Consider the following 115,343-nt stretch of genomic DNA (forward strand, 5'->3'; position numbering starts at 1 on the left):
GCTTGTCTCAGATGCTTGGACAAATAACGATTTTAGAAAAAATGGATTCCAGAAAAAAACACACTTACAAGTAATAATAGAATTTCGTATATACTTTAAGGATGAGACCTTGCGTACAAAAAAGGGGAATTTCTAGATGACTTATGAGAAAGAACAGCGAAAACATATTTTTAGAGTGTTAGATTATATCGAGCAGCATATACAGGATCCTCTTTCATTAGAAAAAATGGCCAGCATTTCTACATATTCACCTTTTCACTTTCAAAGGATGTTTAAAGCTATTGTTGGTGAAACGCCAGCTGCTTATGTAAAGAGATCTCGATTAGAAAATGCGGCACACTTGTTAATTTATGAACATCATATCCCGGTAACCCAGATTGCTATTATGTGCGGCTTTTCTTCTTTATCGTATTTTACTTACTCTTTCCAATTGTATTTTAAAACTAGCCCGAAGAACTGGAGAGAAGGAGCATATCTTGACCGATTTCCGCGGGAATATCATGATAGCAAGAAATCTAAACAAGTAAGCAACACGTCGAAAGAAAAAGAAAGCACTTCTTCTTATAATGAGTTTAGATGGCTGGATTTAGCGAATATAAGAATAGAAAATTTTCCTAACAGAACGACAATAAAAAGTCACCATATAGGGCCGTATACGAACGGGATTCCTCAGGATTGGGAAGACGTTTATCGATGGTGTGAATCAAGGGATCTTATTCATTCAAACACGATGTTTCTTGGGATTCCAAGAAACAATCCGTACATAACATTGCCAGAAAAATGCCGATACGATTGTCACATTACAATGGATGAGGAGGAAAATGGAATTACTTTAGAAGATGCCAGCGAATTTGCTGGGGGAAAACACGTTGTATATGAGTTTGTAGAGCCTGTAGATTATTCAGAACGAAATTTGTTAATTGAATGTTACTCAGAATTGTATAGCTATTGGCTGCCAAGAAGCGGCTATAAATACTTAAGCAACCCTGTAGAACTCATCGAGATTCAACAGCAGCAAGACACGTTAACACTGCAAAGTAAGATTAAAGCTATTGCACTAGCCATTGAACCAAAATAACGAGGGGCCAATAATGGGTTTGAATGTTACAGGATTAAACATAACAGCTATTGTAGCTGGAGGACTTTTGTATATGATTTATGGAGGTATTTATTATTCTATTTTACTCGGTAAGAAAAAGAAAATGGAGATACGGGTCCATTTAAATATATGTTTTCTGTAGTCGTTGCATTTATCAGTTCATTTATAGTGTCTTTACTTGTACAAGCTGTTGGAGCTGATCGTGCGGCTTCAGGAGTAACGATCGGTTTTATTATTGGATTATTGATTACTATGGTTTATTATAAAAACACACTTTTTGGTCTGATGACAAAGCGCGCGTTTACCATTGCAATTGGAGATCATTTGGTTATCTTTACATTGCTTGGACTGCTGCATGGTTTGATGAATTAAAAGCTATACCGTTTGAATGAATGAAAAAACCACTGACATATTGGAAGTTCCATTACATCAGTGGTTTTATGCATGTTGTATTAACGAACACCTTTCATGAACACTTGAATCTTTGGTGCTAGCATGAATAGGATAAGACTTAGAAGAATGGCTACTCCACCAATTACCCCAAAGTACATCATTTCCGTTTTATCTGTATAGAATTTAACGATTTGTGCGTTAATTGCCTGTGCAGCTGCACTGGATAAGAACCATAGGCTCATTGTTTGTGCAGAGAATGCAGCAGGTGCAAGTTTCGTTGTTGCAGATAGGCCTACAGGTGACAAGAGAAGCTCACCAATTACAACGATAAAATAACTAAGAACAAGCCATAATGGATTTACTAGTGAGTCTTCGCCACCAAAGTATGCAGGCAGAAGAATAACAAGGAATGATAATCCAGCAAATAATAAACTTAACGCAAATTTCTTAGGTACTGACGGTTGACGGTCACCAAGCTTCACCCAGATCCAAGCAAATAATGGCGCTAGAACAATGATGAACAATGGGTTCAATGATTGGAACCAAGCAGGTGAAATGGTGATACCTGCAAATTCAAGGTCTGTACGCTTGTCTGCATATACAGCAAGAATTGTAGAACCTTGTTCTTGGATAGCCCAGAACATAACGGATGCAATAAATAACGGGATATAAGCAATAATTCTTGAACGCTCAGTTGCCGTCGTTTTAGGGCTGCGGTACATAACGATAAAGTAGATTGTCGGAATGGTAATACCGAAAATACCAACAAGGGTAATAAATACGTCTAATGTAAAGATACCAGCAGGGATAGTTGTACCTAGAATAACAGCTAACACTACCACACTAATACCAACGATTAATGATACTTTTTTCTTCTCAGCAGGAGATAATGGGTTAGGAACAATAGTACCTGCAAGACCTAGATTTTTTTCTTAGTTACGACGAATACAATTAGTCCTAATAACATACCAAGTGCAGCAATCCCAAATCCTAAATGGAAGCTCGTTTTTGAAACTTCTCCTACAATTAATGGAGATAGGAAAGCACCTAGGTTAATACCCATATAGAAAATACTGAAACCAGCATCTCGGCGATTATCTTCTGGTGCATACATGTCACCTACAACGCTTGAAACGTTAGGTTTTAGTAAGCCTGTCCCAATAACGATAAAGACCATTGAAATGAATAACATAGTCAGATCGCCTGGTAATGATAAGACAATATGTCCAATCATAATTAAAATACCACCATAGAATAACGCTCTAGATGTACCAAAAACTCTATCTGCTAACCAACCACCAATGACACCAGACATATATACTAGTGAACCATAGATCGACATAATAGCTAATGCAGTGGTTTGGTCAATCCCTAAACCACCTTTGGAAACTTCATAATACATGTAATAAATTAGGATGGCTCTCATTCCATAATAGGAAAAGCGCTCCCAAAACTCTGTGAAGAATAGTGTGAAAAGACCTTTAGGATGTCCAAAGAAGCCTTTTTGAGGTACACTATCCACAATTTTCTGTCTATTGATGTCTGACATAAGACAACCTCCTTTAGTTCATTAAATATAATACTTTGAAATATTTATTATTGTCAAAAGTTTTCGGCTTATCTATTATTACAGGTTCTTATGCATTCGTAAATGGAAATTACACCCTATATAGGCATATTGGCTTATATCTATGCAAAATGAAGTATAAAACGTGTATAAAACAAGCAAAAAAAATTCTAATGTAGTATGCTCAAAAATCTAAAATAATTGTAAGGTGTTGGGAAAATACTTATAACATTGTGATAAGAGGCAGTTTTCAGTAGTATAGAAGAATAAGTTTAAGGTTTTGAAAAGAGGTCTTTTAGATGAACAAAAACTCCATTTATGGATTAACGATTGAACAGCTTACAGCATGGCTTGGCCAGCATGGATATAAACCATTTCGCGCATCACAAGTATGGAACTATCTATATAGAGAGCGGGTAACCACTTTTTCGGAAATGATCGATATCAAAGACGATTGTATTCAACTATTAAACGAAAACTTCACAATTCAAACGCTTCGTGAGCACGTTAAGCAAGAAGCATCAGATGGAACGGTTAAATTTTTATTTAAATTGAATGACGGTAACTTGATCGAAACGGTACTGATGAGACATAAATACGGTTTATCTGTGTGTGTAACGACCCAAGTAGGATGCAATATTGGCTGCAGTTTCTGTGCGAGTGGCTTGTTAACAAAAACACGGGACTTATCGAGTGGCGAGATCGTTGAGCAGATCATGAATGTTCAGCATCATTTAGACGCAGTTGGTGAGGGAGAAAAAGTAAGTCATATCGTAGTAATGGGAATCGGCGAACCATTTGATAACTTTGAGAACATGGTAGACTTCTTGAAAATCATGATCGATCAAAAGGGTCTTGCTATTGGTTCGAGGCATATTACGGTCTCTACTAGTGGAATCGTTAATAAAATGTACGAGTTTGCAGATGTGAACATCCCTGTAAATCTCGCTTTATCCCTTCACGCACCGAACAATGAATTGCGTACAAGAATTATGAAGATCAACCGAGCTTTTCCTGTTGAAAAGCTAATGGATGCGATCAATTATTATATCGAGAAAACAAACCGTCGTATTACGATTGAATATATCCTATTAAAAGATGTTAACGATCATATTGAAGAAGCGTTGGAACTTGCGGCTCTTTTCCAAGATAAAAAGAAGAAAACCTATATAAACCTTATCCCGTACAATCCAGTGGATGAGCATAGTCAGTATCAGCGAAGTGATCAAGAATCGGTTCTGGCGTTTTATGACACGCTTAAGAAAAACGGCATCAACTGTAAAATTCGTCAAGAGCACGGTACAGACATTGATGCTGCGTGCGGCCAGTTAAGAAGCAAGCAGATTAAAAAAGATAAAGATCAATCAATTAGGTCTTAATGGAAGGCTGTTTTCTAAAAGTGTGTGGTGAATGGAAGTGGACAATAAAAATGGCGAAGTAGACAGTAAATGTGTAAAAGTGGACAGTATTTTCTAAAAAGTCGACAGTAAGCACACTTTGAGGTGTTTGCGCGCTACTTATATGCCTGTCTACGGATTAAAACTGTCCCTATGTAGAGGTAGTTTGTTGATGGTGACGGTAATCTGTCTGATTCGAAAATTAATCTGTCCGATTAGCCACAAAATCTGTCCAATCTGCACCATAATCTGTCCATTTCAGCCAATAATCTGTCCAATTATATACTTTCAAAAGCTACAATGAATACGAAAACAGCCTAATGGAAAGAGACCGGTTTTTCAACTGGTCTCTTTTATTGTGTTGACAACTGTAAAACAATTACATATGATGAGGGTAATTCAGTGGAAAGGATGGTGTGTTTGTGAGCGTTGTCGTTCTTAACTAAAACAAATTGGATACAGGTATGCAAAAGAAAAAATGAAACGGTTTGCCCGGTTTATTTGTCATGCTCTTTTGTTGCCACCATTAGTTAAGAACAGCGGTCAGATACAAGCCATCATACTCATTCCTTTGATGCTGCGGACTCTACTTAAGAGCCGATTTTTTTATGCAGTTTTTTAGGGTGAAGTCTATCTATGAGGCAGAAATGACATGTTCATTTCTGTCTTTTTTTATTGGCACGTTCCTGGCCTCTGTTTAGAGGAGGGGATATCAAAAGATTTGAAAGAAAATCACGTGTTTTAAGCTATAAAAAATTTTGGAGGTAGATCCACTTGAATAAACAAACCATTAATATGCTTGAATATAACAAAATTAAAGAAAACCTTAGTTCATACGCAATGAATGCCGCAACGAAAGAAATGATTGAAAAACTTGAACCTTCTTCAGATTTATCAATAATTAAATCGTGGATGCTAGATACGACTGAAGCTAAACTGATTCTGGAAAAAGTGCTAGCGTTCCAATCGCTAATTTAAATGGGTTGGAACAGGTGCTTGAAATACCGAAAAAAGGGTTAAACCTTTCACCAGAGCAGCTCACTTTTATTTACGGCTTGCTCGAAAATGTCACGAGAATGCAGCGTTTTATGAAAGATAAGAATTTCTTAGCACCGGCAGTATCCACCTATGCGTATTCCATGTTTGATTTAAGCGATTTAAAAGATGAAATCTATCGGTGTATTCGAAATGGCAGAGTAGATGATCATGCAAGTAAGGCTTTGTTAAAAGTCAGGAAAAAAATCGCAGTGGTAGAAGAAAGAATTAAATCGAAGTTAGATAACATGATGAAGTCAGCGGTTTATCGCGATATGCTGCAAGATCCAATCGTTTCAATGAGAGATGGACGTTATGTGATTCCAGTAAAAAGTAAATATAAACGAAACATCCCCGGCCAGATTCTCGATAGTTCTTCTAGCGGAGCAACCGTATATATGGAACCAAACGATATACGTAAACTGCAAACAGAAATAAGTATGTTACGAGCAGAAGAAGAGATCGAGATTTCAATGATACTAGGAGTACTGACCGGAATGGTAGCCGGATTTGAGCGAGAGTTACACATCACGATTGAAACGATGGTCCATTATGATTTTATCTTTGCTAAAGCTAAATATAGCAGAGTACTGGATGCTAGAGGTGTGGAAATCAACAAAGATAACGTGATTAGAATCCAAACCGGAAAGCATCCGCTTCTCGGTGAGAAATGCGTCCCGTTACATTTTAATTTGGGTGAGAATTATCAATCCCTTGTCATCACGGGTCCAAACACTGGTGGAAAAACGGTTGCGATCAAAACCGTAGGGTTGTTAACGCTAATGGTACAGTCAGGTCTTCATGTACCTGTGGGAGAAGGTAGCTCTTTTGCAGTATTTAGAGAAATTTTTGTTGATATCGGAGACGGACAGAGCATCGAGCAGTCTTTGAGTACATTTTCTTCGCATATGACAAATATTATCTCGATTTTAAAGAATGCAGGACCTCAGGATCTCGTTATTTTAGATGAACTAGGAGCAGGAACCGATCCATCTGAAGGTATGGGTCTTGCAGTAGCTATACTTGAAAAATTGTACAGCAAAGGAAGCATGATTCTAGCGACCACTCATTATAGTGAGATAAAAGAATTTGCTGCCGTTACACCTGGTTTTGAAAATGGATCAATGGAGTTTGATTTAGAAACACTTCAGCCTATGTATTCTTTAATTATTGGTAAAGCGGGAAAAAGCCAGGCATTCGCGATCGCCTTGAAGTTAGGAATGGAGCAGGAAATTATCCACCGTGCACAAGATGTGACACAAGAAAAAGGTTATCCACATGTGGACAAAGAGTTAGTAACGATGTTATCCACAACTGAAGAATTGGAACGGTTAAGGGACGAAGCAAAATCGAGAGTAAAGAGGCAGAACGTAAAAACACATAAGAATGAAGTACTTCAAGGGGAAGTCTTTCAAATCGGTGACCGTGTGTTTGTTTCAAGTCTAAAAGCAGCAGGGATTATATTCGAGTTGGAGAATAACCTTGGTGAGTATGGGGTAATGGTTGAAAACAAAAAACATTACATCCATAAGAAGCGTTTAAAGCTCCATATTGAAGGTAAAATGCTTTATCCGGAAGACTATGACATGGATATTGTATTCGAGTCTAAAGAAAATCGAAAAAGGATAAGCTGATGAAAAAGCGTCATATTGAGGGGATTTCGATTGAAAGAGAAGAAACTTGAGCGGGGGAGAGACATGGAAAGTAAAATCTCTTATAAAGTGTTAAAGCTCACTGATATAGCGGATGACCTTCTAGACAGCTTTCAACGGTATCAGGAAACGAAAAATGTTTGGTATCTAGAAGAAGATGAATTCAAAACGAAGGATGACTATTTTATAGATGACTGGTCAGATGAAAAGAAGAAGTTAGTGATCGAGGAGTTAAGGTTATGCGTTGCAAACGGTGGAGTTGTAGCAGGTGCCTATAATGAAACAGAATTAGTTGGTTTTGCAAGTGTAGAGAGCGAGCGTTTTGGCTCAAAACATCAGTATGTTGAGCTTCCGTACATTCATGTTTCTAGTGAGGTAAGAGGGTTAGGGATTGGAAAAAAGCTGTTCGAGATATGCTGTAGGGGGTCCAAACGGTTAGGTGCAGAGAAATTATACATCGCTGCACATCCATCTATTGAAACACAAGCCTTTTACGAAGCAGTAGGATGTAAACGCGCTGTTGAAATTAACGTTGATCTATTAAAAAGAGAGCCTTTAGACATTCAGTTAGAGAAAATTTTATAGAAAAGGAAGAGACATCTACTCAAGTGTTAGATGTCTCTTTTTCTGCAGGCAGGATAACAACACGGTCGACTATAGAATTTACAATATCGCGTCCTACATCAATTGCTTTTGAAATCGTATGATCACACGTAATGTTAGTAAGCGTGATATCATCAGCCCGATGCGGTCCGCCGTACGCTTTTACAGCGGGTCCTGTCGATTTAAAATGCTTAATGAAAATCTGATTGAGAATGACATTGCGGGCTCGGTATTGGATGGCGATTACCGGGTTTTGCTTATAGTCATAGGAGGGGTCACCGATGAGCGTTAATCCGTTTATGACTACATGATTATATCCTGATACGACAAGGCCTCGTGGTGTTGAATCTTTGTATAGCTCGGTATAGATAGGAGCGATGCTACAGATATTTGTAGCGGAAATATGCTGTGCTGTTTTTGATTGGGGATCTATGTCCTTATGATGGCCAATATGACGAAAATTGTAGGATCGGTTGTCATTGACCGAAATATGTCCAAAAATGTGCACATTGGTTGCTGCAGAGGCATTGTGATGAGCTTTAATTTCTACCCCGCCAAAACAACGGGTGGTAGAGTTGTTTAAAAGCCACACATTATGTGACCCGTCGTCAATTTCAATTCCATTCGAGTTGGAAAAGCCTTTCTTATGAGACCTTCCGCTAGGATCACACATATGGGAATTGGAGATAAAGATATATTCACTGTGGTGAGTTGTAATCCCATCATCTCCGAATCCATATCCGTTAAGATTATCTAACCAAATGTACTTGCTGCCTCCTCTTGAACGCGTCCCATCCCCTAAATAGGTGTAAACGGTAGAGGATACATCAAAGCAATGCAGTCCTGGGTTAATGGCCTCTAGGTCCATCATCCAGCCATATGTAACATTAGCAAAAGTTACACAGCTCGATCGATTGTTACCTGCACTCGTTTTTTCTTCATCCCCTAATCTTTCAATGTTCCAGTCTAAACTCATTCCTTTTACAGCAATATTTCGATTCCCTTTAAGGTGATTCTTGTTTGTGACAAGCCACTCCGCTTTTGGGGATTGATCATGTAGTTTTAGTGTGGATTTGCCCTTTCCTTCCCCTAAAAGGATCGTCCATGAAGGTAATTTAATGCCTTTCGTCACGTATATTCCCTCTGGAATACGCACGATTACTTTCCCTTTTCCTATAGCTTTTCGAAATGCTTCTGTATTATCTGTTACACCGTCGCCGACTGCGCCATAATCTATTACGTTTACTTCCTCTTTTATTTGTTCATATAAATCTTCGTATTGCTGATCTAAAGTGGATATCCATCTTGGAAAGGCATTTCCTTTTTCATCAAGTTCCCAATCTGTTGTTTGTATATTGTTATAAGGCACTCTTTTAATTAAAAAACTTTTCGTTAAATACCTTATCCATTCAAAATTATAACCCTTTTGTTGTAACCACTTTTTACTCGAATTCTTAAATAGGTTCTCTGATGTGAGTAAATCGACTGGTTGTGATGTGGAATGTTCACGCTGTAACTTTTCAATTAGTTCTTTATTGGACATGGGATTATGTTTTTTATCTAATTGTAGCAAAGTAATGATCACCTCTTTTAATATAGATTAACTATAATTAATGGTTTCCCTATCTCAAATTATGTAATCAGGAGAATGAATAACTGGTAGGGAAGGGGATTTCGAAAAGGCGGATCGTGATGCAAACAAAAAAGTTTACATGTTTACAATGATGTTTGCAATTGTTTGCTTAAATGTTTACAAGTTTACAAACACGTTTGCATGTTGCTGTGCAAGGGGTTGTGAGCATTATCGATTAATGTTTACAACAATGTTTGCAAGTTTACAGAAAATGTTTGCGTGTTTACAAATTTGTTAAAAGAAAAAATAGGCATTGTTTAATTTTAGATAACCCTCTAATCTATTAATATAGCAACAAAATAAAGATGGAAAATAGAAAGGATGTACGCACATGAGTAATTCTAGAATTGCTGCTGTTGATGTAGGTAACGATTCATTAAAAGGAATTTTCGGTACATTAGATCATGAATTAAACATCCCTAACGTAATTGCTAGAGACATTGAAGATCGTCCTGTAATTGGGATTGAGGAGTTAGACAGCAAAGATCCGTTAGAAGGCATACATATTAGAGTACACTCCCTGCCCTAAAAGAAAATAATGTGATTTATCGCGTTGGACAGCTTGCTGCTAAAAGCGACAACTCTACTGAATTAGATCCAGGAAGCAGCAAATCTGAAGAAGATCAAACATTGATCATGCTTTTTGCTGCTCTAGCATTAGACGCAGTAAAAGAAGATAACGCAAAGGCGTTTACTAAAAACAATAATGTGATCGATACGAGCTACATCTTGGGTACTGGTTTGCCTCTTCGTGAAGTGAAAGAAGGGAAAGATGCTGGATACCGTTCTAAACTATTAGGATCTGTTCACCAAGTAGAATTCCTTGTAACACCTAAGTACCAAGGAATTAAAGTGAACTTGAAATTTGAAGAAGTAAAGGTGTATCCGGAAGGTTTTGCAGCGTTCATTAACCTTGTGATGGATAATGATTTGAACATTATTAATAAAGATCTAATCGACAAGCCGATCCTTATTCAAGATATTGGCGGTCTTTCTACAGATATCGCTGTTATTAAGAACAGAAATGTTGATGATGATAAAGCACAAGGATTTAACCTAGGTGTTTCTGAAGCGCTAGAGCAAATTAGAGAAGAAATTCGCTCAAAGCATGGTGTAGAACTCGACAGCCGTCGTGATGTTGTTGATATCATTACGAAAAAGACGAATCGCAACCACATTATGGTTCGCGGCAGCCGTACTAGCGTACATGATATTACAGACCGTATTTTAGTAGATTTGGCGAAAAAGCAATACCGTCTGCTTCGTAACGTTTGGCAGAAGAATTCTCAAACGGAAATCTGCTATTTTGTCGGCGGAGGTTCTGCGGTTCTAAAAGATTACATTAAAACGTTAAACAACAATCTAGATGGCTATAACATCGACTTCTTTGAAGACGAAAAGGAAAGCATTTGGATGATGGCAAATGCGTATTACAAGCTAATCTCTGATCACCTTAGAAGAACAGCGCCAAAAGAGAAAAAGAGCGAGGATAAAGACAAAAAAGCCGTTAAAGCTTAAGTATAAGTAGGGTGATGAAATGGACAAAAAAGCATCCAATGAAATAACGAGAGGGAAAACGATCGCTTTTCGCATTCCCTCTGACACCCCGGATCACGTCTTAAAGCAGCTTCAAAAGCTGAAAGAGACGGAGAGACGCAATTTTTCGAGCAGAATCTCTGAGTTTGTCCTGCAAGGTGTTGGTCAAAGCATTCAAAAGGACAGAGAAACGATTACGATTCCGCTCCCGAAAAATCTTAGTAAGATGCAGCGAGATTGGCTAAAGCATGAACATTCTGAGGCTTTATTAGGCAACATTATGTATCAGTTAATTTCTAATCCTGTACGAACGGCATCACTACTGGCGGCTTTAAACAGCAATTCAACTGATATTGATCAAGCTCTTTATCTGCAGGAAGAACAAACAAATGATGAGGCTTCTTTAGACCGCTATCATGACATTCCTGCTGAGCCTGCTAGCTCAACAAATGATTTTGACGATGATGATTTAAGTCAATTCGATTGGGACAGTGCGAAGCGGGATGAAGATGTAGAAAAAGAAGAATCTCAAAGCCCCGAGCAGGAAATGGAAGATCTGTTAGGTGATTTTCTTGCACATATGAATAAATAACATGAGGCGCAGCTGTTAATCAGCTGCGTTTTTTTGTGGTAACAAAGGGGGTATATGGGGTACCAAAAAAGCCTTTTATTAAAAAACAGTTTGCTTCCATCCGCTGGAGGGAAGGGTCTCTATATGATGTTTAAATACATATAGAGAGGAACAGTTGAATGAGCGATCAGAATAAAGTGAATGGCAACAGCAAGGATGAGCAGCTCGAACAATTTCGTGTAGATGACAAAGGCAAGAAGTTAACGACAAACCAAGGGGTAAAAGTAGCGGAAGATGAATTTTCGTTAAAAGCGGGAGAACGCGGACCAACGCTTATGGAAGATTTTCATTTTCGGGAAAAAATGACTCACTTTGACCATGAACGAATTCCTGAGCGTATTGTGCATGCTCGCGGATTCGCAGCACATGGCGAGTTTGAATTATACGAATCGTTAAGTGAGTATACGAAAGCTGATTTCCTAGGGAATACTTCAAAAAAAACGCCGGTTTTTGTTCGCTTTTCAACGGTAGCTGGTTCACGTGGATCGGCTGAAACTGTGCGTGATGCTCGCGGCTTTGCAACGAAATTTTACACAGAAGAAGGAAATTACGATCTCGTAGGTAACAACATTCCGGTCTTTTTTATTCAAGACGCCATTAAGTTTCCTGACCTTGTTCATGCATTAAAACCAGAGCCTCACAACGAAATGCCGCAAGCAGCAAGTGCTCACGATACGTTTTGGGACTTTGTTGCAAATAACCAAGAATCCGCTCATATGGTCATGTGGGCGATGTCTGACCGTGCGATTCCACGCAGTTTTCGTATGATGGAAGGGTTTGGCGTTCATACATTCAGACTTGTGAATGAAGAGGGAAAGGCTCATTTCGTGAAGTTCCATTGGAAACCTATACTCGGAACTCATTCACTTGTTTGGGATGAAGCACAAAAAATATCTGGTAAAGATCCAGATTTCCATCGCAGAGATCTGTGGGAATCGATTGAAAATGGAGATTACCCGGAATACGAATTAGGCCTTCAAATCATTGCTGAAGAAGATGAATTCAACTTTGATTTCGATATATTGGACCCGACTAAATTGTGGCCAGAAGAAGATGTACCTGTAAAAATTGTCGGCAAGATGACGCTGAATAGAAATGTGGATAATGTGTTTGCTGAGACGGAGCAAGTGGCGTTTCACCCTGGTCATGTTGTACCGGGAATCGATTTTTCGAATGATCCGCTTTTGCAAGGACGATTATTTTCATATACGGATACTCAGTTATCACGCCTTGGAGGACCGAACTTTCACGAACTACCAATCAATCGTCCTGTCTGTCCGTTCCATAATAATCAGCGAGATGGTATTGCGCGACATACGATTAATAGAGGCCAAGTAAGTTATCATAAGAATTCTCTTGCAGCGAATACGCCGTCACCTACTCCTGAAGAGGAAGGTGGCTATGTACATTATCAGGAAAAAGTGGAAGGCAGAAAAATTCAAAGCAGAAGTGAGAGTTTTAAAGATCACTTCTCTCAAGCGACACTGTTTTGGAACAGTATGAGCGATCCGGAAAAACAGCATTTGAAAAATGCTTTTAGTTTTGAGCTTGGTAAAGTGAAAAGTAAATCCGTACAGCAGCAAGTGGTAGACATGTTTGCTAACGTAAGTCTGGAGCTTGCCACAGCGTTTGCGGAAGCGATTGATGCTGTTCCGCCTGAAGGGGAAGATTCTGCTGTAACAAAAGCATCTCCTGCGCTCAGCCAGCTCAATACGAAACAAAGTCCAAAAACAAGAAAAGTAGGTGTCATTATCGGTTCAACTGTCAGTGGTGAGGTTGCAGACATTCTACAGGCTTTAAACAGTAATGGTATTCAAGCAGAGTGTATCAGTGACAAGTTAGGGAAAAGAACTGCAGATAATGGATCTGAGCTTCAGATCATGCATACATTCTTAACCGCTTCGTCTGTCATATTTGATGCGATCTATGTAGTAGGTGGAAGCAGTGATAATGCTATGTTTAAGAAAGAGGCATTACATTTCGTAAACGAAGCCTATTCCCATTACAAGCCTATTGGAGGCACTCATGAGGGACTGCAGTGGTTAAAAGAATCTGAACTGGCAGGTAACCCTGGTGTGGTAAGTGGTGAAGGAAAAGAAGAGTTCGTACCAAGCTTTACAGAAGCTATATCGGTACATCGTCATTGGGATCGTCAATTATAAATATTTTAGAACAGTGGATGCATGTTCACTGTTCTTTTTTTTGTAAAATATTAGTAAGTCCTGTGTGCTTTTTGTATTTTGTCTTCAGTGACAAGTTGATTGGAGTGTAAGGCGTGAGAGTCCTGGGGAGCAGCGTGCCTACTACCTGAAAAACGTCTAGTAAGGCATGTGACGAGGAAGCCGGCTTCGTTAGGATTTACTTGTAGACGCAGGAGCACATATGCTTCCTTGATATCCACCACCCACCAAGGCTCACCGCACGCCCGCCGTAAAGCGAAGCGCCTGAAACGGAGATCAACCACTTTCAAAAGATACAAAGTAAACGAAAAGAGAATGAAATAGGAGGAACGATACAAACTACATATGAATTCAACATAAAAGGAGAGATCATATGTACAGGAAATTAATGAGTTTAATCATGATACTTGCTTTAGCGATCCCGATTGTTTCAGCGACCCATGCTGATGCTAAAACAAAACAGAGGGTGTCAGGTCAGTGCTATAGCCAAAATGCGATTGATTTGTATTCAGAACAAAGAAGACTGTGGAAAGATCACGTGTATTGGACAAGAAGCTATATTGTCAGTGCTCTTTCAGGAGCAGAAGATCAGGATGCGGTTTTAAAGCGACTGCTGCAAAACCAGACTGACATCGGGAATTCCATCAAACCTTATTACGGTGATGCAGCCGGTAACCAGTTAGGTAAACTATTGACGGAACATATTGTGATCGCTGGGCAGTTAGTAGATGCGATCAAAAAGGGCGATAGTGTAAATGCAGGGAAATTGAATAAGGAATGGTATCGTAACGCGGATGATATTGCTAAATTTATGAGTAAAGCAAATCCAAACTGGTCTGAGAAAGAAGTAAAAGATATGCTTTATGTTCATTTGAAGTTCGTAGCAGATGAAGTGGCTGCAAGACTTAAGAAAGACTATGCGGGTGAGATTGTGATTTTTGATAAAGGGAAAAACCACATGATGATGTTTGCGGACGAAATTACAAACGGAATTATGAAGCAATTCCCAGACTCGTTTAGAACTTCATAATAAGAACAAGCCTCCCAAAATGAATTGGGAGGCTTTTTACTAATTTAAAATTTTTGTATCCTTTGATGAATCAACCCGTCAGAAGTGTTGTTCTTACCCCTAACAAAATCCTTCATGTGATAAGACAGGTATGTCCCGTACTTACTGTTTGTTTGAAGCAGAAGTTCATCTACATAATGAGCGCCTTTTGGTATGGAATCTAATAGAAGAGTGGATATACCTCCATAAAGTCCGCAAGCTACCTGAAAGTATGTGGCATTTGTTTTGTATAGAGGATAGATCTCTTCCGTTTTCATCACGTTATAGATAAATTCTTCATGATCATCAAAAACAAGAAGTACACCGACAAGGTCTTCGCCAACAACTTGTCCAACCGCAGGATCGATGAGTTGATGTTCCCAATTCCATAGTTCATCGACTTGAAATAGGTTCTCGCGGATTAGGTTTGTGGTATGTTCATTGACTCTATAAATAAAACTGAACTCTAAATCATATAGTTTTCCAAGTGAAAGGACCTCTTCATGTGGCATTATACAGCCTTGAAACGTTTTCTGCCCTAATCTGACTTTGTATTCTTTTTTATATACATCTTCATACATATATAGCGGCAAATGGTGGGAGACATACATGGGATAGCTTAGTATGGCTTCATCAAGAAAGCACTCAACAGACCATGAGGTATAGATGGCTTCTTTTTTAATAAGGTTTTCGTTAGAAAAAAATGATGTGTCATGCTCTACGATATAGCACCCGATGGGCTTTTTATCTGCATTCTTTTGAATCAATTCATGTGCCATCCATTGCACAACACCCGGATTCATACCTGACCCTATAATCGCCTTCGTATTTAAAAATGAATCTTTCTTCTTCTCAAAACGGTTAAATCGCTCCGCTAATGGGAAACCATACAATGTTTCATCTTCATCAACGGCGGTGTTTTCTAATGCTGAATTTACATACGCGACACCATATTCATTACAGCATGTTAACATCTCAATGGTATCTGCCCAAGAAACATCAATAACCATTGTAGCAGCTGTGCTTTTTAGATGATCTCGAAAGGCTTGTAAGTTATTTAAATCTTGTTGATACAGTGACATTTGATGTATAAGGTTTGGGAACAGGTCTTGGTAATATTGGAGAGTCTTTTGATTCATATCTATTAAATGAAGAGTGGAATTTTTTAAAATTTCATGTAAAGGATCATTTATATCTCGAACAGCTTGATTAAAGATTGATAATATTGCTTTAGCAACACCACCACCACTGCCAAGGATCGTGATTGAAGGCTGGCTTTTGTGTTTATCCATCCTCACACCCCTTCCTGGTGAGTATTACTTTAGTGTATGAATCTTTAGTCGTGCTGGTATAGATTGATGGAAGGGGACAAACACATATTTTGGAACATAAAAAATAACCTGCTCCGTTAAAAAGCAGGTCATGTGTTTTACTTATTCTCTTTTTTATCTTTCTGCTTTTCTTTTTCATCTAGTGTTCCTTGAGTAAACGTATCATTGACCTGCTCGTGAACAGTCTCTAAATCCTTGTCTGTTTCAGATTTATTTTTCTTATTCGGCTCGTAGTTTTTTTCTGCCACTTTTTCTGATTGCTTCTGTTTATCGCCCATGAATGGAATACCTCCTATATATCGATTTAAATAAAGGTCAGCCACAATAAACTGATACCTTACTTTTCCCTATCATAATTCCCTAAAACATGACGAAATAAAAATAAAGCCTCATCCATTTTCAGGACAAGGCTTAGTCATTTAAAAGAAATCAAGGAATGCTGCAGGCTTTTCTGTTATCATTCTCTCAAACTGAATGATGTCTTCTTGTTTCCCTTTCATTTTTCCGTATTGGTATAAAAATGACGGCTTATGTGAGCCAAATAGTGCAGCGGTCAATGTTTGGATATCCATAGAAAGTGTGGCTTCATTGCTTGAGGCAGCTCTTGAAATACCATTTTTCCCTATCGAAAAAGCACCGTTGTTCCACTCCGCTTTTTCATCTGTAATGGATAGTGAAAGCGCGTGATCCACTTGTTTAAAAGGATATTTTCTTAAGAATTCTTCAACATCTACAATGCGTGCCATGAAGTATGGATAGTGCTCTTGATGAATTCGCGGATTATTGATCAGAAAAGGAAGTTGATCATTAGACGGTGCGATGATTTTTACCTTATCGACCATAGAGTCATGCTGGCAGATAAAATTCCATAATGCACGGCGAGCATCTTCGGTTACATATACAAATTCCTGAACATCCAATAACTTATCTGCTGCCTTGCAGCACAAATAACCTTTTGGAACTCCATTTTCATCCCTATAGATAATTCGGTTGTAACCTTCTGTGAACACATGGTTATTCCACCAGTCATCCGATCGAACTAATAGATGATTGTATGTGTGAAACCACTCTTCATAAACAGCATTTAATAAGTTGTTTCCATCCTCATTTGTTAATCTAGAAACCGTTCCAGCAACGTCTTCATAACGGATTAGGTCACTTTTTTCGAGTGTATACTTATTAACGGAAGCCGTTAACTCCCAGCCGAAGCGGCGATAAAATTGAATGTTGAACGGGTGCAGCAAGCTGATGGTCTGTCCCTTTTCTTTCATCGACAGAAGTGCTTGTTGTAAGAGGCGCGTTACAGATCCTTTACGTCTATGCTCTGGCCAAGTAGCAACTCCTGCGATTCCTCCCATAGGAAAGCGCTTGTTATCAATACTAATTTCTAAAGAGAGAATATGGAGTTTAGAGAGTAAATCTTCATTTTCAAACTCTCCCCAAATCTCATGTTTCTTCATCATTTCATAACGTTTCGGCAGATCTTCTTCTTTTACTACGTATTGAAAAGCATATTGTGAAAGTTGCAGTGATTTTTCGTACTCTGTTTCTGACAGTCTTCTTATCTCCATTACGAATGACCTCCCTTTCCATTTTCATTCTACAAGTACTCAATGTTAATTGAAAAGTGATTTACTAATTTTCTGAAAATCAATATTTTGAAAATGATAGTATAGTGATAGTAAGTGAAAAATATTGGATATTTATAAAAACTATCGAAATTATATTCATTTGGAGTTATAATTATAAACTGTTGTGCATAACCACAACTTTAAAGTGAGGATAAGGATGCGAATTCATAAATATATCAGTTTAACGGGTTATTGTTCAAGACGACAGACGAAACGGCTTCTTGAGAGTGGTCGTATTACAATAAACGGTGAGATCTGCCATAAGGATACTTCTGTAAATGAGGGAGACAGCGTTCTAATTGATGGACAGCCGATTCCTCATAAGTCTTCAGCTACTTATCTGGCTTTTAACAAACCTGTTGGAATCACTAGTACATCTAATCCCGAAATTGAAGGGAACATTCTAGAACTAGTCGATCTTCCGGAGCGTGTCTTTGCTGTAGGACGCCTAGATAAAGCTTCTCAGGGATTAATTCTTTTAACCAATGACGGAGAGCTTGCAAACCGAATTTCTCAAGCTGATTATGGCCATGAGAAAGAATATGAAGTTACAGTAGATCAGCCTGTAACAGAGTTGTTTCTTCAAAAAATGGCTCAAGGTGTCCACATACTAAACACGGTGACAAAACCCGCTAAAACCGAGTTTGTCAGCAAATATGTTTTCCGAATTACGCTTACCCAAGGGTTAAACCGGCAAATCAGACGAATGTGCAAAACACTAGGGTATGAAGTGGGGAAATTAGAACGTATACGCATTATGAATATACATCTTCATGCATTAGAAGTCGGGAAGTGGCGGTACTTAAGGGATGAGGAGCTTAGCGAACTAAAGAAGGGTTTAGAACTTTAATAAAAAAGGAAGAAATCACTAGGTTTTTATAAAAAACTAGCATTCTTTACAATATTGCGAAAATTGTAGAAAGGTCATATACTTGGTAATGAAAAGTATATGAAAGCGCTTTACATTAATGAAAGAGAGGCATAACATCATGGGATTACCGAAGCAACAAGTGGATTACCAGACGAAACAAACTAGTTTTTCCAGTTTAATTAAATTCATAGTTCCGTCATTAATTGGGATATTCTTATTTATGATTCCTATCTCATATAACGGGGAAATTACAATTCCTGTAGCAATTTTAGCGGGGATTTTACAAGAGGGAATAGGGGAGTTTATTCCGAAAATCATGACGGCTATTATAGCGATTACGGTTGTAGGATCTCTACTAACATATTTCTTTAAACCAAAAAAATTGTGAGCCAACCGTTTTTAAATACATTGTTCAATGTAAATATCGTTTGGCAATTAATTCGTGTATTAGGACTTATTTTTGCTGTGATGACACTGTTCAAGCTTGGTCCAAAAGCGGTGTGGTCCGAAAACACAGGACAGCTTCTACTTTATGATCTAATTCCGGTATTATTCTCCGTGTTTTTGTTTGCAGGATTATTTTTACCGCTATTATTTAATTTTGGGTTATTAGAACTTTGTGGAGCTTTACTTGTTAAAGTGATGCGTCCTGTGTTCAAATTGCCAGGACGTTCATCGATTGACTGTCTAGCTTCTTGGCTTGGTGATGGTACGATTGGTGTTCTTTTAACGAACAAACAGTACGAAGAAGGCTATTATACGAAGCGTGAAGCGGCTGTAATCGGTACAACGTTCTCTGTCGTATCTATTACTTTTGCGATTGTTGTTCTTGCTCAAGTAGATTTGGCTCATATGATTGTTCCTTATTATTTAACAGTAGTACTTGCTGGGCTAGTATGTGCGATCATTATTCCACGAATTCCGCCGTTATCTAGAAAAGCGGATACGTATTATGAGGGTGCAAAAGAAAACGTGGCGGATGAAGTGATTCCTGAGGGAGAGACACCTTTCAGATTCGGTCTTAAAAAGGCAGTTGACCGCGCTGATCAAAACAAAAAACCAGGACTTTTAGTGAAAGAAGGTATCCAAAACGTACTTGATATGTGGATGGGTGTTGTGCCAATCGTTATGGCGATTGGAACTTCTGCATTGATGGTGGCAGAGTTCACACCGTTCTTTACTTATCTTGGGGCACCTTTTGTACCGATTTTAGAGTTGTTACAAGTTCCATATGCATCAGATGCAGCACAGACGATCGTAATCGGATTTGCGGACATGTTCCTTCCTTCCATCATTGGAGCGGGTATTGAAAGTGAGCTGACTCGATTCGTAATCGCAGCAATGTCAGTAATACAATTGATCTATATGTCTGAAGTGGGCGGATTGCTTTTAGCTTCTAAGATTCCTGTTAACTTTAGAGAATTAGTGATCATCTTCTTCTTGCGTACTTTCATCTCACTTCCGATCGTAGTGGGAATGGCACATCTATTGTTTTAAAAGAAAAGCTGTTCAAAGGGAACGTCCCTCTGAACAGCTTTTTGTATGTTATAGCAGCTCTTGTATATGTTTTTCAATCGTTTCCGGCTTGTCTGTTGGCGCAAATCGTTTAACGACTTTTCCGTCTCGGTCTACTAAAAATTTGGTGAAGTTCCACTTGATTGCTTTAGAGCCTAGAATTCCTGGTGCTTCAGCAGCTAGGTATTTAAATAGAGGATGTGCTTCATCTCCATTTACGTCTACTTTTGCAAACATCGGAAAGTTAACGCCATAATTCAATTCACAGAACTCTATGATTTCGTCGCTCGAACCAGGCTCTTGTGCTCCGAATTGATTACATGGAAAGCCAAGTACAGATAATCCCTGCTCTTTATGAGTTTCATAAATGGATTGAAGACCTTTGTATTGAGGGGTAAAACCGCATTTGCTTGCTGTATTAACGATTAAAAGCACATTTCCTTTGTAAGGATCCAGACTAGTTTTTTCACCTTTGATGGTTTCAACTGAAAAATCATAAACTGACATTTTTTCAAGCTCCTTATTTTACGTATTTTTTATTAGTTTAACGGTAAATGGAACGGCTTTCACTGAAAATGCTCGTAGTGGTAAAATAAGGAGAAAATATAAGGGGGACGGGTAAAATGGACGCAGTGTTTCATGTGGAACATCAAGTTTTTAATTACCGTGTGGCAGCCGTAATGATTGAAGAGAATCGTGTTTTGTTACATCGATCCAAAAAAGAAACAAATTGGTCATTGCCAGGTGGCAGGGTGAAACTTAGCGAAGATGCGAAAACAAGTTTACAGCGTGAAATGAAAGAAGAATTAAATTTACAAGTAACGGTGGAGCGTTTTCTATGGACCGTTGAGAACTTTTTTACTTATGCAGAGAAAGAAATTCATGAGGTTGGTTTATACTTTAAACTAACAGCAGATAACCCATTGCCGTTTCATAATGGTGAAGAATTTACGGTATTAGAAGCAGAAAGACTCGTCTTCAAATGGGTTCCTCTACAAGATTTGAACGAGTATGTGCTGTACCCTGAAGTTGTGAAGAACAAGCTGATAGCGGGTTCCTTCGAGCCGGATTATTTCCTAGTAAGCGGTGACTTACAAAATGTATAAGAAAGAGGATTAACATGCATCCAATCATCAAAAAACTAAATGTAAAAGCGCTAGATCGTCCTGTACTGATTATGAATCAACCTTCTGAATATAAAGAAGTGGTGGATTCCTTTGAAACAGATGTTCATCATGAACCAAAAGAAGAATCGTATCCATTTGTTCAGGTGTTTGTTACAACAAATGAGCAGCTGCAAAAAGATGCGAAATTGGGAGCTGAGAAGGTAGATCATGATGGTCTCCTTTGGCTATGTTACCCGAAAAAGAGCTCAAAAACGTATAAAGGATCTGATTGCTCGCGAGAATCGGTTGCTGCATTATTATCGGACGAAGGATTCGAGCCAGTTAGGCAGGTAGCTATTGATGAAGATTGGTCGGCTCTCAGGTTCAGAAAACCAGAACACATCAAGTCGATGACTCGAAAAAGTGCAGTGACTAAAGAAGGCCAAAAAAGAATAAAGAATTAGGCAGTGGAAGGCTCAAGAGTTTAATAATTCTTGGAGTCTTCCACTTTTTTGATAGAGATATGAAAGTGCGCCTAATTTGTATATGTGGTATGTACATATTCAGGAAGATGTTTATTACAAGAAAACACATAAAATTAATTACAAGGTAATCCATTTTAATTACGAGGTAATGCGAAATATATCCACGTATAAGGTCAATAATTCCGTGTATAAATTTATTTATCCGATTTTCGACAAATTTAATAGAAGTGTTCACCCCATTTATACAAAATGGGGTTGTTTGTAATTGTGTGGGGTCAGACCCCTAAGCCTTAAGTCTTACTTCAAAATACAGCCTCGGCCAGTTTTGAGAAAATGCACAGGGAGGTAAGCTAAAGATACGAAAGGAGGAAGCCAATATGAAAAAATTAGGCTTACTTGTAGTTGGAGGAATTGCAGCGATCGTGCTGATTGCTAACGTAGGTCCGATGGTCGGTCTTGCGATTGGTCTTGCTGTCATGTATTACGCATTTAAGAAAGCGACGGCAGCCGAAACAGGAGGAAAGAAGTTCTGGTGGGGCGCACTATCGGTTGTAGGTCTTTGTGTATCGGTAGCAAACTTACCAGCCATCCTAGGAGCGGTTGCGATTTACGTATTATACGTCGTGTATAAAAAATGGAATCAATCCGCTTCAGTGGAAGACAACGTCGATAACGATCCGTTCACCAACTTTGAAAGAGAATGGTCAAAACTTAAAAACAGCTAAAAAAACGATAAACATATTAAAGGAGCGAATAACTATGAATTTATTTGAACGCATTAAAAACTCGATCTCAGCGGATGTTCATGAACTTTTAGATCAAAAGAAGAAAAGAACCCCCTTTCTCTTTTGAATCAATATTTAAGACAATGTGAGCTAGAAGTGAATAAGGCAAGAAAGCTAGTTGAACGACAGCAGCTTCTAAGAGACCAATTTGTTCTAGAAACTCAAGAAGCAGAGTCGAAAGCAGCTAAACGTGCTCATCAAGCTGATTTGGCACAGCAAGCTAATGAATCAGAGCTTTATCAGTTCGCGATTCAAGAAAAAGAGCAGCATGAAACACGCGCAGCAAAGTTGAAGGAATCCACACTGCAGGCAGAAAAAGACCTATCAGAGCTAGAACAAAAGTATGAGCTCATGAAACATAAGCTTAAAGATATGCAGATTAAGCGTATGGAATTGATGGGACGTGAAAATGTAGCACGAGCGCATCAGAAGATGGACCGCGTTATCGACCCATCAAGCTCCATGAAAAAATCAACGTTCCGCTTTGATGAGCTTGAAAGCTATATGGATCGTCTTGAACAAAAAGTAAACGCAGATTATCATGCGAGTTCGATGGAAGCAAAGCTCGCTAAATTAGAAAAAGAGTGGAAAAAAGAAGAGTCACATACTACCGTTTAATACAGGATATGATACGATAAAAAAGACAACGGGCGCAAAGTACTGCGCCTTTTACGTCGTTTATGACAGAAAGTGAGTGAGTGCAGATGCTGAACATGAAAAAAGTGATTTGATCAGTTGGGGGCTTTTAATCGCCTGTGTATTCGTGTTGTTAGAAGCCACTCTTAATGGAGAGGGGATATTATTCGCTCTTTTATTAGGTGCTGCACTCATGTTTTTTGGACGTAAACGATTGCCGAGACGTTCGGGTAAAATTATGTTCTGGCTCGGTGTATTTATAACTGTCATGAATATTTTAAGCATGTACACATTTAAGTTGCTTTTAGTCGCTATCGTTATTTATGTGATCTATGAATTTTATCAATCCAAACAAAATCCGGTTGTTATCACTCCGCACGTTAAGGAACAGTCTGCTTTCTCACAGCATGAAGATATATATAAGAAAGAGCCGCTTTTGAAAAATATGATCCTTGGCACTCAACAAACCCCAGAGCATGTGTATGAATGGAATGACATTAATATTCAATGTGGTCCTGGAGATTCTATTATTGATTTGAGTCAGACGATTCTCCCAAAAGGGGAAGCGGTCATAATGATCCGCGGTTTTATCGGTAATATAACGATACAGATCCCTTACGAGGTGGAAACGGCTGTCAGTCATTCTGTGTTTGTAGGAAATACAGAAATCTTTGATCAGCCAGAGCCTAAAATGTTTAATCAAACGCTGTTCTTTAGAACAAAAGGTTATGGTGAAGCTGAGAAAAAAGTGAAGATCGTTACTAGTTTATTTGCTGGAAGTTTGGAGGTGAAGCGGGTATGAGTACCGTTTTGCGCCACATGTTTTCCGGTATTGTGTCAGCTTTTTCTGTATCCATCGTTTTGGGGGCAATCGTATACTATTTCTTTCCGATCGATGACTGGAACTTTTTATTAGAGAAGCGATTGCTTGATATTCCAATGGTGTTCGTGCTGCCATTTCTTGTTTTTATAATGGGAGCTTTCTTTGGTTTGAATTCAGGGATTACGTCTCGTAAACAGCTTAATCTCATCAATCGTACGCTAACATCGATCGAGGACGGCAGACAAGTAAACATGAAAGAAGTTTCAAGTCTTGAGTTAAGGGCGATCACAAAACGAATGGAAGGCATTCAGAAGCAATTAGGCGAGAAGATTCGCCAGTCACAAAAGATGGCGACTGAGAAAGCCGTCGATCAAGAAAAGCGAATTCAAGAAATTATTTCCCAAGAAAGAAATCGTTTAGCGAGAGAGCTTCATGATTCTGTATCTCAGCAGCTGTTTGCAGCCAGTATGATCATGTCTGCTGTCAATGAAACGCGTTCAGAAGAAGACACACGTGAATCCAAACAGCTAAAGCTTGTTGAAGAAACGATTCATCAGACACAGCTTGAAATGAGAGCACTTCTATTGCATCTCCGTCCTGCAGCCTTGAATGGCAAGTCGCTGCAAAAAGGGATGGAAGAACTTTTACAAGAGCTGCTGCAAAAAGTACCAATCGAGCTTAAGTGGAGAATTGAAACGATTCCTCTTGATAAAGGGGTAGAGGATCATCTGTTTCGTATTTTACAAGAATCCGTGTCCAATATTCTTAGACATGCACAGGCAAACAAAGCTCAAATATTGCTTGTGCAGCGTGACGATCTTATTATTCTTCGCATTGAAGATGATGGGGTCGGTTTTAAGTTGGATCAGGAAAAAACAGGTTCATACGGACTGCAGAATATGCATGAACGTGCGGCTGAAATCGGCGGTACGCTTAAGATTGTGAGTCTGCCAGGTGAAGGAACACGACTTGAAGTAAAAGTTCCAATTTTATCAGCGGGAGAGGAAAAAGTATGATCAAAGTGTTATTAGTGGATGATCACGAAATGGTGCGTATCGGCGTTTCCGCTTATCTTTCTGCACAACCTGATATTGAAGTGACAGCGGAAGCGGAAAACGGAAGAGTAGCGGTAGAGAAGGCACTAGCGCTTAAACCAGACATCATCTTGATGGACCTTGTGATGGACGAAATGGACGGTATCGAAGCGACACGCGAGATTACAAGTGCTTGGCCGGAAGCGAAAATCATCGTGGTTACAAGTTTTCTTGATGATGAAAAGTGTATCCTGCATTAGAGGCAGGGGCTTCAAGTTATATGTTAAAAACATCGAAAGCAAGCGATATCGCACAAGCCGTTCGGGACACATTCCATGGCAAGTCCGTTCTTGAACCCGAAGTAACGGGGAAGATGATGAGCAAGATGAGACAAAAACAAACGCGCGAGCCACATGAAGAGCTGACTGCGCGCGAAATGGAAATTTTATTATTAATGACAAAAGGGAAGACGAACCAAGAGATCGCAGATGAACTGTTTATTGCTTTAAAAACAGTGAAAGTACACGTGAGCAATATCTTGAGCAAATTGGATGTACAAGATCGAACACAGGCTGTCATCTATGCCTTTAACCATTCGTTGGTTTAATCATTATTGCTCTTGAAAGTGGTTGATTTCCGTTCCAGGCTGCTCGCTTTCCGCGGGGCGACCGGTGAGCCCCTTGCCGCTTTGCGCCCTAAGGGTCTCACCTGACCGCTCGTCCCGCAGGAGTCTCGCATCCTTACACTCCAATCAACTTCTCATTGAAGAGAGTAAAGCAAACGAGATAAAAGTAGCAACCTTTTTAGATAACAGCGTTGGTGTCAGTCTTTCTTTACTCGGCTTTTACAGAGATATGCTGAAACGTTTTAAAGTCGAAAAGTCCTAAATCTGTCAGCTTAATCTCCGGAATAACGGGCAGGGTTAAGAAAGATAAAGTTAAAAACGGATCAAAATCACCGCTAAAACCAATCTCTTTTAGCTTAGCTTTTAAGTTGATAATCTCCTCATTCACTTTTGTAAATGGTTGATCTGACATTAATCCCGAGATTGGCAGGGGAACTGATGCGAGGACTTTTCCGTCTTTAACGATTACATAGCCGCCCTGCATCTTTTGGATCGCATCTATAGCGATAAGCATATCTTCATCATTCGTGCCTGTAACAACGAGGTTATGAGAATCATGGGCTACTGTCGATGCGATCGCACCACTTTTAATTAATAGTCCCTTAACAACGCCAAGACCGATATTTCCAGTTTGTTTGTGGCGTTCGATAACAGCCATTTTTAATAAATCGTCAGAGATGGAAGGTGTAAAGCGGCCGTTTTCTGCTTTTGCGGAAAACACCTTCTTTTTTGTTACAAGTTGGTTTGGAATGACTTCGATGACGTGAATGGAATCTCCGTCATTAATGGAGATAGCGAGTTTTTCAGATTCTATCTCAGGAAGTTTCACCGATTGCATTAAAGCGGCTGTAGGTTTTTCTGTATTAGCACACCCTCCGTCCTTAGCAACTGATTTTCCTCCAACAAAAACTTCAGAAATAGATACCGTATCTAAATCATCCAGCAAAAGAAAGTCTGCTTTATATCCTGGTGAGATGGCACCTTTTTCACGCAGACCGTAACATTCAGCTGCATTAAGAGTGGCTAGTTGAATGGCTTGAAGAGGTGAGATTCCTTCTTTGATCGCAAGCCTTACGTTGTGATCAACGCTTCCTTCAGCAACGAGGTCATCTAGGTGCTTATCGTCTGTACAAAATAAAAAACGTCGTGCGTTGTTTGGCGTTACAGCTTTTATTAGAGCTTTCAGATCTTTGGCAACAGATCCTTCACGAATTAGTACGTACATGCCCCGGCGAATACGATCCAGTGCTTCTTCGGCTGTCGTGCATTCATGATCTGTCGTGATAAGGGATGAACGATACACATTTATTCCGTAAGCGTCCAGGCCAGCAGCATGCCCATCAATCATACCGTTGTGGTTTGCTGCCGAAACAATTTTACTAAGCATATCTCGATCACCATTAAAAACGGCTGGAAAGTCCATTACTTCTGCAAGACCAAGTACACGCGGGTGTTTGTAGAACGGTTCAAGATCTGCTGCTTTCAATACGGCACCTGCATTTTCAAATGGTGTTGCCGGAACAGAAGACGGAAGCATCACACGAACGTCCAGGGAAGCCCCTCTGACTGATTCAACATGAACGAGATGCCTTCAGCTCCTGATACGTTTCCGATCTCGTGCGGGTCTGTGATGACTGTTGTTACTCCATGTGAGAGAAGTACTTTGCTGAACTCAGCAGGTGTCACCATAGAGGACTCGATATGCACATGGCCGTCTATAAAGGCTGGAGATATATATTTACCAGCTGCATCGATTGTTTCTAGACCTTCGTATTCACCAATTCCTGCAAAATAGCCATCTACAATAGCGATGTCAGCTTCCAAGATTTCAAGGTTAAACACATCAATCATTTTTCCATTCTTCACTACCACATCTGCAGGGATTCTTTTTGTGCTTACATCAATTCGTTTCTTTAAATGATCTTGGTTCATAAGCCGATCTCCTTTAGAGAAAAATCTACCACCTAGTATACGAACAACTGTTGTATCTTATTTCATATGAATAAAAAGAAAAACGGTCCCAAGCGGGAGACCGTTTTGTGTTGTTAATTCAGAATGTCGATTACTCGGCCAACTTGACCATCTTCTAAACGTACCTTAATACCATGCGGATGAGTTGGTGAGTTCGTTAAGATATCTTTTACGATACCTTTTGTTTTCTTGCCAGAACGCTGATCGGCTTTTAAGATCACGTTCACAGGGAGTCCAGGGGTGATGTTAGAACGCTTGCGATGCATTTAAACGCCTGTTCTCCGTGCTTGATTGTTCGCTTTTTTTGTTTGTTGATTTTTAAGCTGGTTTGCCACTTTTACAGGGCCTTTACTGAATTTACCGCCTGATTGCTGTGCTTTCTTTTCAGCTAAGCGTTGTTTAGCGATTTCTTGAAAGCTTAACTTCTTTTTCTCCTCAGCCATCTTTGTCACCTCTATTTATTTTCTCTTTTAAATCCTGCTTCTTTTAAATAACCTTCTGCTTCTGCATAGGTTTCGAATGCTGCTTCTAGTGCGTCATCTTCATCAAAGATGAACCACATGCCGTCTTCACCAACAAGACGAATTTTTTCGTGACCGTAGCTGTACCAGTGTTCTTCTTTACGCTCGTCCTCGTCTGTACGATCTTTCTTAGGCTGCTGCCAGCCGTGTTTTTTAGAAAGGAACTCCATGGATTCTTGAATCAGGGCAATCAATTCGTCTTTTTCATAGTCACGAATATTTACATAGCCCTTTTCGTTTTTTACGCTTTGCGGAAGGTGTCCGCCATAGACAAAGCCGTTTCCGTTCGGGTGAAGGTGATACACGACAATTTTCTTGTCTTGTACACTTTCTTCAAAGTGGAAGTTCAAGCGGCCTAAGGAAACCTCATGCATGTCGAGCTCTGGGAAATTTTCTTGAATTAAAGCAATTTTATCTTCAAATGAAAGCATTTTTTATACTCTCCGTTTCTTTGTTGTGATTGGTTGATTATATCACATTGGACGAAGAAAACGAAAAGGTCTCAGGGGAAACTCTGAGGGGAAAAATGGTTAACTGTATAAAAAGGTTGTTTTGAAAGAAGTTGATCTCCGTTTCAGATGCTCGCTTTCCGCGGGGCAGACGGTGAGCCACATTCGGACGTTTCACTCTTAAGTGTCTCACCTGCCCGCCTGTCCCGCAGGAGTCTCGCACCTTCCACTCCTATCAACTTAGCAATGGAGCTAAAATCAGCATCATTCTTTAAGAATACAGAAAGAATACCTTTCATGTTCGTTCGCGCAGTTAGGGAGCAGTTTCACGCGGACAGGTCTGTTTTACGCGCAGGTTTGCTAGGGTTGCGCGCGGGATAACCTCCGTTGCGCACAGAATTGCCCCAGGTACGCGGAGTCACTGCCTATTTTCTTTCCACGTATTCAATCACACTTATAAAAACATCTCCAAAAAGAGAAAAGCTGACACTTTTGTGCCAGCTTCTTCTTAATTATAGTGCGGATGCTTCTTTTTTGATTGATTTTTCTAGTTCAAACCAATAGTCAGCGAGTGTTTCCATCCCTTTGTCGAAGTTTTCGAGGTGGAAATGTTCGTTTGGCGCATGGAAGTTTTCAGTTGAGAGACCGAAGCCCATCAACACGACAGGAATGTTTAGCATTTGGTCAAACGTTGCAACGATTGGAATGGATCCTCCGCCGCGAGTGAACGCAGTCGGCACGCCGTAAACTTTTTCATAGGAACGTGCAGCCGCTTGGATCGCAGGGTGATCAAACGGTGTTACGTAAGGAGCTCCTTTATCGAAAAGAGTGACCTTTACATCAATGCCTGCAGGTTTATGTTTTTCAATGTGCGCCTTTACTTTTTCAATGATTTCATCTGGCTCCTGATTTGGTACGAGTCGACAGCTGATCTTCGCATGAGCTTTTGCAGGGATAACGGTCTTGATTCCTTCACCTTGGAAGCCTCCCCATACACCGTTTAACTCTAAGGTTGGACGGGCCCATGTTCGTTCGATGTGAGAATAGCCTTCTTCACCTGTAAGTTCTGTAACACCAAGCTGTTGTTTAAGTGCATCTTCTGTTAGAGGAAGAGCGCGGAATGCTTCTCTTTCTTCTTCCGTTAATTCTTGAACATTATCATAAAAGCCATCTACTAAAATACGGCCGTTCTCGTCACGGAACGATTGCAGAAGCTCTGTGATGGCATGAAGCGGGTTCTGAACCGCTCCACCATAAAGGCCAGAGTGAAGGTCACTGTTTGGTCCGGTTACATCCACCTGCATCGCACACATTCCGCGCAGTCCGTAGCAGATCGCTGGTTTTCCGCGGTCCAGCATGCCTGTATCTGAAATAACGATTACGTCTGCTGCAAGTAAGTCTTTGTTCTCCTCAATGAACTTCGGAAGACTCGGACTGCCGATCTCTTCTTCTCCTTCAATACAGAACTTGAAATTGAGAGGCAGTGTTCCTTCAGATTCTAGAATCGCTTGTAAAACTTTTACGTGCATGAACGTTTGGCCTTTATCGTCGGATGCACCGCGCGCGTATAGCTTGTTATCACGAATAGTAGCTTCGTATGGAGGGGACTCCCAAAGCTCAACAGGGTCAACAGGCTGAACGTCATAATGCCCATAAACAAGCACTGTCGGTTTGCCTTCTGCTTTTAACCAGTCACCATAAACGACAGGGTGTCCATCTGTTTCATAGATTTCCACGTTATCCATGCCGGCTTTTGTAAGGTTATCTGCGATCCATTCTGCACCTTTTCGAACATCTTCTTTGTGCTCAGGCAATGCACTTACACTTGGGACTGCAAGCCAGTCGGTTAACTCTTTTAAATGCGTGTCACGATTTTCTTTTAAATAGTTCACGATTTTGTCTGTCATATTGAATTCCTCCTTATGTACGTTATGCTCTACTTCCTAGTTTAATGGAGTTTAGCTCGGAAATGAAATATTCTTTATCTTCTTTTTTTGTGATAAGTTGAGCTGCTTCAAACGCGAGCGTGAAGTATTCCTCCATCTTGCTCTCATCACCTTTTACTAGATACCCGCGAGCAACAGCTTCATAGGCGAAGGCTAGATCAAAATCGCCTATCTGGTTTTCTAAGCAAAGAGTTAGAGATTGATTTCCATGTAGAAGTGCAGAATCACTCATCTTTAAAAGTGAGTACACTCTAGAAATCTGCCATTCTCCGCGAGCGAAGTTTAGAGGCTCACCAGCTACACCCCAATGGAAACGGGAAGCATGTGCGGTGTGGATCATTTCCAGGTCTTCTTCATGTGTGCGGTCTTTCTTTTCCATGAGGTCCCATGTTTTATTAAAATTTTCTACAGCTTGTTTTCTGTGCCATTCTGTCAATGTAAACTTGTCCATCCATTTCACACACCTTATGTATTTGTGGTTTACTAAAGGTAAAGCTATCGGTATGAGTATTCTGTAAAAGTGAAGATATCCCTTTATAAAAGTTTAGATAGAAAGAAGTGCATATGGTATGGAGAAAAAAATAGGTTTTATCGGGTTTGGAAAAATGGCACAGGCGATGGCTGGAGGGATGATCAGTTCAGGTTTGATCAGCCCAGATCAGATTATCGCGAGCATGCGAACGGAGAAAACACGCCTGTATGTAGAGAAACAATATGGTATTCACACATTCTCATCAAATAGTGACGTTGCAAAAGCGGCAGACGTGCTGTTCCTTGCTGTTGCACCATATTCATATTTTGAAGTGATTGAAGAGGTAAAAAAGGTAGTAAAGCAGGATGGTATCATCATTACGATTGCAGCGGGCATTACAACGGGAGACGTTGAACAAGCCTTTGGGAAAAAGGTAAAGGTCGTTCGAACGATGCCGAATACACCTTCACTCGTCGGAGCCGGTATGACAGCTGTTTCGGTAAACGATGAAATAACAGAGGAAGAGTTAAAGTCCGTGGAAGAATTGTTAAGCAGTTTTGGAAAAGTGGAGATCATCATAGAATCCCAGATGGACGCGATTCCTGCAATCAGTGGATCGTCACCTGCATACGTGTACATGATGATTGAAGCGATGGCAGACGGAGGAGTCGTACAAGGCTTGTCACGCGATCAATCCTATCGTTTAGCCGCACAAGCTGTTTTAGGAGCAGCGCAGATGGTGCTTGAAACAGGAAAACATCCTGGCGAGTTAAAAGATCAAGTAACGTCTCCAGGTGGAGCAACGATTGCGGCCGTCGCAACGCTCGAGCAAGAACGCTTTCGTGGTGCAGTGTTAGCGGCGATGGAAAGCTGCACAGAAAAAGTAAAGAAATTGGGGAAAAAGTAGATGGGCTTTAAAGAACTAGGCATTCATGATGAATTGATAGATATTTTGCTTCAAAACGGAATCGGTGAACCAACGCCTATTCAAAAGGAAACGATTCCTGTCATCTTAGAAGGTAAAGACGTTGTGGGACAAGCTCAAACAGGTACGGGAAAGACACTTGCTTTCGTGCTTCCTCTTCTGCAAAAAGTTGATGCTGAACGTGATGCGGTTCAAGGGTTGATCGTCGCCCCGACGCGCGAGCTTGCTATTCAGATTACAGCTGAAGTACGTAAACTTACAGAAGCTCTTGGTGAGATTAACGTGCTTGCTGTCTACGGTGGGCAGGACGTGATCGCGCAGATGCACAAGCTAGAGAGCAAGGTACATGTTGTTGTCGCAACACCTGGAAGGCTGCTCGATCATATTCGACGAGAGACGATCGACTTATCTCATGTTTCAACGTTCGTGCTAGATGAGGCGGATCAGATGCTTCATATCGGATTTTTAGATGATATAGAAGACATCATGTATGAGGTGCCAGAGGATCGCCAAACGTTACTTTTTCCGCGACGATGCCTGATGAAGTAAAGAAGCTGGCTGAAACGTATACAAACGATCCTCGTGATATTCACGTGAAAACGAAGCAGATTACGTTAAAAGAAATTCGGCAGCGTATTGTGGAAACGACGGACCGCGGGAAGCAGAATGATCTCGTTCAAACGATTCGTTTGCTGCGACCTTATTTAGCTATCATTTTTTGCCGGACGAAAAGAAGAGCTAGCAAGTTGAATGAGGCGCTTCAAAATATGGGATACAATTCCGATGAACTGCATGGCGACCTTTCACAGGCAAAAAGGGAAGACGTGATGAGGCGTTTTCGTGAAGGAGAGATTCAATTCCTTGTAGCAACAGATGTGGCGGCACGAGGACTTGATGTTGAAGGAGTCACTCACGTATTTAATTACGACATCGCGCTCGATACCGAAAGCTACATTCATCGGATTGGAAGAACGGGGCGTGCTGGCGGAAAAGGATTGGCTGTTACGTTCGTTGCTCAAAAGGACCGCCGATTGCTGCAGATCATTGAGCGAGAAACGGATCAGAAATTAAACGTTTTGAAATTAGAATATTTATAAGTTTATGGGTCATCCTTAAGGGTGACCTGTTTTTTATGGGTACATAATACCAACTATTATTACCTGGTAATAAAAATAGTTGCTTCATAAAACAAACCTTGTTACGATGATAAAGTACGAGAATTCGAAAGAGTCAGATTTAAAGGAGTTGAGCAAATGAAAGATTTACAATCGTTTGGCTGGTACGCTGCAAAAATCGCTCCAAAGCTGCCGAAAGAAGCTTTTAAACCAGTACCTTCAAGATTATGGGGTGGGCTCGTCTACTTATTGATCGCAATCGCCGGTATTTTAGTTATCGGGTTATTGAATAATTTACACCCTTGGTTAGGGATTGGAATCGCTGTTATATTAGGAACATGTTTTGCCGGAATGGGCTTTTTAGGACATGAGATCCTGCACGGAACCGTAATTCGCAAGCCATGGCTGCGTGACTTTTTAGGAGCAGTAGCCTTTTGGCCGTTAAGTGTTGGGCCGAAGCTATGGCGTAAGTGGCACAACACCACACATCACGTTCATACACAGCATGATGGAAAAGATCCAGATGCTTGGCCAACTCTAGAAAACTTGTCACACAAACCATTGTTACAAAAAGTGTACAAGCTCCCAATGTGGATGCGTTCGATCGTAAGCTTTGCTTTTTTATCTGTTTCGTTTACGCTGCACGGACTTTTCATGTTCAAACGATTCATTACTGAATTTAAACCAAGCAAACGACCATCTGTTTGGATTCAGCTGTTATTGCCGTGGGCGATGTGGCTGGGATTACTCGCTTGGCTTGGACCTGTAAAATGGTTCTTTGCGGTATTGATGCCATTATTAATCGCCAACGCCATCGTAATGAGTTATATTTCAACAAATCATCGTTTGAACCCGATGACAGACGTGAACGATCCGTTAGCGAACAGCTTAACGGTTACTGTTCCAAAATGGGTGGACGTGATCCACTTTAATTTCTCTTATCACACGGAGCATCATTTGTTCCCTGGGATGAGTCCGAAATATTATCCGCTCGTAAAAAAGCACATTAAAGAAATGTGGCCGGAGCGCTATCACGAGATGCCGCACTGGAAAGCCCTTGTTGCACTATGGAAGACACCGCACGTGTACTTTAATCAGACTCAGTTTGTAGATCCGGCGCCAGGTAACTTGTATCCATCGCTTGGACATGGGATGAATGAGACTGTGGAAGAGAAGCGGGAACGAAAATCAGTGAGCCGAACCACGAAAAGCATCCATTAATTTGGGTGTTTTTTTGTTTGTGTGAATTGCATGAATTGGGATTGGACAGATTAATTGCTGAATTGGACAAATTATTGGAGAGATTGGACAGATTATGGGGCCAATCGGACAGATTAATTGTGCAATTGGACAGATTACTGCTTCAATCGGACAGATTATTATTTTTGTTGCTCATTTAAGGAGCTTAAATCATATATTCTTCCTTTCGTTGCACCTGTATAGGGCAGTTTCATAGATGTTAAGAGCTTTGATGCCACTGAAATGGAAGAAAGCTTCAAAAAATCACGTGCCTGGTGGTTGGTTATGGTTGGCTGAATAAGAATGGAGTAATCTCTAATTGCGGTTAAGTGGGAATTAGTGCATGAATGTGAACAATGAGGACAAATCCAGGTTCGATACCCTTTTTTCATATCGAAAGCTAAACATTTCGTGCATTGTACACCCTTAATAATCATATCTTTACTAATTTTATACCGTTCAAATAAATTTACATCCCGTGGGGTGTGTTCTTTGATCAATCTTTTGGTGATTTTGTTCATCACATCCCTTGAAACAATCACACGTTGTTTATACTTTTTGTGGAAATCTCGAATTCGGTCTAATAGCTGAACACTATGAATCACTTTCCTCGAAACTCGACTACTCCTATCATCTGTTCTCAATACGGATTGGGAATGAGTCATAACAACCAAAGTTTCAATAGGAGCAGGGGATATTTATTTTTGAGCAGCCAGTTCTCAAGCTGATATTTTTGACGCTCAGCTTGTGCAATGGGATCTTGAAAGGGTTCTTCTATACCGTTTTTGGTGCGTAATAGTTGGTTGAAGGTATGGTCGAAGAATAGGTTTCCGGAGATGTTTTTCACTTCGATGATTAAAAAATACTCGGGATTTATAATAAGCGTGTCAATTTGAAAAAGGTAGAATCAAGGGGGATTCGGAGATCGTGGAGAACGTCGCAATCCTTTTTGTTTGGAAGCAGGTTTAGAAAGTAGTTTATAGAATCTTCACCACGAAATCCGGCCATCATTTTAGCGGTTTCTTTTTCAAGACTCTGTTTAACAAGTCCGTCATCTAACCGGTTCATCAAGACTTGAAGATTATTCATATAGAGCGGGTTCATTCTTACTTTTTTATCATAGCATCACTCCTCAGAATAAATTTCTCCTCTAATAGGAAAAAGTCCTTTAAAATTTCTATAGGATTGTTCTTAAGCCTGATAGAATAGATGCTGAGTGATTTGTTGCAAAAGGAGAATTGACTATGAAAAAAGAATTGAACTGTGAAAGCTGTTTGATGCCAATTAAGGCGAGGGACGAGCTGCGAACCGTGTGGGCATTTTTTAAGTTAAGGCCGTATCATAGATCGTGTTATGAAAATTCATTAAGAGGGGCTGTTCTTTTTGTAGGTAATCAGCCGATAAACGGATTTTCCGGGAATTTTACAGCACTTGCTGCATTTATCTTAGCATGGACTCCTTTGTTCACGGACATTACACCTGCCATAACGATTGTGTGTTCATTGATTGTCCTTTTGCGTCTATATTCATTTTTACGTTTTGAAAAACATCTACCACAATAAAAAAACGTGCTCTCCATCTTTGGAAAGCACGTTTTTCCTATTTATGCTTGCACGCGATAAACGCGAGCTTCGTATGGCTGCAACGTGAAGTTAGTTACATCTTTATGAGCTGCTACTTCTTTATTCGCCAATAGCAAATTCTGAGCGTTCAACGTAAGTGTGGACTCAAAAGCTGCAGCTTGCTTAGAAAGGTTCGTGATCACGACAACCTTTTCTTCTCCTAAAGTACGTGTGTAAGCATAGATTTGCTTGTCTTCTTCAAGAATCAAATCATACGTTCCATACGTGAAGACTTCGTTGTTCTTTTTAAGCGAGATCATCTTTTTGTAGAAGTTTAGAATTGATTTTTCATCTTGTTGCTGCTTCTCCACGTTGATCTCTGTGAAGTTTGGATTTACTTTCATCCAAGGTGTTCCGGTTGTAAATCCAGCGTTCACATCGCTGCTCCACTGCATAGGAGTACGGCTGTTGTCACGGGAAGATGCCCAAATCACAGACATGATATCTTCGTGTGAAACGCCTTCTTCACGCTTGATGCGATAGCGATTTTTGTCAGCTACATCATCATAGTCTTCAATAGAGTCAAACTGTACGTTCGTCATACCGATCTCTTGACCTTGATAGATGAACGGTGTTCCTTGCATCAGGAAGTACATCGCACCAAAGCTCGTTGCACTTTCATACCAAAACTCTTCATCATTACCCCAAGTAGAAACTACACGAGGTTTGTCGTGATTTTCGATGAATAATGCGTTCCAGCCCTCTTTTTCAAGGCCTTTCTGCCAGCGTGTTAACACTTTTTTAAGTTCAACAATATCAACTTCTGGATTTGTTTCAGCATCCCAAAGGCCAAGGTGTTCGAATTGGAAGATCATATCCATCTTTCCGTTTTCTTTTCCTACCCAAAGGTCCGCTTCATCGATCTTAACGCCGTTTGCTTCACCAACCGTCATTACATCATAGTTCGCATACGTGCGGTCTTTGAACTCTTGAAGGAACGTGTGGATGCCTTTTTGGTTCATGTGCATGTCGAATGAAGAAACGTATTTCTCTTTTTCGGGTTCGGCATGTCTGGGAAACCTTCACGCTTTTTAATGTGGCTGATTGCATCAATACGGAAACCATCGATCCCTTTATCAAGCCACCAGTTAACCGTATCATAAAGAGCTTCGCGAACTTCAGGATTTTCCCAGTTTACGTCTGGTTGTTTTGTTGAGAAAACATGCAGGTAATATTGATCTGTCTTTTCGTCATATTGCCAAGCAGATCCTGAGAAGATGCTTTCCCAGTTGTTCGGCTCTTTGCCGTCTTTACCGTCTCTCCAAATGTACCAATCACGTTTTGGATTGTCTTTTGAAGAACGAGACTCGATGAACCATTGGTGCTCGTCACTTGTATGGTTAAGAACAAGGTCGATGATCAGCTTCATATCGCGCTTATGAACTTCTTCCATCAATAAATCAAAGTCTTCCATCGTTCCGAAGTCATCCATGATGTCTTGGTAATCAGAAATGTCATATCCGTTGTCATCGTTTGGAGATTTGTACATCGGGCAGATCCAGATGACGTCGATGCCAAGGTCTTTAATGTAATCCAGACGCTGAATGATTCCTTTTAAATCCCCGATTCCATCTCCATTTGAGTCTTGGAAGCTGCGAGGGTAAATTTGATAGCCAACGGCTTCTTTCCACCAAACTTTTTCCATAATGTTACCTCCATGTTTTCTCTTAAACAACAGGGCAGGGGATACCGTAAAACGGCTCCCCATTGTCTGTTTGTTTTTTAAAAATGTTTCCTTATTCTTTATTGCTTTTTGTGGGAGTTGATCTCCGTTTCAGGTGCTTCGCTTTCCGCGGGGCAGGCGGTGAGCCCCTTGCCGCTTTGCGCCTTAAGGGTCTCACCTGACCGCTTGTCCCGCAGGAGTCTCGCACCTTACACTCCAATCAACGTATCAGAGTAGACTTTTTGTGAAACGAACCCACAAGGAGCAATTCTCTTACAAATACACCGTCACTGCAACACCTGCATGATCAGAGACCACCGGTGTTTCTTTTCCGTTAAAACGTACAAATGATTGCTGAACGTCAACGGGCTTGCTGCTTAAAATATAATCGATCCTGCGGCCAGCTTCGTTGTTGTCCCAGCCTGCAATAGATCCTATGATTGTGAGACCGTCATCTTTCTCTGAAGCCAGTTCATATGTGTCGTAAAGGCCTTTTTCTTTTACATAATCAAAGCCTTCACCACGAACGTTTGCATCGTTGTTTAAGTCACCCATGAGAAAGGAGAGACCTTCTTCAGGAATGTACTGCATCAATCGATCGAATTGACCTTTAAAAGGTTCGATGTCATCTTCCCACCAGCCAAAGTGACCAGAGAAAAATTGAATGTCTTGTCCCTCATAGGAAATTGAAGCTTTTACAATCTTGCGTGTTTTCCAATTGTGCATATCCTGCAAATCAGAAACAAAAAGCTTTCATGAGACGTAATCGGGTGACGGCTTATGATCGCCAATCCTTCTTCGTACGTCACATAGCCATAGTGCGCCATGTCCCATACAAAGTCATAATCTTCAACGCCAAGTTTCTTCATTAGCTCTAAAAGAACGAGGGCATAATTATCTTTTTTGATATTGTCTTTTACGAGAGGAGCGTCGATCGACTGCATGACCTCTTGTAGTGCGATAACATCATAACGCTCACTCGCGATATCGCGAGCAAGCATTTCTAATTTTTCCATCTGGTTCTCTTCTTGCCAAGCATGAACGTTTAACGTTAATAGCTTCATGAATTACATCCCCAAACGATCTTGAATATCAGATTTTAATACGTCAGCTTTTGGTCCGTAAATTGCTTGAACACCTTTATCTTTGATGATCAGACCAAGTGCGCCGTTCTCTTTCCATTCTTTTTCCGTTGCAACACCCGTAGTGTCTTTAACGGTTACACGAAGACGAGTCATACATGCGTCTACGTCTTCAATGTTGTCAGCTCCACCTAAAAGACCGATGATTGCTGAAGCTTGAGAGTTGTCTGTGCCTGTTGCTGCTTCGTTTTTAGCAGGTGCAGCATCACCTTCAGTTGTTTCGATATAGTTACCTGCACGACCTGGAGTAGGCAGGTTGAACTTTTGATCAATACATAGAAGATTGAGAAGTTTAATCCAAAGAATACGATACAAGTTAGAGCAAAATTGATTAAGTCACGCGTTAATCCTGCTTTTACAAGCAATGGTGTACGAGTTAATAATTCGATAAAACCGAATGCGTGAACACGTACGTGGATAAGATCTGCAACCGCGAACGCAAGACCAGTAGTAATTGCGTACACTACGTAAAGCAGTGGTGCAGCAAACATGAACATGAATTCGATCGGTTCAGTAACACCTGTTAAGAATACAGCTAGTGCTGCAGATAAGAACATAGACTTGTATTTTTTACGCTTGTCTTTATCAACGTTCATGTACATCGCAAGTGCGATCGCTACAAGTGATGCTGTTGAAAGAACAACTTGCCCCATTTTAAAACGAGCAGGTACAACATCATTTAAAAGTGCTTGATACGCTTTTGTATCTCCAGCAGCTAAGAAGTTGTTAAGATCATTGATCCAAGCAAGCCAAAGTGGATCTTGTCCAGCTACAGAAGAACCTGCACCTGACCCAGTCATGATCTGATACGTTCCGCCAAGCTCTGTATAGTTGATCGGCACCGTTAACATGTGGTGAAGACCGAATGGCAATAATAGACGCTCTAGTGTACCGAACACGAATGGTGCGATTACTGGAGCTGTGTTACGAGATGTTGCAATCCATTTACCAAAGTCATTTAACAATCCCTGAATAAATGGCCAAACCAATGCAAGAATCAGTGCAGTAACCACTGACCATAAAATAACAGCAAATGGTACAAAACGTTTTCCGTTAAAGAATGCTAATGCATTTGGAAGCTTGTTGTAGTTGTAATATTTGTTGAATAGTATCGCACCTAGGAAACCGGAAATGATACCGACGAAAACACCCATGTTAAGAGCAGGTGCTCCAAGAATTGATGTAAAATAGTCACCAACAATTAATTCACTGCCGAAAAGGGATTTAACTTTCGCACCCTCTTCAAGCATCATACCGCTGTTAACACCGAAGATCGCACCAGTAATACGGTTGATCAGGATAAACGCGATGACAGCCGCAAAGGCACCGCCGGCACGTTCTTTAGCCCAAGATCCCCCAATAGCTACGGCGAATAAAATGTGTAGATTTGTAATAATTGCCCATCCGATGTCTTCCATAACACGAGCAATCGTTTGCACTAAAGTCATGTCGCCACCAAACATAGCAATAACTTTACCTAGTGATATCATCAAACCGGCAGCTGGCATTACCGCTACTACTACAAGAAGCGCTTTACCTAGCTTTTGCCAGAAATCAAATGAAATGAGTTTTCCACGTTGTTTCAAAACGATTTCCTCCTTTAAGTATATATCTTTCGTTGCATTTTTGAAATCGCATTCAGTAGATTGCGAAAAAAATATGAATCGCTTACATATTTGTATATGCATGTCGGTGCAATCGTTTGCATAAGTGATTGTAAAATAAAACGGTTTCATTTACAAGTGATATTTCTTAAAAAATAAATAAAAGTTTTTCCAGTTGTTCTTTTTCGGGCCGGACATGGGAAACTTTGGCCTTGTGAGTGAAACGAAGGTCTTTCTGCGTGAAAAGAGTATGTTTGTGCTCGCAACTTCAGCAATCCTGCGCGTTAAACACACTCGCTCGGCGAAACGAGCCTCTTACTGCGCGAACGTGTAATAAATAAAAGAACACGTTACCGTAAAAACAAGTCTGTTTTCGCAGTCTTTGTTTTTCTTTGCAGCCGTTGTTCACTTCATGTGAATAAAGAACTATGAATATTTACTCATTTATATGCAGGGTTGAAATATAAAGAGGCATAACAAAATGACTGTGGAATATGGAGTATGGAAGAAAATAATAAAAAGATGTTGAATGAATATACATATATAAGTATAATTATTTTCGGATTGAGGAAGGGGAGAAACAAATGACAAAGAAAAAGTGGATGGCTGGTGCCTTGAGTTTAAGCTTACTTGCATCAATGCCTTATGCAGTAATAGCGGAAGCACCTCAAAAACAATGGACGAATGTAAATGCTTATGAAGAGGCTGATGGCAGCCCGTTTAACTCGGAACATTATGATTTTGTAAAATACTCAAAGATTGGTGAGATTCTTCAAAAATTTGATAAAGAAAGCAAGCGCGTGACATTGGAACAAACGGGTACATCTTCTGATGGTTATCCTATGTATGTTGTGACGATCTCAAACCCAGAAGACAAGGGGAAATACGGACATTACAAAAAGCTTCGCAAACAGATGTTCAAAAATCCTCAAAAGGCTCAAGATTGGATTGCTGAGAACCCTGATTTTAAAGTGCCGGTTATGATAAACGGATCCATTCATGGCACGGAATACGTAGGGTCGGATGCCGTTCTTCAACTGATTGATCGTTTTGCCAATGATAATGATGCGGAGACGCAAGAGATTCTTAAAAGTAACATTCTTATCTTTAATGTTGTAGCAAACCCAGATGGCCGTGTTGATGGGACACGCTTTAACGGAAACGGAATCGATTTGAACCGTGATTTCATTACACAGTCTCAAGAAGAAACGAAGCAGACAGTTGACTTAATTACCGAATGGAATCCGATGGTCTTTCTTGATCTTCATGGATATGTGAACAGCTCGGATGGCAAACCTGGCCTTATTGAGCCATGTACACCACCTCATAATCCGAACTATGAGTACGACTTGTTTTCCAAATGGGCTTTAGATCAGGCTGAGGCGATGGAAGCTGAAATTGTCGGCAATAAAGCAAACTATGAATCTGATCATTATAAAAATATGACAGGAACGTATATCCCTCAGCGTGATGACAGTGCTGGGTGGGACGATTATCCACCGATTTTTACACCGATGTATGCGATGTATCACGGGGCATACGGCTATACGCTTGAGGCACCGACAAACAGCTGGGACGGTGTGAGATGGACAAATGACGCGGTTATGGGTGCGTTGAAATTTGCAAGTGATAACAAACAAGGTATGTTAACGGATCAGATTGAGATTTTCGAACGTGGTATCAACTTTGATCATCCGTATCATGAAGAAGGGTTTTTCCCGAATGCCTATGTGCTTCCGGTGAATGAAAAGGATCCGACTGTTACTGAAAAAGCAGTGAACCACCTTCTTGAAAACGATATTTCTGTCGAAAAAGCAACGAAGGCTTTTTCGGCAAATGGACAAACCTATCCGGCAGGAACGTACATCGTTGATATGAGCCAAGCCAAAGCGGGTCTTGCTAACACGATGTTATGGGACGGGGAAGATATCACGAACGATACACCTGCGATGTACGACATTTCAGCATGGAGCCTTCCAGAGCTTTGGGGCTTTGAAGCGATTGAAGTAAAGGAAGAATTTAAAGCAAAAACAGCTCCTGTAAAAGAAGCGGACTATGCAGGTTCTGTAAACGGTAAAGGCCCGTATGTGATTTCAAACAGCTCTGTGCAGGCTGTGAAATTGGTGAATGATTTAGTAAAAGCTGGAGAAAGTGTTTATAAAGGCAATGATGGACAGTTCTATGTAGAGACTTTATCAGCATCCAATAAAACACTTGTAAATAAATTTGGTATCTCGTTAGAAACTGCTAAAATGCCAGCTCAAAAAGAAAAACTATCAACACTTAAAGTCGCAATATTGAAAGATGGCGGCATGAATAAAGCGCAAAGCCACGCTGGTACGAAACTAGCGCTTGACCGTTTAGGCTTTTCTGTAACTGAAGTAACTCCAATAGAAGTTGCGGAAAAAGGACTATCACAGTTTGATGCGTTCCTTTACTCCGGAACGGATGCGATGATGCAATACGAACGGTTAAGTGTTGGCAATAAGCCGTTTGCAGTTGGAACGAAAGAAGCCTATGAAAGATTTAAAGCAAATGTACAAACTTTCATCAATAATGGTGGAAAATATATTTCTGTAGGTGCTGGCGGTGCAAAAGCATCCAGTCAGCTAGGATTAACCTCAGTAAAAGTAAACACAGGCAATGCGAACAGCAACGGGATCGTAAAGGTGAATTATAATAAAGATGAAGTAACATCTGGATACAACACATCTGACCTTGGCTTCGTTTACAGACCGGTATGGTTTACGGAGTTAAGCAATGCGAAACCTGTAGCAACTTTAGCTTCTGGCGACTTCTTTGTTGCTGGTCACTGGAAAGGTAATGAACAAGCTGCAGGACAAGCGGTGATCGTGGAAGAGACGGACAAAGATGTAACGCTGATCGGACTTGAAGCTGGGTTCCGTGATCACACGGATTATTTATTCCGCTTACTATCCAATGCACTTTATCAATAAAGAGCCTTTCTAATTGACAACCAGATAAGCACTGCATTACTTTTATAGGGAAAGTTTACCCTGTTCAATTGAAAAAGACCTGAAGAGCATTGAAATGAATTCGTTTCTAGCTCTTTGGTCTTTCTTTGTATTTAGTCAGAATGTATCTTTTGTTTTTGGGGCTATTTTAGACAGACATCTTTGACAAGTTGATTGTAGTGGAAGGTGCGAGACTCCTGCGGGACAGGCGGGCAGGTGAGACACTTAAGAGTGAAACGTTGCGAATGTGGCTCACCGCCTGCCCCGCGGAAAGCGAGCAACCTGGAACGGAAATCAACCACTTTCAAGAGCAACACGAAAAATGCCCAAATAAAGCTGAAATGTTTTAAAGCGTTCAGACAGGTGTAAATTATAAAAGTAAGCAAACTGAAAGGTGAGTGAAAAGAGATGTTCAATAAATTATTTGGAAAAAAAGAAGTGAAAAAAGAAGAAACGGTTATTGCTCCGTTAACAGGTAAGATTGTAAACATTGAAGAGGTGCCAGATCCGACTTTCGCTCAAAAGATGATGGGCGACGGTATTGCGATAGAGCCGACTGAAGGCGTTGTGGTTTCACCAGTAGATGGAGAAATCGTTCAGTTCTTCCATACAAAGCATGCGATCGGGATTCAATCTGAAGCTGGAGCAGAAATCCTCATTCACGTGGGGCTTGAAACAGTGAGCATGAACGGTGAAGGCTTTGAAGGTCATGTGAATGTAGGAGATAAAGTAAAAGCAGGAGATAAGCTATTAAGCTTTGACCTGGACTTAATCAAAGAAAAAGCAGCTAGCACCGTTACGCCAATCGTTATCACAAATGGTGATGCTATTGAGTCTTTGGACAAGCGTGCGGCTTCTGAAGCAACAAAAGGTGAAACGTCATTATTGCAGATTAAAATGAAATAGTACATGGAATCAGGCTAACCATGCCTGATTTTTTTCCATATTGAAAAGGGGAGGCTATGATGAAAAAAGGAGTTATTTCTTTAGGAGAAGCACTTGTTGATTTTATTCCGACCGATGAAACGAACACGACATACCAGAAAAGTCCTGGCGGTGCGCCTGCCAATGTGGCTGTAGGTGTAGCGCGGTTAGGCTCAGCATCAACGTTCTTAGGAAAAGTAGGGGATGATGTTCTAGGGTCATTCATGATTGATACATTAAAGAGCTATGGTGTGAACGCTTTTCATGTGTACAAAACAGAAGAGGTAAGAACAGGTGCTGTTTTTGTGACATTAGGAGAAAACGGTGAACGTTCCTTTGATTTTTATATCAATCCTAGCGCAGACCGCTTTTTAGAAGAAAAAGATGTTCAGCCTAGCCTGTTTAAAGAACACAAAATCCTTCATTTCGGGTCCATCTCTTTAATCAGTGAGCCATCAAAAAGTGCCACTGAAAAAGCGGTTAGACTCGCTAAGGAAAACGGCATGTGGGTTTCGTATGATCCGAACCTCAGACTATCACTATGGAAGACGCCTGCGCACGCACGGGAGACGATCCTTTCGATGCTGCAGCATGCGGACATCGTTAAAATTTCAGAAGAAGAACTAGAATTCATTACAGGATTAAAAAAGGTTGAGGAAGGCATTAAGGTGCTTCAGCAGTATGATATTCCTCTCTTGTTTATCACTCTCGGTGATGACGGCAGTTACGTGGTAACGAGAGAAGGCGGAGAGTATATCCCTGCTAAACGTGTTTCCGCTGTAGATACAACAGGTGCAGGTGACGCTTTTGTCTCAGGCATTCTTCATTGCTTGAATGAATATACAGGAACGCTCGAAGACCTTACACTTGATGAAGCTAGTGATATGGCGTTATTCGGAAGTGTATCCGGAGCGCTTGCTGTATCAGTAAAAGGTGCGATGACGGCATTGCCGACATTGGATCAAGTGGAGAAAGAGCTTGCACAAAACAAGCAATAAGCGCATATAATAGGAAAATATTTTGACTAATGTTTTCGTTTTTTGGTAATATTATTTTATTATATAAGATGATATGCAGCTGTGAAGGATGAATAGTAACTAGTGAAACACTTCTTTAAGCGAGCTGGGGACGGTGTAAGCCCAGTAGAAGACATTAGTGAAACGGCAATCCGGAGTTGCTTTTGAAAAGAGGATTCGTTTTACATACGGATCAACTAGGGTGGAACCGCGGGAGATACAACTCTCGTCCCTGGGCATAGCGCCTTGGGACGGGAGTTTTTTATTTTTCATAAAAACCAACCCGATCCATAAGGCAAAATCCGAATGGGAGGAATAAAAATGTCAAAAAACATGGAAACCATCACAAATCATGCGAAACATCGCGGTTTTGTATTTCCGGGGTCTGAAATTTACGGAGGTCTTGCGAACACGTGGGATTACGGCCCGCTTGGTGTTGAGCTGAAGAACAACGTAAAAAAGCTTGGTGGAAAAAGTTTGTTCAAGAATCACCTTACAACGTAGGTCTTGATGCAGCGATCCTGATGAACCCTCGTACGTGGGAAGCATCTGGACACATCGGCAACTTCAACGACCCGATGATGGACTGTAAGAACTGTAAAGCCCGTCACCGTGCTGATAAATTGATTGAAGACGCAGCAGATCAAGCTGGTAAAGAAATTATTGTTGACGGTCTTCCTTTTGAAAAGATGGAAGAGCTAGTGAAAGAGTACAACATCGCTTGTCCTGAGTGCGGAAGCCATGACTTCACAAGCATCCGCCAGTTCAACTTGATGTTCAAAACGCACCAAGGTGTTACAGAATCAAGTTCAAACGAAATCTACATGCGTCCAGAAACAGCGCAAGGTATTTTCGTTAACTTTAAAAACGTTCAGCGCACGATGCGTAAAAAGCTGCCGTTCGGTATTGCACAAATCGGTAAGAGTTTCCGTAACGAGATCACGCCAGGTAACTTTACGTTCCGTACACGTGAGTTCGAACAGATGGAGCTTGAGTTCTTCTGTAAGCCAGGAAGCGAGATCGAGTGGTTCAACTATTGGAAAGATACAGCTGAAAATTGGCTGAAGTCTCTAGGTATGACGTCAGAAAACCTTCGTCTTCGCGATCATAACGAAGATGAGCTTTCTCACTATTCAAATGCGACGACTGATTTTGAATACAAGTTCCCGTTCGGCTGGGGCGAACTTTGGGGTGTTGCATCCCGTACAGATTTTGACTTGAAGCGCCACATGGAATTCTCAGGTGAAGACTTCAACTACATCGACCAAGAAACAAACGAGCGTTACATTCCATACTGCATCGAGCCTTCTCTTGGTGCTGACCGTGTAACACTTGCGTTCTTGATTGATGCTTATGAAGATGAGCAGCTTGAAGATGGTACTTCAAGAACGGTTATGCACTTGCATCCTGCACTAGCTCCTTATAAAGCAGCGATCTTGCCACTATCCAAGAAGCTATCTGAAGAAGCAACAGAAGTGTTCAGTTCACTTGCTAAAGACTTCAATGTAGATTACGACGAAACAGGATCTATCGGTAAACGTTACCGTCGTCAAGATGAAGTCGGTACACCGTTCTGTATCACATATGACTTTGATTCTAAAGAAGATGGCATGGTAACGGTACGTGACCGTGACACGATGGAACAAACGCGTGTGAAGATTGCAGATCTTAAGAGCTTTATTGAAGAGAAAGTACAGTTTTAAACTAAGGCTGTTTCTGTGATTCATTGTTGCACTTGTTGTTGGTTGATTTCCGTTCCAGGTGCTTCGCTTTCCGCGGGGCAGGCGGTGAGCCACATTCGTACGTTTCACGTATAAGTGTCTCACCTGACCGCTTGTCCTAGCCGAGAGTCTCACACCTTACACTCCAATCAACTTTCCAATGAAGCTCCAAAGATCAAAAGCTTAATAAAGCACACATTTGCTACTAGCAGTGTGTGCTTCTGTTTTTTCTCATGCGTTTATTCTACAATAGAGTATGAGAGATTAATTCATAGCCTACGGGCTTTTAGTGGAGGTATATACATGAACGAAGGACGTATTCAAAAGGTACAGAACTGGTTAAAGCAAGAGGGGCATACTTTCGCGTTCATTCATACGACGGCGAACGTGTTCTATTTATCAGGTTTATATTCTGATCCACATGAACGTGTGTTAGGAGTTGTAGTGTTGGCAGATGGTGAGCCATTTATGGTTTGTCCTGGAATGGAACGTTCACAAGCGAAAGACGCAGGCTGGACGTATGAGATTGTTGGGTACAGTGATTCTGAAGATCCCTGGGCTAAGGTTCAGGAAGCTTTGGCGAGCCGTGGTGTTACGTCTGCTTCTTCAGTTGCCGTTGAAAAAGAAACTCTTCCATACGCGCGCGGCGAAAAGCTGTTAGGCATGTTTGATGGCGCTGTTTTAGTCGGGGCGGAAGAACTGTTGAACGAGCTTCGTCTCATAAAAGAAGAGAGCGAGCTAAAAACGTTGCGTGAAGCGGCAAGATTAGCGGATTACGGCGTTGAAGTTGGAGTTGCGGCTCTTCGTGAAGGCGTAACAGAGATGGAAGTACTCGCGAAAATTGAATATGAATTGAAGCAAAAAGGGATTAGCGCGATGTCGTTTTCGACGATGGTATTGTTCGGTGAAAAAGCGGGACAGCCTCACGGAAAGCCGGGATTGAGAAAGCTTCAGCATGGCGACTTCGTATTGTTTGATCTAGGTGTTGTCCTTGATGGCTATTGTTCAGACATCACGCGTACTGTAGCGTTTGGCGATCTGGATGAAAAGCGCCGTGAGATTTACGATACTGTGCTTCAAGCGCAGTTAAAGGCTTTGGAAGCGTCTAAGCCGGGAACACGCATTGGTGACCTTGATGTGATTGCGCGCAACCACATTACGGAAGCGGGCTACGGAGATCACTTCCCACATCGTATCGGACACGGTCTTGGAATCGATGTTCACGAGTTCCCGTCCATGAGCGATAACAACGACGGCGTGCTGCGTGAAGGCATGACGTATACGATCGAACCAGGCATCTATATTGATGATATCGGCGGCGTGCGTATCGAAGACGACGTGTATGTAACAGCAGATGGGCACGAAACGTTGACGAGATACCCAAAAGAGCTGCAAATTATTAAGTAAATTAGAGTGAAAATGAGGGATGACTTGTATGAGAGTCATCCTTTCCTATATTTTAAGTTCTTAGAGTACCTCATGATTACAAATATTGCAGTTACTCAATAATAATCCTAGAAATTTCACCAATAATCCGGCGAGATATTAAGATAATACGGCGAGTTTTTCGCAGAATACGGCGAGTTTAACCTATATATCAGCGAGTCTACAAACTCAGACATAATACGACATCCGCAAATGCATGGGTCAAGTGTTCCTGATCTTTACTACTTCTTGTTGCTCTTTTTCGCATCCCACACTCTTTGAATCTCGAAAGTTCCTTCTTCAAAAACAAAGGGAATCTTTCTCTAAACCATTCTTGCATGGAAAGATCCAGTGCTTCATTCATCGAAACCCAAACCAATTCGCCTTCTGGCGGATCCAACAATAGCTCACCTTCAAACGTATTTGTCCAATAGTTAAACACCATGTACCTAACATTCTCTTGCGGGTTCACATACTCATCGATCCCTTTAAAAATAAGGTTAGAAACGGTTAATCCCGTTTCTTCCTTTACTTCTCTAATTGCGCCCTCTACTAAGCTTTCAGGGAAATCGACTTTCCCGCCAGGAGCTAAAAATCCTGGAAAACCACGGCTGTCCGGACGCTTTATCAATAGCACTTTATCTTCGTTTTGAACCATGCACATCGTGTAAAGACGATGCTCTATAGAATTAAGCACTCTTATGTTCCTCCAAAAAGTAGTTTACTTATTTTAACATACAGTATATAATAATGATTGATTAACCAATCATTTGTAAAAGGAGTTATAAAATTGCCTTTATCAGATAAACAGATTAAAGCGATGGAACAGAAGCGCGAGAAAATCCTTCAGCAGGCAATTATATTGTTTGCAGAACAAGGATATGAAAGCACAACGATTGCAAAAGTGGCAAAAGCCGCAGGTGTTAGTTTCGGAAGTGTATTTACGTATTTCGAAAACAAAGACCAGCTTTTTTATCATGCTGTTACTGAGCCTCTAGAAACTAAATATAAAACAGCCATGCTAGATTTTGATCCAGAAGCAGAGGATTTATTGAGTGAAATTAAAAGCATGATAGAGAAACATATTCGTATCTTTATCGAGATGCGTACATATTTGCAGTTGGTTGTTCAAGTGATTGGGCAGCACACTAAATTTCCGGAACCGTTTAAGGTCCTGGACGAATTCAGTCTTGAGTTTATTTTAAAGCTTCAAAAGATTATACGAAATGGACAAAAAAGCGGTGTCTTAGAGAAATCTGATGAGGACTTAACAGCCACATCTTATCTCGGATTTCTATTGGGGATCAGGCTAACCTTTACGGACTATGCGGTGTCACGAATCAGTGAACAGTTAAAAATACCAGCTTTCCAATTGCTATATCCGAAACGCTAAAATGTGTTTCGGTTTGTTTTTACCTAATAAATGATTGATTAATCAATCGTAAAAGGAGAGAGGAAAATGAATTTCTTTTCGTTTCATCGCAACATCCAGTTACGCTTAGTACTTCATTTTTTCACAACGTTTGCTTCTTCGGCTGTAATCCCATTTTTAGCTATCTTTTTTCTAATCAAGTAGGAGAATTTTCGACAGGTTTGATGTATATCGGTGTAATACTATCCGGCATAGCTGGAGCATTAATCGGAGGAAGGCGTTCAGATCAATACGGGAGGAAAAGTACAATCTTGCTAAGTGAGGGTATGATTGGTCTCGGCTATTTCGTTGCTGGAGGATGTAATCTGTTATTTACTCTTTCGCCTTATGTGAACTTTGTGTTATTCATTGCCATTCTATTTTTTACTGGTATGGTAGGACCTGCGTATGGAGCGGTTATTATTGATTCAAGTACGAAGGAAAATAGGAAAGCCATTTATACTGTTTCTTATTGGCTTAGTAATTTGGCAGTTGCGGCAGGAGGTTTAACGGGAGCTATTCTTTTTAAAACATACCCATATGAGCTGTTTTTAGGAATTGCATTGGTTGCCTTTCTCACATTGGCTGCAACATGGCTATGGCTACAATATGTTCAGTTTCCAAAGGCTGTTACTGGAGAAACGACAATAGCAACAAGAAGCTGGCAGGAGAAATATAAAGAAATATTGTTGAATAAAGAATTTATCCTTTTTACGTTGGCGGGATTGTTTCTTATCTCATTAGAAGAGAGTTTAACGACATATATCGGAATAAAACTTGTAAACGATATGAAAGACCCAGTAGCTTTACTTCCTTTCACCTCATATTTTGAAGTGGATGGATTTCAGCTGATCGGTTTACTTAAAGCAGAAAACACAATCTTAGTTGTTATGTTGAGTCTTGTCATAATGGGTATTTTTAAACGCCTCAAAGACCGCGACTTAATGCTCGGAGGTGGATTTGCCTACGCGCTAGGTTTTATTGTCATCAGCCATAGCACGATTCCGATAGTCTTAATCATTGCTATGTTCATTGCTTCAATAGGTGAACTGGCCCATATTCCTGCTAAACAGGCTTATGTGGCATCAATAGTGCCGGACGACTCACGCGGATCTTATATGGCTATATATGGCTTGTCGTTCCATTTGTCCGGAATGATAGCTGCCTTGTTTGTGATGTTAAGTGGTATTCTATCATCAGCTGCGATCACTTTGCTCTTTACCATGATGGGTCTTACTAGTTTAATCATTTATTATGTCTTATTCCAAACAGAGCAACCGGAAAAAAGTAAAGTTCAAACGTCAGCATAACAAAAATGAGCAGAGGATTTCTCTGCTCATTGCAAAATTTATTTTATAGTGGCAGCACATAAAACATCATCAGAAAGTGCATCACACTTCCTGCTAATACAAACAGGTGCCAAACTGCGTGGTGGAACGGAAAGCTACGCCATACATAGAAGATACTGCCTAGTGTGTAGATGATACCGCCGGCTACAAGAAGCTGAATCCCTTCTGGAGGCATGTTTGCTGAGATGTCTTGAAAAGCAAACGTGATCAGCCAGCCCATTGCTACGTACCCCAATGTCGATAACACCACAAACTTTTTCGTGAAAAAGACTTTAAATACAACGCCAGAGATCGCAAGTCCCCATACGACTCCGAATAGTGTCCAGCCAAGTGCGCCGCCAACGACAATCAATACGATCGGCGTGTATGTTCCAGCGATAAACAGATAGATGGCCGCATGGTCCATAATTTCAAATATATCTTTAACCCGTCCTTTAGGAAAAGCGTGTACGAGGGTGGATGCTGTATAAAGAGCCAGCATCGTTCCTCCGAATACCGCGAAGCTAACAATATGAACAGCTGTTCCTTTCCATACTGCAAATACGAGCAGAATAGAAGTAACCGCAACACTCAGAAGGACACCGAGTCCGTGTGTGATCGCATTTGCTATCTCTTCGCGTTTTGAAAATACATGTGTACTCATTTTCGTTCACCTTCCTTTACGTTATGGTAAGTATATCAGAAAAAGGTATCCTTTAACCAATTAAAGACTTTAAGATTTTGTAAAAAAGAAGGAATGTATTCTTCCAGGATTGAAATATGTAAGATTACAGACTTTATAGATAAAGAGAGGGTCATGAAAATGGAGGTAACGCGCTACTCATCCATTCCTGCCTTTTACGATGAAGTGAAGTCTTTCTTATTGAGTCAGGAAGACAGAGCGGGAATCATGCTTGGCAACAGTTTACGGTTTAAAGACAAAGTGTGGGAAGAGGAACAGCCTTTTTTGGCAACTGTGAAAAAAGATGGGGAAATTCTGCTTGCAGCGATGCTCATTCCGCCATATGCATTGCTGCTTCTCGAAAAAGATGAAGCGAAAGGTGTGGCCGCTGTCCCGCATTTAGTTCATTACTTAATAAGAGAAGACTATGCAATTCATAAAATTATGTCACCAAAAGTGGTAGGAAAGACGTTTGCTGAACAGTGGACGAAAGCCCATTCATTAGAAGAAAAAGTGCTGATGGACCTCAGATTGTATACGCTGCAGTCCGTCATACAGCCAGCGGCAGGTCCTGGGAAATTGCGAAAAGCAACCCAAGCTGACTTAACGTTCTTACCACAATGGATTTTAGAGATGACAGAAGAAACAAACCAGCTTATGACATTTGGTGAAGCAGAAGAGTATGCGAAGGCTCGATTGGAAAGTGAATTTCTTTTTATTTGGGAAGAAGATGGCCGCCCTGTCTCCATGGCAGCAAAGACACGGCCGAATATTAAAGGAGTTTCTGTTAATCTCGTTTATACACCACGTGACTTAAGAGGCAGAGGATACGCGAGTGCATGTGTTGCGATGTTAAGCGACTATCTGCTGCAAGAAGGTTTTGAATTTTGCACGTTGTATACCGATCTAGCCAACCCAACTTCTAATAAAATCTATCAAAATATCGGATACCAGCCCGTATGTGATTATATTGAGTTGAAATTTAATCAAAAAAGAACAGAGGCTCCAGCTTAATTACCGGCAGACTCTTTGATGAAGATAATCTCTAATGTATCTTTTTGCACCTGCTAAAGTGCCTTCAGGCAGCTGGTTCGCTGCAAAGTAACGAAAGTCGAACGATTCATCTTCATCGATGGACAATTCACCTGAAACAGAACTAGCCGTATAAACGGCAGTCACAGCATATAATTCATCACCATTTGGCGTTTGCAGATAGTGATCTTTACCTGAATAAACGTGAAGCTGGGTTAAACCGTCTATATCGAGCCCAGTTTCTTCTTTTACCTCACGAACAGCCGTTTCTTCAAAGCTTTCACCAAGTTCCATCAGGCCGCCGGGCAGCCCCAGCCGCCATCTTTACGGTGCTGCAGCAGAATTTCTTCTTTATCGTTCACAATTATAACAACCGACCCTGGTAAGATGAGCGGTGCACTTCCTACATGTTTTCGGAGATCTTCATAATAAGCCATCAAATCGCTCCTTCCTAACCAACATTTTACAGAAAATATGTTAATAATTCATCTAAAAGTGGAACAATGATAAAAGAATGATTGAGGGGAGTTTTGGAATGGAAGCTTTTGCTAGACCTCGTGTAGTTGTGAGTAAATGTCTCGAATTCGACGCATGCCGGTATAACGGTGATGTGATATATAATGATGTGATCAAAAAGTTAATGGACTATGTTGATTTTGTTCCTGTTTGTCCAGAGGTCGAGATCGGACTCGGGACACCACGAGAAACCATCCGTATCGTTAAAAAAGGGGAGGATCACTTTCTTCTTCAGCCCTCCACTCAACGAGATGTAACGAACGAGATGAAGTTGTTCTCAGAAGGTTATTTAGCAGGAATCATTGACACCGATGGATTTATTTTAAAAACACGTTCACCTTCTTGCGGTCTAAAAGAAGTAAAAGTGTATGCTTCTACGGAAAAAGGGCCAGCAATCGGTCATTCGAGCGGATTATTCGGTGGAAAAGTGGCTGAACTCTTTTCACATCTAGCGATTGAAGAAGAAGGCAGGTTAAATAACTTTACGATTCGAGACCGTTTTTATACAAAGCTATTTACACTTGCTGCTTTTCGAAATGTACTTCCACAGGGACTAGAAGCCATTAAGAATTTTCATAACAAAAATCAGTTCCTTTTCATGGCCTATAGCAATCCTACTTTAAAAGTGATGAACCGCATCTTAAAGAACGAGCAGGAAAATGGCGAAGAAAGAACCATTCAACTGTACGCCAAAGCGATGAACAAACTCTTTAACCGTGCTGCAAGAAGTGATTCGAACCGGAAAGTCGCGTATGAAATTTTTAAGCGGTTTGAAAACAGGCTATCGCAAGGAGAAGTCGCTTTTTTGAACAGCTTCTTCAAAAGTACGCAGACAAGAAAGAGCCTTTCTCGAGTGTGGCTACTATTCTGAAGTCACACGCCATTCGATTTGAAGACAGCGAAATTCTCGGACAAACCTTTTTTGCGCCTTATCCTGAGATTTTGCTAGAGATCTCAGATTCAGGTAAGGGACGAGATTATTAGAACAACCCAATAGAGTGCTGGAATGGTAAGAAAAGAAAGAATCGTGCTTAATGCAACGCCTGCAGCGGCGAACGACGCATCTTCACCATATTTTTGTGCATACATTGAGATGGTTGGAGCTGAAGGCATTCCTGCGGTTAAAACGGCAACAGCGAACAGTTGAAAAGGCAATGAAAACAGAGCAAAAAGCAATAACAGAAACGGAAAGAAAACCAGCTTATAGAAACTAGCTAGCCATAATACTTTGTTGCTAAAATAGCCCTTCAGTTTTTCGAGTGGCATGCTGCCTAAAAGTACACCGATTAGGAGCATGGAAAGAGGGACAGTAGGTTTTCCTGTCATTTCAAGTGTATGGGATAAGACGGCTGGAAGTGTTCCTGGCAGAATCATTAAAACAAAGCCAACCAATGTGGATGTCACGCCAGCGTTTAAGAACACTCTCCGCCATGGAACGGTTTCCGAGTTCCTGGCGAAGAGATAGATTGCGTACGTCCAGATGACTAATAAATAGACGAAGTTAAAAAGAGTCGCGATGAATACACCTTCTTTTCCAAACAATAAAAAACTGACAGCAATGCCTAGAAAGCCTTGATTTCCGAAAATCATGATGCCTTCTAAGGCATTTTTTTGTTTTTCTTGGGTTCTCAATTTCTTTACCGTCCACCACGAGATGATGGAGGAAACTGTCAAAACAAAGGCAGACATGAATGATAGCCAAGCAAATTGTTTAATATTTTCAAAGGAAAACGGAACATCCATGCCATATAAAATAAGAGCTGGTAAGGTGACATTTAAGATAATAGCGGTAAGCGTCTTTTCACTACCAGGCGGTAAAATCTCTTTCTTACGAAGGATATAACCTACTATCGCAATGCTGTACAATAGTGTTAACTCAGAAATAAAGGGACCAAAATGGTTCATATCTCATTCCCTCCTTACTTAAAAGGGTATGTTTTTATAGTGAATGGGTGAAAGTGAACTTGCTTTTCTAAAAGATGATTGCTTTCGAATTTTTTAACGTCTGCTATGACAAGTTGATTGGAGTGTAAGGTGTGAGACTCAGGCTAGGACAGGCGGGCAGTCCGAAAAGTGGAAGTGGCTCGTTCAGCCCCGACAAGCAAAAGGTGAATGGGCAAGGAAGACGCACTTTGCCTTTTTGACCGTTTAACTTTTGACCTCGAGGGGCTAGCCACCGCCTGCCCCGCGGAAAGCGAGCACCTGAAACGGAAATCAACTACTTTCAATACAAAACAGCTTTGTTCAAAGAAAGAGGTGGTTGTTCATGTTGATTGCAAAAGGGGAAACTCTTTTTAGGCAAGGAGAAGAGGGGCCTTTATTTAAGCTTGAAAAAGGTTTGTTAAAAATCGTTCGTGTTCATGAAGATGGAAGTCAGGTTCTACTTAATTTAATCGTTCCTGGTGAAGTCATTCCGCATCATTCTCTAACGAGTCAAAAAGAGTATAACGGCACCGCCATTGCACTTTTGCCTTGTGAGATCACACAGATTGATCCTAAACAATGGTATCAGTCGTTAGAGGATGATCCTTTAAAGTACAAAGAAGTCGCTCTTTTGTTAGAAACAAAACTAAGGATGATGCAGCAACGAATTAATCAGATGTCTACGTTGACGCCTGAAGGAAAAGTGTTGAAACTCAAAAATTGGTTCGGAAATTATTTTCCCGAAATTCAGATCGAAAAAGTACTGACTCAAGAAGAAATCGGACAGTTTGTTGGGTTGAGAAGAGAGACAGTCAATCGGGCGTTAAAAAAACTGAAGTGAAATGTCAAAGAATTTACATACATATGAACGTAAGATTTTTGCTCCTTTAACAAAAGATACATGTATAAAAGTGAAGGAGTGAAATGGATGAAAAAATTTATACCTTTAGCCCTAGCCTTTTCTGTTTTAACGAGTGGTGTTGTAACGGTTTCTGCGGCAAACCAAGAAAAGGTACAAGTGGAAGCTCAGCATAAAGGTCACCATTTTAGACATATGAAAAATTTTGAGAAGCAGGTTCATAAATCAAATGCTCTTAAAATTGAACGGTTAGAAATTCAGAAGGAAATTCTTCAAAAGAAAGATAAACTTTTTGATCAGCATGTAAAAGCTGGAGAAAAGGGAACACAAGAGAAAAGAACGGGAAACAAAGTAAATTGGCAGGACATGAAAAAAATTCATCATGAATTAAGAGCATTACAAAAGCAAGCGCACGAAACGAAAAAAGCGATGCATGAAGCGATGAAAGCGGATAACGAAAAACTGGCATTAGAAAAAATGAATCAATGGCTAAGCATCAATGAAAAAATCAACAGCAAGCTTAGTGAAAAATCAGCTAAGTTGGATGAGGTCTTGGCGAGATATAATTAAGGTAAAAGCATTGAAGTTTTGGACTTCAATGCTTTTTTGTTGTTAGATTGGAGTAAGCTGAGAATTATTTATTGGAGGGATTGGATGAAGGAGATAGATAAAATGCTATCAGGGGAGATTTATAACACTCGAGATCCTGAACTGATGGAATTAGCTTTCACAGCCAAAAAGCTTATAGAAGCATTTAACACTTCCAACGTTTGCGAGGAAGAAGAGACAAGGGGAATTTTAAAAAAGTTATTAGAAAACATGGGTGAAGGAGTATGGATTGAGAAACCTTTCTTTTGCGACTTTGGGAAGAATATCTCAATAGGTAGCAATACATTTATTAATTATAATTGTGTTTTCTTAGATAATAACAAGATTACGATAGGGGAAAATGTACTTATGGCCCCCAATGTCCAAATTTATACCGCCACCCATCCTATAAAAGCGTCAGAAAGGATTATCACGAATCCTCAAGAAAACGAAGCACCTTATCGAACGTTTACTAAGCCTGTTACAATCGGAAACAATGTTTGGATAGGAGGCAATGCTGTTATCTTGCCCGGTGTTTCTATCGGTAATCATACAGTGATTGGCGCGGGAAGCGTTGTTACGAAATCGATTCCCGATAATTGTGTCGCTGCAGGTAATCCCTGCAAAGTGATTAAACGTGATATCAATTAAAAAATAAAAGTGTTGAAGCAACTTTTTGCCTCAACACTTTTTATGATTTATTTAGATTTATGCAATGGTGGATAATCAGGATAATCTGTAATGATACCATCTACCCCTGCATCTAACAGTGGTTGAACTTCTTCTTGCTTACGAACGGTCCAAGCCATGATTCCCATGTTGCGCTCGTGAACTTCATCTACAATAGAGGAGTTAACAAGAGTTCTGCTTGGATTTACAAATTCCGCATATGTAGCGAATTCGCTTAGTTTGGCTTCGCTTAAGTCTGTTGCACGTGAAGTTAGAACACCTACAGGTACTTGAGGTAAGAGCTTGTCCATTCGTTGCATAGAATCAAACTCAAAGGATTGAATGATAATTTTATCGTGAGCAGGAAGATGCATGTTGCGTTCTTTTAAAGCAGCTGCTACTTTTTCTTCGATACCAGGATAATAATATGTTGCTTTTAATTCAATCAGAATACCAGTTTTTCCACGAAACTCATCAAGAACTTCCTCAAAAGTAGGAACTTTTTCTCCTGCAAATTCCTCTCCGAAGTAGCTTCCAGCGTCTAATTGGCGAATCTCTTGGAGTGTATGATCTTTTACATAACCTGTTCCGTTCGTTGTACGGTCTAGCGTAACATCATGTATAACAACAAGTTCCCCATCTTTTGTTACCTGCACATCAATTTCAATGTAATCAGCTTTCATTTCAACACCTTTATGAAATGCGGCCATCGTATTTTCAGGTGCATATCCTGCAGCACCGCGGTGTGCAACTGTTTGAACTTGATCGGATGGCTCGTACGCTAGAGTTGTCGTCGTAAACATAGAACCGACTATCCCCAGTGATAATATTGATGCAACTGCAGTCTTCTTAACGTTCATGTACTTCATCCCCTCTGTAGATGTGTAATGGTCACCCTGCTCGCCTCATGCAACAAGCAGGACTCACAATCATTATGCTAACAAAGGAAAATGGGGAAAGAATGGTCAGAAGTTCCCGAGTATTTTAAAGAAAAAAGGTCTATATGAGGAGATATCTTAATAAACAGCCCTTCTGTTAAGAGAGCGTGAATGAAGTTTCAGTCATGTAAAGAACATAAAGAAAACCAGGCATGATTAGACGCCTGGTTTTTGAGCTTCTTCTGGGTGATTGAAGCCTCTTGCAATATAGATAAATGGTGTAGAAGCAGCGGATACTACAAACTTAATCACGTAAGTTGTAAAGAAAATCTGCAGCCAAACGTCCCAAGAAAACACGCCAGCAAATGCAATTGTACAAAAGATGAACGTGTCGATCAGCTGACTCACCATTGTGCTTCCGTTGTTTCGAATCCAAAGCTGATCAGGTCGTGAAAACTTTTCTTTTAACTTAGCAAAAAGTTTAACGTCAAGATATTGACTAATCAAGTATGCAGCTAGACTACCGATTACGAGTCGAGGCATAAATCCAAAAATCGCCTCAAGATGCGGCTGGAAAATATCACTTTCATGCGGTTCAAACACCAGCACCATCTGCATGATGATCGTCGTCATAATAAGTGTAAAGAATCCGAACCAAACCGCTTTTTTCGCTTCTTTTTCTCCATACTTTTCGTTGATTAAGTCTGTTGCTAAATAGATGGTGCCGTATATGACGTTTCCAAGAGTCATAACGAGACCGAACATCTCGATCGTTTTAACAACTTGTAAATTCGCTAGAATCGTCGCTGCGGCGATCCAAGCAAATAGACCGGTCTTTCCGAACCACTTATAGCACGTTAGAAATAATATAAAATTAACAAGTGCAAAGCCTACACCAAAATAAAAATTAAACATAAAAATTCCTCCTAGTTTTGATAACGCGGGAGTTTGCGAACCGCGAAACACTATTAACACAACAGTTCCCCATTATAAGTCAGTTTTTGTAATTAATCAATAAATCATAAAGATATATGATTCAAATGTAGTTTATAATACCTTCCGTAGTGTAATACATAGTGTAGATTGATTTTTAAAAGATTGTTGCTTTCAAACCTCACTTTTATTTTCTTCTATGACAGTTGATTGGAGTGTAAGGTGCGAGACTCTAGGCTAGGACAGGCGGGCAGTTCGAAAAGTGAAGTGGCTTGTTCAGCCCCGACAAGCAAAAGGTGAATGGGCTAGCAAGGCGCACTTTGCCTTGTGGTCCATTTAACTTTTGACCTCGAGGGGCTAGCACTGCAACTAGACAATTGAGACACTTAAAAGTGAAACGTACGAATGTGGCTCATCGTCTGCCCCGCGGAAAGCGAGCACCTGGAACGGAAATCAACCACTTCCAATAACAACAAAGTTTTACGAAAACAGCCTTAATTAGAGAAAAAACGGAAATAATGCTTGTATAAGATAAAGCACACTAAGGAGCAGGTGAATGATTACTTTTGATAATGTTTCTAAAGAATATCCTGATGGGACGTCTGCCGTTCGTGATTTGAATTTAACGATACAACCAGGAGAATTTTTCGTAGTTATTGGTCCAAGCGGATGTGGGAAAACGACGATGCTTAAGATGATCAATCGGCTTATTAGTCTTACAAAAGGCACGATCCTCATAGATGACAAGAGAATCAGTGATTACAATATTGATGAGTTACGGTGGAACATCGGGTATGTTCTTCAGCAGATCGCTCTATTTCCACACATGACGATCTTAGAAAATATCAGCATCGTTCCCGAGTTAAAAGGATGGGACAAAGAGAGAATTCGTAAAAGAGTAGACGAGCTTCTCGACATGGTGGGCTTAGATCCTAAAACGTATCGAAATCGCAAGCCTAAGGAACTTTCTGGCGGTCAGCAGCAGCGAGTGGGTGTTGTGCGTGCATTAGCCGCTGATCCCAACATTATTCTTATGGATGAGCCTTTTAGTGCACTCGATCCAATAAGCAGAGAAAAGTTGCAGGAAGACCTTTTTAACTTGCAAAGAAATATTAAGAAGACCATTGTTTTTGTTACTCATGATATGAAAGAAGCTTTGAAGCTTGGAGATCGGATCTGTGTGATGAAAGAAGGCACAGTCGTACAAGTAGGAACGCCTGAAGAACTGCTCGAAAACCCTGCAGATGAGTTTGTAAGAAACTTTGTTGGAGCGGAAAGTGCAAGTTCGGTTGAAAAAATGGATCTGGCAAAGCTTGTTAGACCATTAAACGCAGAAGAAATCGGATTAGATTATCAATTGCATTGCATTTCTGTAAAAACGACCATTAAAGACGCGCTGGATATCCTAACCCGTGATGAAGAAGTGACTGTTGAAGAACATGGTGCGATTATTGGAACAATTAATAGACAGGCTGTTATTCAATATCTTGCAGATCATTTGCAGGAAAGAGGTAGCAGAGATGAATAGTTTTTTGCAAGTCTTTCAAGATAGAAAAGGTGAACTCGCAAGCGCACTAATTGAGCATATCCAGATTTCATTTATAGCTCTTCTGTTTGCCGTTGTTATTTCGATCCCTCTTGGAATCTATTTAACGAAGAAACCAAGAGTAGCAGAACCAATAATCGGAGTGACTGCTGTGCTGCAGACAATTCCGTCACTTGCTCTTTTAGGGCTCTTGATTCCACTGTTTGGGATTGGCAAGGTGCCTGCGATTATCGCCCTTGTTGTTTATGCATTGCTCCCGATTTTAAGAAACACGTATACAGGAATTAAAGAAGTCGATTCCTCATTAATCGAAGCGGCGCGAGCGATGGGAATGAACAGCAGGAAGAGGCTGATGAAGGTAGAGCTTCCTTTAGCTATGCCTGTTATAATGGCGGGAATCCGAACGTCCATGGTCCTGATTATTGGAACAGCTACACTCGCTGCTTTAATCGGTGCAGGTGGATTGGGTGATATCATCTTGCTTGGTATCGACCGCAATAACACGATGCTGATTGTGCTTGGAGCAGTTCCAGCTGCTTTGCTAGCGATATTATTTGATTTTCTGCTGAGAAGGTTCGAGCTTCTTTCGTTTAAACGAGCTCTAACAACGGTCAGTGCATTTTTATTTGCAGCTCTATTAATCATCCTTGTCCCTTTTGCGATGAAAGGTGGACAAGAAGATATCGTGATCGGTGGCAAACTAGGTTCTGAGCCAGAGATTTTGATCAACATGTATAAACTATTAATTGAAGAAGAAACGGATTTGAATGTTGAACTTAAACCGGGACTCGGTAAGACTTCTTTTGTTTTTAATGCGTTAAAATCGGGAAGTATTGACATCTATCCAGAATTTACGGGCACTGCAATCGCCGAGTTTTTAAAGGAAAACGCAACAAGTACAGATAGCGAAAAAGTATATGAACAAGCTCGAAGTGGGATGGAAAGTAAATTTAACATGCAACTATTAAACCCTATGAAATATAACAATACGTATGCGCTTGCTGTACCTGAACAGTGGGCAAAAGAGTACAACTTAAAGACGATTTCAGATTTGAAGAGTGTAAGCCAAAGTATGAACGCAGGCTTCACGCTAGAGTTTTCCGATCGAGAAGATGGTTATAAAGGAATCCAAAAGCTGTACGATATTCAGTTCGCAAATGTGAGAACGATGGAGCCAAAGCTACGATATAGCGCGGTGCAAAAGGGGAAATCGATGTTGTAGATGCCTATTCTACAGACAGCGAACTGCGTCAATATAACCTGAACGTTTTAGAAGATGATAAAAATCTTTTCCCTCCATATCAAGGTGCACCGATGCTCCGTAAAGAAACGTTAGAGAAGCACCCGGAGTTAAAGGAAGTCCTAAACAAACTGGCAGGGAAAATCACAGATGATGAAATGCGCGAGATGAATTATAAGGTGAACGTTGAAGGTATGTCGCCTGAGGAAGTGGCTAAAGAATACTTAGAGAAGGAAGGGCTTCTTTAACCTTTACCTAACAAACATTCTATAATTCGACAAAAATTTCCCGGAAAATAAACCATCCAAGCAGTTATGTTCTGCATGGATGGTTTATTTTTAGAAATCCACCTTAAACGTAAGTGGATCTGCTATCTTCTTTTTCTTATCATTAATAACTTCACTGGATGTAATGGTTATGTTTTTTAGTTTTTCTGGATCGGTTTCATCAATGATAAAGCCGAGGCTTCCGACTTTTTCTTCACCAGGCTGCAGTTCACCGTTCAGTTTTTCTAAATAAAAGTCATCGTTCCACTTTACTGTTTCACCTTGGTCCGTTTTGATCTCGGAAACAGGGTTGAAATGAACTTTTTCTTTTCCGTTATTTTTGATCCTTACATTTACGCGAACGTAAGGAAATTCATCTTTTTCCGTATAGCCATGAAAGAAATCAATCAGATCAACTGATGGAGCGTACTGTAGAACTTTTACTTCAGCGATCGTAAGAGAGATCAGATCTGATTTTTGTTCTTCATTCGGTTTTGCGTACTTCTTTAATGTGACGGTTCCATCAGGGTCTTCTACGGTTTTGTTGATTTCCGTTAGCTCCGTATCATCAGAAGCTTGTGAACTGTCGTTAAATGTAAGTTCTTCTTCATTCTTTGACGGTGTTTCTTGTTTTTGGTCATTCTGCTGTGTTTCATTTTTATTACCTTGTTTTTCTGTATCAGTTGAACAGCCCGAAAAAATGACAGCTGTTAGTGCAAGCAAAATCCAGCGTTTGAAAGGCATAAACTTACCTCCTAAAAGATAAGCACCCCGCATAAAAACGGGATGCTTTTTTGTTAGATTATCCTATTGTGATGAAGATTATTTCTTTGCGGCTGATTTGGTTTTCTCAAGAATTGCGAAGATCTCTTTTGCTGTATCCGTGTTGTCGATCTTTCCAGTGAAATTCTCCATGCCAGGTCCATAAGCATAGACGTTTACATCTTCACCAGTATGCCCGTCTGTTGTCCAGCCTGTTCCTGTACGAAGATCAAAGATTTTTTCGATGGCGTTATCGATTTCTAAAACATCACCGCTTTTTTCTTTTGCATCTTTAACAGATTGAACTTCTTCAGGTGTTAATTCAAGGTCGATATATTTCTTTAATGTTTCTTCTACTGGCGCACCTTTTGCGATTTCTTTTGCGATATAGTCAGGTGTTTTCTTAGCTGCCTTAATATCAGTTGGGTCCCACTTGTATTCACCGTCACGCCCCATTGTCATACCGCCTGTTGAGTGGTCAGCTGTTGTGATAACAAGTGTGTGCTTGTCCTTTTTAGCAAATTCGATAGCAGATTGGAAAGCTTGTTCAAAGTCTTCCATTTCACTCATTCCTGCTACAACATCGTTATCATGACCAGCCCAGTCAATTTGGCTTCCTTCAACCATAAGGAAGAAACCATCATCATTTTTATTTAAACGGTCTAATGCAGAGTTTGTCATCTCTTTTAGGGATGGCTGCTCTTTTGGACGGTCGATTTTTTTGTCTAGCTCTTTTGGAGCAAATAAGCCTAGAACTTGTTCGTTGTCATCTTTAAGCATCTGGTCGCGGCTCGTAACGTAAGAGTATCCATCTTTTTGGAATTCCGTTGTAATGTTGCGGTCTTTACGTTCGAAATAGCTAGTACCACCGCCTAAAAGAACGTCAACCTTATGCTTGCCATTAACCATATCATCGTAATAGTCATCTGCGATTTGGTTGTAATTTTCACGAGATTCATCATGCGCACCGAATGCTGCAGGTGTAGCGTGGTTAATTTGAGATGTTGCAACTAAACCAGTTGATTTCCCGTTTTCTTTAGCTTGTTCCAAAACTGTTTTTACATCTTGTTTTTCCATATCAACTGCGATTGCGCCGTTATAAGTCTTAATTCCTGCAGACATTGAAGTAGCTGCTGCTGCAGAATCCGTTACGCTCTCTTTTTTATCGTGAGAATAAGTGGATTGCATTCCTACTAAATACTTGTCGAACGCAGTGTCTTCCATCATAGGAGTTTTTTTATCATCTTTATATGCACGGTATGCAGTTGTATAAGTAGGCCCCATGCCATCACCGATTAAGAAGATTACATTTCGTATTTCATTTTTATTCTTATCATCAGCTGATGCTTGATTTATAGCTAAACTGCTTACAGCAAGTGTTGATGCCATTGCAACGGATAAGACTTTTTTTGATATAGCCATAATTGCCTCCTGTTGTTTTCGTAGTTGTCTTACAGGAAGAAATTATACTCGCATAACATTTCGGTTAGGTTATGAGAGTGTAAAGATTGTGTAAATAAAAGGGAGCGATGTTTATTTTGGCTGAGAGGAAGGGGCTCTGGGGTCAAAAACTGCAGTGCCATTTGTCGAAAATCGGATAAAAATTTTTATGTACGAATATATTTCATTTAAGTGCGGAATTATGGTGAATTACCTCGTATAAAAACTGAATTACCTCGTACATGGAGTTTAGTGTCTACCTAAAACGTACGAAATCGGATTATGTTCAAATGGAAAAAACAAAAAAGAGGCTAGGACTCAGAATGCCGAGCCAGCCTCTTCAAAATTGTTTCAATTATACGGTTTGAACCGCTTTTTCAAGTGCTACTTCAGCTGAAACGTAGTCGTAGCCAAGATCTGCTGCAACAGCTTCATATGTTACAAATCCGCCAGCTGTGTTAAGACCAGCTTTTAAAGATGGGTTTTGAGCGATTGCTGCTTGAGCACCTTTGTTAGCAATTTGAAGTGCATAAGGAACTGTTACATTCGTAAGTGCGATCGTAGACGTACGAGGCACAGCGCCAGGCATGTTTGCTACTGCATAGTGAACAACACCGTGCTTGTCATATGTTGGGTTGTCGTGCGTTGTGATGCGGTCAACCGTTTCAAAGATACCGCCTTGGTCGATTGCAACGTCAACAACAACAGAGCCTGGAGTCATTGATTTAATCATTTCTTCTGTTACCAATTTTGGTGCTTTTGCTCCTGGAATTAGTACAGCTCCGATTACTAGATCAGATTCAGCAACAGCTTGTGCAATGTTTAATGGATTAGACATTAATGTTTGAATGCTGTTTCCGAAGATATCGTCTAATTGACGAAGACGGTCTGGGCTAAGGTCGATGATCGTAACGTCAGCGCCAAGTCCGATTGCCACTTTAGCTGCGTTTGTACCAACAACACCGCCACCGATGATTGTCACTTTACCGCGGCGAACACCTGGTACGCCTGCAAGAAGAATACCTTTTCCGCCTTTTGGCTTTTCAAGGAACTGCGCACCGATTTGTGCAGACATACGTCCTGCAACTTCACTCATTGGTGTTAATAGAGGAAGCGTACGGTTAAATTCAACAGTTTCATAAGCGATTGCTGTTACACCGCTTTCTGTTAGTGCTTTTGCCAATGCTGGCTCAGCCGCTAAGTGAAGGTATGTAAACAGAATAAGATCTGAACGGAAGTACTTGTATTCGGAAGATAAAGGTTCTTTAACCTTCATAACCATTTCTGCCGCCCATGCGTCTTTCGCTTCTGCAACGATCTCTGCGCCTGCTGCTGCATAATCTTCGTTTGTAAAGCCGCTGCCAACACCTGCATTGTTTTCTACAAGAACGTTGTGGCCTGCTGCTGTTAATGTAATAACACCTGATGGCGTAATCGCTACGCGGTTTTCGTTATTTTTAATTTCTGCTGGAACTCCAATAATCATTTGTGAATCCTCCTATATATAAAATACGTTGAGTGCGTTTTCAATTGTGATTTCAGTATAGTTCGGAGGTAAAAGCTTTTCATTGTTAGGAAACTAGAAAATGAAAAAAGCATTTGTGAATTTTCACAAATGCTCCTGGTTAAATAGCCGGTTCATTTTAAAATCTAGGTACATCATAATTTTTTGATGTGGACTTTTCATATCAATATTCGTAATCTCACTAATACGCTTTAAACGATAGAGCAACGTGTTCATATGAATATGAAGGGATTCTGATGCTTTATTTAAGTTTTCGTCTAATGTTAAATACGTTTCAAGCGTATGATAAAGTTCGGTTTTATGCAGGCGGTCATACTCCTGAAGCGTTCGAATCATCTCGTTGTGATAGCTTTGCTTTTGTTGTTTATCATAAATCGCATCTAAAAACTGGTAGATACCGAGTTCATGATAGCCGTTTAGGTTTAGTGTTTCGCCACCTAGCTTTTCTTGAACAGCTATTACACTGGACGCTTCTTTGTAGCTTTTCTCAACGTGTGAGAATGTTGAAACAAGACTACCGTATGCCGCTTTTATTTCAGAAACAGAAAATCGTTCTTTCATATGTGTAAAAAAGGACTCAACGAATGATTTTGCCAGCTCTAACGGCGGCTCCTTGCCAACAGGTGAGGCGAGGAGAAGCATTTGATTGGCGTCTGCAGCAGACAATAGGACATTGATTTTTTGATTGACCGCCGCCAAGTAAAGGATGTCTTTTTCTAGAGCGGGTGTGACTTCATCTTCTAGCTGCAAAATAAAAACGACCGCAGGAAGTACGGGTAAAATGTTGAGTTCATGCAGCTTTTCCAAGATGCGGTCTTCTTGAGGCAGATTCCCCGTAAGCATCTTCCAAAAAGCTCTTGCCGGTTCTCTTCTTTCTTTTTTGTACCGATCTGCATTTGAAGAAGCTGACTTTTAGCTGAAGCCGCCGCTAGTTTTAACAACTGCATATCATCTGATGTTAATTGCTTTTCAACCTCTAATACCCAAATGTAGCCTAGAACTTCATTGTTTTTTCGGATGGAGACCGCCACACGGTCCCCGAGTCCTACTTTTTGAATGGAACTTACCCGAACGGGGTCATCACTTTCTTGCAGTCTTGGTATCACGCCATCTTTCCAAAGGCTGTTCACCACTTTTTCAGGTACGCGACGCCCAATGATGGTAGCGATGCGCGCTGGATCTGTACCGTCTTCATGTGTACTGTAAGCGAGGAGACGATGGTTCTGATCTTCAATCGTTACAGGGCATGACAAAACATCGCTAATCTTGTCCGCTAAATTTTCGAGACTGCCGAATGTTCCTTTGAAAGGATCAGATTGATAGTTCTTCATACCTTTGTCTCCCGCCATTAGTTTCTCTAGCTTATATTCTACCGAAAAAGGGAAGGGGATTACAGGAGAAAAGCGATTGTTTGTAGAAAAGGTATTACAGTAGATGATTGCAAATGAATAGGGGGCATTATAAATGAAGTTTAGTGAATTTACATATGAACGACCAGATGTTGCAAAGCTTAAAATGGAATTTGGGGAAGCGGTCCAAATCTTTACAGACGCTTCATCAGCTGATGAACAAAATGAAGCGATGAAGAAGGTTGCAGCTCTCCGCAATAGCTTTGAATCAAAAGCAAGACTCGCAAAGATTCGTCACACAATTAATACCGAAGACTCGTTCTATAAAGATGAACAAGCATTTATGGATGAAAACCTTCCTGTCTATCAAGGGATGGTAACGTCTTTTCATGAAGCGCTCGTTCAATCTCCTTTTAAAGATGAGTTAGAAAAGAAGTGGGGCAGCCAGCTGTTTCGTTTAGCAGAATTAAAGGTCAAAACGTATTCTGAAGATGTTTTGGAAGATCTGAAACAAGAAAATAAATTAAGCTCGGAATATGTAAAGGTAATGGCGTCAGCGAAGATCGAGTTTGACGGAAAAGAGCTAAACCTTGCACAGCTTTCTCCATACGTACAATCGGCGGATCGTGAAACAAGAAAAGCCGCGAGTAAAGCAGCGAACGGCTTTTTAAGTTCGAACCAAGAAAAGTTCGATTCGATCTACGACGAGCTTGTTAAATTGCGTACTGGAATCGCTAAAAGTTAGGCTACAATAATTTCACGGAACTTGCTTATGACCGAATGGGCAGAACGGATTACAATGCTGCAGATGTAAAAGTGTTCCGCGAGCAAGTGAAAGAAATTATCGTTCCGCTTTGTACAAAATTGAAGAAAAGCCAGCAAAAACGAATAGGTTTAAATGAGTTCAAGTTTTACGATGAGCCGTTCAGCTTTACAACCGGTAATCCAAAGCCACAAGGTGATGCGGGCTGGATCGTGGATCAGGCAAAACAAGTATTCAGCGGTCTTTCACAAGAAACAGGTGCGTTCTTTACTTATATGGCTGAAGACGAGCTCATGGATTTGGAGAGTAAAAAGGGAAAGCGCCAGGCGGTTATTGCACATATCTTCAAGACTATACGGCACCGTTTATTTTCACGAATTTTAACGGATCTGATAACGATGTGCGCGTACTGCTGCACGAGATCGGCCACGCCTTCCAGATGTATACGAGCAGGGGTTATGAAGTACCAGAGTATCAGTTCCCAACCCTTGAGGCATGTGAGATTCACTCGATGAGTATGGAGTTTCTGACGTATCCATGGATGGAAAAGCTGTTTGGACCGGACACTGAAAAATACTTATACTCTCACTTAACGGGTGCTATTGAATTTATCCCTTATGGTGTTGCAGTCGATGAGTTCCAGCACTTTGTGTACGATAACCCGGCTGCCACGCCGGCTGAACGCCGTGCTAAGTGGAGAGAGCTGGAGAAGGCGTACTTGCCTCATCGTGATTATGATGGATTAGAGTATCTAGAGAACGGTGGTTTCTGGCATAGACAAGGCCACATTTTCCGTTCCCCGTTCTATTATATCGATTACACGCTCGCTCAGATCTGTGCACTTCAATTTTGGAAGCGATCTGTAGAAAATCGTGAAAGCGCATGGGAAGATTATTTCGCTCTTTGCCAAAAAGGAGGAAGTCTGCCTTTTACAAAGCTGGTTGAAGAAGCGGGATTGATTTCGCCTTTTGAAAAGGGATGTGTAGCGTCCGTTGTTGGTGAAGTAGAGAAGTTCCTAGCTACGGTTGACGAGGAACAGTTTGCGAAAGCTTAAATTTTAGAGATTTGAATGAGGGAAGAACCGGCCGTGTGCCGGTTTTTCTTTTGGTTAAGTACTGGGGGTTTTAGGTAGGGGGTATAAGGGCGGCAGAATTTGTCGAGATATATCGACTCGCCGATATATGACCAAAATTCGCGGGATTATAGCCAAAACTCGCCGGATTAGCTGCAAAATTTCAGGGATTATTCCCGAAATTTCTTGAATTATAATCAAGATTACCCCGCCAGGTATAAGTGTGCAGTGGTTTCGGTGACCGAAACTGTACAATATTGAACCTATTTTTGGTAAAGACCTCTATTTTTTGAAGAATTATTGACACTTGTATAGGGAATGCTGTTTTCAGTTGCACATAAGTTTGTGAATAGGTCCTTGAGTGGTAAAATAATAAGGAAATCGTAGAAGTTTTAAAGACTTTTAGTTGAAAAGGAGTAATACAAAAATGGCTGAAACGAAACAGCGTAACTATACACCGCTAATTATCGGATTATCTATCGCGATTAACGTGCTTGTGGCCGTATTGTTCTTCCTGCCTGAATACGAGGGAGAAATTGCTTTTGATGTAACCTTACTGCCGCGTCTGAACGCGATCTTTAACAGCTTTACATTCGTATTTTTACTTGCTGCTCTTTATTTTGTAAAACAAAGAAACATAACCCTTCATAAACGCTTTATTTTTGCTGCATTTACGAGTACAACATTCTTTTTGCTGTCTTATGTGACGTATCATTACTTAACAGAGTCAACGTCTTATGGTGGTGAGGGGCCACTTAAGTACATCTACTTCTTTATTTTAATCACACATATCCTGCTTGCGATTGTGATTGTGCCACTCGCGTTAATAACCGTTACACGAGGTCTTAACATGCAAGTGGAGAAGCACCGTAAAATTGCGCGTTGGACAATGCCATTATGGTTGTATGTAAGCTTAACGGGCGTGCTTGTATACTTGATGATCGCGCCTTACTATTCATAAACAAACAGGGGACTTTTGCTGAAGACGTACAGCAAAAGTCTTTTCTGTATGGAGAGGAAACGACAAAATGAGTTTGTTTTGGATCATACCGGTTGTGCTTTGCGGGTTTGGTATAGCCGTAATCGTTTATGGCATCCGCTATCATAAAGAGGATTATGAGCATAGGAAGCGCTTTGGGACGAACTATAGAGGTGGAAGGGTTTCAGATACGTTTTTTGGCGCGATCGTTGAGTTTATCTTTGTTATTTTTATTAATAGGTTTGTCCGTTTTCTTCCTAAATGGCTTTTAAAAGTTTTCATTTTTATTATCGGTATTGGTTTTATCATGTTTGGTGTATATATCTTTTCAGATATGCCAACGACGACTTAGTAAGCGATACCAACAAGTGACTGAGAGAATTGCGGCTTCTTTATAAGAGTGTAAGTAAAATGAGCGGTGTCACCCGTACTAATTCGGCTGCCGTCTGCAGGCAAAAAATCTTGTTCAACTCGGTATGTTCCAGTTGCTTCACCCTCAGGGAGGTACGTTGGACAAACAATCGTCCAGTGGAGTCCGCTTTCTTGTAACAGACTAAACGCTTTATGATGGTCTTCTGCCGCTCTCGTTAGTTTGCGTTTTGATTCAGAAGACTGGTATCGAAGCAAGTGAGGTTCTGCTCGGCTCTGCAATATACCTGCTGTTCCGATCGTGATGATGCGCGAGATTCTTTGCTTTTTCATCTCTTTAATGATTAGAGGCATACTTTCTGACAGCACGCTTTCTCCATCAGTTGATAGGGTGCTGATTACGATGTCGCAGCCTTTCATCGCGGTTTCGATATGCTCCTGAACTAAAGCATTTCCCTCTACGACGTGAATTTTTTCTAGCAAATTCTCAGGCAGTTTAGCAGGATTACGCACCAATGCATGGATTTTCATTTCATCTGCAGCAGCCAGCTCCGTAACTATACTGCCAACTCTCCCTGTGGCTCCTATGATACATAATTTCATCGCCTTACCTCCGTTCGGTTTCTATTATTTATCATAACATTTTAATATAAAAAATACCCTTGCCCACAATCGGACAAGGGTATTTCCATTAAAGTTAACGAATGGTGATGATATCTGTATATCTGTAATCTTCCTTCTCTCCTCTGTAAGAAAAGGCAACGACTCGGTACTGTCCAGGTGCTGCATTTTGACCTGAAATTTTACCGTTCCAGTCAAAGTAGTTGTATTCTTTAGGAACATTCTCGTACGTGCCGATCACACCAAATGATTGAGTCAATGTGGTGTTATACAGGACAAGCTCTACTTTTTCTGCAGAAGCAGGCAAGTAGGCAGCGAACGAGAAGTTGTTGTTTCCTAAGTCAGTTGCGCTAAAATGCGTGATAGAAGGGAAGTCAGGTTCTTGAACAAATAAAATCGTTGGAACTTCTACCAGCTTGCTTCCGTCACTAATGCGGATCGTACCTTCATGATAGCCAGGAGCAAGTTTGGATGCGTCTACTTGAACATTGAATCTTACGTCTTTAGCGCTGTTTGCGTTAATTTTTACGTTCTTGCTTGTTGTTACTTTTACGCCTTCTAAATCAACGTCAAACGTGTATTGTTTCGTTTTATTGCTTAAGTTTTTAATGGTAAAATGTTCGCCTCGTACTTCCTTGCCTTTCGTTTTCGAGAATACACCGAATGAATGGCTGCCAGGTGATACAAGTGTTTCTGTTTCAATGGCTTCTACCACACGAATGCTTCCCGCTCCTTGCGTGTTATGAGGATAAAGCTCTCCTTTAGCGTTAAAGAGGTCTTCTGCTGTATTCATAAGGGCTGCTTTAATATCGTCAACACCCCAGTCAGGATGTGCTTCGAGTAAAAGGGCTGCCGCACCTGCCACGTGAGGAGACGCCATGCTTGTCCCTTGCTTTGCACCGTAACCATGCGGGTTTGCAGGATCATGAGTCGGTACCGTACTTACGATGTTTACACCAGGTGCTGACACATCAGGCTTAATCATCCACGTATCCATAACAGGCCCGTGAGAAGAGAAGTCTGCCATCAATTCGCCAACAGCACCTGCAAAGTTAATACCAAAGCTTACCGTTACATCACCAGACTTAGCCAGAAGTGCTTGTCCATCAGCTTGATTCAACATGATCGTTGGAACAGCCATTCCAGGAACTAAAGGCATGCTCCCTGCAACGTTATTATATATAATCGCGCCAGCTGCACCAGCTTTTTTCGCTTCTGTCGCTTTATCTACAAATGCAATACCTGCACCACGGCTGATCAATGCAATTTTTCCTTCTAAATCTTTTCCTGCAAAATCAGCGGGGGCACCAAATCCTACATCCACTAATTCATAATCTTTTCCATTTAAAGCAAGCAATGCTTCATCTGAAGGAAACCCTTGAACCGCGGACGAGGCATAAGATGTACCATCAGATGAAGTAGTTGTAGCTGTAAAAACGTTATAAGGCAGCTGAGTAGCCCCTACAGAAATCGCTTCTCTAGATGTTCCCGGTGAACCAACTGTCCAGTTGTTCGGTCCGCTGTTTCCGTTGGAGGTTACCGCTACAACACCATCAGACATAGCTTGATCAAGCGCGATGCTTGTTGCCCAGTCCGGGTTGTTTAACGAGTTTCCGAGTGATAGATTCATAACGTCAGCACCGTCTTCAACCGCTTTTTCGACTCCGGCAATAACGTTTTCAGTTGTTCCGCTTCCACCTGGTCCTAACACGCGGTACGCTAACAGAGCTGCATCAGGTGCCACACCTTTAATGCCGCCATCCGCCGCAACCGTACCCGCTACGTGCGTGCCGTGCGTTGTTTCAGCACCTCTTGGGTCGCCTTTAGGTGTTTCTTGCGGATCGTTGTCTTTATCTACAAAGTCATATCCTTTATAGTCACCGAACGCTTGGTCAAGATCAGGATGTGTGTAATCGACGCCTGTATCAATAACAGCAACCGTTACACCTTCACCTGTGTACCCTGATTCCCACGCTTGGTTTGCCCCGATGAAAGGAGCTGAGTTCATCATCTGAGGGGTTACTTCGTCAAATGACTGGTCACCCATATCATCTCCAGTTGTGTGATATTCCACATCTGGGTAAACGGCTTTAATACCAGATACCGCTAACAAATCAGGGATTTCATTTGCTGGAATTTCTAATGAAAAACCAGAAAAGACATGATCGTATTCGTTGTTGACTTTATATGATTTGGCGCGTGTTGAGATCTCCTTCACCACAGCGTCACGTTTTGATTTAAGGTTTGATTTTGTTTGTTTTTGACCTTTCTTTTTTGCTTCTAGTACAGAAGGTTCTTTTAATTCAACAATTACTTTTGTAACATGGGAAGAGTTTAAATTATACTTCCCGTAAAGCGGTGCAAGTTCTGGCTGTGCATCCTTAGAAGATGGAGCAGCAGACGCACCAGAAAAAGCAGAGAAAATAAACGTACAAGCTAATGTGAAACTAGAAGTCTTGCGCAAAAAGTGTTTCATTAAAGCGTACACCCCTTAATTTTAATGTAAAGGTAATCTTCTACCATCATTTTGAAATACCTTGATAAATTGTTAAAAACAGATATTTAGTCCTTATAATGGAAAAAAGTTCAGTGTCTTTAGTCCTTAAAAATGCTGTGAGCAAAACATGGGGTTAATGATTTAGTACCATGATAAGATAGGAATATTGTTTTAGAGGAAGAAGGTGAACAGATGGCTCAAGAAGAACGTTATGGATCAATTCAGGAAAATCGAATTATTCCGCTATGGAGCTTAACCGTGTGGCTCGTTGTAATGAATACGACGATGTTTAACGTAGCTCTTCCAAGTGTGATTTCACAATTTGATTTAAGTCCTACCGCGGGTTCTTGGATTGTTTCAGGCTATTCGATCGTGTTTGCCTTATCGACCATTACATTCAGCAGGTTGTCTGATTTTATACCGATTGGAAGGTTGTTAATTACGGGCCTTATCATTTTGGGAATCGCTTCAATCGTCGGATATTTTTCCAACAGTTTTGAGTTCGTGCTGATTAGCCGTATGGTTCAAGCGATGGGAGCAGGGGCTGTTCCGGGGCTCGGAATGGTGCTTGCGACTCGTTATATTCCGATTTCGCGGCGAGGACGTGCCATGTCATTAATATCCTCTGCCGCATCACTTGGTTTTGGTTTAGGACCAGTGATCGGTGGCGGAATTACACAGCTGTTTGGCTGGAATTTTCTTTTGTGGTTACAGGGCTAGTGCTGCTGCTTTTACCCGTGTTTAAGATCTACTTGCCTGTTGAAAAGAAAAGCGAAGGCTCGTTTGACTTTATTGGAGCACTATTAACGGGTGGTGGAGTTACTTCGCTGTTGCTCTATCTTTCTTCGTTTTCTTTTTACTTGCTGGCGTTAAGCGTCTTGTTCTTTGTCGTTCTTGTTATGTATTCAAAGAAAAAGGAAGATCCTTTTATTCGTGTAAGTTTATTTAAGAACACGACTTATGTCTCGATCTTAATCGTTGGTCTTATCGCGTTTATGACCCATTTTGCATTTTTGTTTGTGATGCCGGTCATGCTTTCAAATTTGTTTGAAAAAGAACCGGCAACGATTGGCTTTGTTATTTTTCCAGGTGCGATGCTATCGGCGTTTGCCGCTATCTTTGTGGGACGCTGGATTGATAGGTTTGGAAACCTTCCTGTCATGCGCGCAGGACTTGTATCGCTGCTTGTATCAGCGGTTTTATTCTCCCTTTTTGCAACAAAAGCATTTTACATGACGGCAATCTTTTATATGTTTACGAGTATCGGGTTTTCTAGTTTAACGTCTAGTTTAGCAAATGAAAATTCCAGGATTCTAAGTAAAGATGAAGTGGGATCGGGCATGGGTATGCTGCAGCTTGTCCAATTTTTTGGAGGAGCGCTAGGCGTAGCAGTTGCTGGTCTGTTAATTGAAGGACAAAAAACGTTTGCGCTAAATGTGATCTATCAAAATGTGTTTATTTTTTATACGATTCTAGTGGTCGTGTCGATTGTCATCTATCAAGTGAAAATAAAAAGAAATGTGGGCCAGGAAAGTGAATAATTCCTGAGCCCACATTTTAAGTTAATTTAGCATTTTAAAGTCATACGAGTAGATGGATTTGCCTTTAATAGACTGTAAGATGTCGTTCAATCCTTTAATCTTAATATCTTCTATTTTCTTTCCTTTGGTTAAGGAGTAATTCTCTATAAAATATCTTTCTTTTATATTTTCGTCATGCCTTACAACGTATAGGAGATCATCTTTATAGAATAGTTCTTCGTTATGTCTAACTCCGTCCGTGGGTGCGTCTTTCATTGTAAACAAATTACTTACTTTTTGGGTTTTCGTATCAAATGCATATACTTCACCTAAGCCATTCGCGTAATAAAGAACGCCGTTAAATAGATGCGCAGAGTTTTTTATATTGTAAGGAATGTGTGCAATTAAATTATTTTCATTTCTGTACGTGGATATTGTGAATTGGTCCTGAGTTAGAGTCTTTTTGTTGATGCGATAAAGTACGATGTCTTCACTTGTTTCGTTAACAATCTCCCTTAGAATGACATAGTAAAATTGCTCATCACTAAGAACAGGAGAAAAACCGCTTAATTCTAAGTTTTTCGGGTTTTTCAACTTTACGATATCTTGAACTTTGACGTCGTTATTGGATAAAACTACTTTTCTGAAAAAATATTCATTCTTCTCGGTATCATGTGTTAACACGACTACATCATTCTTATCATTACCGGAACTTGAAATGTAATAGGGAATGTTCCCTTTAGTAAATCCATTTTCGTTCCCATACACTACGTTTGAATCATAGCCGCCATCAGCACTTATGCCGGTGTTGAAAATAGTAAAGTATAAATTTTTCTTCTCCAGGTAACCCGTTCTTTCCCCGGTATACTGTGGTTTCTCCATTTTAAATTCTTTAAATGTGTCTCCTATTAAACGGATTTTGTTTTTATCCACCAGTAAGACCTCGTTTTCAGTCGTGGTTAAACTGCCAAGTTCTAAACCGTTCATTTTGAAAGCATCTGCTTGACCATCGTCATTGATAAAAACAGCTAAACTTACTCCTTTATCATCCATGTCTTGATCAGCGGTCGTTGAAAAATACATTACGGCTTGTTTATCTTTTAAAAAGTTACTTTGTTCAATGCTCTCTTTTTCGATGGAAAGGGAAGCATCAATACTCTGGTCAAAGAAGAAGTTATAGACCAAACTCCCTGCTAGAATGATAAGTACGAATGTAATCAAAAGTTTTTTCAATGTGATCACCTTTCAGATAAAAAAGGCAATAAGTCGTAGTGATACGTCCTTATTGCCTTTTTGTATTATATATTCCTGACTAGTTTTGTATCGGGAGCATCCCTGACATCTCTCGGATAAACCCCTAGACCGCCATCGACATCCAAATCTAGATTGCCATTTAGCTTATAAGCTGACCAAATTAATTTCGAGCAGTTTTTATCTCCAATATGTGAAGTCGTTCGGTTGGTTACAAAGTTATACGAATAATCGTCGATTCCTACACGGCTATATGCCCAGTTTGCAGCGTTATCTCGGTTTGTTGTACTTGTCGTAACGGATTTGACTTGTGCATCTCCTTGATCGACTTTTCGTAAAGTCGTGGAGATCGTGCGGACGCCTGTATCAGGCACAGATTCAACAATCGTGCTGCTCGTATAATACATGCCGACATGCCCATGATTCATATAAGCAGTCTGTGAAGCCGTATAATAAAAGTTGCCTTTCGTGCTGGTTCCGACAGAAACCGTTCCTCCGCTGCCGCCCATCGTTCCAAATTCACCGGTTTGCTGTTTTTCGTTTTTACCTTTTGTTTCGTCGTTCTTGAGTTCTGTGTAAATTTGTTTGAGCAGGGCTTCTTCTGTATCACCCGTGTTCTTTGCGATGGATCGAACGGTAGAAAGCAATTCTTTTTGAGTTAGATCAGGCTGCATTTGTAAGATTTCATCTTGATAAGAAAAATTGTGACTTTGAGCAAAAGCACTTGGTACCGAAAAAGCTGCGAGACAGAATGCTAAAACACTAGATACTAGATGTTTTTTCATATTCCAAACCTCCTGCCGTGATACGGGACCCCTTTGTCGACAGGTTTAATTTACCATTTATATACAGATGCGTAAATATGAAAACGTGGAAACAGTATGGATGACTTATGCGAATACTGGAAGATACTTCAAAAGGACTGTCAAGGCAGTAAGAAATAAATGTTTAAACAGGCCAAAAGGAGTTGCAGAATAATAGTAAGATGGGATGCTTTCGGTGAGGGAACTAAATGAGAGGGATAATATGAAACGGTGACTTTATCGTGGTGAATATTGAGCATTTCCGCAGGTGAGAAACATGAAAACAGAGTGGGAAATAAATTGTTGGGGGTCAGTCCCCAACAATTTATTTGAAAATTTTTAAAAACTTTGAAAGTAAATGCCGATACATAAATTGAAATGCCTAAACAGGCGAACTTTTAACAAGTGAAGAGAATAAACGGAAAGGACGAGGGACGAATTCGTGGAAAGAAACAAAGAACTGATTGATTCATTATTGAAACTTCAGCAGCTATTAGACACAGAACCAGACACTGTAGATGCCATACCAGCTTTCACACAATACATCCGCTCTTTTTTACGTATTAAACCAACAGGCCGAACATTACCCACCATTGAGATCATGACGCTCATAAAAAGAAGAAAGCCAAACTTATTTTATATACTTAAACGACATTCCAAAGACGATATGATGATCATGTTAACGCATCTTGATATGGATTATGAGCAAGCACAGATAAAGGTAGAACGTATTTTACAAGGAGAAGTCATCGCATAATAAGCGGTGATTTTTTTATTTTACCTGTTCTTCGTTATAATAAGGAAAAGGAGTGAGGAGATTTGCAAACCGTTGGATTTATTGGAACAGGTGTAATGGGAAAAAGTATGGCTGGCCACTTGATGAATGCAGGTTATCCGGTCCATGTTTATACGAGAACAAAAGAAAAAGCTGATGAATTACTTCAAAAAGGTGCTGTTTGGACGGATACGCCAAAGGAAATCGCAACGAACTGTGATGTGATCATTACGATGGTAGGATACCCAAAGGATGTAGAAGAAGTCTATTTAGGGGCTGACGGGCTGATTGCCCATGCGAAAGAAGGATCTTACTTAATCGATATGACCACTTCAAGTCCACAGCTTGCTCAAAAAATTGAACGTACGGCTGCTGAACGAAATATCTCAGCTCTTGATGCACCCGTATCCGGCGGGGATATTGGAGCAAGAGATGCTAAGCTTTCCATTATGGTTGGCGGAAAAGAAGCTGCATTTAACGACATGAAGCCAATCTTCTCTAAGATGGGAACAAACATCGTGTACCAAGGAAAAGCAGGTGCGGGACAGCATACCAAAATGTGCAATCAGATTGCCATTGCCTCTGGTATGATGGGCGTTTGTGAAGCAATTCTTTATGCAGAAAAAGCAGGGTTGAATCCAGAGACCGTCTTAAAAAGCATTGAATCAGGTGCTGCGGGAAGCTGGAACTTGAGCAATCTGGGTCCAAGAATATTAAAAGGTGATTTTGCACCCGGTTTTTACGTGAAACATTTTATAAAAGATATGACGATTGCTTTAAACTCAGCGGAGGAAATGGGATTATTGACACCGGGGCTTTCCCTCGCGAAGAAGCTGTATGATGAACTTGCAGAAATGGGCGAAGAAAATAGCGGCACCCACGCGCTTTATAAACGTTTAGCGGACCAAGGGTAATATACCTTGGTTCTTTTTTTGCCCTTTACAAAACGAAACACTTACGATTTAATGTAGGTGGTATATTTTATTTTTAAATGTTACATCTCACCAATGTAGCGACCCTATATTTTGTCGAGATTCATAGATTAAAATCTCAAATCTAGATTTACATAATAGCAAGAGAAAAGGAGCGCTGAACGATGAGAGACCTTGCAACAAGAGATTCTGTACGAAAAGAGATGATCGGGCTTTTATTGTTAGCCATATTTATAATCTCGTTTTTATTTATGGAAGAGATCAAAAATGATTCTGTATTTGAAAACCTGCCAAGTTCCATCATGCATGTGAATACGGTGTTTTTAAGTATTTTAATAGAGGCGGTTCCTTTTATTTTATTAGGAGTCTTCGTCTCAGCATTAATTCAAACCTTTGTATCAGAACAACATATTCAAAGACTGATTCCCAAAAACCCCTATGCAGGCATTGGGGCTGTTCTGTTCATGGGTATTATCTTTCCAGTTTGTGAATGTGCGATTATTCCGGTTGTGAGGCGTTTGATTAAAAAAGGCTTGCCGCTTCATTTGGGTGTTGTTTTTCTATTGACCGTTCCGATTGTCAACCCGGTTGTTATTCTCTCCACGTTTTATGCGTTTCGAACCAACATGACTGTAGTTTATGGAAGAATTGGAATGGCTCTTTTAGTAGCTATCGTCATTGGTTTAATCATTTATTGGGTTTTCCGTAATGGAGATCAGTTGAAATCACAAGTTCAGCATGGTGGACATGATCATTCACATGGGTTGTTGATCAGTCGCTGGAAACAAACGGTTTATCATGCGTCCGACGAATTTTTTGACACAGGAAAGTTTCTTATTTTTGGAGCTTTTCTAGCAAGTATGTTCCAAGTATTCATTAACCGAAATGACCTCTTGGCACTTGGCAGTAATGAGTGGTCATCAACAGGATTAATGATGGGACTGGCTTTCTTGTTATCCATTTGTTCTGAAGCAGATGCGTTTATAGCCGCTTCGTTTGGAAGTTCATTTACAGTAGGATCAATTATTGCTTTCTTGGTTTATGGACCAATGCTGGATGTAAAAAACATGCTTATGATGTTCGCTTATTTTAAGACACGTTTTGTATTCGTATTAATGAGTTTGATTACATTAGTAGTATTTGCTGCGGCTATGGTATTTCAATATGTATAGAAAAGGAGGTAAGGTGATATGAAAAAGGAGAACCAAGATTTTCACGCCTATTTAAGGGGAATTATCTTAATCGGTTTTATGCTTCTCTTAATTGGTTTGATCACTTCAGGAAAGCTTAATTACTATGTTGCACCTAAAATGCATATATTTGTTTACTTTGCGATTGCAATCCTTGCCATATTAGGAGTTATGCAGTTTTTTAGAAGATCGGACAGCCAGCATGAAGAGGCTTGCGGATGTGGAGTAGATCATACGCCAAAAGGCAAGCCGCTCAAGCATTTTTTATCTATATGGTTTTTGTAATTCCTCTTCTTACAGGATTTATGATTCCTGAAAAAGCGATGGATAGCTCTGTAGCTGAAAAACGCGGCATTCGCTATGGAACCGGATTGTATGCAAAGCCTGCTCAGCAAACAGAGGACGGGAAAGTGGTACCTACTCAAGAAGTGGATGTTGAAGCTTACTTAGAAGATCCAGAGGGTTATATAAAGAAGATGGAAGAGAACGTAAAGAAGGAAAATCCGATCGAAACGTATGACATAACAGACTATTATAAGAAATTTGGAAAAGAACAATTAAAGAAAGACAAGGTGGTGGTTACATCTGATCATTACCTCGATACGATGACTGTTCTAGATATCTATTTAGACAAGTTTATCGGAAAAGAAATAGAGACTACTGGTTTCGTTTATCGTGAAGACGGAATGGACAAAGATCAAGCAGTCATAGCCCGTTTTTCCATGAATTGCTGTAGTGCTGATGCGGTGGTGTATGGGACCATTGTGGAAGGTGAAGGGGTTTCTAAATTGAAGTCTGATGAGTGGTACACAGTTTCGGGAATAATAGATGAAACAGAGTTAAATAAAGTGCGTCTCCCTTTAGTGAAGGTAGAGTCTGTGAAAAAGATTAAACCTCTTAAAGATCCATATGTGTATCCGAGCACTGAAAGCTTAGGAGCCTATTAGTAACTAAAGTAAAAAGCGGAGGAAAGTTCCTCCGCTTTTTTAATATCAGTAAACGTATGTTCCGACAATAAAAAGTTCAAACAAAACCGTTACACCGATAAAGTAAGATACTTGTGCAAACAATCCCCAGTCTTTGTCTTTAGCTAACTGCATAACGTACAGCGCGACGGCTGAAACCATAACGGGTACAATGAGCGAGCTTCCACTAAAAGTGAGATACTTTGGTGCTAGCGTATAGAACGTACTGTTGAACAGGGATTGAATCACATAAAGCTGGGTAAGGATGAAGAGTGCGATCGACACCCACTTTGCCCACGGTTTTTCTTGTTCAATCACATCAATTCGTACAAAATACAAAATACCTAAGAATAAGACAGGCGGAACCACCCAAATAAATGCGTTTGTCATCGCGATAAACGATACGACGGAAGCAGCAAGTGCATCGAATGACGCGTTATACACATCTTGTTTTTTGATTGATTGGCTCTCTTTTTTATTTCAGGATCTTGGCTTGCGAAGAATACTCTGTAATCACTAACTGATTCTGCTTTCAGCCAAGCAACCGTCTGCTCATCTACATAAACAGGATACACAGAGAAGTTATCTGTTGTACTGATCCGTGATGCTTCCCAATCCTTGTTCTTTAGAATTGCTTTATATATGTTTCCAGCTTCCTTTTTTGCTGAAACGGGTCCGGTAGCAGAAAAGAGAATAACAGGCTGATCGTTTTCAATATTTAGTTGCTGGTAAGTTGGATTCTCCATTTCGTAACCTAATTCAGACTCTATAAAATGAACAGTATTAAAGTTAAGAGCTGTCAATTGATCAAATGGAGCTGCTCCGTAAAATGTCTTAAATGACTTTGTTCCTTGTTTTGATGAATAAAGCGTGTAAAGAAAATGTACTTGTGTTTTTGCTTCTGCAAATCGGAAGTTGTAAATTTTATCCGTAGGTGTCTTGCTGTATTGGATAATAGACTGTGCTTTATATTGGCCATCCTTTTCTTGTAAATAAAAAGCTTCCATCTGAACTTTTTCTCCAACCGTTGCGATAAACGAATTGGATTCAGGGTGTCCTGATAACTCTGAAAGTTTTTCTTTAGCAGAAAAGATGATACGGCTCTTCCCGTTTTCAGGATCATACACATATACCTGATTGCCTTTTGAATAAGCAAATCGGCTCTTCGCATCAGCTAATAATTCTACATCTTTATCTAGAACTGTTTGTTTACCCTCTTCATAGAGGATAAGTTCCCCGTTTGAAACAAATGCAATTTGTTTGCCATTTGTCCAAAAGTTCCCTCTTTCATCAAGAGGCAGATTCTCTGTCTTTTGTGATACCATATTTAGCTTTTCATCCAAAGTGGTCACCTTTAACCCATCCTTAAGATGGGTGTAGATCTGATACTGGTTATCTGCTTTAAATGCGATTGGTTCTGCACTAATTGACTCTGCAGGTGTACTGACTGAACGGCTCCAGTCTTGGTTTGGAAGTTTCGTCTCTTGACCAATATTATTCCAGACAACGGCCCCTATAAGTAATAGAACAATAGCTAAGGGAAGTAGCAAAGCCTTATAATTCGATTGATTTCTCTTCTTTTTCTTTTTTGGTGTTAGCTCGGTGTTCATAGTGGTGAAGCCCCTTTTCTCTATAAAACAACAAAATATAACTATTCGATAATTAGACGTATATTCCTGTAATTTTCATTCGGTTTTTTACAAAAAGTAGATAAAAAGTAGCAAAATAGTTTAAAGCGTGTACATGATAATAGTAATAGAAAATGAGTTTTTCTAATCGGTGTAAGTTTTTGTAGAATAATAACTATTCCCCGAGAAATAATGTCGAAATGAATAAACAACTTTTTAAAGTGGCTAGCCTCATCAGGTGGTATAATTCGGGTTAAATGATTCTAGACGGGAGGGCGATGATTTGGAACAATCCATTCATATTTATGTGACGAGTGATATTCACGGGAACGTTCTCCCATTAACATATGGAAACAATGAGGGTGCTGAAATTGGTTTAACAAAAGCGGCTTCTCTTTTAAAAGAGAAGATGTCAGAACACCAGAACAACGTCTTACTTGATAATGGTGATCTCATTCAAGGGACACCACTAACATATCATTATGCGAAGTTAGGGCGAGACTTTATCAATCCGATGATTCTTCTTTTAAACGAGCTTAAATACGATGCTGCTATTATCGGTAATCATGAATTCAATTATGGATTTCCCTTTCTACAGAAAGCGGTAAATGAATCAAAGTTCCCGTGGTTGTCTGCAAACATTGTGCGGGAAGAATCAGGTGAACCTGTTTTTGGACAGCCATATGTGATCAAAACTTTCGATTGTGGTGTAAAAGTGGCCGTCTTGGGCTTGACGACAAAATATGTTCCTAACTGGGAAAACCCAGAACATATAAAGGGTTGGCATTTCTTGATGTCGTGGAGACAGCAAAGAAATGGGTATCCCAATTAAAGAAAAAGCAGATATTGTAGTTGTTTCTTATCATGGAGGGTTTGAAAGAGATCTTATAACAGGTGAACCGACTGAAACGCTGACGGAAGAGAATCAAGCATATCAACTTTGTATGGAAGTTGAGGGTATAGATGTGCTTTTAACCGGTCATCAGCATCGGCTTTTAAAAGGAGATGTGAATGGAGTTACAATCATTCAGCCTGGAACACAAGGAACTTACCTAGGCCATGTAGAAATAAACGTTAGAAACGATAACCGAACTTGGGAGATTTCCAACAAGAAGTCAGAACTTTTATCCACTAGAGGGTATGAACCGGATCCTGACGTGTTGGAAATGATTCAACCATATGAAACAAGACGCAAAAATGGCTAGACCAGCCAATTGGTCAAGTACAGGGAAATATGCAGATCAAAGATCCGATGCAGACAAGGTTACACGATCATCCATTCATTGAATTTATCAATAAAGTTCAGATGGATGCAGCGGGTACAGATATTTCAAGTACAGCCCTATTTGATGATCGTTCTAAAGGCTTTTCTTCTCAAGTGACGATGCGTGATATTGTTTCAAACTACATCTATCCGAATACGTTAAAAGTGATTGAGATTACCGGAAAAGATATGAGACAAGCTCTAGAAAGATCCGCTTCCTATTTTTCTGTAAAGAAAGATGGAACGCCAATGGTGAACCCTGCGTTTTCTGTTCCAATGCCTCAGCATTACAACTACGACATGTGGGAAGGCATCAAATATACGATCGATCTGTCAAAGCCGATTGGCAGGAGAATTACGAATTTGATGTATAGGGGCAAGCCGGTTCAGGACGATTCAAACTATCAAGTCGTGATGAACAACTACCGTGCTGGCGGGGTGGAGATTATCCCATGTTTAAAGGTAAGCGAGTGGTAAGAGATATACCGATTGATGTCTCAGAACTGATGGCGAATTATATATTAAAAAGAGGTACGATACAGGCAACGTGTGATCAGAACTGGAGAGTAAAGGTACCTACTTCCACAAAAAATAAAGGAAATGGGTGGGGTGGATGAGAAGGCAGAAATGGTTTGTTTATCTAGTTTTAGCAGTCTTTCTTGCTGGTTGTTCTAGTGAGGCTTCAAAAGGTACGTTGAACGATAAGAACTTAACACTGCAAGATCATCCGAAAGGTGCTTATCCAAGATATTATGATCAAGTATCTAAAGAAGAAGCGGAAAAAGCCTTGCCATTTCCATTAGAGGTTCCAGGTAAACTGCCTTTTAAAGCGGTATTATCCACCTATCAAATTTCAGATTGGGGTGAAAAGAGAAATATTCTACTCGACACCGTTTTTTATCCGAAACAAGAAGGGCAGAATGTGTATTTGGCTTACCGAGTCTCAAATTTTCTTTCAAAAACGGACAAGTTAGAGACGAAGGAAAAAGTTAAGCTAAAAGACGGAACAAAAGCGTATTTCTCTGGAAGTCCTGATCTGCCAATGATCGCTTGGGAAAAAGATGGCTTGTTCCATAAGATGGAGTACTTAATAAAAGAAGGAACAGACAGAAAAGCTGAAAAACAGAAGCTTTTAGATGCTGCTAGTTCGGTTTATAAATAACAAAAAGCTGACTCGAAATCGTGAATCACACGGTTGTTTGAGCGGCTTTTTCTATTAATTAAAGAAGATTTTTAATGAAATATGATAATATGATTCAAAGGAGGGGTTTAATTTGCAAAAACTGGCGTTTGAACCTGCATGGGACAGGACTTTAGCCCATCAAGACCGACTAGAGATAGAACGTGTTTTTTCCGGAATAGATCATAATCAAAGAGTGGGACAGCAGGCCGTTGTTATGAAGACAGCCTTTAATCATAAAGAAGAATTTTTAGTGACTGTATTAGTAAGTAACTATTCTGAAGACCCTTTTTCGCTGGAAGGCAAAAAAGTGCTATATAACGAAAGTGGCAAACCCGTAAGCGAGATGAAGTCTCAATATGTACTTGAGATTCCGGCACAAACGAGTATGCCGTGGACGTTTATATTCCCATCAACAGCCTTAATGGTATTGCCATCAAGAGAGTTTGGAGAATTAATCATCATTTAAAGTGGGGGAACGTTTTGAGAACGATTATTTGGTTTGTTTATTTTTGGGCAGTTTTGTTGAAGTTGATACCATCATTAAATCGTGTAAAGAAGCTGCATAAAGCGGGTAATATTCAAGAGCGTGATCAATTAGTAGATAAGAAAGTGAAAGAGTGGTCAACATCGCTTGTGAAGCTGAGCGATTCTAAAATCACAGTGAGCGGTGAGGAGAATATTCCGAAAGACACGGCTGTTCTTTTTGTAAGCAATCACCAAGGTAATTTTGATATTCCGATTTTATTAGGCTATATTCAAAAGCCTAAAGCTTTCATCTCTAAGATAGAAGTAAAGAAGATGCCTTTTATCGGGACATGGATGGAGCACTTGAATTGCTTGTTTATGGATCGTAAAAATGTCAGGCAGTCGGTTAAAGCAATAAATGAAGGAGCAAAATTGCTTAAAAATGGGACATCTCTTGTTATTTTTCCTGAGGGAACAAGAAGTAAAGGGGATGACATGTCTGAGTTTAAAGCAGGCAGTTTTAAGCTGGCTACTAAATCGGGTGTTCCGATTATTCCAGTATCGATTAACGGTTCTTATAAGATCATGGAGCAGCAAGGATTTTGGATTAAACCAGCAGAAGTTCATATCACCGTTTATCCACCGGTCTATCCAGAGGAGTTAGAAGCGAAAGAACTGGCGCAAATTACAGAACGTATTATTAAAGAGGGCGTTAAGAAAGCAGTGTCTTAATAAAAGACTCTGTTAAACAGGATTAAGCCTGTACGAGACGTGTTAAAATTTGGTATTATCGGGATAGAAGGTAATAATTTCTAGGAGGAATACCATGACCGGAACAATTTCAGTCATTATGATTTTCTCAATTCCCATCATCGCCATCGTATTAGGTCATTTTCAATCACAAACAAAGTTAAAGCATAAGATGCTAAAAGATGAGCTAGAGCTTGAACGTTTAAAGCACGATAACTATGTTATTGAGACGCAAAAGATGAGGCTAGAACTTGAACAGATGAAGCTTTTAGATGCCAGTGACAAGAAAGAGTCGGTATAATGGAGGTTAGTTTGCTTTGGGTTGGATTAGGGCTGGCAGCACTTGGTTATTTTATCGGGGATGGATTGAAAAATTTTAAGAATCCAGGTAATAGTTTTTCGGAGTATCCGGTGCTGATTAAAGAAAAAGATTTGCATAATTATGTGGGATTAATGCGTGATGAAGTAGAAGAGCTTCTTCAAAAGTATCCTGATATACCTAAAATAGAAATAAAAGGTACGAGATACTATCAATATCATCATTTTTATGAATGGCTCTCAACAAAAGAAAATTTAAAACAAAAAGCTTGAGGAGTAAAATCCCTCAAGCTTTTTATGTTTATCTGTAATTAATAAACTGAACGTCGATCGGCAGATTTGCTTCTTTAACAAGGGCAATGATCTGCTGAAGATCGTCTCTGCTCTTTGCCGTTACACGAACTTGATCATCTTGAACTTGGCTTTTTACTTTTAATCCAGAGTTTTTGATCAGCGTGTTAATCTTTTTTGCGTTATCTTTATCGATGCCCGTTACAAGTTTAGCGCGCTGGCGTACAGTTCCGCCTGAAGCTTGCTCGATCTTGCTGTAATCCAGGTTCTTTGTTGGTACTCCGCGTTTGATCAGCTTTGTAATAAGAACATCTTTTAGCTGCTCAAGCTTGTACTCATCATCGGAAACTAAAACAAGCTCTTCACTAGATTTATCTAGCGTGATCTCACTTTTACTTCCCTTAAAATCATAACGAGTTGTAATTTCTTTTGTTGCGATATTAATCGCATTGTCGACTTCTGATAAATCTACTTGTGAAACGATATCAAATGAACTTTCTTTAGCCATTTTGTGAAACCTCCTGACGTTTACTTCGTTTATATAGTTACAGTATAAATACATTGCGGTTATGTTTCCAGTTTGTACACATTCTTTTCCGTGAAAACGGGTACAAAAGCAATAATGTATGTTAAAATGAAGGCTGGAAAATTTACAGAATGTTTTAACCACTAGGAGGAGTACTTTGTGCTTCATTACAAAACGTACACACACGAAAAAAATCATCAATGGGTGATTTTTGTCCATGGAGCAGGGGCAGTTCATCCATTTGGTATAAACAGTTAAGAGAATTCAAGCAGCACTTTAATATTTTGCTCGTTGACCTGAGAGGTCATGGCAAGTCACAATCCGATAAATTTTTATTGAAAAAGTATTCGTTTAAAGAAGTCAGCTTGGACGTGCTTGAAGTGATGGATCATCTTAAAATCCAAAAGGCACATTTCGTAGGGATTTCTTTGGGGACGATTTTAATTCAGACAATCGCTGAACTTAACCCTGAACGAGTGGCTACTATGACACTTGGCGGAGCGGTAACGAAGATGAATTTCCGATCGCGGTTTTTAATCGCGATGGGCAACCTTTGTAAGTCATTTATTCCATACATGTGGCTGTACAGCTTGTTTGCTTGGGTCATTATGCCGAAGAAAAGACATGAAGCTTCCCGATCATTATTTATTGGAGAAGCAAAGAAACTTTGTCAGAAAGAATTTAAACGTTGGTTTAAGCTTACGCTAAAAATTAACCCATTTTTACAAAGCTTGCGTAAAAAAGAGATTCCGATTCCAACCCTATATATCATGGGTGAGGAAGATTATATGTTTTTACCGCCAATCCAGGCGTTTATCGACAAGAAAAAGCATTCAAAGCTTTTGACGATCAAGGATTGCGGACATGTATGCAATGTAGATCAGCCAGATATTTTTAACAAAAATTCGATTGAATTTATTAAAAGACAAATTGCTGCTGCACCAAACGCATCATAATAAAAAGGAAGTTCCCGCTTGAGGGACTTCCTTTTTTCATTCCCTTATAAACTTACAGCTCGTGCGATTGTAAATAATCGTGAAGCGGGGTGAAAACCTTTTGTGATCAAGTCTTTGATAATGGTTGCACCGAGCATGCTATAGACCGTTCCGTTCCCACCAAAGCCCAAACAGTAATATTCACCAAGACGGTTTGGATGTTCACCGATATACGGCAAACCATCGTGTGATTCCCCGAAAGTTGCGCACCATGTGTGGGAAATCTTTGGTGATAGATCGGGAAAATGTTCTTTCACTTTTTCAAGGATACGCTCACCGCGTTCTTTAATGATTCCCTCATTTAGCGGTGCTTCTGCTTTATCTTCATCCAAGCCACCGGCAACGATTCTTCCGTCCCTTGTAGTCCTCATATAAAGATAAGGGCGTTTCGTTTCCCAGATCATCCACTCTTTGTACCATGTTTTTAATGAAGGCAGCGGTTCAGTTACGATGGCATACGAACGGTTCAAGTCTGCTCCTAACTGCTGAGCGAGAAAGTCATTTTCATAACCGGTCGCAAAAATAATATATCGCGCTGAAATGGTGCCTTTTTCAGATTCACATGTAAACCCATGAAGAGTTTTGGTTTTGCGGATCAGCGGTGTTTGCTCAAAAATTCTAACTCCTGCGGCAGCCGCATCCTTTAACAAAATTTGAACACATTTGTATGGGTTCACATCTGCATCTCCACTTGTTACGAGAGCAGCAGGTTTTGAAAAAGGAAACCTTGAAGAGATCTCTGACGGCTCTAAATATTCAACGGGAAAATCATACTTCTTTAAAACCTCATATTCACGGACAAGTTTTGAGACGTCTTCATTTGAGCTGGCAAAGTACAGGCTTTTTTGTGGCCGGAGTTCTGGATCTTCTGAGAGTTCAGACGCGACCTTGTTTAAATCTTTCATAGCCGTCTGACAAAGCTGGTAAAAGTAAACGGCATCCTGTTCACCTTGCTGTTCAATCAGTTCATGAAGCATTTTGTCACTGGAGAATTGCAGAAGTCCTGTATTTGCTGAGGAGCTGCCTGAACCAGGATGTCTTCTATCAATTAATACAACATCAAGTTCTTTTTCTTGGCTCAATACATGAGCACAAAGAGCGCCAGCCATGCCACCGCCAACGATCAATACGTCACACGAGATATTTTCTTCAAGCTCTGGATACTGAGTGGTATTTGTATAGGTTTCAGGCCAATATAAATGACCATTGTGTAGATTCATATTTACTCCTCCTCGTCTTCCATTCATTCCCCGGAAAGACGTGAAAGAAACGCATGAAAGGAAATATTTATCAATAAAATGATGAAGAGGGGGAATGTACATGGTTTATTGGATATTTCCAGGCATTTTATTGCTTATTCTTACCGGAATGATCTATCTGATTCCAAGAAGATGGAGTGTTACAGAAACGGCTTTGCTCCAGACTTCTGCCGAACGATTGTATGCTTTTTTACTAACTATAAAAAATTGGACAAAGTGGCAAATGGATAGTAAAGAAGAGGAGATTGCTTTTTTATATGTAGGTCCTGAAAAGGGAGAAGGAGCGTCTATTTACTGGGAAGCTGATGGAGTTCCTGCGAGTATACGAATTTACAGATGTGAACATTTAAAAAATATCCATTATTATATGAAAATAAATTCAGGAGAAACTTTATTACATTTTAAATTTGAATTGGTTTCGTTGGAGGATACGATAAAAGTGATATGGATTTGTGAGGGAACTTCAAAGAATCATCCGCTTGATCGCTTTATTTCTCTGTTTTATAGGTGGGGCGTGCGAAGAGAAATGAAAAAAGCGCTAGAGAAGCTTTCGGAAATTTATGGTTATCAAGAGAAATCGCTGCAAACGGCATAAAGAAAAGAGCTGCTTTAGCCCAATTGGGTTAAGCAGCTCTTCGCTTATTATGGTAAGTTGGTTACTTTACCTTCATCTTTTACAATCAGTAAAATTTTACCCATATCGAGTTTTCTTTCGTACTGATCCGCTTCAACGTCAGATAAGCCAATTTCAGTCATCTTTTTGCGGAGCTCGTCACCTCTGGAATCAAATACGTTGCTGAGGGCTGTGCCGAGTCCTTCTTCTTTTAAGCCGATTGTATTAACATCCGCGTCGTGTGCAAGATCTTTCGTGTCATCTTTTTCGTGGGATAATACATACAGGTTGTCTTCGTGAATCCCTTGCGCCTTCAATTCATTTGCAGCTGCAATCAATTCTTGTTGAGAGTTGAATTCATGTACGATTGGTTTAACCATTTACTATCCTCTCCTTTATACGAAGTTATAGTGTATATTCACGGAATTAGGCACGATTAAACTTCCTTTTTCATTATATCACCGGGAGGAAAGTACTAAATTTAATCGTACATGAAGCATCTGTAGGTACTAACTCCTTTTTTATAGGAATATAACGTTTTTTACACCAATTTTACGAATATCCTCTATCTTTTTACAATTCAAAATATATAATTTTAACTGTTGAGTTTTTTACAAAATGAAATGATAGGGGAGTATTTCAGATGAAAAAACACTTTCAGCCTTAGCGCTGTCATTGGCGTTAACACCTATGGGAACAGCTATCCATGCAGAAGAATATTCAATGGAAAAGCAAAACGGACCATTTCTGGACGTTCAGTTATTGGGTGTGAACGACTTTCATGGCCAGATCGATATTACACGTAATGTGGCAGGTCAGTCTGTAGGACGTGCCGATTATCTAGCAAGCTATATAAAGCAAAAAGAAGCTGAGAATGAGAATACACTTTTAGTTCATGCTGGTGATATGGTAGGAGCGAGTTCGCCAACGTCTGCATTGCTGCAGGATGAGCCGACCGTTGAGATCATGAACGAGATGGGATTTGACGTAGGAACACTAGGAAATCATGAATTTGATGAAGGCGTCGATGAGATGATGCGTCTGATCAATGGCGGAACTCATGCGAAGACAGGTGATTTTGAAGGAGCCAACTTCCCATATGTGGCTGCTAATGTAATAGATAAAGAGACAAAGAAACATATTCTTCCACCATATACGATTAAAAAAGTGAAAGGTGTAAATATTGGATTCATCGGCGTTGTTTTCTCTGATACTCCTGACATTGTAATTCCGAGCGGCACAGCAGGTGTAGAGTTTACGGACGAAGCTGAGGCAATTAATAAAGCAGCCAAGGAACTGAAGAAAAAGGGCGTAAAGGCAATGGTCGTACTTGCTCATAATCCGATAGACCAAGCGAGTACAGGAGAAGTTTCCGGTGAATTAGTAGATATGGCAAACAGTGTGGATGATGAAATTGATGTTATGTTTGGCGCGCACAATCATAGAAACGTAAATGCTGTAGTAGATAATAAGTTACTTGTACAAGCTTATTCGTACGGAACGGCATTTGCAGATGTAGATTTAAAGATTGACCGCCGCACAAAAGACATTGTAGAAAAGAAAGCTGAAGTGGTAACAACGTTCCAAAACGGTGTAACTCCTGATGCAAAGATTACTGAAATCATTAAGCGTGCGGAAGACCAAGTGGCTCCGATTATTAATGAAGTAGTGGGTAACGCAGATAAATTATTATTAGGCACAGAAGCGTATAGCGGCGAATCGGAATTAGGAAATGTCATTGCAGATTCTATGACAGAGCAAACAGGCACGGATTTTGCCTTTATGAATCCGGGTGGAATTCGTGATGTGATCAATCCAGGCGAAGTAACGTGGGGTGAACTCTTCAATGTTCAGCCTTTTGGTAACGACCTAGTGACGATGACATTAACTGGTGCACAGATCAAAGAACTTTTGAATCACAATGGTCAACGGGGCGTGAAAAGATGCTTCAGATTTCTGGATTGAAAGCTACCTTTGATATGTCTAAACCAGTTGGACAAAGAACGGTATCCATGGTTAAAGAAGACGGAACACCGGTTAATGCTGCTGCAGAGTATACTGTTACGGTCAACAACTTTATGGCAGGCGGCGGTGACGGCTACACGGTTTTATTAGAAGGAAAGAATCAAACGATTTCGGTTACAGATCTTGATGCTCTTGTAAACTACTTTAAGAAGCGTGATTCCGTAACAGCTGAGATTGAAGGACGTATCGTGAAGATTAATCAATAATGATGTTGGTGTTTGATTCATTTCTTCTTCTATAAGTTGATTAGAGGGTAAGGTGCGAGACTCTCGGCTAGGACGAGCGGTCAGGTGAGTCCCTTAAAGGCGCAAAGCGGCAAGGGGCTCACCGCCTGCCCCGCGGAAAGCGAAGCACCTGGAACGGAAATCAACTCCTTTCAAAGGTTACTAAAATAACTAAAAAAGAAAAGGCAAAGCGCATCTAAAGTCGCTTTGCCTTTTTTCTATTCGCCTCGGTCTACTAAATCTAATCTGCCTGTCGCCGGGTCGATCACAAGACCGTGCACATTTACACCTTCAGGAAGCAGAGGGTGATTCCTCACGAGAGCAACACTGTTTTTCACTGAATCCTCAACACTGTCAAAGCCTTTGAGCCAGTTTTTCAAATCCAGTCCAGAATATTTTAAAGTGTCGAGTGTTGTGTCTTCAATACCGCGATCTTTCATTTTAGAAATGAATTGATCAGGGTTCACACTGCTCATTCCGCAGTCGTAATGACCGATGACCATCACTTCCTCCGCTTTAAGTTCATAGATCGCAACAAGAATACTTCTCATAATAGAGCCAAATGGGTGGGAGATAACCGCTCCAGCGGATTTTACAACTTTTACATCACCATTCTTAATATTCATCGCACTTGGGAGTAATTCAGTCAGACGTGTGTCCATGCAAGACACAATAACAAGTCCTTTATCAGGAAATTTAGTAGTTTGAAAAGGCTCGTATTCTTTGTTTTCAACAAATTGGTGATTGAATTCTAAGATTTCGTTAAGTACGGACATGATTCTCCTCCTTGTTTCTACAGAAAATAATTAGACAATGAAAAGATATAGAAGTATACGTCTTTTTCTATCATATTCAGCTTAAACTCGCTAACATATTCACTTCTACATTAACTATTATACAAAAAAGAGAGCTCAATCTGCTCTTTTTTGTATATGAAGGGCTTGTTTTGTTGATAGAAACTCTAAAACAAAAGCACATTGTGACAAACATTTTAGTAAAAGGTACGTATAATCGCAAGTAACACCACATAAATTGGTAAGTTCGAAAGGAGGAAGGATCATAGAAGCAACTTGCCAGTAAAGTAGGGTTTAAATAGATCGGAACAAATAATCGAAAATTTGAAAGGGGTAGGGAAATGGAAGTTATGACGTATGTCCTTTGGGTTCTACTGTTAATGGGGTCGGTTATGAAGAATTACATGGTTGCAGTTTCTATGCCGAGAACAGGACAAGTTGTTGTGGCGAATGAATTAGCAGTTAAATCGTTTTCGTATGATGAAGCGAGTGGCAAGATTGCAGTTGATTTTGAACGTGCGATTGCCGGCACATTCAACAAGCAGAATTTCAGTTGGGTAGATACGTCATAAAATATAAAACGTATTTTTGATATGAGCAGCTAATGATGTGAAATAAAAAGACTTTAATGTGAAGGGGGACTTTTATTAAGAGATAAAACCTGTATCTATTTTCGCATTCACTATCATGCTGGCGGCCTGGATCACCGTACGTGTGCTAGTGAATGAGGGTTATCGAGCGGAATTTGGAGCGGAAGAGACAGCTTATTTGAAGCTGTCTTTTTGTACTGTCAAAAATTATAACTTGTTAGCATGATGTTTATCGACGTTGTAACAAGTTTATGTAGATAGTATAAGCGCAACTATGTCTGAAGCGAAAAAGTACGTCTAGTTTTCTTTATGCGTGATTTTATTTATGTGCAGGCGTTTGATAGAATAAGAAAAAAGATAATTGTGGTGAATCCGATGAATATACCAGTAAGTCAGTTTGCGAAGAAAATAGAAAAACATGTAGCAGAAATGAAACAACTGAGTGAGAATTCTCCTAAGCTGCGTGAACACGTGTCAGCAATTCAAACGTTGTGCGAGTTAATGTTGGAGGCGGAAGAAGACAACTCTGTCGGTGTAAAAGAATGGGTACCGTCTCATCCTGTGCAAAAACCGGCAAGCATGATGACCGCGCCACCTGCTAAAACCCATAAAAAATCGATGATGGATTTTGACATGGACTATGATGATGACGATCAAGACGAAAAAGATGGCAGTGGAGACTCTATTTTTGATTTTTAACCGCAGTTTGGTGAAAGACCTGTTCTTTGTAGAGCGGGTTTTTCTTTTTTTGTAGGAGTATGAGTATAGTTGAGGTAGTGTAGATACAGTAATTCCTAAAGTTTTACAAATAATTCCGCGAGAATCAGGCGTAATACCGCGAGATTGAACGAGAATCCCGCGAGTTTTCACCATAAATCCGCGAGTCGGCAAAATCCATATTATCCTGTATGCGCGGGCAAGATATTGGCTGTATGAAACACTCTCACAATAAAAAACACAAAAAAAACAGCGCGTAGTCAGCACTGTTATATCGAAACGTATGTGTTCTGATGTTCCATTCTTTCATCTCTACGTTTTGCAATTTCAATCTTTTCGTTAATCTTTTTATTAGAAAAATAAACGGCAGCGGCTGTTGCGATAAGACTTAGAGCAGCTAAACCAATCATTGTATATATCATCGTAATAATAAGTTCCATTTTGTTGTTCCTCCCTTATTAGTTTCCGTCTTGTTTTTTGTATTCCACTATAAATTTTATTTAAACCTATTTTTTCTATAGGCCAAATGAATCAAAATGAAAATATGAGAATGGAATGATGGTAAAAATTCTTCCTACGTTTTATAATTAATTTACGAACATACGTTCTGTTTTGTTCGATATAAAATGAGGGGTGAATGGAATATGAATGGTGCAAGTGAATGGCTAAACCTTGTCAATCTCCTCGGAAATGTTGGCTTTCCCATCGTCATTGCTGGGTATTTGCTTTTTCAATTTGAAAAGCGGATTCAGAGTCTAGAAGGGATCATTAGAGAACTTCACTCAGAGTTGGTGGAAAAGGAGGAGCTTGAAAGGAAGATCGATCAATATGTCCGCTTGCTGGACAGCGAACGTCAGCCGAAGAAACGTTAACGTTCGCTTTTTTTATCATGGACAACCCGTCCGCCAAAATCTTTACAATCCTGTGGCATTCTTTTGTATCCGCATCTTTCAGTGGTAAGATAAAAGAAAAACAGGAGTGGAACACTATGAAGCTTTTTCTTATACTAGGAGCGATTCACGCTATGCTTGCTGTCATGCTGGGAGCATTCGGGGCACATGCACTTGAGGCCAAATTAACAGCACGTAATATGCTAGGTGTGTACCAAACAGGGGTTCAATACCATATGTATCATGCTCTAGCATTGCTGGCAGTCGGCATTTTACTAGGAAAGTGGCCGGCATCGGCTTTATTAACTGGAGCAGGCTGGTCGTTCTTTATCGGGATTTTATTGTTCTCTGGAAGTCTGTATGCACTCTCAAACACAGGCATGAAGTTTTTCGGGCCAATCACACCGCTTGGTGGCGTTGCGTTTATAGTAGGTTGGATCTTACTGATCATCGCGGTAGTAAAAGCATAATAAAAAGGCGCTCAAATTTGGGCGCCTTGATCTTGATTGTCTGAACCAGACATAAATGAGTTCTATCAACGAGGGCTGTATTGCGAAAGCTGTCCGGTTTGCTGTTGCGTGCCGAACGGATAGCTATAGTTGATCTCTTCATCAAACGTGACATAGTTGACGTAGACCATTAACAGCAAATAACGCTTACCGGTCTGCGGATCACTTAAGATAATATGGTCACGGCCAGCTGCTTCAATGACCCCTTTAAAAACTTTCGCGTTCCATTTTTCATTGTTCTCAAACGTCATATAGACGGTTGCGACTTTCCCTTTGTTCATACGTAAAATATTTTCAATATAAGACTGCTCAAGCGGTAGCTGACCTGGTGCACCTATGTCAGGCAGTGGACCGCCTCCAACGCCGGGGGCTTGCTGGCTTTGGGCCATATCCTGAGGGACACCCATTCCTGCCATACCACCCATTCCTCCCATACTCCCACCCATCATGCCGCCCATTCCATTCATCCCATTCATGCCATTTTGCTGCCGATAATACTCTTGGCTGTACGGATTAAAGTTGTTCATCAACAAACCTCCCTAAAAGGTGTTAAACACATTTGGACAATCGCTTTGTTTAGGCTGATAAAAACAATGCGCCTTGAAGCTTCCTGCACGCGGCTGATTGTACCAAGTCGCGGGACAAGGACCGCTTGGATCAAAAAACCATAACGAATTTCGTGCGGGGTGAAAACGCTGACCGTTAATAACCCTTTTTGCTAACCTTCTCTCATTCTCACGCGCACCTTGATAAAAGTATCCTTTAATGGTCGCTTCAAATCCACCTGGCCTCTGAAACACCATCTGCTGCATCGTTCGGATATTTTTAAAATCAAGGCAGTTGGAGCGAATCCGGTTCACGCCGGTGTTGCCTACAAGCAGCATGCCTTGATCGCCTTCACCTTCCGCCTCAGCACGTATAAGTCGTGCCAGCAGATCAATATCCTTATTGGTCGCTTTAATGACTGCCAATTGCCTTCCCCCTCTATGTGTTGAATCATGGTGTACAAGCAGGGAAACAGAACATTCGATATATGTGTATGAGCTGTTTTGGGAAACTAGACCAATGCGATAAAAGTTTCATGTTTTTGGAGCTTTCCATATAGGAAATGAAGAGTTGGGGTCTTTTTTTAGAATGGGATTCATTCTATGTAGCAGAAGCGGGCATGGAGTGGAAGGTATGTAATTGTGGAAAGTACATAAAATGATGTTGTTTATCCTCAGCGAACACTTTCAGATTTGAATAATAGGATAAAAATTTTATTCACGTTATTTTTGATAATTTCACGTTAAATGGAATAATTTCACGTTAATTAAAAGATATCCACGTTATTTGCAATAATTTCACATTATCCAATTTTTACCACATTCTGCATAAAAAGAAGACTCGCCATTAAACGAGTCAGCTCAATTATTACACCTGCAAATAAGCGGGCACTGCTTCTTTTGTCAGGATGTTTCCAACATAGAAAGATCCGAACTCGCCGTAGCGTGCACTTACTTCGTCAAAGCGCATTTCATATACTAGTTTTTTGAATTGAAGCATGTCGTTTGAGAACAGCGTTACGCCCCATTCCCAATCGTCTAGACCAACTGATCCTGTGATGATCTGCTTCACTTTCCCTGCATACCCACGGCCAATCATGCCGTGAGAGTACATCATCTTCTTGCGCTCTTCCATCGGTAACATGTACCAGTTATCCTCACCATCACGGCGCTTGTCCATCGGATAGAAACATACATGCTTCCACTTTGGCAGCTCAGGGAACAGACGAGCTTTGATCATTGGATCCATCTCGCCGCTTTCGTTTTGCGGGTTGTACGTACTTAGCTCAACAACAGAAACGTAAGAGTATTCTTTTACCGTATATTGTGCAAAAGCTGTTTTATTAAATGCGTTCTCGATCTCGTTTAGTTCTTCCATCGTCGGACGAAGAAGCATCATCATGAAATCAGCTTTTTGCCCCATGATGCTGTAAAGAGCATGACTGCCCACTTTGTTTGCTTCTACGTTCTCCCACTTCTCAAGAAACGTTAAAAATTCATTGATCGCATATTCTCTCTGGTCACCGGAAAGCGTTTTCCAAGCGGCCCAGTCCATCGTACGGAAATCATGAAGGCAATACCAGCCTTCTAGTGTAATCGCTGCTTCACTCATCAATTATTCACTCCTTGCTAGATATAAACACGTCCCTACAAATATACCATAAGTAGGGACGAATCCAAAAAGGAGGAATTAGCTGTATTGGCGAAGCAACTGCTCGATCTTACTTTTAACACCAGCAGGATTTCGAAGCTCAGCGCGTGACAGTGTGAGGCGAACCTTCGTCTCATCCATATCCATTGCTTCTGAAAGCATGCCGAACAATCCTTTTCCTTTTTTATCGATTTCTAGCATTAGCTCGATGCTGTCTGTTTGTGGAACCAAAATCACTTCAAGCTCATCCAGCTTACCCGCATATGCTCCTGAAGTTGGCACATATTCAAACTCTTGTAGAAATGGAAGTCTGCGGCGCATATAACGCGGTGCAGTACCGCAGTATGCTTTTCTTAGGCGGAATCCAAGCTGTTCGATCGCATCAAAGATCGCAGACGTTTCTCCATCAGGCAGAACACGAATTTGATCGTTGTCTGTTGGGTCCACAGCCATCTGAATATCAAGACCCGTTTTGATCCAAACAGGGGTATGACCGAGAGTTAATGGCGCATCATATGGAAGCTTGAGTGAAAACGGAATCTCTTGCTGGCTGCCCGCTTTTACGACAAGGGAGCTCGTGACAGTCGTTTTCTCAATCGCTGCTGTTTCTCGCACTTTTTTATCGTCTATTTCACGATAATATTCTGTCATTACATAGAGGGTAATGTGATCAATGTTTTGGTCGACTTTACCACCTTCGATTTTTATTTTCCCTGTAATGTTTTCACCAGGTGAGTAAGTATCTTTATCTAAAATGGTGTCTACCTTTGCTGATCCAATTCCTACAGAAGCTAACATGCGGTTTACAAATGACATGTGAATTCCTCCTCCAAATTTTTCAATCAATTGTACGGAGAGAAATTAGAAAAGATTCATCTTTGAAAAAATAAATTAACAGCCGTTGAAAAATTCGAAATATAAGAACTTCTTCTATCAAGCGCTTACAACTGTATGGGTAGGTTTAAAAGGTATAAAAAAGGAGTAACCTAATAGGGAGTGCAAAAAAGTAGAGTTTGTTTGGAAAAGAGGAGGCAAAATCATGAGTGATCTTTTTATAGATTTAAAAAACAAAGTTCAATCAGCAAATCCGGTGATCGTTTTTCCTGAAGGAACAGATGAAAGAATTCTAGAAGCGGCTAGCCGTCTAGCTTCTGAAAAAGTATTACAGCCTATTTTAGTAGGAAACCTTGCTGACGTGACTGCGAAAGCACAAGCAGGAGGCTTTTCACTAGATGGTGTGGAAGTGCTGAACCCTGCTGAATACGAAGAGTTCGATGCATTAGTTGATGCACTAGTTGAACGCCGTAAGGGTAAAACAACGGAAGAACAAGCTCGCAAAATCTTATTAGACGAAAACTACTTCGGAACGATGCTTGTTTACACGGGGAAAGCTCACGGACTTGTAAGTGGTGCAGCACATTCTACAGCTGACACCGTTCGTCCGGCGCTTCAAATCATTAAAACAAAAGAAGGCGTGAAGAAAACATCTGGTGCGTTCATCATGGTTCGCGGTGACGAAAAATATGTGTTCGCTGACTGCGCGATCAACATTTCACCTAACAGCCAAGACTTAGCGGAATCTGCGATGGTTTCTGCTGAAACGGCTCGCGTTTTCGGAATTGACCCGAAAGTAGCGCTTCTTTCATTCTCTACAAAAGGATCTGCGGTTTCACCAGAGACGGAAAAAGTGGTAGAAGCATTGGAAGTTCTAAAAGGAATGAACCCAGACTTTCCGTATGACGGAGAGCTTCAGTTCGACGCAGCATTCGTCCCATCTGTTGCAGCGAAAAAAGCACCAGAATCACCAATCAAAGGGGAAGCGAACGTATTTATCTTCCCAAGCCTTGAAACAGGAAACATCGGGTACAAAATGGTTCAACGCCTAGGCGGTTTTGAAGCAATCGGACCAATCCTTCAAGGGTTGAACATGCCTGTTAACGATCTTTCTCGCGGATGTAATGCAGAAGACGTGTATAAATTAGCGTTGATTACAGCGATGCAATCACTGTAAGTTCATAATTTAGGAAAAGCCAGCTCACATGCAGCTGGCTTTTTTGTATGGATTTTGAAGGCTGATCGTCTTCTGTTAAAGATAAAAAATAAGGCTTATCACATAAAAATACCCCTTCATCACATAATTATGATTTTCAGCTCTTATCATGTAAACCTCAAAAAGACACCATCACCTACAGTGACAGTGCCTTCTCGTTCCGATCCCACATTCGTTTTATGTTTTCTGGAAGCAGCTCGCTTTCCTCCACCGACAGCTGACCGCTGTAAAAAAGTTCGCTATTTTTGTGCAGCACACGAAGTAAAGAGGCGTGAACATCAGGCACAGTCACTGGATGTCCAAGCAGTTCCGCTAAACTTGCCATAACATCAGGCTCAATCACCGGATACTGGAACTTTGTCTCCTCACCAGCCAACCCGCGCTTATAAAACTCTCCGATCAACGCCGCACGCTCTGAACCGCTGCCGTCCACGCATAGGTAGATCTGTACAGCGACACCGCCGCGCATACGCCGCTGGGAGATTCCTGCAAACTTTTTCCCGCCGATACTTAGATCATAACTTCCCGGGCAATAAGAACCTACGATCTCATACGCTTCGAACACTGCATCATAAGGCGCAAGCAGCTCTTCAACTAGTGCCGTCATCGTGTCGTACCCTTGATTGATGTCGATTGTGCCTTCTTTTTCAGGAAGGATCAGTGAGATGTTCAACACGCCGCTATCAAGCACCACGGCAAGCCCGCCGGAATTCCTCACAATTACGCGATAACCCCGAGACTCTAGAAAATCAATACCTTCCTTCAGGTGAGGCAGACGTGTATCTTGTATGCCGAGAACGATTGTGTCATGGTGAACCCATGTGCGAGCTGTTGCAGGTGAATTACCGCTTCCGATCGACGTACAAAGTGTATCATCGGTCGCAAAAGACTGCCGCGCATCAAACGACGGGCCGAGTCCAGACTGGTCGATCAGCCTCCAAACCGGCTGACTCAGTAAATGATCGATCATTACAATTTCTCCGCCACAATAATAAAGGATTTTGGAATGCCGCGGTCGAGTTCATCTGGGTGTGGTTCTTCAACGAGCTGTTTGATCCAGAGTCCTGCCGATCCGATCGCTGTAACGATCTCGCCGAGTGTCCATTGGCGGATCTGTACTTGGAACGGTGCACGTTCTTCTGATGTTGCGTACTGCAGCTCAGGCAAGAATTTAGAATACGCCACATCTGTCGTTACGAGTTCTTCGCTAAAATAATCCCCCGAAACTTTATGCTTTCGTACTGATTGGCTTTTGCCTTGAGATTCTATGAGTTTTGTAGAAACAGGGTGGAAGTCTTGCAGAATAAGTGTTCCGCCCTTCTTCAAAAGACCTGCCACTACAGCAAAGTATTCGTTCAGATCAGCAAAATAGTGAAGAATGCCATTTTCCATAAACGCCATATCATAATCTGCGGTCATTTCAGACTCTGGCAAATTCAGAATATCCTCTACCACATAGCGGACATCAACGTTCGCCGCCATAGCCAGTTCACGCGCATATGCCGCGTTCGATTCTGAAATATCAATCACGGTAACATTTCCTCCAAGCAATGAAAGCGCAACTGCTTTACTGCCATGAGAACCTAAGAGATTCACCACTTTTTTGCCCGAGACATCGCCAATGTACTGATCCAATGGCTGAAGCCGGCGTTTTGGATCTTTTGTGATACGTGAAACTGCTTTTTCCGGCGCGCCAAAGCGGTTTATCCAAGCTGTATAAGAGCTGGTGCTCCATGCTTGTCCGTTTCTAATTCTACGTTCTTGATCCATGATTTGTTCCTCCTGCAATCTATATAAAATCTATCATTTCCGTATTAAGCCTTATCTAGTATAACTCAAATCAGAAGGGTAAGAAAATGGTGAATGCCAGGTATCTTTTGCCGATATAAATGAAGACGGGCTAGAAAAAAATAGTGGTTGTTTTCAAAGTTATGAACACGATACAATAGGGTATATTCTATTAAATACAACACGACTTTTTGTACAGAAAATACCTTCTCGACGTGATGATTGAGGAAGGGATTTTTCTTTTTTACGAGAACTCTTACCTATAAATGCTGTAGAGAAGGAGCAGGGAAAAATTCAATGGCTAAACCATTAGGAAAGCTGCACGAAGAGAAAGTGTTTAAAGACCCGGTGCATCGATATATTCATGTGCGTGATGAGCTGATCTGGCGTCTGATCGGCACTCGCGAGTTTCAAAGACTGCGAAGAATTCGGCAGCTTGGAACGACATACTTAACATTTCATGGAGCAGAACATAGCCGTTTTAGCCATTCTCTTGGTGTTTATGAGATTACGAGGCGGATTATTGATATTTTTCAAGAAAAACAAACGTGGGATCCCGAGCAGCGTCTGCTCGTTCTATCCGCGGCCCTTTTACATGATGTCGGACACGGTCCTTTTTCACATTCATTCGAAAAAGTGTTTGGGGTCGATCATGAGGAGTTCAGCAGAGATATTATACTAGGAGATACAGAAGTTCATCATGTCCTTTTACAAATGGGAGATGACTTTCCGAAGCAGGTTGCAGAAGTGATTGCGAAAACTCACAGAGATAAACTGATCGTCAGCTTGATCTCTAGCCAGATTGATGCAGATAGAATGGATTATCTTTTACGAGATGCATATTTTACAGGGGTAAGCTACGGCAACTTTGATATTGAGCGAATTCTCCGTGTAATGCGCCCGACTGAAGAGGGCGTTGTAATTAAATCGAGCGGAATGCATGCGGTTGAAGACTATATTATGAGCCGCTATCAAATGTACTGGCAAGTGTATTTTCATCCTGTAACGCGCAGTGCTGAAGTGATTTTAAGTAAAATTCTTCACCGAGCGAAGGAACTGTATGAAACAGGGTATACATTCAAGAGAGAGCTCTCTCACTTTAAAACGTTGTTTGAAGGCAATGTTTCTCTTCACGATTATATATCGCTTGATGAAGGTGTTATTCATTATTACTTCCAAGGCTGGATGGAAGAAGAGGATGCTATTCTTAGCGATCTATGTCAGCGGTTTATTGATCGGAAATTATTTAAATATACCGAAATGGTCTCGTTTACGGATGGGCATCTGCTGTCGGGCTATTTTACAGAAGCAGGCATCAATCCAAAATATTATTTAGTAGTAGATTCATCTTCAGATCTGCCATACGATTTTTACCGTCCTGGTGAAAAAGAAGAGCGTCTGCCAATCAACCTGTTGAAGCCAAACGGCGATATTCGTGAGCTATCCAGAGAATCCGATGTTGTTGAAGCGATTTCAGGGAAACGCCGTACGGATCATAAGTTGTATTTCCCGCTTGATTTAATTGAAGCGATTGAGGATGAAACGCTTAAAAGTAAAATTAAAGAGATTTTAAATAGATAGAAATTCTTTAAAATTAATGGACATAAGTAGTGAGATTTTTGGGTGCTCACCTTAGAAAGCGATCACCTGGAACGTAAATCATCTGCTTACAAAAGCAATCACGAATACTACAAAAATAAATTAGATAGAACGAAAAAGGATGTTAGGGGGAACGTACTGTGTTTGAGGATCATTTAAAGGTAGTAACCTTGATTCAAGAAGCTGGGGAAGTGGTTGGCCGGAAAAAGCTTCAAAAGATGGTGTATATCGCAAAAAAGCTGAATTTTCCTTTTCAAGAAAAGTATCAATTTCACTTTTATGGCCCATATTCTGAGGAGTTAACGTTAAAAATTGAAGAGCTCTGCAACATGGGATACATACATGAGGTAAAAGAAAAGGTGAGCGGTTATTCGCAGTACCGGTATGCTGTGAATGAAGAGGGACAAAAGCTTCTCTCCACATATGGTGCTGAAATTCAACAGCTAGGGAATTGTGTCCGCTCAATGAATGAGCAGTCATCACGTTTTCTGGAGCTTGTTTCAACTGTTATGTACTTTGAAAAGCTTGAGCAAGATGAGATCAAAGAAAAGGTCCAGACCGTTAAAGCGAAACAAAAGTACACAGAAGAAGAGATGGATGAAGCTTTTGCATATATCAACTCATTAAAAAGCCAAGTGCAATAAAAATAAACCTGTTTGAGGGCGTCAGTTTGTGCAGCCTAAGAACAGGTTTTTTGTTTACCATTTAAATTGAAGCGGATGACCGTAATTGTAAAGGCCATAAAAATAGATAAACCCAATAAACACACAAAAGGGAACGATAATAGCAAGCAGTGTAGTAATAAAACCTTTTACAACACTCTTGTCATATAGGCGAGTTGCGTAATAACCAATTCCAAATCCTAAAAATAATAGCGATAAAATGAAAGCAGCAAGCCAAATCTTCATGCGAGCACCCCTTTTTATCAGCATATCCACCGCATTCTCCGAATAAACGACAGTTTATCTGAAACTTTTTCTTTTTCTTGCGACTAATAAGGTAAAGGAGGGCTTAGTGATGAAAAACATGAAGCTGATTTTAATGGCATGTCTGCTCGTTCTCCTTGCCGCTTGTGGCTCTAAACCTGCGCCAGAAGAGGACAAACAGAACGGAGCACCTCAAGTTGAGAACGAGATACCGGCTGAAAAAGCGGGATTAGAAGCAGAAGTGGCACTTGAAGAGAGCAGTGACGAAGCAAAATTCACGTTAAGTAATTCATCCGATAAAGAAGCTGGAACAGGAACCGTTTATGTGTTAGAAAAATGGACAGATGGTAAATGGGAGAAAGTAAATAACAATCAAATGTTTACCGAGCAGATGATCATGGTGAAAGCAGGAGAAAACTACGATCAAGTCATTGATTTGAAGGATCAAGAGGCAGGGACATATCGAGTGTCAAAAGATTTCTTCTTAGATGAAAAGAAAGAAAAGGTGGCAGTTGTTTTTGATAAGAAATAAGAAAAGACCGGACAGCCCTAAATTGTAAGGGTTGGCCGGTCTTTTTGTGTATGAAAGATAATGTCACATTCATTGAAGTCCTGAAAGGGTTGATTTCCGTTCCAGGCTGCTCGCTTTCCGCGGGGCAGGCGGTGAGCCACATTCGTACGTTTCACTCTTAAGTGTCTCACCTGCCCACCTGTCCCGCAGGAGTCTCGCACCTTTCACTCCAATCAACTTGGCAATGAAGCTGCTTCTCAAACCCTCAAATTCATTCTTTATTAATCTCAGGTGAAAAAATTAGTGAGGTAAAAACGCTAACTGGTAGAAGAACAATACCGCAAAGAGATAGACTAAGAACGGAACTTCGCGGTATTTACCTTTTACCACTTTTAAGATCGGATACGAAATGAATCCTAGTGCGATACCTGTAGCGATAGAAGATGTTAGCGGCATCGTTAATATGATTAAGAACGCCGGGAACGCTTCATCAAGCTCATTCCAGTTGATCTTGCTAAGAGATCCGAGCATCAAGCTTCCAACGATAATAAGTGTTGGAGCAGTGATGGCTGCTAGCCCTGAAATGGCACTTACGAGCGGTGCAAAGAATGCAGCCGCAATAAATAGAATAGCAACGACAACTGACGTTAAACCAGAACGACCGCCTGCCGCAACACCTGAAGAAGATTCGATGTAAGCACTCGTTGGGCTCGTACCAAATGCTGCACCAACTGTAGTTGCAACTGAATCAGCGAGAAGTGCTTGGCGTGCACGAGGCATCTTCTTGCCTTTCATGAGACCAGCTTGTTCAGCGACACCAACCATCGTTCCTGTTGTATCAAAGATGGTTACGAGCAAGAATGAAAATACGACAGCATATAATCCATATTGGAACACATCAGAAAACGCGGTGATTGGATCACCAAAGATAAATAGTTCTGATGGCAGGTTTGGAACAGACATAATTTTGTCTTCGAACTTCAGTTGTTCCGTGTAATAGGCAATAGCACCTGTTGCAATCATTCCGAAGAATAATGCGCCGTTCACGTTTAGTGCCATTAAAATAAGTGTGATGGCAAGTCCAGCAAGTGCCAACAGCACAGTTGGTGAGTGCAGGTCACCGAGACCTACTAAGTTCTCTGGATGAGCGACAATGATTCCAGTAAGACGCATACCGATAAAAGCAATAAATAGTCCAATACCAGCTGTAATTCCGTGCTTTAAGTTTGCTGGAATCGATTCGATCAATTTTTCTCGAAACGGTGTTAACGATAAGATCACAAAAAGGATACCCGCAACGAAAACAGCACCGAACGCAATACGGTAGTCTATGTTGGGGTTGTTTCCAACGACCGAAAACGCGAAATACGCATTAAGCCCCATACCCGGAGCGATGGCGATCGGATAGTTAGCGAGAAGTGCCATCCATAATGTCCCGACAACCGTGGCGATGATCGTTGCCATAAACACCGTGTCAAAAGGAACACCTGCGGAATGTAAAATAATCGGGTTAACTACAACGATGTAAACCATCGTTAAGAAGGTAGTAATACCCGCTAAAATTTCTGTTTTAATGGTTGTACCAAGTTCTTTTAGTTTAAAAAAGGATGAAAGCATGTGTTTGAACCTCCAAAATACGAACTATTTATAAGTACATGTTATATAATATTCGTTTTTAGGGGATTATTCAACAGTTATCTTTAAAGTTTCCATCTGAGAGTTTTTTATGTTTTGTGATACAATACGTGGTAACAATGAATGGTAGAGGAGCTGGAAGCATGAAAGATTTTTTCAATTCCAATGATAACGCCAAAGACGGCGATAAAAAGAAAAAAGGGATGGGCTTTACCATCATTAGCGGTGATTCCACGGATGGACATGGTGGTTATGGTGTAGGAAGTTTGACGCTCGATCACGTAACACCTGTTATCGTAGACGTTGAAGAGTCAATCGCTTATATCGACATGGGAGCGATGCACGCAAGAAGTGATGTGGAAAAGCGCATTAAGTTTACACCGAATCGTGAAGATACACCAAATCCAAGGCTGTATTGGCTCGTTTGGGTAACGATCAACCGTGGTGCTGAAGGTCCCTATTACTTCGGTCTAACGGCTTGCGAGATGCAAGTGGACGTTGAAGCTCGACGAGGCTATAAAAGTTTGCCAGAACACGTGAACCGCATGGATAAATCCATGAAGGGTAAAGTGATCGTCGAAGATATGGATGTAAATGCGCGCCGAGTGCTCGGAAACTTCCTTAAAGAACATGATGAAGAGATGTTTAAACGTTCTAGTGACGAAATTAAGTCATTAGTGGAATAAATATGGCAAAGTTATGAACCTTTTTTGAACATTTTTCAAATAACTTGTGACAAGAAAGCACTTCCATTAGAATGTAGATAGCATTGTACACACAATGTTTCTAGGACAATAAAGTGCCCGGGGCTCCTGTAGTAGAGCTCCGGGCATTTTATTTTGTGCTGGTTACTGGGGGATTGAGCAACGATTTATGTGAGTTAGTTAAATGAGAAAGTAGAAACGTCGCGAAAGCTGTCGACTCGCCGATATGTAGTGAAAACTCGCCGGATAACTCACAAAACTCGCCGTATTAATGTTATTTCTCGCTGAATTATTGTGAGAATTTCAGGAATAACTGGTTTAGTTCAACAAAAAAACCTGCCAGCGTACATCTGACAGGGGCTACATCACAGCATCAAACATCACCAAGAAAAATCCGCTTGAAATAGCCCTTTTTCTCCTGCTTTTGCTCCACTTTTTCTTTTATTTCACTCGATACTCCGTGTTCATCACAAAACTCGATAGGTTCAGTTCCTTTTTCATAATACGAGATGCGCGTTACTGGGCAGCTTTCGGTAGCTAGCTTGCCGTTTTGCGGGTTGATCGTTACCGCTGTTACCCCTTCTGGCTGTTGGAACGATAAGATCTGTTTATTTTTCAATGCACCTTCCATAAAATACGCCCAGATACGCTTCGAATAGCCAGTATCGTTCACATCATGCAATTCTTCGTTGTTATCGTACCCAACCCAAACCCCTGTAACGAGCTGTGGTGCATACCCGACCATCCAGCTGTCGTTTGGTGTGGAGCCCGATTTTCCAGCCATCGGCCGCGTAAGGTAATGGTTGATGCTAGACCCCGTTACACTTGTGTAGTCGTTCAGCTTCTCATCAAACGTTCCTGCCAAGAGATCGGTCATCACAAATGCTTTGTTTTCATCAATGACTTGTTCGCTTTCGTACTTATGCTCATAAAGCACTTCACCTTTAGAGTCGGTGATCTTTGTAATGAAAACAGGTTCTACCTTTTTCCCGCCGTTCGCAAAAACACCGTATGCGTTTGTCAGTTCTAAAACACCGACGGCCTTAGAACCGAGGGCAAGTGAAGGAATGCCGGCAAGTTCACTCTTTATGCCAAACTTCTTAGCTGTTTTCACCAGTTTATCCGGTCCTAAATAAAGGTTCGTTTTTACGGCATAAATATTATCTGAAAGAGCGAGCGCCTGTGCCATCGTTATAAAATCGTTGGCATAGCGGTTCTTAAAGTTCTTCGGTTTATAGTCCCCAACACCGTCTCCCATCGCGAATGTGGTACGCTCTGACTTGATTGGAGTGGATGCGGTATATCCATGCTCAAGTGCGGTGTAATATAAAAACGGCTTGAACGTCGAACCTGGTGCCCGTTTCGCTTGAAGCGCTCGGTTGAACGAACTCTCCTCAAAGTCACGACCGCCAACAAGTGCTTTTACATCACCGCTACGCGGATCCATCGATACTAACGCGGTCTGAATAGAGCTGTTATCGATGATTCGGTTTTCAATCGTATGTTCAGCCACTTCTTGCATGTGTGGATCAAGTGTTGTGTAGATGCGAAGCCCGCCGAACTGTATAGAGTTTGTATTCACGTTCAGTTCCTTTTTTAAAGCACGCATGACAGCGTCCTGAAAATAAGGTGCGACCGTTGCGATTTCTTCGTCTTCCTCACGAACGTATATTAATTTATCGGATGCAGCCCTCTTTACTGCTGCTTTCTTGATCGTACCGTCTTCAGCCATTGAGCTTAAGATGATGCCTTGTCTTTTCTTAGCGTTTTCTTCGTGTAGAATCGGTGAATAGTAGCTAGGACCTTTTGGAATTCCTGCGAGCATGCTGGCTTCACTTAGAGAGAGTTCTTCTGCATTTTTTCCAAAATAATAACGTGAAGCAGACTGGATGCCGTAAGAACCGTGACCATAATAGATCGTGTTCAAATAACCTTCTAAAATCTCATCCTTTGAATAACTCATTTCAAGGCGCAGTGTGTAAAACGCTTCTTGAAACTTTCTGCGCCACGTTTTTTCATGTGTTAGAAAAAGGTTGCGGGCATACTGCTGGGTAATCGTACTCGCTCCTTGAACTTTCGCGCCGGCTTTAATGTCAGCAAGTAGAGCTCCAGCAATCCTCTTCATATCAAATCCGTTATGTTTATAAAAACTTTTATCTTCAATTGAGATGGTGGCATTAATGACATTTTTATCGATTTTTTCAAGCGGAACCCAATATCGATTCTGCCCTCCGTTATTGATTTCACCCATCTTCGAACCGTCAGCGGCGTACATGATGGTTGTTTGCGGAACGAGCAACGCGGGCGGACCCATGAGTTTAGCAAGAAGTAACAATCCGATAAATGATAGCGCAAAGCTCCCTGAGGCAATAATTCCCCATTTTTTAATCCAGCGTATTTTCTGCTGTTTCGTCGCTTCTTTATAAATCTGCCAAAACTTCATAATCCGCCCTCCTTAAAAACTCTCATTTTCTTATCTAGTATGGTGAAAAAAGACGGTCCTTAAACGTGGAATGGGAATGAAATGCTATAATGGCAGTGAGACAGAGGAGGTTCGGAATATGCTTATACAAAACATTCAATATCTGACGGTAAGAGATGATGGGAAATGGATTGTCAACAATGGCGACATCCTTATAAAAGACAATAAAATTGATTCAATAGGAAACGTTGAATGGGATGAAGCAGTTGAGAAGCTTGACGGAAAAGGAATGCTTGCACTGCCCGGCCTCGTAAACGGGCATCAGCATACACCGATGTCGTTGTTGCGTTGTTATAGTGATGATGTGACACTGATGACATGGCTGAATAAAAAGATGCTTCCGCTTGAAATGAAGATGAACGATGAAGATCGTTATTGGGGAGCACTTCTTTCCATGGCGGAAATGATCAAGAGTGGAACAACGTCATACGCCGATATGTACATAGGCATCGATACGATTGGAGAAGCGGCTGTGGAATCTGGGATTCGTTCCGTTATAGCTCGTGGACTTATCGCGATGGATTCAGATTATGAAGGCCGGTTGAAGGAAGCAAGAGATGTTGTTGACCGCTGGCACGGAAAAGGAAACGGCCGGATAACAACGATGATTGCACCGCACTCACCATATATGTGCCCGCCTGATTTTCTGAAAGCAGCAGTCAATCTATCAAAGGAAAAAGATGTTTCTTTGCACATTCATCTGGCTGAGACGAAAGATGAAGAGCGCATGATTTCAGAAAAATATGGGATGAGACCAGTTGAATATTTAGAGCAAGCGGGTGTGTTCGAGCGTCCGGTATTGCTCGCGCATGGTGTTCATTTTAACGATACAGATTATGAGACGTTGAAAACGGTGCAGGGCGGCATCATTCATAACCCTGTGAGCAACGCCAAGCTCGGTTGCGGAATCAGTGATGTGAAGCGTTTGATGGATTCAGGCATAAAAGTAGGGGTAGGAACGGATGGTCCAGCGAGTGCTAGTTCACTGGATCTGTTTTGGGAGATGAAAGCGGCAAGCTGGTTCCAAAAATTGAAGTACGAAGAGGCGGCTGTATTGAGTGCGCATGATGTTTTGACGATGGCGACACAGAACGGAGCCGACATACTTGGGATCGGGGATGATGTCGGATCGTTAACTGTCGGGAAAAAGGCCGATCTCTTATTGATGGACATGAACAAGCTTCATCTGACACCGAGCCATGAACCGGCAAACTTGCTCGTCTATTCTGCAACTGGGCAGGACGTTGATACGGTGATCATCGATGGCAAGATTGTGATGCGCGGCCGTGAGTTGAAGACGATCGATGAAGAAAAAGTGATGGCGAACGCGAAAGAACGAACGAAGAAACTATTAGAACGATTATAGGAAGAAGAGTGTCTTGAAATGAGGCACTTTTTATTCGTGGTTAAATGTCAGAAAATTATGTTAAAATAAAGAAGGTGAAAAAATTTAATAAAGGAGGCCGACACGTCATGATCATTAAATGGATCAAGCATCGATAATGACAAGTGCAGGCCATGATGACTCCGTTGAGTGGTATTGATCTGCGCTTTTACACAAGGCGAAAAAATAAAATCACGGAGGAAACAAAAGATGAAACAACAACTATTACAAACAAATCAGGTGGGTATTCATACAGAAAGCTTCGGTAACCCTAGCAATCCAGCTGTTCTACTTATCATGGGGGCGATGTCTTCGCTCGATTGGTGGGATGAAGAATTTTGTGATCGAATAGCAGCAGAGGGTAGATACGTGATTCGGTATGATCACCGCGATCTCGGTCAATCAGTCGTCTATGAACCTGGAACTTCCAATTATACGATTACGGATTTGGCTGATGATGCGATTGGAATTCTAGATGCTTATTCTATTAAAAAAGCGCACATTATGGGAATGTCTCTAGGAGGAATGATCGGACAGATTATGGCGATTAAACATCCTGAACGTTTACAGAGCTTGACCATTCTTGCGTCTAGTGTCTTCGGATCAGAGCAAGCTGAGCTACCTCAGATGGATCAGAAAATATTAGATTATCATGGGAAAAGTACTTCGATTGATTGGTCTGACCAAGTGGCCTCCATTGCTTATTTAGCAGAGGGGTGGGCAGTGCTTTCAGGATCGAAGCCTTTTGAAAAGAAAAGAATGTACGCCTTAGCAGAAAAAGAATATACGCGCGCCAAACAGATTCAAAGCCGCTTTAATTATATTTTTCTAGGTGGCGGTGAAGAGTATTTAGATCGCATGAGTGAAATTGGGATTCCCACGATAATTCTTCACGGGACGGAAGATCCAGCGCTTCCGTTCGAACACGGCCAAGCGCTTGCGAGAGCGATCCCGCATGCAGAACTTGTTACCCTCGAAGGATCGGGGCATGAGCTGCATACAGAGGATTGGGATACCATTATTGATTCGATCTTAAAAAATAGTAGTAAATAAGAGAAGCAGCCATGAGCGGGTAAACCGTTTGTGGCTTTTTTATTGCAAGCGAAAAAGATCAGTGAGTTGATAGCTATTTGTTAGGAGTAAGGGTATAGAGTTGGATGATGGGAGTCGAATTTTGTCAACTCGCCGTTATATAGGCAAAACTCGCTGGAATAAAGCTAAAACTCGCGGAATAAATTCAACAATTTCAGGAAATATGGCTTCAATTTCTTGAATTAGAGTCGTTAATAACTGGATAGGTATAAGTGTGACTTCCTAAAAAGAGCAGTATTGGCATAATTTTCGTTTCAATTTCGAGTATTTTTAGTTCGCGTAAATAAAATCGAGAAAGCAAACAAAGAAAAGGGTAGCTATTCATAAGTTTTAAGCATGTTTTAACAAAAATCTATTATAAAGAAATCGCCCGTGCATGAGACACGGACGAGTTGGGCGCCAGAAGGGACACACGAGTCGGTAAAGCGAGGCCGGATTTTCTGAGACGAAAAGCCGGTGCTTTTACACGTGTGACAGAGGCCTATTTATTTTTAGACGTAAGGACAGTAACGATAAGCGAGCTGAAAGCGACCGCGAACATCAACGCCTCAAAGATCGTCAGAGGCATCACCCCCTTAACTGTAAGCTGCAAAATCAGCTAGATGTCCAGCTTCAGTTTAAAAAAGGAATGCGCCGACCGTCTGTCCTTCTGAACGCTATCTTCATTATATCACTTAATTAATCAGAATAGTCTGCTAAAAGAAACGGGGTATTTGTCCTATTTTTAATAAAGAAAGATTTGGGAAACATGAATGTGGTGTGGATATGGAGTGGGTATTTGCATTTGACGCACATTCTTACAAAATTTGAATTGGAATCTTAGGTCCTGGAATGCTATAATCATTTTGTTTGTAAAAAGTTGAAACAACGATGCCTGGCATTTCAAAATATATAGTAGGAGTGAGACCAACATGAGTATTTGGTTTACTGAAAAACAAACGGAAAATTTCGGAATTACGATGAAAATTAACAAAACGTACGTATCTGAGCAAACAGAATTTCAAAAGCTAGATATGGTAGAAACAGAAGAGTTCGGAAACATGCTGATCCTTGATGGCATGGTTATGACAACGCAAAAAGACGAATTCGTTTACCACGAGATGGTAGCACACGTACCTCTTTTCACGCACCCTAACCCGAAACACGTTCTAGTTGTAGGTGGAGGAGACGGCGGAGTAATCCGTGAAGTGCTGAAGCACCCATCTGTTGAAAAAGCAGTACTTGTTGAGATCGATGGAAAAGTAATTGAGTATTCTAAACAATACTTGCCTGAAATCGCTGGAGACTTAGAGAACCCGCGCGTTGAAGTAAAAGTAGATGACGGATTCATGCACATCGCAACAAGCGAAAACGAGTACGATGTAATCATGGTTGACTCAACTGAGCCAGTTGGACCAGCTGCTAAGCTTTTTGAAAAAGGTTTCTATGAAGGAATCTCTAAAGCTTTAAAAGATGACGGAATCTTTGTAGCACAAACCGACAATCCATGGTTCACGCCTGAGTTGATCTCTCAAGTGTTCAGTGACGTTAGTGAGATCTTCCCGATCACGCGTCTTTACACAGCGAACATCCCAACTTACCCAAGCGGACTTTGGACGTTCACGATTGGATCTAAGAAACACGATCCATTAGAAGTTCCTGCTGATCGTTTCCACGACATTGAAACAAAATATTGGACACCACAACTTCACACAGCTGCGTTCGCGTTGCCGAAGTTCGTTAGTGACTTGATTAAAAAATAAATATAAAAAATGGGGGCTGTCAAAAGTGAGTTGTACCTTACTTTCGGGACGGCCCCGTATTTTACATAAGGAGTGTAAAAACATGCGTTTTGATGAAGCTTATTCTGGAAATGTATTTATTTTAAGTAAGCCTGATTATAAAACAGCCGATGCCGTTCTTTATGGAATGCCGATGGACTGGACGGTTTCATTCCGACCAGGAAGCCGTTTCGGCCCTGCTCGTATTCGTGAGGCATCTCTTGGTCTTGAAGAGTACAGCCCGTACATGGACAAGCATCTTGAAGAAGTGAACTATTTTGATGCAGGTGATATTCCTTTGCCGTTTGGAAATCCGCAGCGTTCACTAGATATGATTGAAGAGTATGTTTCAACGCTACTCGCTGACAACAAATTTCCGCTTGGAATGGGTGGAGAGCATCTTGTAACTTGGCCAGTTTTTAAAGCGTTAAAGCAAAAATATGATGACTATGTAGTGATTCATATTGATGCACACGCTGACCTTCGCGAGCAATATGAAGGTGAAGTGCTTTCTCACTCTACACCGATCCGTAAAGTGTGTGATCTGATCGGAGCAGAAAACGTTTATTCATTCGGTATCCGTTCTGGTATGCGTGAAGAGTTCGAATTTGCAAAAACGAGCGGCATGCACATGTACAAGTTCGATGTGGCAGAACCTTTAAAAGAAGTTCTTCCAACATTAAAAGGCCGCAATGTATATGTGACGATCGATATCGATGTGCTAGATCCATCTGCAGCTCCAGGAACAGGAACAGCAGAAGCGGGTGGAATCACTTCTAAAGAGCTTCTTGAAGCGATTCAGTTGATCGCGAAAGCGGACATCAACGTGATTGGTGCAGACCTAGTAGAAGTAGCACCAATCTATGACCACTCAGAACAAACACCGATCGCAGCAAGCAAGTTCCTTCGTGAAATTTTGCTAGGCTGGGTAAAATAATTTTGGAAAAACCCTGTTTGAAGGCTGTAGTTTGCAGCCTTCAAACAGGGGTTTTTATTGGTGTGGATGTCGTTCTATGTCGAATGGCCTTTATTTTTTAATTTAGACTTAATTGGTATCGATTTAGACTTAATTTTTTCTGGAGAGACTTAATTGACCTCCATTTAGGCTTAATTTCTCTTCCAAACGACTTAATTGCCATCCTTCG

At 40.7% G+C, this 115,343-nt stretch carries 102 protein-coding genes and 18 pseudogenes; 69 read left to right on the forward strand and 51 right to left on the reverse strand.

Annotated elements, in window-relative coordinates; all coding sequences use genetic code 11:
- Positions 1-136 precede the first annotated feature (136 nt).
- On the forward strand, positions 137-1,078 hold the full coding sequence (locus tag ACEWFH_RS02130) for an AraC family transcriptional regulator (protein ID WP_473725917.1): 942 nt from the start codon (positions 137-139) through the stop codon (positions 1,076-1,078).
- Positions 1,079-1,228: 150 nt separating this feature from the next.
- The gene (locus tag ACEWFH_RS02135; RefSeq protein ID WP_473725918.1) at positions 1,229-1,471 is read left to right on the forward strand and encodes a hypothetical protein; all 243 of its coding nucleotides are present in this window, start codon (positions 1,229-1,231) and stop codon (positions 1,469-1,471) included.
- A gap of 80 nt (positions 1,472-1,551) precedes the next feature.
- On the opposite strand, the pseudogene ACEWFH_RS02140 reads toward ACEWFH_RS02135, so the two are convergent.
- Positions 1,552-3,041: pseudogene (locus tag ACEWFH_RS02140) on the reverse strand (peptide MFS transporter).
- Positions 3,042-3,358: 317 nt separating this feature from the next.
- On the opposite strand from ACEWFH_RS02140, the gene rlmN reads away from it, so the two are divergent.
- From rlmN to ACEWFH_RS02160, 4 genes are all read left to right on the forward strand, one after another.
- Positions 3,359-4,438: a dual-specificity RNA methyltransferase RlmN gene (gene rlmN / locus ACEWFH_RS02145; protein ID WP_473725919.1), complete on the forward strand. Its 1,080-nt coding sequence runs from the start codon at positions 3,359-3,361 to the stop codon at positions 4,436-4,438.
- A gap of 792 nt (positions 4,439-5,230) precedes the next feature.
- On the forward strand, positions 5,231-5,434 hold the full coding sequence (locus tag ACEWFH_RS02150; protein WP_473725920.1) for a hypothetical protein: 204 nt from the start codon (positions 5,231-5,233) through the stop codon (positions 5,432-5,434).
- Positions 5,435-5,448: 14 nt separating this feature from the next.
- A complete protein-coding gene (locus ACEWFH_RS02155) occupies positions 5,449-7,125 on the forward strand; it encodes an endonuclease MutS2 (RefSeq protein ID WP_473725921.1) in 1,677 nt (558 codons plus the stop codon).
- Between the two features lie 63 nt (positions 7,126-7,188).
- Positions 7,189-7,728 (forward strand): GNAT family N-acetyltransferase, encoded by a 540-nt coding sequence (locus tag ACEWFH_RS02160; protein WP_473725922.1) that lies wholly within the window; start codon positions 7,189-7,191, stop codon positions 7,726-7,728.
- Positions 7,729-7,747: 19 nt separating this feature from the next.
- On the opposite strand, the gene ACEWFH_RS02165 is transcribed toward ACEWFH_RS02160, so the two are convergent.
- The gene (locus ACEWFH_RS02165) at positions 7,748-9,319 is read right to left on the reverse strand and encodes a glycosyl hydrolase family 28-related protein (protein WP_473725923.1); all 1,572 of its coding nucleotides are present in this window, start codon (positions 9,317-9,319) and stop codon (positions 7,748-7,750) included.
- Positions 9,320-9,710: 391 nt separating this feature from the next.
- Here ACEWFH_RS02165 and ACEWFH_RS02170 point away from each other — a divergent pair.
- The 4 genes and pseudogenes from ACEWFH_RS02170 to ACEWFH_RS02185 all read left to right on the forward strand — a co-directional run bounded on the left by ACEWFH_RS02170 (position 9,711) and on the right by ACEWFH_RS02185 (position 14,756).
- Positions 9,711-10,897: pseudogene (locus ACEWFH_RS02170) on the forward strand (Alp7A family actin-like protein).
- A 19-nt stretch (positions 10,898-10,916) separates the two neighbouring features.
- Positions 10,917-11,507: a hypothetical protein gene (locus ACEWFH_RS02175; protein WP_473725924.1), complete on the forward strand. Its 591-nt coding sequence runs from the start codon at positions 10,917-10,919 to the stop codon at positions 11,505-11,507.
- Positions 11,508-11,665: 158 nt separating this feature from the next.
- Positions 11,666-13,708: a catalase gene (locus ACEWFH_RS02180; RefSeq protein ID WP_473725925.1), complete on the forward strand. Its 2,043-nt coding sequence runs from the start codon at positions 11,666-11,668 to the stop codon at positions 13,706-13,708.
- A 391-nt stretch (positions 13,709-14,099) separates the two neighbouring features.
- The gene (locus tag ACEWFH_RS02185; RefSeq protein WP_473725926.1) at positions 14,100-14,756 is read left to right on the forward strand and encodes a glycosyltransferase; all 657 of its coding nucleotides are present in this window, start codon (positions 14,100-14,102) and stop codon (positions 14,754-14,756) included.
- 44 nt (positions 14,757-14,800) lie between these two features.
- Here the strand turns inward: ACEWFH_RS02185 and ACEWFH_RS02190 are convergent, their stop codons facing one another.
- From ACEWFH_RS02190 to ACEWFH_RS02200, 3 genes are all read right to left on the reverse strand, one after another.
- Positions 14,801-16,066 (reverse strand): S-adenosylmethionine decarboxylase related protein, encoded by a 1,266-nt coding sequence (locus ACEWFH_RS02190; RefSeq protein WP_473725927.1) that lies wholly within the window; start codon positions 16,064-16,066, stop codon positions 14,801-14,803.
- 137 nt (positions 16,067-16,203) lie between these two features.
- Positions 16,204-16,383 (reverse strand): DUF4025 domain-containing protein, encoded by a 180-nt coding sequence (locus tag ACEWFH_RS02195; protein ID WP_473725928.1) that lies wholly within the window; start codon positions 16,381-16,383, stop codon positions 16,204-16,206.
- 141 nt (positions 16,384-16,524) lie between these two features.
- Positions 16,525-17,676: a GNAT family N-acetyltransferase gene (locus ACEWFH_RS02200; protein WP_473725929.1), complete on the reverse strand. Its 1,152-nt coding sequence runs from the start codon at positions 17,674-17,676 to the stop codon at positions 16,525-16,527.
- A gap of 217 nt (positions 17,677-17,893) precedes the next feature.
- On the opposite strand from ACEWFH_RS02200, the gene ACEWFH_RS02205 reads away from it, so the two are divergent.
- On the forward strand, positions 17,894-18,586 hold the full coding sequence (locus ACEWFH_RS02205) for a pseudouridine synthase (protein WP_473725930.1): 693 nt from the start codon (positions 17,894-17,896) through the stop codon (positions 18,584-18,586).
- Between the two features lie 139 nt (positions 18,587-18,725).
- Positions 18,726-20,104: pseudogene (locus tag ACEWFH_RS02210) on the forward strand (YjiH family protein).
- A gap of 48 nt (positions 20,105-20,152) precedes the next feature.
- Here ACEWFH_RS02210 and ACEWFH_RS02215 read toward each other — a convergent pair.
- Positions 20,153-20,629 carry a glutathione peroxidase gene (locus ACEWFH_RS02215; protein ID WP_473725931.1) on the reverse strand — a complete coding sequence of 159 codons (477 nt, stop codon included), beginning with the start codon at positions 20,627-20,629 and terminating at the stop codon, positions 20,153-20,155.
- Between the two features lie 116 nt (positions 20,630-20,745).
- On the opposite strand from ACEWFH_RS02215, the gene ACEWFH_RS02220 reads away from it, so the two are divergent.
- The 7 genes and pseudogenes from ACEWFH_RS02220 to ACEWFH_RS02250 all read left to right on the forward strand — a co-directional run bounded on the left by ACEWFH_RS02220 (position 20,746) and on the right by ACEWFH_RS02250 (position 25,598).
- Positions 20,746-21,228 carry an NUDIX hydrolase gene (locus ACEWFH_RS02220; protein WP_473725932.1) on the forward strand — a complete coding sequence of 161 codons (483 nt, stop codon included), beginning with the start codon at positions 20,746-20,748 and terminating at the stop codon, positions 21,226-21,228.
- A 14-nt stretch (positions 21,229-21,242) separates the two neighbouring features.
- On the forward strand, positions 21,243-21,692 hold the full coding sequence (locus tag ACEWFH_RS02225; RefSeq protein ID WP_473725933.1) for a DUF3052 domain-containing protein: 450 nt from the start codon (positions 21,243-21,245) through the stop codon (positions 21,690-21,692).
- A gap of 398 nt (positions 21,693-22,090) precedes the next feature.
- Positions 22,091-22,438, forward strand: coding sequence for a lmo0954 family membrane protein (locus ACEWFH_RS02230; RefSeq protein ID WP_473725934.1), 348 nt, complete (start codon positions 22,091-22,093; stop codon positions 22,436-22,438).
- A 156-nt stretch (positions 22,439-22,594) separates the two neighbouring features.
- On the forward strand, positions 22,595-23,116 hold the full coding sequence (locus tag ACEWFH_RS02235; protein WP_473725935.1) for a PspA/IM30 family protein: 522 nt from the start codon (positions 22,595-22,597) through the stop codon (positions 23,114-23,116).
- 76 nt (positions 23,117-23,192) lie between these two features.
- Complete coding sequence (gene liaF, locus ACEWFH_RS02240; RefSeq protein ID WP_473725936.1) at positions 23,193-23,936, forward strand: cell wall-active antibiotics response protein LiaF; 744 nt, start codon at positions 23,193-23,195, stop codon at positions 23,934-23,936.
- On the forward strand, positions 23,933-24,973 hold the full coding sequence (locus ACEWFH_RS02245) for a sensor histidine kinase (RefSeq protein WP_473725937.1): 1,041 nt from the start codon (positions 23,933-23,935) through the stop codon (positions 24,971-24,973). Before liaF ends, ACEWFH_RS02245 begins: the two co-directional genes overlap by 4 nt.
- Positions 24,970-25,598, forward strand: a pseudogene (locus ACEWFH_RS02250) (response regulator transcription factor). Before ACEWFH_RS02245 ends, ACEWFH_RS02250 begins: the two are co-directional and overlap by 4 nt.
- Here the strand turns inward: ACEWFH_RS02250 and ACEWFH_RS02255 are convergent.
- The 8 genes and pseudogenes from ACEWFH_RS02255 to ACEWFH_RS02290 all read right to left on the reverse strand — a co-directional run bounded on the left by ACEWFH_RS02255 (position 25,595) and on the right by ACEWFH_RS02290 (position 30,954).
- Positions 25,595-25,729: a hypothetical protein gene (locus ACEWFH_RS02255; RefSeq protein WP_473725938.1), complete on the reverse strand. Its 135-nt coding sequence runs from the start codon at positions 25,727-25,729 to the stop codon at positions 25,595-25,597. The pseudogene ACEWFH_RS02250 and the gene ACEWFH_RS02255 overlap by 4 nt on opposite strands.
- A gap of 95 nt (positions 25,730-25,824) precedes the next feature.
- Positions 25,825-27,548, reverse strand: a pseudogene (ade, locus tag ACEWFH_RS02260) (adenine deaminase).
- A gap of 113 nt (positions 27,549-27,661) precedes the next feature.
- Entirely contained in the window at positions 27,662-27,853 is a 192-nt protein-coding gene (locus ACEWFH_RS02265) for a YwbE family protein (RefSeq protein ID WP_066244407.1), read from the reverse strand.
- Complete coding sequence (locus ACEWFH_RS02270; protein WP_197468195.1) at positions 27,854-28,030, reverse strand: hypothetical protein; 177 nt, start codon at positions 28,028-28,030, stop codon at positions 27,854-27,856.
- An 11-nt stretch (positions 28,031-28,041) separates the two neighbouring features.
- Positions 28,042-28,539: a hypothetical protein gene (locus ACEWFH_RS02275; protein ID WP_473725939.1), complete on the reverse strand. Its 498-nt coding sequence runs from the start codon at positions 28,537-28,539 to the stop codon at positions 28,042-28,044.
- Between the two features lie 37 nt (positions 28,540-28,576).
- Entirely contained in the window at positions 28,577-28,780 is a 204-nt protein-coding gene (locus tag ACEWFH_RS02280) for a hypothetical protein (protein ID WP_473725940.1), read from the reverse strand.
- A 289-nt stretch (positions 28,781-29,069) separates the two neighbouring features.
- Positions 29,070-30,464: a dipeptidase gene (locus ACEWFH_RS02285; RefSeq protein WP_473725941.1), complete on the reverse strand. Its 1,395-nt coding sequence runs from the start codon at positions 30,462-30,464 to the stop codon at positions 29,070-29,072.
- A 22-nt stretch (positions 30,465-30,486) separates the two neighbouring features.
- On the reverse strand, positions 30,487-30,954 hold the full coding sequence (locus ACEWFH_RS02290) for a hypothetical protein (RefSeq protein ID WP_473725942.1): 468 nt from the start codon (positions 30,952-30,954) through the stop codon (positions 30,487-30,489).
- A 118-nt stretch (positions 30,955-31,072) separates the two neighbouring features.
- Here ACEWFH_RS02290 and proC point away from each other — a divergent pair, with 118 nt between their 5' ends.
- The 3 genes and pseudogenes from proC (at position 31,073) to desB (ending at position 34,236) form a co-directional block, all read left to right on the forward strand.
- Positions 31,073-31,882, forward strand: coding sequence for a pyrroline-5-carboxylate reductase (gene proC / locus ACEWFH_RS02295; RefSeq protein WP_473725943.1), 810 nt, complete (start codon positions 31,073-31,075; stop codon positions 31,880-31,882).
- Positions 31,883-32,952: pseudogene (locus ACEWFH_RS02300) on the forward strand (DEAD/DEAH box helicase); the annotation flags it as partial.
- A gap of 201 nt (positions 32,953-33,153) precedes the next feature.
- Complete coding sequence (gene desB, locus ACEWFH_RS02305) at positions 33,154-34,236, forward strand: Delta(10) desaturase DesB (protein WP_473725944.1); 1,083 nt, start codon at positions 33,154-33,156, stop codon at positions 34,234-34,236.
- Between the two features lie 679 nt (positions 34,237-34,915).
- On the opposite strand, the gene ACEWFH_RS02310 is transcribed toward desB, so the two are convergent.
- Complete coding sequence (locus ACEWFH_RS02310) at positions 34,916-35,146, reverse strand: nuclease-related domain-containing protein (protein WP_473727188.1); 231 nt, start codon at positions 35,144-35,146, stop codon at positions 34,916-34,918.
- Between the two features lie 352 nt (positions 35,147-35,498).
- Between ACEWFH_RS02310 and ACEWFH_RS02315 the strand changes: the two genes are divergently transcribed.
- A complete protein-coding gene (locus ACEWFH_RS02315) occupies positions 35,499-35,816 on the forward strand; it encodes a hypothetical protein (RefSeq protein WP_473725945.1) in 318 nt (105 codons plus the stop codon).
- Between the two features lie 41 nt (positions 35,817-35,857).
- On the opposite strand, the pseudogene ACEWFH_RS02320 reads toward ACEWFH_RS02315, so the two are convergent.
- From ACEWFH_RS02320 to ACEWFH_RS02335, 4 genes and pseudogenes are all read right to left on the reverse strand, one after another.
- Positions 35,858-37,521, reverse strand: a pseudogene (locus ACEWFH_RS02320) (glycoside hydrolase family 13 protein).
- Positions 37,522-37,612: 91 nt separating this feature from the next.
- The gene (locus tag ACEWFH_RS02325; RefSeq protein ID WP_473725946.1) at positions 37,613-37,747 is read right to left on the reverse strand and encodes a hypothetical protein; all 135 of its coding nucleotides are present in this window, start codon (positions 37,745-37,747) and stop codon (positions 37,613-37,615) included.
- Positions 37,748-37,812: 65 nt separating this feature from the next.
- A pseudogene (locus ACEWFH_RS02330) lies at positions 37,813-38,603 on the reverse strand (endonuclease/exonuclease/phosphatase family protein).
- A gap of 3 nt (positions 38,604-38,606) precedes the next feature.
- Positions 38,607-40,267 (reverse strand): annotated as a pseudogene (locus tag ACEWFH_RS02335) (PTS transporter subunit IIBC).
- A gap of 602 nt (positions 40,268-40,869) precedes the next feature.
- Here ACEWFH_RS02335 and ACEWFH_RS02340 point away from each other — a divergent pair.
- The 6 genes and pseudogenes from ACEWFH_RS02340 (at position 40,870) to ACEWFH_RS02365 (ending at position 48,328) form a co-directional block, all read left to right on the forward strand.
- Positions 40,870-43,242, forward strand: coding sequence for a M14 family zinc carboxypeptidase (locus ACEWFH_RS02340; protein WP_473725947.1), 2,373 nt, complete (start codon positions 40,870-40,872; stop codon positions 43,240-43,242).
- Between the two features lie 204 nt (positions 43,243-43,446).
- Positions 43,447-43,629 carry a hypothetical protein gene (locus ACEWFH_RS02345; protein WP_473725948.1) on the forward strand — a complete coding sequence of 61 codons (183 nt, stop codon included), beginning with the start codon at positions 43,447-43,449 and terminating at the stop codon, positions 43,627-43,629.
- A 39-nt stretch (positions 43,630-43,668) separates the two neighbouring features.
- Positions 43,669-44,166: a PTS sugar transporter subunit IIA gene (locus ACEWFH_RS02350; RefSeq protein WP_473725949.1), complete on the forward strand. Its 498-nt coding sequence runs from the start codon at positions 43,669-43,671 to the stop codon at positions 44,164-44,166.
- Between the two features lie 59 nt (positions 44,167-44,225).
- A complete protein-coding gene (locus ACEWFH_RS02355; protein WP_473727189.1) occupies positions 44,226-45,182 on the forward strand; it encodes an aminoimidazole riboside kinase in 957 nt (318 codons plus the stop codon).
- A 339-nt stretch (positions 45,183-45,521) separates the two neighbouring features.
- Positions 45,522-46,903 (forward strand): annotated as a pseudogene (locus ACEWFH_RS02360) (glycine--tRNA ligase).
- A 321-nt stretch (positions 46,904-47,224) separates the two neighbouring features.
- On the forward strand, positions 47,225-48,328 hold the full coding sequence (locus ACEWFH_RS02365) for a M24 family metallopeptidase (protein WP_473725950.1): 1,104 nt from the start codon (positions 47,225-47,227) through the stop codon (positions 48,326-48,328).
- A 260-nt stretch (positions 48,329-48,588) separates the two neighbouring features.
- Here the strand turns inward: ACEWFH_RS02365 and ACEWFH_RS02370 are convergent.
- Positions 48,589-49,010: pseudogene (locus tag ACEWFH_RS02370) on the reverse strand (NUDIX domain-containing protein).
- Positions 49,011-49,136: 126 nt separating this feature from the next.
- On the opposite strand from ACEWFH_RS02370, the gene ACEWFH_RS02375 reads away from it, so the two are divergent.
- Entirely contained in the window at positions 49,137-49,739 is a 603-nt protein-coding gene (locus ACEWFH_RS02375) for a TetR/AcrR family transcriptional regulator (RefSeq protein WP_473725951.1), read from the forward strand.
- 41 nt (positions 49,740-49,780) lie between these two features.
- A complete protein-coding gene (locus ACEWFH_RS02380; RefSeq protein ID WP_473727190.1) occupies positions 49,781-51,067 on the forward strand; it encodes an MFS transporter in 1,287 nt (428 codons plus the stop codon).
- A 43-nt stretch (positions 51,068-51,110) separates the two neighbouring features.
- Here ACEWFH_RS02380 and trhA read toward each other — a convergent pair whose 3' ends face one another.
- The gene (gene trhA, locus ACEWFH_RS02385) at positions 51,111-51,749 is read right to left on the reverse strand and encodes a PAQR family membrane homeostasis protein TrhA (RefSeq protein ID WP_473725952.1); all 639 of its coding nucleotides are present in this window, start codon (positions 51,747-51,749) and stop codon (positions 51,111-51,113) included.
- 159 nt (positions 51,750-51,908) lie between these two features.
- On the opposite strand from trhA, the gene ACEWFH_RS02390 reads away from it, so the two are divergent.
- Positions 51,909-52,781: a GNAT family N-acetyltransferase gene (locus ACEWFH_RS02390; RefSeq protein WP_473725953.1), complete on the forward strand. Its 873-nt coding sequence runs from the start codon at positions 51,909-51,911 to the stop codon at positions 52,779-52,781.
- Here the strand turns inward: ACEWFH_RS02390 and ACEWFH_RS02395 are convergent.
- Positions 52,782-53,236: pseudogene (locus ACEWFH_RS02395) on the reverse strand (NUDIX hydrolase).
- Positions 53,237-53,334: 98 nt separating this feature from the next.
- Between ACEWFH_RS02395 and ACEWFH_RS02400 the strand changes: the two are divergent.
- Positions 53,335-54,299, forward strand: a pseudogene (locus tag ACEWFH_RS02400) (YbgA family protein).
- On the opposite strand, the gene ACEWFH_RS02405 reads toward ACEWFH_RS02400, so the two are convergent.
- A complete protein-coding gene (locus tag ACEWFH_RS02405; protein WP_473725954.1) occupies positions 54,276-55,220 on the reverse strand; it encodes an AEC family transporter in 945 nt (314 codons plus the stop codon). The pseudogene ACEWFH_RS02400 and the gene ACEWFH_RS02405 overlap by 24 nt on opposite strands.
- Positions 55,221-55,581: 361 nt before the next feature.
- On the opposite strand from ACEWFH_RS02405, the gene ACEWFH_RS02410 reads away from it, so the two are divergent.
- The 3 genes from ACEWFH_RS02410 to ACEWFH_RS02420 all read left to right on the forward strand — a co-directional run bounded on the left by ACEWFH_RS02410 (position 55,582) and on the right by ACEWFH_RS02420 (position 57,336).
- Positions 55,582-56,079 carry a Crp/Fnr family transcriptional regulator gene (locus ACEWFH_RS02410; RefSeq protein ID WP_473725955.1) on the forward strand — a complete coding sequence of 166 codons (498 nt, stop codon included), beginning with the start codon at positions 55,582-55,584 and terminating at the stop codon, positions 56,077-56,079.
- A gap of 87 nt (positions 56,080-56,166) precedes the next feature.
- Positions 56,167-56,667 carry a hypothetical protein gene (locus ACEWFH_RS02415; protein ID WP_473725956.1) on the forward strand — a complete coding sequence of 167 codons (501 nt, stop codon included), beginning with the start codon at positions 56,167-56,169 and terminating at the stop codon, positions 56,665-56,667.
- Between the two features lie 84 nt (positions 56,668-56,751).
- On the forward strand, positions 56,752-57,336 hold the full coding sequence (locus ACEWFH_RS02420) for a sugar O-acetyltransferase (protein WP_473725957.1): 585 nt from the start codon (positions 56,752-56,754) through the stop codon (positions 57,334-57,336).
- 47 nt (positions 57,337-57,383) lie between these two features.
- On the opposite strand, the gene ACEWFH_RS02425 is transcribed toward ACEWFH_RS02420, so the two are convergent.
- Both ACEWFH_RS02425 and ACEWFH_RS02430 read right to left on the reverse strand, forming a co-directional pair.
- Complete coding sequence (locus ACEWFH_RS02425) at positions 57,384-58,214, reverse strand: glycerophosphodiester phosphodiesterase (protein WP_473725958.1); 831 nt, start codon at positions 58,212-58,214, stop codon at positions 57,384-57,386.
- Positions 58,215-58,448: 234 nt separating this feature from the next.
- On the reverse strand, positions 58,449-59,147 hold the full coding sequence (locus ACEWFH_RS02430) for a queuosine precursor transporter (protein ID WP_473725959.1): 699 nt from the start codon (positions 59,145-59,147) through the stop codon (positions 58,449-58,451).
- Positions 59,148-59,721: 574 nt separating this feature from the next.
- Between ACEWFH_RS02430 and ACEWFH_RS02435 the strand changes: the two genes are divergently transcribed.
- A complete protein-coding gene (locus ACEWFH_RS02435) occupies positions 59,722-60,693 on the forward strand; it encodes an ABC transporter ATP-binding protein (RefSeq protein ID WP_473725960.1) in 972 nt (323 codons plus the stop codon).
- A pseudogene (opuFB, locus tag ACEWFH_RS02440) lies at positions 60,686-62,199 on the forward strand (osmoprotectant update ABC transporter permease/substrate-binding subunit OpuFB). The gene ACEWFH_RS02435 and the pseudogene opuFB overlap by 8 nt, the downstream one beginning before the upstream one ends.
- 90 nt (positions 62,200-62,289) lie before the next feature.
- Here opuFB and ACEWFH_RS02445 read toward each other — a convergent pair.
- The 5 genes from ACEWFH_RS02445 to ACEWFH_RS02465 all read right to left on the reverse strand — a co-directional run bounded on the left by ACEWFH_RS02445 (position 62,290) and on the right by ACEWFH_RS02465 (position 67,275).
- A complete protein-coding gene (locus ACEWFH_RS02445) occupies positions 62,290-62,961 on the reverse strand; it encodes a DUF4352 domain-containing protein (RefSeq protein WP_473725961.1) in 672 nt (223 codons plus the stop codon).
- Between the two features lie 78 nt (positions 62,962-63,039).
- Positions 63,040-64,401 (reverse strand): alkaline phosphatase, encoded by a 1,362-nt coding sequence (locus tag ACEWFH_RS02450; RefSeq protein ID WP_473725962.1) that lies wholly within the window; start codon positions 64,399-64,401, stop codon positions 63,040-63,042.
- Between the two features lie 373 nt (positions 64,402-64,774).
- Complete coding sequence (ald, locus tag ACEWFH_RS02455; protein ID WP_473725963.1) at positions 64,775-65,905, reverse strand: alanine dehydrogenase; 1,131 nt, start codon at positions 65,903-65,905, stop codon at positions 64,775-64,777.
- A gap of 123 nt (positions 65,906-66,028) precedes the next feature.
- A complete protein-coding gene (locus tag ACEWFH_RS02460; protein WP_473725964.1) occupies positions 66,029-66,751 on the reverse strand; it encodes a PucR family transcriptional regulator in 723 nt (240 codons plus the stop codon).
- A complete protein-coding gene (locus tag ACEWFH_RS02465; RefSeq protein WP_473725965.1) occupies positions 66,685-67,275 on the reverse strand; it encodes a hypothetical protein in 591 nt (196 codons plus the stop codon). The genes ACEWFH_RS02460 and ACEWFH_RS02465 overlap by 67 nt, the downstream gene beginning before the upstream one ends.
- Positions 67,276-67,408: 133 nt before the next feature.
- Here ACEWFH_RS02465 and ACEWFH_RS02470 point away from each other — a divergent pair.
- The 3 genes and pseudogenes from ACEWFH_RS02470 to ACEWFH_RS02480 all read left to right on the forward strand — a co-directional run bounded on the left by ACEWFH_RS02470 (position 67,409) and on the right by ACEWFH_RS02480 (position 70,459).
- Positions 67,409-69,110, forward strand: a pseudogene (locus ACEWFH_RS02470) (M3 family oligoendopeptidase).
- Between the two features lie 445 nt (positions 69,111-69,555).
- The gene (locus ACEWFH_RS02475) at positions 69,556-70,089 is read left to right on the forward strand and encodes a DUF420 domain-containing protein (protein WP_473725966.1); all 534 of its coding nucleotides are present in this window, start codon (positions 69,556-69,558) and stop codon (positions 70,087-70,089) included.
- 67 nt (positions 70,090-70,156) lie between these two features.
- Entirely contained in the window at positions 70,157-70,459 is a 303-nt protein-coding gene (locus tag ACEWFH_RS02480; protein ID WP_473725967.1) for a hypothetical protein, read from the forward strand.
- Here ACEWFH_RS02480 and ACEWFH_RS02485 read toward each other — a convergent pair.
- Entirely contained in the window at positions 70,456-71,079 is a 624-nt protein-coding gene (locus tag ACEWFH_RS02485) for an NAD(P)-dependent oxidoreductase (protein ID WP_473725968.1), read from the reverse strand. The genes ACEWFH_RS02480 and ACEWFH_RS02485 overlap by 4 nt on opposite strands.
- 94 nt (positions 71,080-71,173) lie before the next feature.
- Positions 71,174-73,573, reverse strand: a complete 2,400-nt coding sequence (locus ACEWFH_RS02490) for a S8 family serine peptidase (protein ID WP_473725969.1) — start codon at positions 73,571-73,573, stop codon at positions 71,174-71,176.
- A gap of 213 nt (positions 73,574-73,786) precedes the next feature.
- Between ACEWFH_RS02490 and ACEWFH_RS02495 the strand changes: the two genes are divergently transcribed.
- Positions 73,787-74,314: an MFS transporter gene (locus ACEWFH_RS02495; protein WP_473725970.1), complete on the forward strand. Its 528-nt coding sequence runs from the start codon at positions 73,787-73,789 to the stop codon at positions 74,312-74,314.
- Positions 74,299-75,135 carry an MFS transporter gene (locus ACEWFH_RS02500; protein WP_473725971.1) on the forward strand — a complete coding sequence of 279 codons (837 nt, stop codon included), beginning with the start codon at positions 74,299-74,301 and terminating at the stop codon, positions 75,133-75,135. Before ACEWFH_RS02495 ends, ACEWFH_RS02500 begins: the two co-directional genes overlap by 16 nt.
- Positions 75,136-75,156: 21 nt before the next feature.
- Here ACEWFH_RS02500 and ACEWFH_RS02505 read toward each other — a convergent pair whose 3' ends face one another.
- Together ACEWFH_RS02505 and ACEWFH_RS02510 are read right to left on the reverse strand one after the other, a co-directional pair.
- On the reverse strand, positions 75,157-76,347 hold the full coding sequence (locus ACEWFH_RS02505) for a hypothetical protein (protein ID WP_473725972.1): 1,191 nt from the start codon (positions 76,345-76,347) through the stop codon (positions 75,157-75,159).
- Positions 76,348-76,412: 65 nt separating this feature from the next.
- Entirely contained in the window at positions 76,413-77,150 is a 738-nt protein-coding gene (locus tag ACEWFH_RS02510) for a hypothetical protein (protein WP_473725973.1), read from the reverse strand.
- A gap of 460 nt (positions 77,151-77,610) precedes the next feature.
- Between ACEWFH_RS02510 and ACEWFH_RS02515 the strand changes: the two genes are divergently transcribed.
- From ACEWFH_RS02515 to ACEWFH_RS02530, 4 genes and pseudogenes are all read left to right on the forward strand, one after another.
- The gene (locus ACEWFH_RS02515; RefSeq protein WP_473725974.1) at positions 77,611-77,925 is read left to right on the forward strand and encodes a hypothetical protein; all 315 of its coding nucleotides are present in this window, start codon (positions 77,611-77,613) and stop codon (positions 77,923-77,925) included.
- Positions 77,926-77,987: 62 nt separating this feature from the next.
- Positions 77,988-78,857, forward strand: coding sequence for an NAD(P)-dependent oxidoreductase (locus ACEWFH_RS02520; RefSeq protein WP_473725975.1), 870 nt, complete (start codon positions 77,988-77,990; stop codon positions 78,855-78,857).
- A gap of 182 nt (positions 78,858-79,039) precedes the next feature.
- Positions 79,040-80,047 carry a permease gene (locus ACEWFH_RS02525; protein WP_473725976.1) on the forward strand — a complete coding sequence of 336 codons (1,008 nt, stop codon included), beginning with the start codon at positions 79,040-79,042 and terminating at the stop codon, positions 80,045-80,047.
- Positions 80,048-80,125: 78 nt separating this feature from the next.
- A pseudogene (locus ACEWFH_RS02530) lies at positions 80,126-81,012 on the forward strand (TIGR03943 family putative permease subunit).
- Between the two features lie 45 nt (positions 81,013-81,057).
- On the opposite strand, the gene ACEWFH_RS02535 reads toward ACEWFH_RS02530, so the two are convergent.
- Both ACEWFH_RS02535 and ACEWFH_RS02540 read right to left on the reverse strand, forming a co-directional pair.
- Positions 81,058-81,474 carry a hypothetical protein gene (locus ACEWFH_RS02535; RefSeq protein ID WP_473725977.1) on the reverse strand — a complete coding sequence of 139 codons (417 nt, stop codon included), beginning with the start codon at positions 81,472-81,474 and terminating at the stop codon, positions 81,058-81,060.
- Positions 81,417-82,640: a hypothetical protein gene (locus tag ACEWFH_RS02540; protein WP_473725978.1), complete on the reverse strand. Its 1,224-nt coding sequence runs from the start codon at positions 82,638-82,640 to the stop codon at positions 81,417-81,419. The genes ACEWFH_RS02535 and ACEWFH_RS02540 overlap by 58 nt, the downstream gene beginning before the upstream one ends.
- 301 nt (positions 82,641-82,941) lie before the next feature.
- Here ACEWFH_RS02540 and ACEWFH_RS02545 point away from each other — a divergent pair.
- The 6 genes and pseudogenes from ACEWFH_RS02545 to ACEWFH_RS02570 all read left to right on the forward strand — a co-directional run bounded on the left by ACEWFH_RS02545 (position 82,942) and on the right by ACEWFH_RS02570 (position 86,911).
- Positions 82,942-84,539 (forward strand): annotated as a pseudogene (locus tag ACEWFH_RS02545) (bifunctional metallophosphatase/5'-nucleotidase).
- Entirely contained in the window at positions 84,536-85,084 is a 549-nt protein-coding gene (locus ACEWFH_RS02550; protein WP_473725979.1) for a hypothetical protein, read from the forward strand. The pseudogene ACEWFH_RS02545 and the gene ACEWFH_RS02550 overlap by 4 nt, the downstream one beginning before the upstream one ends.
- 112 nt (positions 85,085-85,196) lie before the next feature.
- Entirely contained in the window at positions 85,197-85,571 is a 375-nt protein-coding gene (locus ACEWFH_RS02555; protein WP_473725980.1) for an SLAP domain-containing protein, read from the forward strand.
- A 14-nt stretch (positions 85,572-85,585) separates the two neighbouring features.
- Positions 85,586-86,302, forward strand: coding sequence for a lysophospholipid acyltransferase family protein (locus ACEWFH_RS02560; protein ID WP_473725981.1), 717 nt, complete (start codon positions 85,586-85,588; stop codon positions 86,300-86,302).
- Between the two features lie 94 nt (positions 86,303-86,396).
- Positions 86,397-86,621: a hypothetical protein gene (locus ACEWFH_RS02565; protein WP_066294104.1), complete on the forward strand. Its 225-nt coding sequence runs from the start codon at positions 86,397-86,399 to the stop codon at positions 86,619-86,621.
- On the forward strand, positions 86,621-86,911 hold the full coding sequence (locus ACEWFH_RS02570) for a DNA-binding protein (protein WP_473725982.1): 291 nt from the start codon (positions 86,621-86,623) through the stop codon (positions 86,909-86,911). The genes ACEWFH_RS02565 and ACEWFH_RS02570 overlap by 1 nt, the downstream gene beginning before the upstream one ends.
- A gap of 28 nt (positions 86,912-86,939) precedes the next feature.
- On the opposite strand, the gene ACEWFH_RS02575 is transcribed toward ACEWFH_RS02570, so the two are convergent.
- Positions 86,940-87,437, reverse strand: coding sequence for a YajQ family cyclic di-GMP-binding protein (locus ACEWFH_RS02575; protein ID WP_394605520.1), 498 nt, complete (start codon positions 87,435-87,437; stop codon positions 86,940-86,942).
- Between the two features lie 218 nt (positions 87,438-87,655).
- On the opposite strand from ACEWFH_RS02575, the gene ACEWFH_RS02580 reads away from it, so the two are divergent.
- The gene (locus ACEWFH_RS02580; RefSeq protein WP_473725983.1) at positions 87,656-88,411 is read left to right on the forward strand and encodes an alpha/beta fold hydrolase; all 756 of its coding nucleotides are present in this window, start codon (positions 87,656-87,658) and stop codon (positions 88,409-88,411) included.
- Between the two features lie 44 nt (positions 88,412-88,455).
- On the opposite strand, the gene ACEWFH_RS02585 is transcribed toward ACEWFH_RS02580, so the two are convergent.
- Positions 88,456-89,670 (reverse strand): NAD(P)/FAD-dependent oxidoreductase, encoded by a 1,215-nt coding sequence (locus tag ACEWFH_RS02585; RefSeq protein WP_473725984.1) that lies wholly within the window; start codon positions 89,668-89,670, stop codon positions 88,456-88,458.
- A 100-nt stretch (positions 89,671-89,770) separates the two neighbouring features.
- Here ACEWFH_RS02585 and ACEWFH_RS02590 point away from each other — a divergent pair, with 100 nt between their 5' ends.
- The gene (locus tag ACEWFH_RS02590; RefSeq protein WP_473725985.1) at positions 89,771-90,304 is read left to right on the forward strand and encodes an SRPBCC family protein; all 534 of its coding nucleotides are present in this window, start codon (positions 89,771-89,773) and stop codon (positions 90,302-90,304) included.
- A 47-nt stretch (positions 90,305-90,351) separates the two neighbouring features.
- Here the strand turns inward: ACEWFH_RS02590 and ACEWFH_RS02595 are convergent, their stop codons facing one another.
- Positions 90,352-90,702, reverse strand: coding sequence for a YflT domain-containing protein (locus ACEWFH_RS02595; RefSeq protein ID WP_473725986.1), 351 nt, complete (start codon positions 90,700-90,702; stop codon positions 90,352-90,354).
- A 310-nt stretch (positions 90,703-91,012) separates the two neighbouring features.
- On the opposite strand from ACEWFH_RS02595, the pseudogene ACEWFH_RS02600 reads away from it, so the two are divergent.
- Positions 91,013-92,553: pseudogene (locus tag ACEWFH_RS02600) on the forward strand (bifunctional metallophosphatase/5'-nucleotidase).
- A gap of 236 nt (positions 92,554-92,789) precedes the next feature.
- Here the strand turns inward: ACEWFH_RS02600 and ACEWFH_RS02605 are convergent.
- Complete coding sequence (locus ACEWFH_RS02605; protein ID WP_473725987.1) at positions 92,790-93,347, reverse strand: beta-class carbonic anhydrase; 558 nt, start codon at positions 93,345-93,347, stop codon at positions 92,790-92,792.
- 359 nt (positions 93,348-93,706) lie between these two features.
- Here ACEWFH_RS02605 and ACEWFH_RS02610 point away from each other — a divergent pair, with 359 nt between their 5' ends.
- Positions 93,707-93,937, forward strand: coding sequence for a hypothetical protein (locus tag ACEWFH_RS02610; RefSeq protein WP_473725988.1), 231 nt, complete (start codon positions 93,707-93,709; stop codon positions 93,935-93,937).
- A gap of 393 nt (positions 93,938-94,330) precedes the next feature.
- On the forward strand, positions 94,331-94,654 hold the full coding sequence (locus tag ACEWFH_RS02615) for a YwdI family protein (RefSeq protein ID WP_473725989.1): 324 nt from the start codon (positions 94,331-94,333) through the stop codon (positions 94,652-94,654).
- Positions 94,655-94,941: 287 nt separating this feature from the next.
- Here ACEWFH_RS02615 and ACEWFH_RS02620 read toward each other — a convergent pair whose 3' ends face one another.
- Positions 94,942-95,112, reverse strand: coding sequence for a hypothetical protein (locus ACEWFH_RS02620; protein WP_473725990.1), 171 nt, complete (start codon positions 95,110-95,112; stop codon positions 94,942-94,944).
- Between the two features lie 204 nt (positions 95,113-95,316).
- Between ACEWFH_RS02620 and ACEWFH_RS02625 the strand changes: the two genes are divergently transcribed.
- Together ACEWFH_RS02625 and ACEWFH_RS02630 are read left to right on the forward strand one after the other, a co-directional pair.
- Positions 95,317-95,544, forward strand: a complete 228-nt coding sequence (locus ACEWFH_RS02625; protein ID WP_066244574.1) for a YvrJ family protein — start codon at positions 95,317-95,319, stop codon at positions 95,542-95,544.
- Between the two features lie 116 nt (positions 95,545-95,660).
- A complete protein-coding gene (locus tag ACEWFH_RS02630; RefSeq protein WP_473725991.1) occupies positions 95,661-96,032 on the forward strand; it encodes a DUF423 domain-containing protein in 372 nt (123 codons plus the stop codon).
- Between the two features lie 65 nt (positions 96,033-96,097).
- Here the strand turns inward: ACEWFH_RS02630 and gerQ are convergent, their stop codons facing one another.
- From gerQ to ACEWFH_RS02650, 4 genes are all read right to left on the reverse strand, one after another.
- Complete coding sequence (gene gerQ, locus ACEWFH_RS02635; protein WP_473725992.1) at positions 96,098-96,598, reverse strand: spore coat protein GerQ; 501 nt, start codon at positions 96,596-96,598, stop codon at positions 96,098-96,100.
- A 12-nt stretch (positions 96,599-96,610) separates the two neighbouring features.
- Entirely contained in the window at positions 96,611-97,042 is a 432-nt protein-coding gene (locus ACEWFH_RS02640) for a cell wall hydrolase (RefSeq protein WP_198768731.1), read from the reverse strand.
- A gap of 442 nt (positions 97,043-97,484) precedes the next feature.
- Entirely contained in the window at positions 97,485-98,228 is a 744-nt protein-coding gene (gene hemQ / locus ACEWFH_RS02645) for a hydrogen peroxide-dependent heme synthase (protein ID WP_066399147.1), read from the reverse strand.
- A 78-nt stretch (positions 98,229-98,306) separates the two neighbouring features.
- Positions 98,307-99,083 carry a sporulation protein gene (locus ACEWFH_RS02650; RefSeq protein ID WP_473725993.1) on the reverse strand — a complete coding sequence of 259 codons (777 nt, stop codon included), beginning with the start codon at positions 99,081-99,083 and terminating at the stop codon, positions 98,307-98,309.
- 223 nt (positions 99,084-99,306) lie between these two features.
- Between ACEWFH_RS02650 and pta the strand changes: the two genes are divergently transcribed.
- Positions 99,307-100,278, forward strand: coding sequence for a phosphate acetyltransferase (gene pta, locus ACEWFH_RS02655; protein WP_473725994.1), 972 nt, complete (start codon positions 99,307-99,309; stop codon positions 100,276-100,278).
- A gap of 175 nt (positions 100,279-100,453) precedes the next feature.
- Here pta and lipL read toward each other — a convergent pair whose 3' ends face one another.
- Both lipL and ACEWFH_RS02665 read right to left on the reverse strand, forming a co-directional pair.
- On the reverse strand, positions 100,454-101,287 hold the full coding sequence (gene lipL / locus ACEWFH_RS02660; protein ID WP_473725995.1) for an octanoyl-[GcvH]:protein N-octanoyltransferase: 834 nt from the start codon (positions 101,285-101,287) through the stop codon (positions 100,454-100,456).
- Entirely contained in the window at positions 101,287-102,087 is an 801-nt protein-coding gene (locus ACEWFH_RS02665; protein WP_473725996.1) for a class I SAM-dependent methyltransferase, read from the reverse strand. Before ACEWFH_RS02665 ends, lipL begins: the two co-directional genes overlap by 1 nt.
- Positions 102,088-102,402: 315 nt before the next feature.
- Between ACEWFH_RS02665 and ACEWFH_RS02670 the strand changes: the two genes are divergently transcribed.
- On the forward strand, positions 102,403-103,686 hold the full coding sequence (locus tag ACEWFH_RS02670; protein ID WP_473725997.1) for an HD domain-containing protein: 1,284 nt from the start codon (positions 102,403-102,405) through the stop codon (positions 103,684-103,686).
- Between the two features lie 158 nt (positions 103,687-103,844).
- Positions 103,845-104,348, forward strand: a complete 504-nt coding sequence (locus ACEWFH_RS02675; RefSeq protein WP_473725998.1) for a YwgA family protein — start codon at positions 103,845-103,847, stop codon at positions 104,346-104,348.
- Positions 104,349-104,402: 54 nt separating this feature from the next.
- Here the strand turns inward: ACEWFH_RS02675 and ACEWFH_RS02680 are convergent, their stop codons facing one another.
- Entirely contained in the window at positions 104,403-104,612 is a 210-nt protein-coding gene (locus ACEWFH_RS02680; protein ID WP_473725999.1) for a hypothetical protein, read from the reverse strand.
- Between the two features lie 109 nt (positions 104,613-104,721).
- Between ACEWFH_RS02680 and ACEWFH_RS02685 the strand changes: the two genes are divergently transcribed.
- The gene (locus tag ACEWFH_RS02685) at positions 104,722-105,162 is read left to right on the forward strand and encodes an immunoglobulin-like domain-containing protein (RefSeq protein ID WP_473726000.1); all 441 of its coding nucleotides are present in this window, start codon (positions 104,722-104,724) and stop codon (positions 105,160-105,162) included.
- Between the two features lie 17 nt (positions 105,163-105,179).
- On the opposite strand, the gene ACEWFH_RS02690 is transcribed toward ACEWFH_RS02685, so the two are convergent.
- Together ACEWFH_RS02690 and ACEWFH_RS02695 are read right to left on the reverse strand one after the other, a co-directional pair.
- Positions 105,180-105,362: a hypothetical protein gene (locus ACEWFH_RS02690; RefSeq protein ID WP_473726001.1), complete on the reverse strand. Its 183-nt coding sequence runs from the start codon at positions 105,360-105,362 to the stop codon at positions 105,180-105,182.
- 79 nt (positions 105,363-105,441) lie between these two features.
- Complete coding sequence (locus ACEWFH_RS02695; protein ID WP_289493991.1) at positions 105,442-106,758, reverse strand: NCS2 family permease; 1,317 nt, start codon at positions 106,756-106,758, stop codon at positions 105,442-105,444.
- A gap of 161 nt (positions 106,759-106,919) precedes the next feature.
- On the opposite strand from ACEWFH_RS02695, the gene ACEWFH_RS02700 reads away from it, so the two are divergent.
- Positions 106,920-107,462, forward strand: coding sequence for a YwhD family protein (locus ACEWFH_RS02700; protein WP_473726002.1), 543 nt, complete (start codon positions 106,920-106,922; stop codon positions 107,460-107,462).
- Between the two features lie 391 nt (positions 107,463-107,853).
- Here the strand turns inward: ACEWFH_RS02700 and ACEWFH_RS02705 are convergent, their stop codons facing one another.
- Positions 107,854-109,923, reverse strand: a complete 2,070-nt coding sequence (locus tag ACEWFH_RS02705) for a transglycosylase domain-containing protein (protein WP_473726003.1) — start codon at positions 109,921-109,923, stop codon at positions 107,854-107,856.
- A gap of 118 nt (positions 109,924-110,041) precedes the next feature.
- Here ACEWFH_RS02705 and ACEWFH_RS02710 point away from each other — a divergent pair, with 118 nt between their 5' ends.
- From ACEWFH_RS02710 to speB, 4 genes are all read left to right on the forward strand, one after another.
- Positions 110,042-111,328, forward strand: coding sequence for an amidohydrolase (locus ACEWFH_RS02710; protein ID WP_473726004.1), 1,287 nt, complete (start codon positions 110,042-110,044; stop codon positions 111,326-111,328).
- A gap of 228 nt (positions 111,329-111,556) precedes the next feature.
- Positions 111,557-112,399, forward strand: coding sequence for an alpha/beta fold macrolide esterase (gene mle, locus ACEWFH_RS02715; RefSeq protein WP_473726005.1), 843 nt, complete (start codon positions 111,557-111,559; stop codon positions 112,397-112,399).
- Between the two features lie 950 nt (positions 112,400-113,349).
- Positions 113,350-114,180 (forward strand): polyamine aminopropyltransferase, encoded by an 831-nt coding sequence (speE, locus tag ACEWFH_RS02720; RefSeq protein WP_473726006.1) that lies wholly within the window; start codon positions 113,350-113,352, stop codon positions 114,178-114,180.
- A gap of 82 nt (positions 114,181-114,262) precedes the next feature.
- Entirely contained in the window at positions 114,263-115,135 is an 873-nt protein-coding gene (gene speB / locus ACEWFH_RS02725; RefSeq protein ID WP_066244630.1) for an agmatinase, read from the forward strand.
- Positions 115,136-115,343: the final 208 nt, after the last annotated feature.

It is taken from the genome of Fictibacillus sp. EA-CB0309, from assembly GCF_055814265.1.

Bases quoted from the DNA above. Each gene is read 5' to 3' on its own strand.
- ACEWFH_RS02570 (WP_473725982.1), top strand. From the start codon at position 86,621: ATGGAGGTTAGTTTGCTTTGGGTTGGATTAGGGCTGGCAGCACTTGGT.
- ACEWFH_RS02565 (WP_066294104.1), top strand. From the start codon at position 86,397: ATGACCGGAACAATTTCAGTCATTATGATTTTCTCAATTCCCATCATC.
- ACEWFH_RS02255 (WP_473725938.1), bottom strand. From the start codon at position 25,729: ATGCGAGACTCCTGCGGGACGAGCGGTCAGGTGAGACCCTTAGGGCGC.
- ACEWFH_RS02220 (WP_473725932.1), top strand. From the start codon at position 20,746: ATGGACGCAGTGTTTCATGTGGAACATCAAGTTTTTAATTACCGTGTG.
- ACEWFH_RS02410 (WP_473725955.1), top strand. From the start codon at position 55,582: ATGTTGATTGCAAAAGGGGAAACTCTTTTTAGGCAAGGAGAAGAGGGG.
- ACEWFH_RS02605 (WP_473725987.1), bottom strand. From the start codon at position 93,347: ATGTCCGTACTTAACGAAATCTTAGAATTCAATCACCAATTTGTTGAA.
- speB (WP_066244630.1), top strand. From the start codon at position 114,263: ATGCGTTTTGATGAAGCTTATTCTGGAAATGTATTTATTTTAAGTAAG.
- gerQ (WP_473725992.1), bottom strand. From the start codon at position 96,598: ATGAACAACTTTAATCCGTACAGCCAAGAGTATTATCGGCAGCAAAAT.
- ACEWFH_RS02290 (WP_473725942.1), bottom strand. From the start codon at position 30,954: ATGGACAAGTTTACATTGACAGAATGGCACAGAAAACAAGCTGTAGAA.
- ACEWFH_RS02490 (WP_473725969.1), bottom strand. From the start codon at position 73,573: ATGAAACACTTTTTGCGCAAGACTTCTAGTTTCACATTAGCTTGTACG.
- ACEWFH_RS02705 (WP_473726003.1), bottom strand. From the start codon at position 109,923: ATGAAGTTTTGGCAGATTTATAAAGAAGCGACGAAACAGCAGAAAATA.
- ACEWFH_RS02580 (WP_473725983.1), top strand. From the start codon at position 87,656: ATGGGTGATTTTTGTCCATGGAGCAGGGGCAGTTCATCCATTTGGTAT.
- ACEWFH_RS02430 (WP_473725959.1), bottom strand. From the start codon at position 59,147: ATGTTTAATTTTTATTTTGGTGTAGGCTTTGCACTTGTTAATTTTATA.
- rlmN (WP_473725919.1), top strand. From the start codon at position 3,359: ATGAACAAAAACTCCATTTATGGATTAACGATTGAACAGCTTACAGCA.
- ACEWFH_RS02550 (WP_473725979.1), top strand. From the start codon at position 84,536: ATGAGAAGGCAGAAATGGTTTGTTTATCTAGTTTTAGCAGTCTTTCTT.
- ACEWFH_RS02215 (WP_473725931.1), bottom strand. From the start codon at position 20,629: ATGTCAGTTTATGATTTTTCAGTTGAAACCATCAAAGGTGAAAAAACT.
- ACEWFH_RS02710 (WP_473726004.1), top strand. From the start codon at position 110,042: ATGCTTATACAAAACATTCAATATCTGACGGTAAGAGATGATGGGAAA.
- ACEWFH_RS02450 (WP_473725962.1), bottom strand. From the start codon at position 64,401: ATGGCTATATCAAAAAAAGTCTTATCCGTTGCAATGGCATCAACACTT.
- ACEWFH_RS02510 (WP_473725973.1), bottom strand. From the start codon at position 77,150: ATGAAAAAACATCTAGTATCTAGTGTTTTAGCATTCTGTCTCGCAGCT.
- ACEWFH_RS02355 (WP_473727189.1), top strand. From the start codon at position 44,226: ATGAAAAAAGGAGTTATTTCTTTAGGAGAAGCACTTGTTGATTTTATT.
- ACEWFH_RS02435 (WP_473725960.1), top strand. From the start codon at position 59,722: ATGATTACTTTTGATAATGTTTCTAAAGAATATCCTGATGGGACGTCT.
- ACEWFH_RS02665 (WP_473725996.1), bottom strand. From the start codon at position 102,087: ATGGATCAAGAACGTAGAATTAGAAACGGACAAGCATGGAGCACCAGC.
- ACEWFH_RS02340 (WP_473725947.1), top strand. From the start codon at position 40,870: ATGACAAAGAAAAAGTGGATGGCTGGTGCCTTGAGTTTAAGCTTACTT.
- ACEWFH_RS02265 (WP_066244407.1), bottom strand. From the start codon at position 27,853: ATGCATCGCAAGCGTTCTAACATCACCCCTGGACTCCCTGTGAACGTG.
- ACEWFH_RS02685 (WP_473726000.1), top strand. From the start codon at position 104,722: ATGAAAAACATGAAGCTGATTTTAATGGCATGTCTGCTCGTTCTCCTT.
- ACEWFH_RS02615 (WP_473725989.1), top strand. From the start codon at position 94,331: ATGAATATACCAGTAAGTCAGTTTGCGAAGAAAATAGAAAAACATGTA.
- ACEWFH_RS02225 (WP_473725933.1), top strand. From the start codon at position 21,243: ATGCATCCAATCATCAAAAAACTAAATGTAAAAGCGCTAGATCGTCCT.
- ACEWFH_RS02590 (WP_473725985.1), top strand. From the start codon at position 89,771: ATGGTTTATTGGATATTTCCAGGCATTTTATTGCTTATTCTTACCGGA.
- ACEWFH_RS02425 (WP_473725958.1), bottom strand. From the start codon at position 58,214: ATGAACGTTAAGAAGACTGCAGTTGCATCAATATTATCACTGGGGATA.
- ACEWFH_RS02485 (WP_473725968.1), bottom strand. From the start codon at position 71,079: ATGAAATTATGTATCATAGGAGCCACAGGGAGAGTTGGCAGTATAGTT.
- lipL (WP_473725995.1), bottom strand. From the start codon at position 101,287: ATGATCGATCATTTACTGAGTCAGCCGGTTTGGAGGCTGATCGACCAG.
- ACEWFH_RS02350 (WP_473725949.1), top strand. From the start codon at position 43,669: ATGTTCAATAAATTATTTGGAAAAAAAGAAGTGAAAAAAGAAGAAACG.
- ACEWFH_RS02480 (WP_473725967.1), top strand. From the start codon at position 70,157: ATGAGTTTGTTTTGGATCATACCGGTTGTGCTTTGCGGGTTTGGTATA.
- speE (WP_473726006.1), top strand. From the start codon at position 113,350: ATGAGTATTTGGTTTACTGAAAAACAAACGGAAAATTTCGGAATTACG.
- ACEWFH_RS02620 (WP_473725990.1), bottom strand. From the start codon at position 95,112: ATGGAACTTATTATTACGATGATATATACAATGATTGGTTTAGCTGCT.
- pta (WP_473725994.1), top strand. From the start codon at position 99,307: ATGAGTGATCTTTTTATAGATTTAAAAAACAAAGTTCAATCAGCAAAT.
- ACEWFH_RS02625 (WP_066244574.1), top strand. From the start codon at position 95,317: ATGAATGGTGCAAGTGAATGGCTAAACCTTGTCAATCTCCTCGGAAAT.
- ACEWFH_RS02415 (WP_473725956.1), top strand. From the start codon at position 56,167: ATGAAAAAATTTATACCTTTAGCCCTAGCCTTTTCTGTTTTAACGAGT.
- ACEWFH_RS02180 (WP_473725925.1), top strand. From the start codon at position 11,666: ATGAGCGATCAGAATAAAGTGAATGGCAACAGCAAGGATGAGCAGCTC.
- ACEWFH_RS02185 (WP_473725926.1), top strand. From the start codon at position 14,100: ATGTACAGGAAATTAATGAGTTTAATCATGATACTTGCTTTAGCGATC.
- ACEWFH_RS02475 (WP_473725966.1), top strand. From the start codon at position 69,556: ATGGCTGAAACGAAACAGCGTAACTATACACCGCTAATTATCGGATTA.
- ACEWFH_RS02630 (WP_473725991.1), top strand. From the start codon at position 95,661: ATGAAGCTTTTTCTTATACTAGGAGCGATTCACGCTATGCTTGCTGTC.
- ACEWFH_RS02270 (WP_197468195.1), bottom strand. From the start codon at position 28,030: ATGGCTGAGGAGAAAAAGAAGTTAAGCTTTCAAGAAATCGCTAAACAA.
- ACEWFH_RS02575 (WP_394605520.1), bottom strand. From the start codon at position 87,437: ATGGCTAAAGAAAGTTCATTTGATATCGTTTCACAAGTAGATTTATCA.
- ACEWFH_RS02670 (WP_473725997.1), top strand. From the start codon at position 102,403: ATGGCTAAACCATTAGGAAAGCTGCACGAAGAGAAAGTGTTTAAAGAC.
- ACEWFH_RS02650 (WP_473725993.1), bottom strand. From the start codon at position 99,083: ATGTCATTTGTAAACCGCATGTTAGCTTCTGTAGGAATTGGATCAGCA.
- ACEWFH_RS02695 (WP_289493991.1), bottom strand. From the start codon at position 106,758: ATGCTTTCATCCTTTTTTAAACTAAAAGAACTTGGTACAACCATTAAA.
- ACEWFH_RS02525 (WP_473725976.1), top strand. From the start codon at position 79,040: ATGAGAGACCTTGCAACAAGAGATTCTGTACGAAAAGAGATGATCGGG.
- ACEWFH_RS02610 (WP_473725988.1), top strand. From the start codon at position 93,707: ATGGAAGTTATGACGTATGTCCTTTGGGTTCTACTGTTAATGGGGTCG.
- ACEWFH_RS02405 (WP_473725954.1), bottom strand. From the start codon at position 55,220: ATGAACCATTTTGGTCCCTTTATTTCTGAGTTAACACTATTGTACAGC.
- ald (WP_473725963.1), bottom strand. From the start codon at position 65,905: ATGATTATTGGAGTTCCAGCAGAAATTAAAAATAACGAAAACCGCGTA.
- ACEWFH_RS02680 (WP_473725999.1), bottom strand. From the start codon at position 104,612: ATGAAGATTTGGCTTGCTGCTTTCATTTTATCGCTATTATTTTTAGGA.
- mle (WP_473726005.1), top strand. From the start codon at position 111,557: ATGAAACAACAACTATTACAAACAAATCAGGTGGGTATTCATACAGAA.
- ACEWFH_RS02200 (WP_473725929.1), bottom strand. From the start codon at position 17,676: ATGGAGATAAGAAGACTGTCAGAAACAGAGTACGAAAAATCACTGCAA.
- ACEWFH_RS02595 (WP_473725986.1), bottom strand. From the start codon at position 90,702: ATGGTTAAACCAATCGTACATGAATTCAACTCTCAACAAGAATTGATT.
- ACEWFH_RS02205 (WP_473725930.1), top strand. From the start codon at position 17,894: ATGCGAATTCATAAATATATCAGTTTAACGGGTTATTGTTCAAGACGA.
- ACEWFH_RS02585 (WP_473725984.1), bottom strand. From the start codon at position 89,670: ATGAATCTACACAATGGTCATTTATATTGGCCTGAAACCTATACAAAT.
- desB (WP_473725944.1), top strand. From the start codon at position 33,154: ATGAAAGATTTACAATCGTTTGGCTGGTACGCTGCAAAAATCGCTCCA.
- ACEWFH_RS02540 (WP_473725978.1), bottom strand. From the start codon at position 82,640: ATGAACACCGAGCTAACACCAAAAAAGAAAAAGAAGAGAAATCAATCG.
- ACEWFH_RS02285 (WP_473725941.1), bottom strand. From the start codon at position 30,464: ATGACAGACAAAATCGTGAACTATTTAAAAGAAAATCGTGACACGCAT.
- ACEWFH_RS02230 (WP_473725934.1), top strand. From the start codon at position 22,091: ATGAAAAAATTAGGCTTACTTGTAGTTGGAGGAATTGCAGCGATCGTG.
- ACEWFH_RS02465 (WP_473725965.1), bottom strand. From the start codon at position 67,275: ATGAAGAACTATCAATCTGATCCTTTCAAAGGAACATTCGGCAGTCTC.
- ACEWFH_RS02275 (WP_473725939.1), bottom strand. From the start codon at position 28,539: ATGCTTTCATTTGAAGATAAAATTGCTTTAATTCAAGAAAATTTCCCA.
- ACEWFH_RS02420 (WP_473725957.1), top strand. From the start codon at position 56,752: ATGAAGGAGATAGATAAAATGCTATCAGGGGAGATTTATAACACTCGA.
- proC (WP_473725943.1), top strand. From the start codon at position 31,073: ATGGAGAAAAAAATAGGTTTTATCGGGTTTGGAAAAATGGCACAGGCG.
- ACEWFH_RS02195 (WP_473725928.1), bottom strand. From the start codon at position 16,383: ATGGGCGATAAACAGAAGCAATCAGAAAAAGTGGCAGAAAAAAACTAC.
- trhA (WP_473725952.1), bottom strand. From the start codon at position 51,749: ATGAGTACACATGTATTTTCAAAACGCGAAGAGATAGCAAATGCGATC.
- ACEWFH_RS02365 (WP_473725950.1), top strand. From the start codon at position 47,225: ATGAACGAAGGACGTATTCAAAAGGTACAGAACTGGTTAAAGCAAGAG.
- ACEWFH_RS02390 (WP_473725953.1), top strand. From the start codon at position 51,909: ATGGAGGTAACGCGCTACTCATCCATTCCTGCCTTTTACGATGAAGTG.
- ACEWFH_RS02175 (WP_473725924.1), top strand. From the start codon at position 10,917: ATGGACAAAAAAGCATCCAATGAAATAACGAGAGGGAAAACGATCGCT.
- ACEWFH_RS02495 (WP_473725970.1), top strand. From the start codon at position 73,787: ATGGCTCAAGAAGAACGTTATGGATCAATTCAGGAAAATCGAATTATT.
- ACEWFH_RS02700 (WP_473726002.1), top strand. From the start codon at position 106,920: ATGAAAGATTTTTTCAATTCCAATGATAACGCCAAAGACGGCGATAAA.
- hemQ (WP_066399147.1), bottom strand. From the start codon at position 98,228: ATGAGTGAAGCAGCGATTACACTAGAAGGCTGGTATTGCCTTCATGAT.
- ACEWFH_RS02130 (WP_473725917.1), top strand. From the start codon at position 137: ATGACTTATGAGAAAGAACAGCGAAAACATATTTTTAGAGTGTTAGAT.
- ACEWFH_RS02245 (WP_473725937.1), top strand. From the start codon at position 23,933: ATGAGTACCGTTTTGCGCCACATGTTTTCCGGTATTGTGTCAGCTTTT.
- ACEWFH_RS02445 (WP_473725961.1), bottom strand. From the start codon at position 62,961: ATGCCTTTCAAACGCTGGATTTTGCTTGCACTAACAGCTGTCATTTTT.
- ACEWFH_RS02160 (WP_473725922.1), top strand. From the start codon at position 7,189: ATGGAAAGTAAAATCTCTTATAAAGTGTTAAAGCTCACTGATATAGCG.
- ACEWFH_RS02315 (WP_473725945.1), top strand. From the start codon at position 35,499: ATGAAAAAAGAATTGAACTGTGAAAGCTGTTTGATGCCAATTAAGGCG.
- ACEWFH_RS02135 (WP_473725918.1), top strand. From the start codon at position 1,229: ATGTTTTCTGTAGTCGTTGCATTTATCAGTTCATTTATAGTGTCTTTA.
- ACEWFH_RS02190 (WP_473725927.1), bottom strand. From the start codon at position 16,066: ATGGATAAACACAAAAGCCAGCCTTCAATCACGATCCTTGGCAGTGGT.